The sequence below is a fragment of the Natrarchaeobaculum aegyptiacum genome (genome assembly GCF_002156705.1).
In the GTDB taxonomy this organism is placed as follows: Archaea; Halobacteriota; Halobacteria; order Halobacteriales; family Natrialbaceae; genus Natrarchaeobaculum; species Natrarchaeobaculum aegyptiacum.
The window spans coordinates 1,635,378-1,748,859 of the sequence record NZ_CP019893.1; the positions used below are offsets into that span (position 1 = coordinate 1,635,378).

Consider the following 113,482-nt stretch of genomic DNA (forward strand, 5'->3'; position numbering starts at 1 on the left):
CGACTGACTCGGAGAGAGCGAAGCGAACGAAGAGGAGGGAGGAGTGCTTTTGATCGACATTTTGCCGAGCGTCGTGACGACGGACGCCAGCGGTACTGGCGTCCTCGTCACAGAGCGTAGCGCAAAAGGTCGTTAACTGAACTTCTGGACCGTCACCTCGAGCGTGTCGAGGTCGACGATGGGGGCGTAGCCGGAGTCGGGGTCGATGTTGACGCTCTTCTGGAAGTCGGTCTGGGCCTGCCAGCACCCGGAGTTGATCGCGAGCACGTCGTGGTACTTTCCGAAGCCGAGTTTGTGGACGTGGCCGGTGTGGAAGATGTCCGGCACCTCGTCGATGACGAGGTAATCTTTCTCTTCGGGTGCGAGCCGGGTGTGGCCCCCGAACTGCGGGGCGACGTGGCGCTTTTTCAGGAGGTGGTACATCGCCTTGTGAGGCTCGTCGTAGCTGGCCTTTTCCTCCGGCAATTCGGCGATCACCTCGTCAAGCGAGACGCCGTGGTACATGAGGACGGAGACACCCTCGAGAGTAACCATCGACGGATTGGAGACGATGCGGGCGTCGTGGGCGGTCATGATCTCCCGGATGTCCTCGTCGAATCCCGGCTGGGGTTCTGCGAGCCGAACCGCGTCGTGGTTGCCGGGGATCATGACGATCTCGACGTCCCCCGGCACGAGTTTGAGGTACTCGCTGAACGCCTCGTACTGCTCGTAGATGTCGACGATGTCGAGTTCCTCGTCCTGGTTCGGGTAGACCCCGACGCCCTCGACCATGTCGCCGGCGATCAACAGGTACTCGACGTGCTGAGCTGCGGGGGTGTGCAGCCAGTCGGCGAAGGCCGTCCAGGCGTCGTGCATGAACTCCTGACTGCCGACGTGAACGTCACTGATCAGCGCCGCCTGGACGTGACGGTCGGCAGTCGACGGCTCGTGCGTCCGGGGTACGTCCGGGAAGAACATCGAATCGACGAAGGCGATTCCCGAATCCCCAGAGAGCGTCCCCTCCATCGCCAGCACCTCGTCACAGAGCAGTTCCTCGACGAGGTCGGCGTACTGGCGGTCTTTCATCACGAGCCACGGGAAGGTCCCGGTGGCGTCCTCGAGTTCGATCAGCCAGTGACCGCTCGCGGTCGAACGAACGTCGTTGACCAGCCCGACCATCGCGACCTCCTCACCGCCGGGCATGTCCTCGATCGTCGCCGCGGGACGGTGGTTGACCCGCCCACGGAGCTTCGAGCCGAGGCGCTCGAGGCGGTCCCGGAAGACCGACACGAAATCCTCGTACTCGCCGGTCCCGGTACTCTCGCCGGTCATGTCGTTTGCGATCTCGAGCGATCGCAGGGCCGGGTCGGCAGATCGACCCGCGTCAGTAGACCCCCCCGTTTCGACTGGAGACGGCGATGGAGATTCACCCGAATGGGTGGGGGTCGCTCCAGTTGAAACGGAGGGGTCGGCGTCCCCGGCGTCGGGAACTTGATCTCGGTCGTTGCTCCCTGCAGGAGCCGCCGCCGAGGAGCCATCGGAATCGCCAGCCGTGACGTCCTCGCGGTCGTTCGCGATCGCCGCCTCGACGTGGTCGGTCCGGATCACGAGTACGTCGTCGTCGACATTCTCGAGGACCGTCTCGAGTGCACGGGCCGGGTCGTCGGCTGCGGCGAGTTTCGTCACGGCCTCACGGTCGGCGTTGTAGCCGCAGCTTGCGAGTTCGCTGACGATACGGGCCGCTCGCTCGAGTGGCACACCACTCGTATTCGTGACCTGCGAAAAAAGGATAGCGAATCGCTCGTCGGACCGGGCGGTCGACGGCTACTCCGTGGCAGGTGCTGTCGGCGAGGGGAAAGTTGATGGCCGCCCCCGGCAAACTGCGGGAACGATGAGCGGTTCCGACGACGCCGACGCCGCCGAGGGCAACTCGAGCACCGACCCTGTGACGATCGAAGACGACGGCGTCGTCCGCTGGTTCTTCCGCAGCGAGGACGGAACGGTCGTCTTCGTGCGCGATATCCTCACGAGCGTCGCCATCGTCGCGGCGATCGGTCTGTTGCTGTTCGCGATCAGCGGGGTCTGGCCACCACTCGTCGCCGTCGAGAGCGGGAGCATGGAACCGAACATGCAACGTGGCGACCTCATCTTCGTCGTCGACGAGGATCGGTTCGTCGGTGACGACCCCGCGGCCGACACCGGGGTCGTGACACTCGAGGACGGCGAAGCGAACGGCTACGAGACGTTCGGCCAGCCCGGAGACGTGATTATCTTCGAGCCAAACGGCAATCCGGCAGCGACGCCGATCATCCACCGGGCACACTTCTGGGTCGAAGAGGACGAAAACTGGGTCGAAACCAGAGCCGACGAGGAAATCGTCGCCGGTGGAAGCTGTGACGACGTCCCGACGTGTCCGGCCCCTCACGACGGGTTCGTCACCAAAGGTGACAACAACGACGGCTACGACCAGTACGGCGGTGCCGGAAACGACGTCGTCAAACCCGAGTGGATCACCGGCAAGGCACAGCTCCGGATCCCGTGGCTCGGTCACGTCAGACTCTTCTTCGACGAACTGTTCGCCGGAATGTTGATTCCGTCCGCCGGCTCGGCTGCCGCTGGAACGGGCGGTACTGCCACTGGCATCGCTGCCGGCCACACGACGGCCGCCGGGACAGCCCTCGCGACTGCGGGAATCGGACTCGCCGCCGGTATCGACCGACGGCGTCGCTGATTGTCACAGAAATGCAAGGAGGAAGCCCACGACTTCAGTCGTGGGTGACCGACGAGCGGCAGGTGAATCAAAAATCGTACTCGAGAATCCAATACTGGACTCGAGACCGGCCGGTCGTTACTTCTGTTTCTCGAATCTCGCCTGGACGAACGGCTGGACGTCGTCGATGTCACCCAAACGCGAATCAGACGTCAGGACAGCCTCGGTCTCCTCGAGCGGGACCGAGAGGTTGATCTCCTTCGTCCGGCCGTAGCGTCCCTTCGAGACGACGACCGCGTTGACGATCCCGAGCATGTCGAGTTCGCTGATGAGGTCGGTGACGCGACGCTGGGTGAGCACGTCGGCGTCGATCTCCTCGCAGAATCGCTTGTAGATGTTGAACACCTCACCGGTGTTGATGCTGTGGACCCCGTTTTTCTCGAGGGAGATGATCGCGAAGAGGACGAGTTTGCTCTGCGTGGGGAGGGTGCGAACGACCTCGACGACGCGGTCGAGTTCGATCTTGTCCTGGGCTTCGCGCACGTGGCGTTCCTCGACGGTCTCGGCCTGCGACCGTTCGGCGAGTTCGCCCGCCGTCCGCAGGAGGTCGAGTGCTCGCCGGGCGTCCCCGTGTTCCTGTGCGGCGAACGCAGCACAGAGCGGGATCACGTCGTCCGAGAGCGCACCCGCCTTGAACGCCACGTCGGACCGGTGCTCGAGGATATCCCGGAGCTGATTCGCATCGTACGGTGGGAAGACGATCTCCTCTTCACCGAGTGAAGATTTCACCCGCGGGTCGAGGAAGTCAGTGAACTTGAGGTCGTTACTGATCCCGATGATCGATACCCGGGAGTTCTCGAGTTCGGAGTTCATCCGCGAGAGATTGTAGAGGGTGTCGTCGCCGCTTTTCTCGACGAGTTTGTCGATCTCGTCGAGCATGATCACGACCACGCGCTCGTCGTAGTCGACGGCGTCGAAGAAGACGCTGTAGACGCGGTCGGTCGGCCACCCGGTCATCGGCACCTCTTCGAACGACTCGGCGTCGTCTTCGAGTTCCTCGATTCGATCCTCGATGGCTTCGCGGGAATCGAACGGTGTCGACTCGAGTGGGTGGTCGTTTCCGCCCGGACCCCGGTTCCCTTCGACCACTTCGCGGTTGCCGTCGGCAGGACGCTCCGCGGCGTCGACGTGTTCCCGTCCGTCGGTGGCCGACTGCTGTCGAGTGGATCCCCCATCGGCCGACCCCTCTGTTTCTGGTGGAGATGGCGACTCAGTCGGTGATTCTTCCGCTGGAGTCGGTCCAGCCGAACCAGTCGAATCAACCGACCCAGCCGAACTAGCTGAATCACGGTTATCGGCAGGAGACTCTGCCTCCCGATTCTGCTGTGACGTCGGCGAGTCGGCGTGAGAACCGTGTGGGTCACGGGATGGGTTACTCGAGTGGTGATCGGGTTGGGTAGATCCGTCGACCGACGCTGGCTCCGGGCGATCCGGATCGGTCGTGGCGTCGGCTTCCGCCATGGAATCTCGTCGCTGCTCGTACTCGTCGACGGTCTCGAGCAACGACTCGAGTGAGTCGATCCGATCGTCGATCCGGGCTTCGTTCTTCTCGATGAACTTGTTCGCCAGTTGCGCGAGCACGCGATACTGGGTATCGGTCACTTCGCAGTTGATGTACTCGACGTCGCAAGGAACGCTGTACTTCTGGGAAGTGCTCTCGAGTTCCTTGCTGACGAATTTCGCGCTGGCGGTCTTCCCGGTTCCCGTCTTCCCGTAGATGAGGATGTTCGACGGGGTCTCCCCTCGGAGTGCAGCGACGAGAATCGTCGCCATCTTGTTGATCTGGTCGCTCCGGTGGGGGAGTTCGTGTGGCGTGTACGACGGGCGAAGGACTTCCTTGTTCTCGAAGATCGGTTCGCCGCTGAGCAAGTCGTCGAACAGTCCCTGGTTGGATTCGTCGTCGCCGAGATCGGAACTCTCGAACGGAGAAGAAAATCCTGCCGGTCCATCTGACTCGAGCGCGTCGTTACCCAGTGATCGTGAGTTCCTGTCGTCGTCTGACATTCGTCGGTCGTACACCCCCCTATTTCGAGTGGAGATCCAACGCCGCGACGGTGGTTTTACGGAGGTAAATGGGGTAATACGGTCCATCTACGCTCTCATCGCCCCAGCACGGATCCAGTTGATGCAAACGAACCAGAGGAACACATCGATAATAAATTTGTCCCTTCACTCCAGACGAGTTTCACGATTTCCAACGACGATGGACGGGTTGAATTCTGGTAGTTGTCAGCGGTTCAGGCCAGATTACTACCGAGAGATCCTTTACCAGTAGATTCCCACACCAACCAGCTACGACGAGCGCTCCGTCGAGGTAAACCCCTGGTTCGAACGGACGACGAGATCGGTCTCGAAAACGCGCTACAGCAACGCTTCGACTGGAGAAGTCGCTCAAAGGTTTCGTGTCGTTCGGTCGCTGTTGTCGCCCAGCCACGTTCGTGATGGTTGTTCACACTCATCGATCGGTAGCGTTCGAATCACTGACTCCGATGGGTACGCCATCGGAGAGTGGGATTGACCGAAACGACCACGACTGTGAACGCGAGTGGCCGAAACCGTCTGTGAACAGGCGTAATCGGGAACGTGACATCCAAACGCGGAGCGATACCGAGACCGAGTTTCCAGTAATAGATCGGTACACGTGAAGTGAACGACAGCGAGTGAGAGGTGTGGTGACACGCCTACTGGAGCCACTCTAGCCCCCCACCCCTTCGTTTCCACTGGAACCGTCCGAGAGAGGGTCCGGAACCGACGCTTCTAGTCTGAAAGGATTTATGTGGGTGGGTCAGAAACAATATCCGCAGTACTAGCAAATTAACGTTTGTACTAGATGAGGATGGATTTGTTACTAGGCTTAACTAGATTAGCTGCCCGATCTTCTAGAACAGGTTTCTTCTCCGAATATCCTCTCTCTACCCCTTCTACCTGCTGTTTCTGGTATCACCTTCGAGACGAACCGTTCCAGTTCCCGGATCGACTCATTCGATGGGTCCGACGATCGATCGTCTCCAGTTGAAACGAAGGGGTGGGGGTGTTCCGACCACCCCGATCGGATCCCTGATGACTTTCCACTCCTCAAACTCGACCGGACTTTCCTCTCTCCGCAACCGGATTTGCCACTCACTCTCACGCACGTCTGGTCTCACTGCTCATCCTCGCACTCATCTGGTCTCACCGCTCACCCTCACCTTCGATCGCCCGTGCCAATCAGGTATTACCTGGAGTCGTAACTCCACGATGGATACTAACTCTGAAACTCTCAGTTTCGCAGCCGGCCGACCGACTGTTCTTCGCGGTCAGCCCCGAGAAGTCAGTCGCCGACGAGGAATCAGCCCATCGATATATCCGGCCTTCTGACTATCTCTCCTTTACGGATTGACGAACGAGGTGTCTCAGTAACCTGGACTGAGTAGCCGGACCAGAGAGACCCCACAGGGAAACGTATTTCAAGAGAACGTGGCTACCATGGCAGACTCTCACTTTCTCGCTACACCTTACACCGATCCATCATTTATCACCCCAAGGACTTTAACGTAGGCTTAAGTGAATTCAGTGTAGTACTACTCGCAGACACACCCCGTGTACTGGAGGCCCGACAATGGGACTGTTCACAGAACTCAAAGATAGTATCTCCCGGGCGACGGACCGCCTGTTCTCCGAGCAGGAGCCGAAACGCATCGGGATCTACGGCCCGCCGAACGCTGGAAAGACGACCCTCGCGAACCGGATCGCTCGAGACTGGACTGGTGACGCCATCGGTACGGAGAGTCACATCCCGCACGAGACGCGACGCGCGCGCAGGAAAGAAAACGTAGAGATCGAACGCAACGGCAAGTCGGTGACGATCGACATCGTCGACACGCCCGGCGTGACGACGAAAGTCGATTACGAGGAGTTTACCGACGAGATGGAAGAAGACGACGCCATCCGCCGCTCTCGAGAGGCGACCGAAGGCGTCGCCGAAGCGATGCACTGGCTTCGCGAGGACGTCGACGGCGTTATCTACGTTCTCGACAGCGCAGAAGACCCGATCACGCAGGTGAACACGATGCTCATCGGGATCATCGAGTCTCGTGACCTTCCCGTGCTCATCTTCGCGAACAAGATCGATCTGGACGAATCGAGCGTCAAACGGATCGAAGACGCCTTCCCGCAGCACAAGACCGTTCCACTGTCGGCGAAAGAAGGCGACAACATGGACGAAGTGTACGACAACATCGCACAGTACTTCGGGTGATCAGGATGCCCAAAGCAACGAACACCGGCGGCGACGATCCGGACGATGGAATCCAGATCGACCTGATCAGCGGTGAACGAATGTCCGAGATGGCCACGATGGAGAAGATCCGGATGATCCTCGACGGTGTCCACGACGGCAACATCGTGATCCTCGAGGACGGATTGACTCCGGACGAGGAGAGTCGCCTCATCGAGACGACGATGGCCGAGATCAACCCGGACGGCTTCAACGGGATCGAGATCGAGACCTATCCGAAGTCGGACACCAAAGACTCGTCGCTCCTCGGACGGATCATGGGGAACGACGAATCCGAGGCGAAACTGACCGTGATCGGGCCGGCAAACCGTATCGAGACACTCCACAAGGACGAAACGCTCATCAGCGCCCTCGTGTCTCGAAGCTGACCAGAGGCTGACACTAATGCCACACGAATGTACGACCTGCGGCCGGACGTTCCCCGACGGATCGAAGGAGATGCTGTCGGGCTGTCCGGACTGTGGTGGGAACAAGTTCCAGTTTTCTCCCTCGAGAGACCTCTCGAGTGGATCCTCGGGGTCGACCGATAGCGCGGGGTCAGGAACAGCAACAGGATCGGGTTCGGCTTCAGGACCAGCATCAACAGCAGCGTCCGATTCAGGGACACAATCGCCAGCGTCCGGTTCGGGGTCACGGTCGCAACCGAACGCAGGGGTGGAGTCGGGATCACAGTCGGACGCCGATTCGGGCGGGGAGTCGACCCCTGCCGCGTCAGACCGATCGGCTCGAGCGGCGGCGAAACGAACGGGTGCTCGAGCGACCGAGACGGTCCGTGAGTGGGTCAGCAGAAAGGCCGACGAAAACACCGACGCTGCAGCGGAACCGACGGGGAGTTCGACCGACGACGGTGCCAACCAGTCGGGGGCCACCTCGGAGCGAACACTCGACACGAGTGACTTTCCGGAGTGGCCGGATTCGGCCCGCCGACCCGAAGATCGGACCACGGCACGATCCGAGACCGGGTCTGGCCGGGCCGGTGGGCGGGAGGTCGACGCATCTGACTCTGACCCTGGCCGTGCAAGTGGATCGTCACGAACGCCGGTCGCCGACAGTGAGAACACTGCCCAGGCCGATGCCCGGACAGGTGTCGTCTCCGAGAACGACATTCCCTCCGGGACTGTCGAGGGCGAGACGACTCGAGCCCGGCGCGAGGATCCTCACGGGGCAAGGCAGGAGCCGCCTCGAGAACGGGATGCCCGTGGCGACGCTGGATCGCCCACCGATTCCCCGGCTGGTTCCGAACGGGGCGCAGACGAGAACGTCGATCCGGCGGATGGTCGGGTCGTCAGCGAACCGTCCGGTGATCGTCCGTCGATCGAGCAACTGCGCGAGGAGCTCAACGAACAGTTCGAGAGCATCAAGATCGTCCGACCCGGCGAGTACGAACTCAACCTGATGGAGCTGTACAACCGCGAGGAGTACATCATCTCCCTGCAGGAAGACGGTCGGTACGTCATCGAGGTTCCGGACGCCTGGCGAGACGGCGACCAGTAGGTTGCCGTTCGAACGACTGGTGTTGAAAGTCTCTGTCCTGCTGTCTTTCGATTTCCAGTCGAAATAAGGGGGTTGAGATGGCGTGAGGCTGCCCGTCGGTTGCCGAGAAACGGGCCGATCGAACTCCGTCGTCTGTCCCTGATCCGAATCGGCGCAGACAGACGGAGACAGATGGATTTAAGCGACGCCGGGGCCAGCGTCCGAACATGAGCACTGCAACGAAGATCGTTCTCGCGACGGTCGGCGTCTCGGCACTGCTGTCGATTCTGCTGGTCGTCCAGGGCGTATTCGCCTGAACCGGGGTCATTCGTGTCCGCACCCTCGATGTTCGAGCCACGCGCGTGTCAGAGCGTAGTCGAACCGATCAAAGCCGATCACGCGCCAGCTGCGCTCGTCTTCGACACCGCTCGCGACTTCGAGACGGTACCACCGGCCACAGCCGAGGAACTGGGGTTCGCCGTCGACGCACTCGAGCCGGCGACCTATCCCGCTGACTGGCTTCCCGATGACTCGCCGGCGGTTCTCTCACAGTACGCGAGCTCGACGTTCACCATTGGGATGCCGGGCGACGGGAGCGTCGTCTGGACGCGCCAGACCGACCCGCCGGTCGTCCTGGTCAAGCCGCGACTCGAGGGCTCTCCCGAGTCGTTCGTGAACTTTCTCCTCGCCGAGGCGTTCGTCGAACTCGGACTCGAGGTTCCCGAACACTTCCTCGGGTTCTTCGAGGATTCGTACCGCGACCTCGACCGGGCGATCGACGCCGATCCGACGAGCACCTACCAGATCGCAGCGGCGCTGTACGACGGCTGGGTCGGCCTCCAGACGCAGGACGTCTTCGCCGAGTGGCACGAAACGCATCCCGAACTGGCGGACGCGTGGCAAGACGCCGGTGACAGACTCGAGGGTCGGGTCGCCGGGCTTCCGCGGGCGGTCGCTCGTGGCGAGACCGACGTCGCGGACGCGACGGAACTGGCGTGTGCGGCGATCAAGCACGCTATCGAGCTACCGGCACCCTTCGGCGCGCTCGACACGGCGGCCTACCGGGATCACGGCGCCGAGTACGCGGTTCGGTGGGCCGAGAAGACCTTCGACGCGATGGCCGACTGACGCGTTCGCGGGAGATCGAGGAGTGGATTTCGAGGCCGACCGTCGAGTTCTTCGGTCAGCCGACGCTCGACGTTCCGATCCGGTCTCGGCTATCCACCGCCCTCGAGGCTCGCGACTCGAATTTCGAACGTGTTCCCGGGCGTGATACGAATGCCAGTGGTTGGGGTGTTGAACTGCACCGAGGTTTCGATTGACGATTCGGTGAACAGGTCGTCGAGTGCCTCGGGGTCGACCGCGTCGAAGAGGTCGCAGTCGTCTTTCTCGAGGTCGGCGTCAGTTGCCGTTTCGATCGCGCTGAGTACGGCGTCGCTCAGTTCCCGGTCGCGTCGGGGATCGTACCAGATTCGGACCTCGCCTTCTCCGGTGGTGGGTTTCCCACTCGCTTCGGGTTCGACGTCGGTGTCGTCTGGCTGGTCGGTCATGGGGTGGTTCACACACCGTCAGGGTGGATAAAACTATCTCGAGTCGGCTCTGCCCCGAACGGGCCCCAGAGACTAGAACGACGCGTCGACGCTGCCGTCTTCGTCGAGGTCGATCACGCCGTCGAACAGCGATTCGAACGACTCGACGGTCGCCTCGTCGTGGGGGTCTTCCGAGAGGTGAAAGAGACCGATCGCGTCGTACTCCGTGAGTAGCTCGAGGATGCGTTCGACGGCCTCGAGTGCGTCGTCTTCGCCGGCGTAGTAGGCCAGTTCGGTCACGGAGTCGAAGCTCAGCCGGAGCTTGCCGTCGTGGGTCTGGAGAAACCCTTCGATGTGATTGACGATGCCATCCACGTCGTCGGGCGCAGCGACGTAGTGGACGGTATCGCCGGCGCGTCGAGAGTACCCGCGTTCGATGCTGAGGGTGTCGAGGATCTCGGCGCGGTTTTCGTCGACGTCGTAATACTCGAGTTTCTGTCGCACTTCGCGGGCGGTCGTTCGGGTGGAGACGACGAGAAAGTGGTCCGTATCGGTTTTGAGAAAGTCGGTGTCGAAGCGATCCGTTTCACCGGTGCTCGGATGGAGCAAGAGGACGCCGGTCCCACCCGGTACCGTCTCCGGCGCGTCGTCGATCTCGAGCCTGTAGGTCATTGTCTGCTGGACCCAACAACTTCCGGTATCACCTTAAGCGTGCGGATGTCGCTCATCGACGGCTCGTGACAGCCTCTGGGGGCGATTGGAACGTCACGATTCCCGACGGGACGCTCACAGCGAGTGGCACTCCTCGGATACTCGCGTCCGGTCTTGGGTTCGGAGTCGACACTCGAGACTGACCACCGATCCGGAGTCGAACCGATTTTCCCCACGCGGGTCCGTAAATAGGATATGAGCGTACGTGAGGAGTTCGACGAGTGGGCCGCGAGCGGTCGCGACCGCGGGATGGAACAGCGTCACTGGCACACGGCGAAACACGCACTGGCCCGGATGCCGGTCGAGCCGGGCGACGTCGTCCTCGACCTCGGTTGTGGGAGCGGCTACGCCGGTCGCGCCCTTCGGGACACGAAGGAGGCCGGTCGCGTCTACGGCCTCGACGGCGCCCCCGAGATGGCCCGCAACGCCGCTTCCTACACCGACGACCCGAAGGTCGCCTACGTCGTCGGCGACTTCGACGACCTGCCGTTTGCCGACGACTCGATCGATCACGTCTGGTCGATGGAGGCCTTCTACTACGCCGCCGATCCCCACCACACGCTCGAGGAGGTCGCCCGGATTCTCCGTCCCGGCGGCACGTTCTACTGTGCGGTCAACTACTACGAGGAGAACGTCCACTCCCACGAGTGGCAAGAACGGATCTCGATCGAGATGACTCGCTGGGATCGCGAGCAGTACCGGACGGCGTTTCGCGACGCGGGCATCCACGTCGCCGCTCAGGACAACGTGCCCGATCGGGAGACCGAGATTCCCGACGAAAGCGCGTTCCCCACCGAGGACTGGGAGACTCGCGAGGACATGGTCGAGCGGTATCGGGAGTACGGCACGTTGCTGACCGTCGGCGTCGCTCCCTGATCGCCGGTGACTGACCGCTACTTCCGTTAATTTCTCGACCGAACACTATCTGCTGTGCTCACCGATCAGTGCGCGCGTGCGGCCGACTCGAACCCCCCTGTTTCGCCTCGACCTCCCCACACCCGAACCCCCTCATTTCCACTCGAGTGTCACCCCCGTCTGGCGATTTCTCACGCGATTCTCGAGGTCGCCCCGTGAGAGCGGGGCCAGTCTCGTTCACTCGAAGCGCTCCCCGGCCGGGATCGCAACCTCGAGCCAGTTGTCTTCCGGTGGGAGTGGACAGTCGAACGTCTCGCTGTAGGCACAGAACGGCGTGTACGCGAGGTTGAAATCGAGGACGATCTCGTCTCCGGTCTCGAGGTCTCGCTCGGGAGCCAGTTCCATGTACCGACCGCCGCTGTAGCTCTGCTGGCCGGTCGTCTTGTCCCGGAACGGAACGAACAGCGGCTGGTCGGCCTGCGCCTCGAGTTCGAACGCCTGCAGTTCGTACTGCCCGTCTTCGAGGTCGGGGTCCTCCCGCTCGAGGTCGAACGCGAGGGTCAGGACGTTCAGGTAGCGCATCTCCCCGCCTGCGGTGGTGTCGAGCAAGACGACCTCCGGTTCGTCGTGGACCGTCACCGTCGCGCGAACCCGGTAAGCCGGGTCGGGGTCGAAGTAGTCTAGCCCGTCGAACTCGTCGCGGTCGTCCGGCGGGATCGGCGACTGCGGGTGCTCGGCGAAGAACTGGCCTTTCTCGTCGCGTTTGGCCTCGAGTTCCGCGCGCCACTGGTCGACGTCGACGTCGAGGCCTGGAACACTCGAGTCGCTCGAGTCGCTGGAATCGCTCATACCTTCCGTACCGGGTGGGGACGGGAGTGGGTTGTGGTTCGGTAGTCGGCTTTCCCGTGGACTCGAGTTCGTCTCGGTCTCCTCGCCCGCGAAGGTTTATCACCGAAGGGGCAGCAAGCCCAGTCCGTCAACGCTTTGGCCGACCCACGATGAGTACTGGAAGAATGACCGACTGGCGCTCGATCTTCGGCCACGCCGATCCCTACGACGAGCAGGTCGACGGTATCGAGACCGCCGCAGAGACCGCTCGAGACGGCGGCTTCACCGTCATCGAGGGTGCGTGTGGTACGGGGAAGACGATGATCGCGCTCACCGCGGGGATCGACCTCGTCCGGGACCCCGAGAGCGACTACGAGCGCGTCTTCGTCCTCACGAGCGTCAAACAGCAGCTACGTCAGTTCGAAGCCGACCTCGAGACGATCAACGAGAACCTTCATGACGACGCCCGCCCGGTCTCTGGGCTCACCCTCGTGGGCAAGGCAGACGTCTGCCCGTACAACCGCGAGGGATGCGCCGGTATCGACGACGGGAACGTCTACGACCGGTGTGAGACGCTGCGCGAGCGCACCCGCGACCTCACCGGCGAGGGCGGGGAGACGACCGCCGGCTCGCTCGCCGCCCAGGCGCGCAGCCAGCAGATCGGGCTCGCGGACAGCGGTCGACAGGACGGAGCGACCTACCTCGAGACGGCAGGCGAGCCGACGCCCTATCCGCGCGACCTCCCGACCTACAGTGACGGCGGACCCGTCGGTGGCGAAACCGAGTACTGCCCGTTTTACGCCCAGTACCTCGAGGACCTTCCAGAAGACGGGAGCGACAGCGATCCCTCGGAAGCGGTCCCCTACGACTTCACGCGCGAGGGGATGATCACGCCTGAGGACCTCGTCGCGCTCTCGGCCCGTCACGGCACCTGCCCGCACTCGGTGATGGGAGCCGCGCTGGGCCAGGTCGAGGTCGTCGTCGGGAACTACTACCACGCGTTCGATCCGCGGACGACCGGGACGTTCACCGGCGCGTTGCTCGACGACTCGACGTTCGTCGTCTGCGACGAAGCCCACATGCTGGAACCGCGGGTCCGATCGCTGGTTAGCGACGGCGTCGCCGACCGAACGCTCCGGGACGCCGAGACGGAACTCTCGCGAGTCATCCAGCCCGTGAAGTTCGAACGCGAGGGCCGGTCGGCGACGGGCGGGTCGAAGACTGCCGACGCGGACCTCGTCCGCGCGGAATTGAACGACAGTGACGTCTCCTACGACGAACTCGTCCGCAGCCTCGAGTTCCTCCAGGACCTCCGTGGGGAACTCGACCGGCGCGTGCGGGCACATCTCGACCGGAAACACAGGGGGTGGCAGTCGACCCCTCGCGATCTCGGAGACGACGAGATACCCCTCCGAGACCCCGCCGAACCGGCCGAAGACGCGATCTCCGAGTGGGCGCGGGAAGCGGGATACACCGACGTCGACTGGGTTCGAGTGGAAGCCGTGGGGGCCGTCGCCGCCCGCATCCTGAACGAAGCCGAAGACGAAGACCGGACCCGCGCCGCACCGGCGGTCGGCCGCGTCCTCGGGGAGTGGTACCGCCGCGATCACACGACCTACTTCCGTGAGATCGAACTCGAGCGCACGTGGGACGACGCCGAACCCGCAGACTCCTGGCGGCGGGTGTACAACGCCCGACTCGCCCTGCACAACTGCGTGCCGAGCGGGGCCATCGGCGAGCGCCTCGCGGCCTTCGGTGGCGGCATCCTCATGAGCGCGACGCTCGAACCGATCGACGCCTTCACCGAGGTGACGGGTCTCGACTACCTCGCGCGCGAGGAGGATCGGCCCGTCGTAGAACGCCGATACGGCCTCCACTTTCCCGACGAGAACCGCGAGAGCTTCGCCGTCGCCGCACCGAAGTTCACCTACGAGAACCGGGGGCGGCCCGGGCAGGGTACCGCGAGCGGTGACGTCTCGGGAGACGACCACGAGGAACAGAACCCGACGCGACGTCACTACGCCGACGCGATCACGAAAGTCGCCCGGCTCCCGGGGAACGTCCTCGTCGGAATGCCCAGTTACAGCGAGGCCGACTGGGCCGCGAGCGTCCTCTCCGACCGGGTCGAGAAACCCGTCTTGCTCGACGCCTCGAGCGACGACGAGACGACCGAGTCACTCAAGAGCGAGTTCTTCGCAGGCGAGGGGAAGGTGCTCGTGACGAGTCTCCGGGGGACGCTCACCGAGGGTGTCGACTACAGCGGGGACCGTCTGTCGGCGGCGGTGGTCTGTGGCGTCCCGATCGTCAACACAGCGAGCCCGCGGACGAAGGCCGTGCGACGAGCCTACGAGGAGGAGTTCGGCGACGGTTTCACGTACGCGTTGACGATTCCCGCGGTCCGGAAGGCCAGACAGGCCATCGGCCGGGTAATTCGCTCGCCCGAGGACGTCGGCGTCCGGGTGCTGCTCGACGAACGCTACGCCCGCGATAGCTGGGACTCCGTCCGGCCGTACCTGCCCGACGACGGCGAGTTTCAGCCCGTCAGCCCCGACATGCTCGAGATGGGGCTCGACCGGATTCGGCCGCGACTCGAGTCGTCGTAGGGCTCGACCCGACGCGTCACCGTCGGGTCTCGCCCCCTGTTTCGGGTCGAGACGCCACGCCCCGGTATCGCCCCTCACCGAGCGGCTCGATTTCGAACCCGAGTGCGTCGTAGAACGGCCGCACGTCGGCGTCGAAGTGCGCCGTGAGCCGGCCCTTTCGCTCGAGTGCGGCTTCGATCAGCGCGCTCCCGATCCCACGCCCCCGGTGGCGTCGCCGGACGGCGACGGCGTCGACGTGTGCACCGTGGTCGCGTGGCTCGAGGACTGCGGTTCCGAGGATTCGCTCCACAGGGGGAGTTTCGACACTCGATCCACGGCGGTCACCCGCGACGAGGACGTCGCCGTTGGCGATCCGATCCTCGACGGGTCCGGGCTCGAGCATCGCCCCGTCGACGATGCGTCGAACCTCGAGGGTATCGTCGGGCGTCGCGGTCCTGACGAACACGCGTTCACCCGCCTTTGATCAGCCGGAGGACGGTCACGTGGTCAGTCTCGACCGGCTGGTCCTCCGGGACGGGCCGGCCGTCGACGAGGACGCTCACCTCGTGGGGGCTCAGGTCGACCGCTCGGAGGAGGTCCGCGTACGTCGGCTGGGCCTCGACCCGCGAGCCTCTCGATGGATCGCTCCCGTCGAGGTCCGACAGCTCCTCGAAGTCGAGTTCGTGCGTCTCGTCGCCCTTGACGTCCACGGTGACGCGCATGGCCGCGATTGGGAGGCGACGGTCTTGAGCGCGTCGCTCTCTCGAACTCGTCCGCTGCCGAGAGTGAACGACCCGCCGATCCAGGACCAAACGAATTTGGTCTCACCGGGCGAACGTCACGGTATGTACACGGTCGTCGTCGCAGTCACTGCAGATCGAGGACTCGAGGTCGCACGATACGTCACCACGCTCGCCGAAGACGGTCGCGAGGTCGAAGCCATCGTCGTAAACGTCTTCGAGGAGTTCGAGGTCGCCGACGAGGCTGGCGTCGTAAACTCTGCGGACCTCTTCGAGGACGTCGAACCACCCGAAATCGTCGACGCCGTCACGTCGGACCTCGAGTCCGCCGGCGTCGACGTCACCGTTCGCCACGAACACGGGGACCCGGTCACCGAAATCATGCGGGTGGCCGAGGAAGTCGACGCCGATACCATCGCCGTCGAGAGCCGCAAGCGATCGCCAACCGGAAAGGCGATCTTCGGCAGTACGGCCCAGCGGCTCGTTCTCGAGGCAGATCGGCCGGTGACCGTGATGACCGAGCCGTCGGACTGACGGCTGGTCCCGACTGGTTCTGGCTCGAGTCACGACTTCCGGCTCCTGTCGGGACCGGCCGGGCCGGGCTTCGGTCGATTTATCTTTGGCGCGACCCACCTTCGCGTATGAGCGAGGCCGACGCCGAGCCGGCGGAGCCGACGGAGCCGACGCCCGGCCGGACCGAAGTCTGGATCGAGAAGTATCGGCCGCAGCGACTCGACGAGATCAAGGGCCACGAGGACATCGTCCCGCGACTACAGCGGTACGTCACGCAGGACGACCTCCCCCACCTCATGTTCGCGGGGCCAGCCGGAACCGGCAAGACGACCTCGGCGACGGCCATCGCCCGTGAGGTCTACGGCGACGACTGGCGCGAGAACTTCCTCGAGCTGAACGCCTCCGACCAGCGCGGAATCGACGTGGTTCGCGACCGCATCAAGGACTTCGCGCGCTCGTCGTTCGGCGGCTACGACCACCGTATCATCTTCCTGGACGAGGCCGACGCGCTCACCAGTGACGCCCAGTCGGCGCTACGCCGGACGATGGAGCAGTTCTCGAACAACACGCGCTTTATCCTCTCGTGTAACTACTCGAGCCAGATCATCGACCCCATCCAGTCGCGGTGTGCCGTCTTCCGCTTTACCGAACTCGGCGAGACGGCCATCGAAGCCCAGGTTCGCGACATCGCGGACAACGAAGGGATCGAGGTGACCGACGACGGCGTCGACGCGCTCGTCTACGCCGCCGACGGCGACATGCGAAAGGCGATCAACGGACTGCAGGCCGCCGCGGTGATGGGCGAGGTCGTCGACGAGGAGACGGTCTTCGCGATCACTTCGACCGCCCGCCCCGAAGAAGTCGAGGCGATGGTCGAACACGCTATCGACGGCGACTTCACCGCCGCGCGGGCTGCCCTGGAGGAACTGCTGACCGACCGTGGACTCGCCGGCGGCGACGTCATCGACCAGCTGCATCGCTCGGCCTGGACGTTCGACATCCCGGAGCAGGCGACCGTCCGCCTGCTCGAACGGCTGGGCGAGGCCGACTACCGGATCACCGAAGGGGCGAACGAACGCCTGCAACTCGAGGCCTTGCTGGCGTCGCTGGCGCTCGAGAACGAGTAGTCGACTCGTCGCTTCCTGTCTCTCCCCGGTATTCGACGTTATAGAATACTCGAACAGCGATCCGCTCGGCTCACTCGAGGTCCAGACTCTCGACGCCGCGGATAGCGATGGCGGTGCCGTCGTCGTCGGCGGCGACGCCGACGTCCCAGCCGTGGTCGTCGGCGATCCGCTCGACGAACTCGAGCCCGAACTCGGTTCCGTCGGCGTCTTCGGCCGCGTCGAGTCGGCCCGGATCGGGGTCCGGGTCGGGCTCGAGTTCGTCGTCGACGTCTTCACCATCCGCGTCGGCCGTCGCAGGCCGGCTGCCGGCGACGTAGAAGCCGTCGTCCGCCGCGCCGACGGTGACGGTGACCCGGGCGTCGCTCTCTTCGACGCCCTCGAGTGCGATTGTCGCCTGCAGGACGTACTCGAACAGGTCGGTGACGGCCTCGCGGTCGGCGGCGAAGACGAGGTCTCCTTCGGTCACCAGCCGGGCGTCGTCGGTGTTGCTGGTGAGCCAGGCCCGGGTCGCGACCTCGGTGAGGACGACCGGCTCGCGGTCGTCGTCATCGCCGACGGCCACGTCGATCAGCCCCTGCAAGCGCTCTGCGAGGCGTTCGTGGGCAGTCGCGACGACGTCGAAGTGTTCGGCGTCGCCGGTCTTTTCGGCCAGTTCGAGGTAGCCCCGCGCGGTGTTCAGCGACGTCTGGACGTCGTCGCTGATCCGGCTCGCGACCTCCTCGAGTCGGCGGCGAGCGGCCAGCAACTCGCGTTCTCGGCGGTGTTGCTGGGTGACGTCCTCGTAGACGAGGATGCCGCCGCCGCTGTCTGCAGGATCGGTCTCCGAGTCGTCGCCGCCCACCTCGAGCGGAACGACGGTGAGTTCGAACTCGCGGACGCCGTCGGGCGTCAGCCAGTGGGTTTCGAGGTGGCGGCGGTCGCCGGCCTCGAGTGCGGCCGAGAGCGTTCGCCGGTCGTCGGCGAGCCCCGACGGGAGCGCGACGTCGGTGACGGCGTCGCCGATCAGCGCGTCGCGGTCGACGCCGAAGACGGCCTCGAACGTCGCGTTGATCCCGGAGACGACCGCCTCGCCATCTTCGAGGTCGTACCGGAGTGTCGGCTCGGAGACGTTTCGGAAGAGCGTGAACAGGGCGTCGCGCTCGTCTTTGATCCGCTCGTAGCGCTCGAGGACGCGGCTGTGCTCCCGTCGCAACCGGTTACGTTCGTTCGTGACGCCGCGTTCGGTCCAGTTGCGCTCGAGGATCGCCGCGGCGAACTCACAGAGCCCCTCGAGGAGGGCGACGTCGGCGCCGTCGAACGCGTCGGCCTCGGTGGCGGCGACGTGGAGGACGCCCACCTCGCCAACGGGGACGCTACAGAGCGAACGTGCACCGTCGAACGGGGGCTCGATCCACTCGTAGGTCGCCAGGTCGGCGATCCGGATCGGTTCGCGCGCCCGGAACGCCACGCCGAGGGGCTCCTCGAGTGAGACGGGTGTAACCGCCTCGTCCGGCACGTCCGGGGCGACCGCCCTGGGGACGAGTTCGCCGAAGTTGATCGTCGCGAGCCAGCAGTGCTCGAAGCCGAGGACCTCGACGGCCCCCTCGACGAGGCGCTCGAAGAGGTCGTCTCGCTCCCGACAGCTGGCGATACGAGCGGTCGTGTCGAACACCGCGCCGGCCGTGCTGGTGTCGAGACGCTCGTCGCGACCAGCCCCGACGTCGTCACCAGGGTCGGCTGGAACGGCGGTCGTGACGCCCCCGGTGTCGCCGGACTGGGTCGCGTCGTTGGTGGCTGCTGGGCCGGATGTGGCGTCGTCGGTGATCGCTGACTCGGGTGCGTCGCCGTCGGTGACGCCTGGATTGGCCGCACCCTCGCCGTTCGAACCCTCGTCTGACTCGTCACCCGCTGTGGTGGCCTCGGCTTCGGCTTCCGTGCCAGCCGTCCCGTCCCGGTCGTCTCGAGTCTGGGCGCAGACTCGTTCGATCTCGTCGACGAGGTGGGCGTGGGCGTCGCCGGCGTCCCGCCTGACGTGGCCGTCGACGGCCGCGGGAATCGTCGCCTCGGCGTACGGCCCGTCGCCGAAGACGACCAGCGGCGTCGAGCCGCAGGCGTCGGCGATCGCTGCCAGCTCGTCGTCGCTGTCGCCGTCGACGACGACGCAGTCGACCTCGGACACCCAGTCGGGAATTTCGCCGACGGTGGCCGTCGCGTGGACGGTTCGCTCGGGTCCGACCCGAACGCCTTCCAGCGCCGTCGCTCGTTCGGCCGCCGCCACGTCAGTGGGGCCGACGTAGAGGATCGATCTGGGGGAGGTCTGCGTCGTCGAGTGAGCCTTCGATGTCATCGAATCCGAATCCGTCGTCTGTACGTACAGTCTCTGATTCCATACTAAAGATTCTGCCGGGCGATTCGGCGACTCGAGGCTGGCTCTCGAGCGCCCCAAATCCGACGATCTCGTTAAATTTAGTCTATTCTGTTTCGTTGATGTGATATTCGCTCGTACAATCTATCGATCGTCCGAAACCGCCGCTCGGTGGCGAGTCGGACCCGACGGTCGCTGGCGTGTGGCCCGCTTGAGGGGGTATTCGTCGCCGCCAAACCGACGGTCGGGCTATCCGCCCCCGTCGGACTGCCCGAATCAGCCCGTGTCGGGCACTCTCGCGGAATGAACGTTGCGGAACTGTTTTAGGCACTGGCTGGTCAAGGACGTACAATGAGCGAACTCGCGGACGAGTACCGCCTCGAGTACTTCGAGGAGGAAGGATTCGTGCGCAAGGAGTGTCCCGAGTGTGGGAACCACTTCTGGACGCGCGACGCAGACCGCGTGACCTGTGGCGAGCCGCCGTGTGCCGAGTACGACTTCATCGACGACCCTGGCTTCGCCGAGGAGTACAGCCTCGAAGAGATGCGCGAGGCGTTTCTCTCCTTTTTCGAAGAACACGGTCACGACCGAATCGAGCCCTACCCGGTCGCAGCAAACCGCTGGCGCGAGGACGTCCTCCTGACTCAGGCGTCGATCTACGACTTCCAGCCGCTGGTGACCTCCGGAGAGACCCCGCCGCCGGCCAATCCGCTGACGGTGAGCCAGCCCTGTATCCGGATGCAGGACATCGACAACGTCGGCAAGACGGGCCGCCACACGATGGCCTTCGAGATGATGGCCCACCACGCGTTCAACGCACGCGAGGACGCCGACGAGGAGTACGCCTACGAGGGCGAGGTCTACTGGAAGGACCGGACCGTCGAACTCTGTGACAATCTGCTCGACTCGCTCGGGGCGGACATCGAGGAGGTCACTTACATCGAAGACCCCTGGGTCGGCGGCGGCAACGCCGGCCCCGCCATCGAGGTCATCTACAAGGGCCTCGAGCTGGCGACGCTCGTCTTCATGTGCATGGAGGCCGACCCCGACGGCGAGTACGAACTCAAAGACGGGAACCGCTACTCCTACATGGACACCTACATCGTCGACACCGGCTACGGGCTCGAGCGCTGGACCTGGATGAGCCAGGGCACCCCGACGGTGTACGAGGCGATCTACCCCGAGATGATCGCCTTCCTCAGGGACAACGCGGGCATCGAACACACCGAGGACGAAACCGAACTCGTCGGTCGCGCAGCACGCCTCTCGGGTAACCTCGATATCGACGACGTCGACGACGTCGAGGCCGCCCGCGGCGACATCGCCGACCAGCTGGACGTCTCGGTCGAGGAACTCCGGGACCTCGTCGAACCGCTCGAGTCGATCTACGCCATCGCCGACCACTGCCGGACGCTCGCGTACATGTTCGGCGACGGTATCGTCCCCTCGAACGTCGGGACGGGCTACCTCGCCCGGATGGTCCTGCGGCGAACCAAGCGCCTGTGTGATACCGTCGGTGTCGACGCACCGCTGGACGAACTCGTCGACATGCAGGCCGAACGGCTGGGTTACGAGAACCGTGACACGATCCGCGACGTCGTCCGCACGGAAGTCGAGAAGTACCGCGAGACGCTCGAGCGCGGGGGTCGCCGGGTCGAACAGCTCGCTGCAGAGTACGCAGAACGCGGCGAGGCGATCCCCACCGGGGAACTGATCGAACTCTACGACTCCCACGGCATCCAGCCGGATATGGTCGCCGAGATCGCCGAGGAGGCCGGTGCGACCGTCGACGTCCCCGACGACTTCTACAGTCTGGTCGCCGAGCGTCACGAGACGCCCGACGACGCCGGCTCCGTCACCCAGGAGGGAGACGAGCGCTTTTCCGACCTTCCCGAGACGGAGAAACTCTACTACGACGACCAACAGCGCACCCAGTTCGAGGCAGTCGTCCTCGACGTCTTCGAACGCGAGGAGGGGTACGACGTCGTCCTGGACCAGACGATGTTCTACCCCGAAGGCGGGGGCCAGCCCGCCGACACCGGGACGATTTCGACCGACGACGCCACCCTCGAGGTCAGCGACGTCCAGATCGAAGACGGCGTCATCTGCCACCGGACCGACGAGAATCCCGGCAAAGGGGAGTTCGTCAACGGGCAGGTCGACGCCTCGCGTCGCCGGCAACTCATGCGCCATCACACTGCCACGCACATCGTCATCCACGCTGCACGGCAGGTGCTCGGCGAGCACGTCCGGCAGGCCGGTGCCCAGAAGGGCGTCGACTCCTCGCGGATCGACCTGCGTCACTACGACCGCATCTCCCGGGATGACGTCCGGGAGATCGAACGCCGTGCCAACGAGATCGTGATGGACAACACGGCGGTCACCCAGGAGTGGCCCGACCGCCACGAGGCAGAAGCCGAACACGGCTTCGACCTCTATCAGGGCGGCATCCCCCCGGGCGAGCAGATCCGCCTGATCCACGTCGACGAGGACGTACAGGCCTGCGGTGGCACCCACGTCGCTCGCACCGGCGACATCGGCGCGATCAAGGTACTCAACACCGAGCGCGTCCAGGACGGCGTCGAACGCATCACCTTCGCTGCTGGTGAGGCCGCAATCGAGGCCACTCAGGAGAAAGAAGACGCCCTCTACGAGGCCGCCGACGTGCTCGACGTCTCCCCGGAGGACGTCCCCGAGACCGCAGAACGGTTCTTCGAGGAGTGGAAGGATCGTGGCAAACAGATCGACGACCTGAAAGAACAGCTCGCAGAGGCCCGCGCCACCGGCGGCGGGAGCGAGGAAGTCGACGTCGGTGACGCGACGGCGGTCGTCGACCGCATCGACGGCGACGTGGACGAACTCCGGGCGACCGCGACCGCCATCGCCGACGACGGCACCATCGCCGTCCTCGGCAGCGGGCTCGAGAGCGCCCAGTTCGTCGTCGCCGTCCCCGACGATGTGGGCGTCAACGCCGGCGAGGTCGTCGGTGAACTCGCCGCGAAGGTGGGCGGCGGTGGCGGCGGCCCGCCGGACTTCGCCCAGGGTGGCGGTCCCGACGTCGACGCACTGGACGAGGCGCTCGAGGATGCGCCGGACGTACTCCGGCAGGTTCTGGACGCCTGACGGTCGGTTTTTCGACGGCGGCGAAACGTTCGTGTACCGCGCCCCCGAAGAGAACAGTATGAATTCGCGTCACGAACAGCCACTCGAGTGGCTAACCGACGGTACGGTCACGTTCTCGAGAGCCGCCGACCACGCTGGACTGTCCCACTGGGAGTTCGCGGCACTGGTCGACGATTACGGTCGCCCGTGGGTCTCGAGCACCCACCTCGAATCGGATCTCGAGGAATTGTAGTTTTGGGGGTACGGTAGCCACAGTAGTATCGGATAGAACCGAAACCGACCCTTCCGTCCGTGCACTTCCGTTCGATATGCCCACCGCAACGAACGACTCCGTCTCGCTGTTCTACGAGCGCGACGGCGACGGCGACCCCATCGTCTTCGTCTCCGAGGCCGGCCTTGGCGGCTGGTCCTGGGGGTGGCAACACGCCGCGCTCACCGGCCCCTACGAGACCGTCGTCTGGGATCTCCGGGGAACCGGCCGTTCGGACGCTCCGCCCGGTCCCTGCTCTCTCGAGGCCCACGTTTCCGACCTCGAGGCCGTTCTCGAGGCCTGTGACATCCGTCGCGCCCACCTCGTCGGCTGCGGGCTCGGCGCTGCAATCGCACTCGAGGCGGCCCGAACCACGTCTCGCGCGCGGAGTCTCGCGCTCTTCGGTGCGGCTGCCGATGGCGAGGCGATGGATCTCGAACCGCTGTTTGCCCCGCCGGACGACCGCGACGCGCTTGCCGACTCGCTCGAGGCGGGACTCTCGGACGACTTCCGGGAGTCCCACCCCGACGTCTGTGAGGGCATCGTCGACTGGCGCGCTGACGGCGACGCCGACCGCGCGGGCTGGGAGACACAGGTCGCCCCCCTCGAGGACTTCGACGCGACCGACTGGCTGGTCGAGATCACCCAGCCCGCGCTCGTCGTCCACGGGACGGCCGACGACCTCGTTCCCGTCGACGCGGGGCAATCACTCGCCCGCGATCTTCCCCGGGGGGAGTTCCACCCGCTCGAGGGAGCCGGTCACCTCGCGTTCGTCGAGCGGTCACGGCCGGTCAACGACCTGCTCGACGGCTTTCTCGAGGCCATCGAGTGACCACGTCGTGGCCCGTCCGGGATCGAAACCGTACACACCTTGCGAGTGACCGCCCGCCCGTTACCACCCCGAGCGGTGAAGCCGTCCCGTACCCGTGTCTCTCTCGCTGGCCCGTCGCGCCGACCTGTTTCCCGACCGGACCGCCGTCGTCGACGTCTCGGAGGACGACCTGTACGCTCCCGCGCGGACGATCGACGAAGACCGCGTCTCCTACGCGACCCTCTCGCGGCTGGCCGACGCACTGGCGACCAGGCTCGCCACGCTCGGCGTCGATCCCGGGGACACCGTCTGTCTCCTCTCGCGAAACCGCGTGACGTCGCTCGCGCTGCTGTTCGCCTGTCGCCGACTCGAGGCAACGCTCGCACCGATCTCGCACCTCCTGACGCCCGTGACGGTCGAGCGACCGTTCGACGCACTCGAGCCGACCCTCCTCGTCGCCGAGCCGGCCCAGCGCGACCTGCGTCGGTCGCTCCCGGTCGATTCGGTCGTGACGATCGACGAGCTGGCGACCGTCGAGTCCGAGTCCGATCCAGATCCGAACCCGAGCCCGAACCCCAACCGCCCGTTGCTGGCTCTTCACGGCGAGGACGGCCGGCCGGTCGTCGCCTACTCCGAACGGGCGCTCGAGCGCAACTGCCTGACGGCCGTCGTCGCCTGGGGATGCTCCGGATCGGATACGGTGTCGCTTCTCGCGCCGCTGTCGACCCCCGACTCGCTGGCCCGCGTCGCGCTCCCCACGCTATACGTCGGTGGCCGACTCTTGCTCGACCGGGCGTTCGACCCCGGCGATGCAGTGACAGCGATGGACTGCGAGCGAGCGACCCTCGCCGCCGGTCGACCCGGAGCCCTGCGGGATCTCGCGACCGACCCCGGATTCGACGAGGCGGTCGACGCGCTCGAGCGGGTCGTCGTCTCGGGGTCGCTGGCCGACGACGTTCGAACGGCATTTTCCAATCGCGGGATCTCGATCTATCGCGCGTGGGGCCGCCTCGAGTGCCCGACTGCGTTCACGCGACTGATCGGCGGCGAATCGGAGGTCCAGCAGAATCACGATCACGAAGACGCGATCGGTGTCCCGGTACCCGACTGCTACGTCCGATTGGTTGACGACGGCGACCTGATCGAGGGGGCAGGTGCGGGACGCCTCGAGTTATCGGGGCCGGTACTCGCGAGTGGTTACCTGACTGACGGGAGCAGGGGCAACCGTCCATCCGATCGCCTCGACAGGACTGCCGAGAGCGACGACGCTGGACGGTTCGGCGATGCCGACGACAGGGGGTGGTCCGACGATCTCGACGATGCTGGACAGTTCGACGACTGGTTCGACACCGGGATGCGGGCTCGACGGGACGAGTCTGGGCGATACTCGCTGGATCACTCCCGGTAACCGGTCGTTATCGGGTTCGGGCGACGGTCTCGATAGGTGGTGGCTACTCGCGTTTCACCGAGTTCGGGTACGTCCGCGGTCCCGGCAACGTCGGCGCGTGGCAGAAGGCCTATTCGTGCGGAGTCGCCTAGACCGGTCGATGAGCGACCTTCGGATCGCCGTGCTAAATGCATCCCACCGGGATATGAACACGACCCGGAACTTTCGCCGCGAACTCGACGGTTCGCTGGCGGAGTACTACGTCACCGACGGGGAGATCCCCGACGACTACGCGTTCGACGCCGTCGTCGTCAGTGGATCGCGCTCGTCGGTCTACTGGGACGAGGAGTGGATCGACGCGACCAGGGCGTGGGTCGGCGAGGCAGTCGACCGCGACATCCCACACCTCGGCATCTGTTGGGGTCACCAGTTGCTCGCGAGCGTCCTCGGCGGCACCGTCGAGGCCATGGGCGCCTACGAGGTCGGCTACAGCGAGATCACCCGGACGGCGGACACACGGCTATTCGAAGGAATCCCCGAGACGTTCACCTCCTTTACCAGCCACTCCGACGCCGTCACCGACCTTCCACCCGGTGCGACGGCGCTCGCGGAGAATCACTACTCCGTCCACGGCTTCCGCAAAGACCGCGTCTTCGGCGTCCAGTTCCACCCCGAGTTCGACCCGAAGACCGCCCGCGACCTCGTCCACCGAAAGGACCTCTCACAGGAGCGCCTCGAGTCGGTCCTCGCCGAGATAACCGCAGAGAACTATCGGAAGGCCTGTGAGTCCAAACTCGTCTTCGACAACTACCTGGCGTTCGTCCGGGAGGTGACCGCAGAGGCCGACCCCGCGTCCGTCCCTGCTGGCGACCCGACCACGGGCGACCAGCCGACGGACGTCGAACTCGAGACGTCCCCCGACGGTCCGACGGAACCGGCTGGCGACGCAGAGAGCGACGCCGCCGCCGGGTGCTCCGACTAGCCGGGACCCCGCCGACCGACGTTACTGACGGCCGAGCCCGAACAACCGGCGGAGGGCGGTTCGATCTCGCGTTCCGGTTTCTGACATCTCGTCGTCGCTGTTTTCGTTCGACGCCTCGCCTCCACCGCGTCCTCGACACTCGAGCAACCGCTCGTACTGATCGATGACGCCCTGCCGACGGCGTTCGCTGGCGACCAGTTCGCGCTCGAGGGCGGCAATCGTCGCCTCGAGCTGAGTTCGTTCGATCCGGTGAGCCAGTGGCTCCTGGGCGATCGCTGTTGAGTGGTGCCTCGCGGGCTCGGACTCGGTCGTCGCTCGGTTCGTGGCCTCGAGTGACACGTCTGGCACGTGTGGGGGGTGGGCTACGCTGACACCCGTCGGGCCGCCATCGAGCGGTCGACTCCGACTGGAGGATGAACGGTCTGATGATCGTTGCTCGGCGGACATGGACGAACCGATCCTACCAGACGGGACCTGAAAAAGCTCAGTCAGTCGGGCGTCAGACGATCTGACGCCGGCCGGACGGCCGCCGGCTTCGACTCTCTCGCTAGTTCTGGAGGTGCTCGAGCACGCCCTCCGTATCGGCGGGGACAGGCTCTGGCTCCGCCCCGGCGGCCGCGGCCGCGTCGGGGTCTTTGAGCAGGTGGCCGGTCGTGAGGCAGGCGACGCGCTCGTCGTCGTCGACGATGCCTTCGGCGCGGAGCTTCCGGAGGCCGGCGACGGAAGCGGCGGAGGCGGGTTCGACGCCGATCCCCTCTCTGGCGAGGTCGCGCTGGGCGTCGGTGATCTCCTCGTCTGACACGGCGATCGCCGTCCCACCGGTCTCGCGGATCCCCGGCAGCGCCTTCGGCGCGTTGACCGGGTTGCCGATCCGGATGGCCGTCGCGCGGGTCTCGACCTCGTCCCACCGGCGAACCTCGTCGGCACCGTTCTCGATTGCCTCGACCATCGGTGCCGCGCCTTCGGCCTGCACACCGGTCAGCTTCGGAACCTCCTCGGGCTCGAGCGACCCGGCCTGAACGAGTTCGCGGAACGCCTTGTACAGCGCCGAGGTGTTGCCCGCGTTGCCCACGGGGAGGACGATCCGATCGGGGAACGTCCCGTAGTCGGCCTGGAACGCCTCGAGGATCTCGAGACCGATCGTCTTCTGGCCCTCGAGTCGGAACGGGTTGAGCGAGTTCAGCAGGTAGGCCTCGCCTCTCGCGGCGAGATCCTGGACGATGTCGAGACAGGCGTCGAAGTTGCCGTCGACCTCGAGGATGCGAGCACCGTGGAGGCTGGCCTGGGCGACTTTCCCCGCTGCGACTTTGCCGGCGGGCAGCAAGACGAGCGTCTCCATGTCGCCGCGGGTGCCGTAGGCGGCCAGCGCGGCGCTCGTGTTCCCAGTCGACGCACAGGCCAGTCGACCGACGCCGAGTTCCCGCGCCACGGCGGTCCCGACGGTCATCCCCCTGTCCTTGAACGATCCCGTCGGGTTCATCCCCTCGTGTTTGATCCGCAGTGCCTCGACGCCAACGCTCTCCTCGAGACGTGGCACCTCGTACAGCGGCGTCGCTCCCTCCTGGATCGAGACGCCCGACTCGAGCGGCAGCGCGTCCGCATATCGCCAGACGCCCTGGCCCTGCCCGTCGAAGTCCTCGAGTGTCGGGAGGTCGGCGTACCGAACCTCGAGCAGGCCGTCACACTCGTCGCAGGTGTAGCGAACGTCGTCGAACGGGGCGAACGTCTCCCCGCACTCGATGCACTCGAGCCAGACGCCGTCGTCGGCGTCGTCGGGTACCGCCGGGGAATCGGCCGATAGACTGAGACTCATTGTCGTCCGTGAGGGGTGGCAGGGAGAAAAAGGACGTGATTGTCCGGAGGGCAGTCTCCTGAGTGCTCACGGTTCGTCCGCGTGGCCCGCGGTCGATTCCGTCCTCGAAAACGCATCGACTGGTCGACTGTCGATACCCCCAGTTGGTCCCCACGTTCTGCGTTCGCTACGTCAGGTAGACGGCCATCAGGGCTGCTGGGCCGAGAACCATGAGTAGCGTTGCAAGCAGTACTCTGACTGACATCGATTCAGATCTGGACAGCCTTGAATATAATATTTCGGTTTCGTTCACACTCAAAATTACGTTTCGTCTCGAGTAACGATTGGTTTCGTTGCGGAAATCGTGACTTTCCTGCTCGGCTCGGTCAGGACGGATGCTCTCATCAGGAGAGAACCCAGTATCCGTCACGACTCAATCGACGCTATTCCAGCAACCAGCTCAGCAGCGCCTTCTGTGCGTGCAGCCGGTTTTCGGCCTGCTCGAAGACGACCGACTGGTCGCTCTCGACGACGGCGTCGGTGATCTCCTCGCCGCGGTGGGCGGGCAGACAGTGCATCACCGAGGCGTCGGGGGCGCACTCGAGCAGCTCCTCGTTGACCTGAAACCCGTCGAACGCCTGCATGCGGACGTCGCGTTCGTCTTCCTGACCCATGCTGATCCAGACGTCGGTGTAGATGACGTCGGCGTCGGCAGCCGCCTCGAGCGGATCGGTCGTGGTCGTCGGGTCGCCGCCGAGGTCGCGGGCGCGCTCTATGACGTCGTCGTCGACCTCGTAGCCCTCGGGGGTGGCGATGGTGAGGTCGACGTCGGTACGTGCACAGCCGATGGCGAACGACTGGGCAACGTTGTTTCCGTCGCCGATCCAGGCCGCCTGCACGTCTTCGAACCCACCCTCGAGTTCGCGGATCGTCTGGAGGTCCGCGAGCGTCTGGCAGGGGTGGGCGTCGTCGGTGAGGCCGTTGACGACGGGAACCGACGAATAGTCGGCCAGCACCTCGATGTTCTCGTGTTTGAATACGCGAGCCATCACGGCGTCGACGTATCGCGAGAGCGTTCGCGCGGTGTCTTTCAGGGGTTCGCCGCGGCCGAGCTGGATGTCGTCTTCGCCGAGGAAGACGGCGTGGCCGCCGAGCTGGGTCATCCCGGTCTCGAAGGAGACCCGGGTTCGGGTGCTCGGCTTCTGGAAGATCATCCCCAGCGTCTGCCCCTCGAGGTCTTCGTGGGGCTCGCCGGCGTGCTGGGCGCGCTTGTACTCGTCGGCGCGGTCTAAGATCTCGTGCAGTTCGTCGGTAGAAACGTCGTCGATCTCGAGGAAGTGGCGTGTCTCTGTCATGCGTCGTCACCCTGTAGCGTGCGTGCCACGCGCTCTAGGACCTCGACCGACTGGTCGAACTCCGCGAGCGAGAGGCGTTCGTCGGGGGCGTGGTCGAGGTCGGAGTTGCCCGGCCCGTAGGTCACCATCGGGCAGTCCCACGCCCCGGCGTAGATGTTCATGTCGCTGGTTCCGGTCTTCCGGACCAGCCGCGGTTCCTCGCCCACCTCCCGGATGGCGACGCGGAACGCCCGTGCGACCTCCGTTCGCGGGCTCATCATCACCGGCGGGACCTTGTCCTTCCAGGTGACGGTGCCGACCTCGAGTTCGGCCTCTGCGGCCTCGCGGACGGTCTCGACGTCGAGTGCCGGCGGAACCCGAAGCTGGACGTCCATCGTCGTTTCGACGGAGAGGCCGTCCTCGCTGACGCCGCCTTCGATGCCGACCGGCTTGGTCGTCACCTGCTCGAAGACGGGTTCGTACTCGCCACCCTCGAAGTGTTCTTCGACGCCCGACCACCAGCGGACGGCGTGCTGGATCGCGTTCGGGTCCGGCCGGGAGGTGTGACCGGATTCGCTCGTCGCGACGTAGGTGCCGGCGATCAATCCACGATATCCCAGTGTGATCCCGTCGGCCCCGGAGGGTTCGCCGTTGACGACGGCCTCCGGGGCTGTGTCTCGGTCGTCGACCAGGTAGCGAGAGCCACGCGAGTCGACTTCCTCGCCGACGACGCCGACGAAGGAGACGCCAGTGCGAACGGCCGCGGCTGCCATCGCAGCGAGCGGTCCCGTTGCGTCGACGCTGCCGCGGCCCCAGAGAATCTCGTCGTCGCCCGTCTCTTCGACCTCGACGGGAATCTCGCCGGGGACGGTGTCGATGTGTGAGGTCAGCAGGACCGAGTCGTCGGCCGGTGCACGAACGTTGCCGACGGCGTCGATCCAGACCTCACGGTCGTGGGCCTCGAAGAAGTCGACGAGCCGTTTTGCCGCTTTCCGCTCTTCGCGTGTGGGCGAGGGAATCGACACGAGGTCGACGAGTAACTCGCGAGCGTCCTCGAGTGAGACCTCGCTGCCAGTCGTCGCGCTACTCATGAGTTGGCTTCTGTGTCGGGTGCGATGACCGTACGCATCGCCTCGACGAGCTGGTCGGCCTCGGATTCGTCGATCACGAGCGGCGGGAGCAATCGGAGGACAGTCCGACCGGCGGGAAGCGCCAGCACTTGCTGCTCGAGCGCGAGGTCGCGGGCGACGCGGTTGGCTCCTCGTTTCAACTCGACGCCGACGAGGACCCCGTCGCCGCGAACCTCGCGGACCGAGTCACCGAGGGCGTCCTCGAGTTCGCCCGTCAGGTACTCGCCAATCTCGGCGGCGTGGGCCGGCCACTCCTCCTCGATCAGCGTCGTGATGGTCGCGTCGACGGCCGCCGTGACAACGGGGCCGCCGCTGAAGGTCGCGTTGTGGGAGGCTGCGCCGTCGGCGATCCAGTCGCGGACGACGATTCCGCCCACGGGCAGGCCGTTGCCCAGTCCCTTCGCGGTAGTGATAATGTCGGGCGTGATGCCTGCGTTCTGGCAGGCCCACATCGAACCCGTCCGGCCCATGCCGGTCTGGACCTCGTCGAAGACGAGCGCCGCGCCGGCGTCGTCGGTGAGTTCGCGGGCCGTCTCGAGGTAGCCCGCCGGCGGGACGTTGATTCCGCCTTCGCCCTGGATCGGTTCCAAAATGACGGCGGCGGTCTCGTCGTCGACCGCGTCCGTAAGTTCCTCGCTGTCGCCGTAGGGGACGAACTCGACGTCTCCCGCGAGTGGCTCGAACGGTTTCTTGTATTTGTCTTTCCAGGTGGCCGCCAGCGATCCCATCGTCCGCCCGTGGAACGAGCGGGTCGCGGCGACGATCGTCGACTCGCCGGTCGCTGAGCGAGCGAACTTCAGTGCGGCTTCGTTGGCCTCGGTACCGGAGTTGCAGAACCAGGCCTGATCCAGCCCATCGGGCGCCGACGCGACGAGCGCCGCGTAGGCGTCTTCTCGGGACTGGACGGGATACGAGGAGTCGACGAACGTCAACTCGGCGACTTGCTCCTGAACGGCCTCGACGACCGCCGGGTGGCTGTGACCCAGCGGCGTACAGGCGTAGCTCGCGCCCGCGTCGAGGTACTCCGTGCCGTCGTCGGTGTAGAGGTACGGCCCCTCGCCACGCGCTATCGGGATGGGCTTGCTGCCGGAGACGAAGTCGTGATCGCTCATTCTGCAGCCTCCGTTTCCGCGTCGTCCGCGTCGGATTCGTCTTCGAGCGCACCCTGCTCGAGGGTCGTCCCCTCGCCGTCGAGCGCACTCGAGATCGGTTCGTCGGCGTTCGCGCTGGCGACGACGACCGACGCCGCGCCCCCCTCGAGGGCTTCCTCGGCGGCCATGACTTTCTTCGTCATGAATCCCTCGGCAGCGTCTTTGACGGCGGCGAATTCCTCGGGCGTCGACGCCGAATCGATCTTCGTCGACTCGTCGTCGGGGTCCTCGTAGATACCCGAGACGTCCGTGAGGACGACGAGGTCGGCCTCGAGTGCGCCCGCGATCGCAGCCGCGGCGCGGTCGGCGTCGGCGTTGACGGCCGTATAGCCACCGTCTTTCTCCGCGCCCAGCACTGGAACGGAGACGACGGGCATGTAGCCGCCCGTGAGGACGGTCTCGAGCAGATCCGCGTTGACGGACTCGATCTTGCCGGAGTGGTCGCCGCGCTTGATCTTCTTCTTGCCGTCTTCCTCGACGCGAACGGCTGATTTGCGCTTGCCACAGAGCAGTTTGCCGTCGGTGCCCGAGAGGCCGACCGCGTTCACGCCCTCGTTCTGTAAGCTTTCGACCAGGTCGGTGTTGAGTTTGCCGGGCATGACCATCTTGAAGACGTCCATCGTCTCCTCGTCGGTGAAGCGGCCGACGACGCCGCCGGGCGTCTCGACGTAGGTTGGTTCCTTGCCCAGCGCCTCGAGGGTCTCGTCGACGGCGGTCGAACCGCCGTGGGTGAGGACGACGTCCTCGCCCCCTTCGACGAGGCTCGCGACGTCCGCGAGCGCGCCCTCCGGTTCGACGGCGCGAGCGCCGCCGATCTTGACGACCACCGTCATCCTAGGGTGCCCCCACGGGGTGCAGTCCCGCGAACTCGAGGCCGGCGGTCTCTTCGAGGCCGAGCGCGACGTTGGCCGCGTGGACGGCCTGACCGGCCGAGCCTTTCATCATGTTGTCGATGGCCGAGAAGACGACGACGCGCTTGTTCGACGGGTCGAGTTCGAAGCCGACCTCGGCGACGTTCGTCCCGGCGACGGCCTTCGGTTCGGGGTAGCGGTAGACGCCGGAGCCGCCGGCGGCCATGCGGACGAACGGCTCGTCTTCGTAGCTTCCCCGGTAGGCTTTCCAGAGGTCGCCCTTCGAGACGGGGCCGTTCGGGAAGACGTGACTCGTCGCGCTCGCGCCACGAATCATATCCACGGCGTGGCAGGTAAACGAGACCGAGGTGCCGAGGAACTGTTCGATCTCGGCTTCGTGACGGTGACCTGTCGGCGCGTACGGGCGGACGACGCCCGACCGCTCGGGGTGAGAAGAGGCCTCGCCACCGCCAGCGCCGCCCTCGCTCGAGCCGACCTTGACGTCGACGACGATCTGTTCGTCACCCTCGAGGACGTCGTGTTCGAAAAGCGGGTACAGCCCGAGAATGGTGGCGGTGGCGTTACAGCCGCCGCCGGCGATCAGGTCCGCGCCCGCGAGGTTCTCACGGTTGATCTCGGGCAGGGCGTACTCCGAGCGCTCGAGATACTCGGGCGCGTCGTGGCCGTCGTACCACTGCTCGTACTGTTCTTCGGTGTTCAGCCGGAAGTCAGCCGAGAGGTCGACGACCGTGTCCGCAACGTCGAAGAACTCGTCGATCTGTCCCATCGAAACGCCGTGTGGCGTCGCGGCAAAGAGGACGTCGACTGACGCCAAGTCCTCGGGTTCGGTAAAGCGAAGGTCGGCCCCGCGTAGCGGCGGGTGGACCGAGCCGACGCTCTTGCCGGCTTTCGATCGGCTCGTCACCTCGGCGAGTTCGAAATTCGGGTGGCCGGCGAGCAGGCGAAGGAGTTCGCCGCCCGTAAAGCCCGAACCACCGATAACCGTCGCGGTAACGGCTTCTGTACTTCCGTCTGTCTGGGTCTCTGAATCGACTGCCATCAGGCTGTCACCTCGGGTTCGTCGGCCGCGGCTTTCGTCTCGAGCCAGTCGACGACGGCGCCCGCGACGTCGGTGTCGACGGCTCCGTCGAGGGCCTTGAACTCGACGGTGTGGTTGACCTCGTGGACGGTGTATCCATCTTCGGTCTCCATCAGGTCCACACCCAGCAGCCCGCCGCCGACGGCGTCGCTGGCCTTCTGGACGAGTTCGCGAGCCTCGTCGTCGAGTTCGAAGACGTCCGTCTCCGCCCCCTTCGCGGCGTTGGTGATCCAGTGGTCGGAGGATCGAACCATCGCAGCGACGGGTTCGCCGTCGGTCGCGACGACGCGGATGTCACGCCCCGGCTTCTCGACGAACTCCTGGACGTAGAAGATCTTGTGCTCGTAGTGGCCGAGCGTCGACTTGTGCTCTAAGATCGCCTCCGCGGCGTCCGGGGAGTCGATCTTGGCCATCAGGCGACCCCACGAGCCCACGACGGGTTTGAGGACGCAGGGGTAGCCGAAGTCCTCGATGGCCTCGAGTGCGCTCTCTTTCGTGAACGCGACTTTCGTCGCGGGCGTCGGGACGCCAGCGTGCTCGAGTGCGAGGCTGTTCTTGACCTTGTCGGCGCAGATGTCCGCAGTCTCGTGGCTGTTGACCACGGGGATGCCGTAGGCCTCGAAGAACTGCGTGGCGTAGAGGCTTCGGCTCGTGGCGAGACAGCGGTCGACGACGACGTCGAGGTCCGCGTATGCCGCGGGTGCCTCGCTGATGTCGAAGGTCTGCTTGCGAACGTCGATCTTTTCGACCTCGTGATCGCGTTCGCGCAGCTCGTTCAACAGGAGCTTCTCGTCCTTTCGAATCCGGGAGTAGAGTATTCCTACCTTCACTCGAACCACCCCTGAGGCCTACTCGTCGGTGTCGGCCGACGGCAGCCCGTCTCTGCAGGGTAAACTGGTGTCGCGCCCGTCTGCAAGATCACTCACCCCAGTCCTCTTCGAGCTCGGGGGCTCGCTCGAGGACTGGTGGCTCCGTGTCGACGACTTCCAGTTCGGCTCCGCAGGTCGTACAGTCAACGATCTCTCCGACTTCCAGATCGTCGTGCAGGGACACCTCGGCCCCACACTCGACGCATTCGGTCATTGTATCTCCACCTCTGGGCCGATTGCCCTTAAAGGCTTCGAACTTAACAGCAAAATTATACGATGTACACTGGCCGCTAACGGAGGGAAACGAACGATCCGCGCCAAATCACGTTTGACATATCATAAATTAGGTAGCTTGTCCCCTGGCGGGGACCGTCGTCGCCGGACCGCCGTCGCTCCGCCCAGCGGACGCGAGCGTCGGTGCTCAGACATACGCGTCCACCTCCTCATCGAGGGTCTCCCGAGCGGCCTCGAGTGCCGCCGCCGTCGCCTCGAGTTCGTCGCGGTCGGCTGCGAGCGCTTCGCGGGCCGACTCGAGTTGTTCCTCGACGGCGTCGGGTGCCGGCCCACCGAGCGAATCGCGACTCGCGACGCTCGTAGCGGGCTCGAGGATATCCTCGACCGCACCGGGGTCGACGTACGCTTCGAGTGGCTCCCCCAGCACGTTCTCGACGGCCGCGTCGATGGCCTCGAGATCCGGCGCGTCCTCGCCGGCCTCGAGTTCCTCGGCTGCCGTCGCGACGATCTCGTGAGCCGTGCGAAACGGCAGGCCGTTCGTCGCCAGCAGGTCGGCGACGCCGGTCGCCGTCGAGAAGCCCTCGCCGGCCGCCTCCGCCAGGATCGCCTCGTTCCAGTCGGCGGTGGCGACCGCGCCGGCGGCGACCTCGCTGGCCTCGGTGACGTCGTCGACGCAGTCCCAGGCGTGGGTGGTCGCCCGTTGCAGGTCGCGATTGTACGCCCGGGGAAGGCCCTTGAGCGTCGTCGTCAGCCCCTGTACCGCACCTGCGGCGTCCCCGGAGACCGCCCGAACGAGCTCGAGCGTATCCGGATTCTTCTTCTGAGGCATGATCGACGACGTCGAGGAGTAGTCGTCCGAGAGGTCCACGAACCCGCGGTTCGCGAAGACGATTACGTCCTCTGCCAGTCCGGAGAGCGTCGTCGCGTGCGTCGACAGCGTCTGGACCGTCTCGAGCAGGAAGTCCCGGCTCGAGGAGGCGTCCATCGAGTTCTCGACGACGCTGTCGAACCCCAGCAACTCGGCCGTGCGCTCGCGGTCGATGTCGAACGGCGTGCCCGCGAACGCGGCTCCACCGAGGGGCGACTCGTTGATTCGGCCGTAGGCCTCGAGCAGGCGTGCGGTGTCCCGTGCGATCGCGCCCTCGTAGGCCAGCGCCCAGTGGGAAACGGTCGTCGGCTGGGCGGGCTGGAGGTGGGTGTAGCCGGGCATCACCGTCTGGACGTTCTCGGCGGCGACTGCGAGCAGCGATTCACGCAGGGTGAGGGTGGTCTCGACGGTCTCGAGGACGTCCTCGCGCAGACGGTAGCGGATACAGGCCGCGACCTCGTCGTTACGCGAGCGAGCCGTGTGCATCTTGCCGCCGTCGGGACCGACGCGCTCGATGACGGCCGTCTCGATTGCCTCGTGGACGTCCTCGCCGTCTGGCAGGGCCTCGTGGCCCTCCGTTTCGACGGCCTCGAGGCCCGCCAGGATCTCGCCGGTGACGTCGTCCTCGATAATGCCCTGTTCGGCCAGCATGACGACGTGTGCGCGATCGACCGCGAGGTCGGCCTCGAAGATCCGAACGTCGGCCGCGAGCGAGGAGAGGAAGCTCCGGGCGGGGCCGCCGCTGAAGCGGTCCCGGCGGACGACGCCCTCGTCGTCCTCGTTCCCGGCATCGGTGCGTGCCTCGTGGGTACTGGTACTCTCCTCGGTCACGGTCAGATCACTCCTCGTCGTCGGTGGCCGCGTTCGCTTCGATCGCCTCGTTCGCGAGACGACGCTGGAAGCCGTGGTACTTCGCGACGCCGGTGGCGTCCTCCTGAGTGATCTTGCCGACCGTCTCGGTGTCGAAGGAGGCGTGCTCGGCCGAGTAGGCCGCGAAGTCGCTCTCGCGTGCGACCGCACGGGCCTGCCCGCCTTCGAAGCGGATCGTCACGGTCCCGGTCACGCGCTGCTGGGTCTCGGCGATGAAGCCCTCGAGCGCGCCGACCAGCGGCGCGTCGACGAGGCCCTCGTAGCCTTTCTTCGACCACTTCTGGTCGATCAGCTGCTTGAATTCACGCTCTTCCTGGGTGAGGACGAGCCCCTCGAGGGCCTCGTGGGCGTTCAGCAGCGTCGTCGCGGCGGGGTGTTCGTAGTTCTCGCGAACTTTCAGGCCGAGCATGCGGTCTTCCATCGAGTCCGTGCGGCCGACGCCGTACGGCCCGGCGACCTCGTTCAGGTGCTGGATCAACTCGACGGGCTCGTACGCGACCCCGTCGACGGCGACGGGGTAGCCCTCCTCGAAGGTAATCTCGATCTCCTGGCTCTCGCCGGTCGGGGCCTGGGTCCACTCGTAGATCTCCTCGGGCGGAATGTACCCCGGGTCTTCGAGGTCGTCGCCCTCGACCGAGCGGCTCCAGAGGTTGGTGTCGATCGACCAGTCGCCGCCGCTGCCACCCTCGACGGGTAGATCCTTCTCGGCGGCGTACTCCTGCTCCCACTCGCGGGTCAGGCCCAGTTCGCGCACGGGGGCGATGACTTCGAGATCGGAGTCGCGCCAGACGGCCTCGAACCGGAGCTGGTCGTTACCCTTCCCGGTGCAGCCGTGGGCGATGCCGGTACAGCCCTGCTGCTCGGCGACCTCGAGGATCGCTTCGGCGATCACGGGTCGCGCGAGTGCGGTTCCCAGTGGGTAGCCCTGGTAGGTCGCGTTCGCACGAACGCTCTCGAGACACAGCTGTGCGAACTCGTCTTTTGCGTCGACGACGTAGTGCTCTAAATCGAGCGCTTCGGCGGTCTCTTCAGCCTCGTCGAACTCCGAGGCCGGCTGGCCGACGTCGACCGTGACGCCGATGACCTCGTCGTATCCGTACTCTTCTTCGAGCAGCGGGACACAGACAGTCGTGTCCAGGCCGCCCGAGAACGCAAGTGCCACGCGTGTCATGTCGTACTCGAGGGAAACGGGAGGACCAACTTAAGCCCGTTGATTTAAAATCCGAAATTTACGGAGAGAGCGTCTGCTACGCAGAAATTTGGCGTTTCTGGAACGTTGGAACGAACGGGGTCGATGGGTGTGGTATGTGGCGGGCTCAACGGCCCCGCCGCCGTCGCCGCCGTCGCCGCCGTCGCCGCAGAGAACGAGACCCGTCGGTACCGGGAGCCGCGAACACGGCACCGACGGAGTGGCTCATTGCGGGAGAAATACTGGCCCACGGTATTAAACCTGCTGAATCGCCCGGACAGGGGCCACCAGTCGCCTCGAGGTGTTCGAGTCGGCTGCGGGTTCGAGCCGAGACAGCGACTGACGTCAGGTGTCGTCGTCTTCCGGCAACGACAGCACGTTCTCCCGGCCGACCCGGAAGACCTCGATCTCGTCGTCCTCGCGCAGGCTCGTGACGACCTGACTCGTCTTGGCCTCGGTCCAGTCGAGTTGCGTGACCACTTCCTGCTGTTTGATCCGGCCGCCGCGTTGCTCGAGCAGCCGCATCACCCGTTCCTCGTTGCTGAGCAGTTCGGGCGGCGGACTCGAGGGCTGGGTCCTGGTCGCCATCGTCCCGGCTGTCGACTGTTCGTCGTTAGATCCGGGACGACGTCTGTCTCTGTCCTCTTCGGCGACGCCGGTCGCACCGGGTGCCGTCGCGTCGTGCGGTGACGGGCCCGCGGCGTCGGTTTTGGCCGCAGGTCCGGACCGCTGGCCGTGACGTCGACTGACCCACCACCCGGTCGCCGCGGCCAGCAGGAGGACGGCGACTGCCGCGATCGCGATGGTCCACGTCGGCGGCTGGTCGTCGCCGCTCTCGGCCGGCCCGATGGCCGTCCCGCCGTTTTCGATCAGGACGACCGACGGCTGGTCGTCAGTGAACTCCGTTTCGTCGCCGTTCCAGAGGACGGAGCCATCCGGTGGGCTGTCCGGCGAGGGTGAGACGTCGCGGGCCGTGTACTCCTCGGGCCAGGAGAACTGTAACGTCGTGTCGTCGACGAGCGTGAACCCGGCGAGAGCGTCACCAGCCTCGATCAGTGCCGGTTCGACGTGTGAGAATCCAGTCCACTGGAATGTATAGGTCACGTGACCCATGTCGCGCGGCGCGGGACTCTCCCGGGTGGCAACCGAGACGTTCGAGAGGCTCATCTCCCGGTTGGTCTCGTTTTGGCCGCCCTCGAGCACCTGATTCCAGTCGGCAGCTTCGGCCTCGGCGTAGGAGCTAGCGTTCTCCTCGACGTCGGTCCGGAGTGACTCCCAGTCGTCGGAACTCGCGTTCCCGAAGCGGTAGTCGACGGTGAACGTCGCTGTTCCGTTCTCGTGGAGGAAGACGTCGACGTGGACCTCGTCGGCAGCGGCGAGGTCTGACTCGTGGTCGAGTTGCGGGGCTGGCTCTGGTTCGAGCTCGGACTCCGATTGTGGCTGTTCGCCAGTCTGGAAGGCCACGTCGTCGATCGCTTCTGCCGAAACTGCAGCGACCGGGCTGGCCGCGACGAGATTGCACGCAACGACGACCACGAGCGCCCACCACAGCACCCGTCGCCCCTTCGAATCCATTACCTGCAGTTGTCGGAGCCGACTAAATAGGTTTTTCCGACGACGACGCCACGTTTTTGCTCCCACCGTTCGTACCCCACGTCATGATCGATCCTCGCGCCGCGCTTTCGGTCGAAACCCTCCTCAAGATCGTCCTCGGGCTGATCGCCGTCTTGCTCGCTCTCCGGATCGTCGAGACGATCTTCGGCTGGGTCTTCAGCCTGCTGGTGCCCGGCCTGTTGCTCGTCGTCGCGTTGCTCATCGTCCTCTGGTTTCTCGATCGGCTCTAATGCGCGGCACACGTCGACGTCGGCGAACGCCAGACTCATACGACACACCGGTCTAGATCGAGTACGCGAAGTGACCCGCAGTGTATAGCGTCAACGTTCCGGTCCCCGGTCGCGTCCGCACCCTCGCGAACGACCTCTACCCCGAGCTCGTCGGGTTCGACGCCGTCCGCGAGGACCACTCCTGTCTGCTCAAACGCCTCGGCGACGCAGACCACGTCCACCAGCTCCAGCACCGCGCCCACCGGGCGCTCGAGGGGGCCCCCGCCGTCGAAGCCCGGATTACTGGTATCGACTACTTCGAGGACCCGCCGCTGGGTTCTGCCCCCGTCGTCTACCTCGTCGTCGAGAGCCCCGGTCTCGAGACGATCCACCGGAACCTCACCGACCACTTCGACGCTGTCTCCGGTCTCGAGGGCGGTGACTACGTCCCACACGTCACCCTCGCCCGCGGCGGTGACCTCGAGGCAGCTCGTCGCCTCGCCGACCGCGACGTCGACCCGATCACCTGGACGGTCTCCGAACTCGAGTTCTGGGACGGCACCTACCGGTTACCGGTGAGCCGGGTGTCGTTGCCGGCCTGAGTGCTGGTGAGCCCGGTGTCGTTGCCGGCCTGAGTGCTGGTGAGCCCGGTGTCGTTTCCAACCCGACTACGGACGAGTCGAACCCGTCAACCATAAATAGGTGCCCGCCGCTACAATGACTTGCAGCAGTCCCATGGGGTAGCGGCCAATCCTGAAGCCTTCTGGGGGCTTCGACCCAGGTTCGAATCCTGGTGGGACTACTTCTTCACTTCATTTCGAGCCTAACCAGCCCACCGTCTCCGGGTTTCCACTCGAAACGAAGGGGTCTACCGTTCCGTTCTCGAGCGCTCGATACCACGGCTCAGCCGTCCCGTTCGTACGCACCCGCCCGCTCGAGGTCGCCGCGTTTCGACAGGACGCTCGGCGTTCGACAGATCCCCGGCGCGCCGGTTACCTGTGGCACGGTGCAATTGTTGCAGTTCTCACAGAGGACTCGTGCGTCCGGGGGTGACTCGAGCAGGCGCGCGGCGAGTCGCGGTTCGGCGTAGAACGGTCGGGCCATTCCGATGGCGTCGGCCGCCGGTTTCGGCGTCTGGTCGTCGCGCTCTCCGGCCTCGAGACCACTGTTCCTCCCCCCGTCCGAACCCCCTCCGTTTCCACTGGAACCGAGCAGTCGATCGATGGTCTCGCGGTCGCGAACGCCGCCTTCGGCGAGCACGGGAATCGACACCTGCTCGCGGACGCGCCGGCAGAATCCCTCGTTCCACGCGGGCGCGAAGTCGTAGGGAATCGACTCGAGTCGGTTCCCCAGTGCGACGAGCCGCGCTCGCACGGCCCCCCCGAAGGCCGTCTCGTATCCCTTCTGCAGGCGCTCGTTTTCCCACGCGCGGGCGGGATACTCTCCCCGGACGATGCTCATGTCCCAGACGACCGACGTCTGGACGGGGACGACCGCGTCGTAGCCGATCCGCTCGAGTCGGCGGGCGATTTCGACTCCGTCCTGCAACGAGAGTTTGCGGCCCACGAGCGGTGCGGGCGGTGCGGGCGTCTCCGCGGGTACCTTGGTCACGAGCGGGACGTCTCCCGCCCGGCCGCGGATCTCGTCGTGGACGCACGCGAGGAACGAGAGGCGGGCCTCGGGCGAGCCACCGAACTCGTCGTCACGGCGGTTGTAGAACGGTGAGAGGAACTGCTGGACGATGCCCATGTTCGCCCCAGAGAGGTGGATGCCGTCGTAACCCGCGTCGACGGCATGCGCGGCGGCGCGGCCGAAGTCTGCCGCCAGGTCGTAGACCTCGTCGGTCGAGAGAACCCGCGGGGAGAACGAAAGCGCACCCAGCCGGTCGAACAGCCGCAACTGCCACGGCGGCTCCGAGACCGCGAGCTGCTCGTGGTCTGGATGCTGTCGGCGGTACTCGGCGTGCCAGGTCTCCATACTCCGAAGACCGCCGTGTTCCAGTTGCAGGAAGATTCGCCCGCCGTGGTCGTGGATCCGGTCGGTCAGCCGCGAGAGCCGCGAGACGAACGCCGGGTCGTGAACCCGCGTCATCCCCGGCGCTGCACAGCCGCCCTCGGCGCGGACGATCGTCGCCCCCTGGAAGATCAGCCCCACGCCCGAGGCTGCCGCAGGCTCGAGATCGTCGATCAGGGTGGCGACAGCGTCCGGGCCGTTCCCGGCGCACTCGAGCAACGGTGCCCGATAGAGCCGGTTGGGGATCGTCACGCCACCGATCTCGAGGGGGTCCTCGAGGCTGGCCATAGCCGGGCTACCACGGACCGCCACAAGAGCGTGGTGGCGCTCGTGGAGACGAACCACGAGCCGTAGACCTTTCACACCCGCTGTCTTCTACCGGAACATGGCTCCGATCACGCGACTCGTTCTCGACGTCCTGAAACCACACGACCCGAGCGTCGTCGCGTTTACGACCGCGATCGGCGACCTCGAGGGCGTCGAGGCGGCGACCGCGACCGTCGTCGAGGTCGACGAGAACGTGAAGACCCTCCGGCTGACGATCGAAGGCAACGACCTCGACCTCGAGGCGATCCGCGAGGAAGTGACGGACCTGAGCGCGTCGATCCACTCGGTCGACCAGGTCGCCTGCGGCGAACGACCCGTCGACGACCCGTGGCTCGGGAACTGACGAGGTCGACGAATGGGTGCTCGACTCGACCGACTGCGGCGCGTCCTCGAAAAAGAGGACGTTCGCTCGATCTCACGCCGGTACTTCATCGCCAACGGGTTCGACGGCACACTCACCAGCATCGGCGTCGTCGTCGGTGCGTACCTTTCGGGCATCGACAACGGTCTCACCGCGATCACGATCGGCCTCGGCGCGGCCATCGGGCTCGGAACCTCGGGCGTCTGGAGCGTCTGGGAGATCGAACGCGCCCAGGCGCTGGCCGAACGCGAGCGGATCGAACGGGCGATGCTGACCGAACTCGAGGACACTCGCGTCGAGCGCGAACACCGCGCCGCCCAGATCGTCCACGCCGTCGCGAGCGCCACCGGTCCTATTCTCGCGATCCTGGTGACGCTCGCTCCGCTGGCGCTCGAGGGAGTCGTCCTCACGATGGGGCAGGCCGTCGTCGGGTCGATCCTCGTCGGTATCGCGATCCTGGCGACCTTCGGGATCTACCTCGCGTCGATCTCCCGCCAGCGGTGGTACGTGGCGGCCGCTCGCATGGGCCTCGCTGGCGTCGTCGTCGCGGTACTCAACCTCTTCCTGCCGGGCTAACCCCGCCTGCTCTGGCTGGCCGGAAACCTATTCGGTGATGGCCGTCGACAGGTGAGCCATGCGTCGTGAGAACCAATCTCGCTCGATCGTCGAGTCGGCCTCGAGGCTCCTCCCCTGGTTTCGCGTGGTGTTCGGAACGATCGGTCTCCTCGCGCCGCGCGTCCTCGGACGCTGGTACGGGCTGTCCACGACGGACGGCCCACCGGCGGTTGCCCTGCGCTACGCGTGCATCCGAGCGCTGGGGCTTGGCATCGGTCAGGTGACGACGGCAGGGGACCGCCGACGCGACTGGGACCGCGTCGCCCTGCTGGTCGACGTCCTCGATACGCTCATGCTCACCCACGCGGCCGCCACGGGGCGAATTCGAACGCGCAGCGCGCTCGTGATGCTAAGCGGGACGGTCTCGGGTGCCGTCGTCGGCCTCCTCGCCTGGCGAGGTGACTCGAGCGCTCGCGACGGCGTCTGAGACCGACGTCAGGACCGGCCGTCACACGCCTTCAGCCGTGTCGAGGAGGTCACGGCGGGACGATCACTGCTCGACCCTCGATGTCGTTGTGCTCGAGTTTTTCGGCGACCGTGTTGACGTCAGCGAGGTCGTACCGGTCTGCGTGCAGGTCGACGTCGCCGCGCTCGACGAGTGCGACCAGTTCCTGCAGTTCCGCGTACTTGCCGACGAGGGTCCCCTCGAAGGAGAACTCGCCGTCGACCAGCGCCTGGCAGGGGGCGTGAACGTGCCCGCCGTAGCCGACGACGTGGTGATCGCCGCCCGGGGCTGCGATTTCGGGCCCCAGCGCGGTCGTCCCGTCCGCGCCCACGAAGTCGAGGACTTGCCGGGCACCGACGCCGTCGGTCAGATCGTCGACGACCGAGGCCACGTCCGCCTCGCTCGAGTCGACGGTGTGGTGCGCTCCGAGGTCCGCGGCCAGCTCGAGGGCCTCGTCTTTGATGTCGACGGCGACGATGTCGGCTGCGCTCATCGCCTCGAGACACTGAAGGCCGATGTGCCCCAGTCCGCCGATGCCGATCACGACGCATGTGTCGCCGGGGTTCAGTTCGCGGACGGCCTTCTTGGCTGCGTGGTAGGCCGTAATTCCCGCGTCTGCGTGCGGGGCGATATCGACGGGGTCGACGCCCTCGGGGAGTGGAATCACCGCCCGCTCGTTGGTCTGGAGGTACTCGGCGAAGCCGCCGTCGGTCGTCAGCCCGTTGAACGCGCTGTTCTCACAGTACATGTCCTCGCCGAGTCGACAGGGCCGACAGATGCCACAGGTCTGGACCGGGTGACAGATCACCGGATCTCCCTCCTCGACCAGCGTCACTTCGTCGCCCGCCTCGGCGACGACGCCGGCGTTCTCGTGGCCGAGCGTCATTGGCAACTCCTGTGGAACGTAGTCGGTCCACATTCCCTCGACGACGTGGTTGTCCGTCTGACACCAGCCCGCCCCCTCGATCTCGACCAGGACGCCGTCCGACCGCTCGAGTTCCGGCCGCTCGATCTCGTCGATCGAGAGCGCCTCGCTCATCTCGTCCGTGTACTCGTGCAACCGGGCTGCTTTCATGGTACCAACTCACACTACGGCCAGTCCGAAAACGTTCGGCCCACCGATCACGCCGCGAGACAGTCCGGGGTTCGAGGACGTCTCGGCGTCGTGGGGTGCACTCGAATCGTCGTCCTCGGACGCATCGAGCGTCCGGGCGAGTTCAGTCGACAGTGCCCAGGAGGCTGTCCGTGCCGCCGATTTCGCCGCCGCCTGCGTCATCGCCGGTAGTATCGTCGTCAGCCTCGTCGCTGTCGTCCGCGTCATCGCCTTCGTCGCGCTCGCCGTCGTCCCCGTCACCAGCGAGCAAGGCGTCGTCTAGCTCGAGCGTCGCTTCCAGTTCGTCGAACTCCTCCTGGTCGGGCGTCGCCCACGGCAGCAGTTCGCAGCCGGTCTGTTCGATGCCCGATTCCTGGTCGACGAAGATGTCGGTCCGAAGATCGTACTCGCAGTGGATCGCCTCCTCGTCGCCGGGGATCGTCATCGTCTGGCCGTCGACGTTCATCGCGAGCTGAGCCCGCAACTCGGCATCGGTGACCTCCTCGCCGTCGACGTGGGTCGCGAACCACTGCACCACGTCGTCGTTGTCCAGATCGACCACGAACGTGATCTCGCGGCTCTCCCCCGGGGGAATCGTCGCGTCGTAGCCGCCGTGGAGCACCTCGACCTCGTGGGCGTCCCACTCGCCGACGAGGTGGTCGTTGAACTCCATCTCACCCGTCAGCGCGGGCGTCGGCAGCGGATAGGCGTTCGGGTTGTGCACCTCGTAGGTCAGGTGCAACTCGGTCCGATTCTCGTCGACCTCGCCCCACTCGGCGTCGGTGTCACGGATCTCGACCGTCGGCTCGAGCGCCCCGCCACCCTCGACCGGCGACAGGGAGTGTTCGCCTTCGAGCTGGGCCATCGAGTCGGCGATCATCGGCTCGAGGTCCGTCTCCACCTCGTCTTCGTGGGTGTACGACGGTGCGCCCGAGAGCGGTCCCCACTCGACGTGGGCGGTCACGTCCGCCCGCAGGTCACTCACCTCATCGCTCTCGACGTGGGCGACCCACCAGTCCGAGAGGTGCTGGTAGCGCAGGTCGGAGCGAATCTCGGTCGTCGTGTTCCCCGCGGGCATGCCGACGTCTGCGGCCGTTCCGTCCGCCAGGTCGACGTCGTTCATCCAAAGCGCGTACTCGAGGGTCAGGTCGTCGACCTCGAGGCCGGGATTGGGGTTGTCGACCCAGACCGTCGTTACCACTTCGATCCGGTCGTCGTCGACCTCGCCCCAGGCGTTGTCCTCGATGCCGGCGTCCGGAACGCCGAGTGCGCCCGTCGCGAACAGCCCGCCGAGACCCACTGCGGTACAGACGCCGAGCACGAGGATCACTTTCAGGACTTTCCCGAACATGTACCGGTTTCCTGAAAGCGAGCGGACTTATAGATGCGGTATCCGGACCGAACCGAATGCTCTGAATTGTCTATCGAGAGCGCTAGTGAAGCCGGAAACGTGTTGTAGATTTCACAGAGTTTTGCTCACGGTTGCGCGAGCTACGACGCCCGCTCACTTCTCGACCTCGAGCAGGGCGACCCGTTCGCGAACTAAGGCGGCGAGTGTGGCGTCGGTGGCCTCGCGTTCGGCCGCGGTGATCTCGAAAAACGCACAGAGCACGGCCTCGTCGCCGGACTCGAGCGGCTGGTCGTCTTCGAGAGACGACGCGTCGCTGACGGCCTCGAGGGCCGCGATGGCGTCGAGTGCAGCGGTCTCGCGCTGGTCGTCGGTGAGATCTGTGGTGTCGTCGTTCTCACTCGCGGCTGGGTCGGCGTCGACCACGACGACGGCATCGGTCTCGCCCTCGCTGACGCCCATCTCGAGTGCCCGGTCGATCTGCCGTCGTCCGGCGGCGTACAGCAGGATTTCGACAGCTCGATCGCGGGCGACGTTCTCGCCACGGTCGATCGCCCGGTCGGCCAGTTCGACCGCGCGCTCGAGGTGGTCCCGATCGGCGACGTAGCGGGCGTCGAACGCCTGGATCGTCACGCCGTGGTCGTCGCCGATCTCGCCCAGTCGGGCGACGAACGCGTCGAGGTCGTCGACCTCGAGGGTGCACGCGAGTACCTCCATCAGAAATCACCAAGGCTGGACTGGTTGTCGTCTGCGTCGTCGGTGGTCGTCGTGGACGACCCGCCATCACCATCGCCGCCGCTCGAGCCTCCCGTCGCTACCGTTCCGTCGGGCTCGATCGGCTCGACGCCGTCCATCGAGGGATCTTCGCGACCGGCGTTCTCGAGGATCGTCTCGGCGGTCTTCTCTCCCTTCAGAACGCCGAGAACGACGCCCTTGTCCACCGTGCGGAGGTCGGCTGGCTCCTCGATGCCTGCGGCGTACAGCTGTCGAGCGCGCTTTCGGCCGACGCCGCGGACCGAGACCAGCTCGAGCAGTTCCTCGCTCACGCCGTGTTCGACGCGGGCGCGGGCTTCCCGGACGGCGACGGTCCACTCGCTGTCGATTTCGCGGGCGAGCGATTCGGCGGCCCCGAGCAGCCACTCGGCGGTGTCGACCTTCCCGCGGAGGTCGCCGGGACCGATCTTGTACCGCTCGGTGAGTGCCTCCTCGTCGTCCTCGGCGGCCCAGTCTGCGAGCAGTTTCCCGGTCTTCAACGCGGCGAGCCAGTCCTCGAAGCGGTGGTCCTCGTACTCGCTCGGCGGGTCGCCGAGCAACTCGGCTTCGCGCTCGTAGAACAGTTCGCCGAATTTCTCGTCTTCGCCCGAGCGGAGGTAGAGTTCGTACATGTCGGGGGTCCGGGAGACTAGCTGGTAGAGTCCCAGCGCGGTGGGGCGTTCGTCGGCTCCCTCGAGCCCGTGGACGATCTCGGCGGCACTCATCGGGTCGAGGTAGAGCCGCGAGACGGTGTGACCGAGGCTGGTCGCCTCGAGGTCCTCGTCGGTGCTCTCGGCAAGGTCGGCTGCGGCGGTGAACGCGCCAGTATCTTGATCAGATTCACTGCCACCACCCGAGCGCGCTACGAAGTCGTTCCGTTCCAGATACGCCAGTACCTCGTCGGTCACCCGCTCGAGCCGACCCGCCTCGCTCGACTGGCTGGCGTAGAGGGTCGCCTCGAGGAACTCGAGTAGCCCCTCGCGGGTGCGCGCGAACCCGGAGGCGATGGTCGCGAGTACGTGGGTTCGCAGGGCGGGTTCGGCCGCGAGCTTCGACCGGACGGCCTCGGGATCGGCCCAGACGTACCGGTCGAACAGCTCCTCGCGGTCGTCGTGACTGTTCGCGAGCAGGACGGCCTCGCCGTAGGGATCCAGTCCCGGCCGGCCGGCCCGTCCCATCATCTGGTGGACCTCGAGGACGTCCAGCGGAGCCATCCCGCCGGCGCTCGGATCGAACCGCCGCCAGTCGCGGACGATCACGCGCCGGGCGGGGGTGTTGACCCCGGCTGCCAGCGTCGGGGTGGCCGAGATGACTTTCAACAGGCGGTCGCGGAAGGCGTCCTCGACCAGACTCCGTTGTGTGCTCGAGAGACCCGCATGATGGAACGCCGAGCCGCGCTCGACGCAGTCGGCCAGGTCGCGGCTCGTCTCCGTGTCGCTGTCCTCGCGGATCTCGTCGGCGAGGTCGGCCAGTTCGGTGCGTTCCTCGTCGGTGAGTTCCCGTCTCGAGACCCCGCCAAGTCGACGAGCGGCGGCCTCGGCGTTACGCCGGGAGTTGACGAAGACGAGCGAGGACCCACCCTCCTGCAGGATGTCCCGGACGAGTGCGGCTTCCTGCTTCTCGCTCCCTTCGACCGGCACCTCGCGGGTCGAGCCGTCGTCGAACTCGAGGGCGTTGCCGTAGTGGACGCCCATCCGGAGGTCGATCGGCCGCCAGTCGGAGTGGACGAGTTCGGCGTCGAGCCAGTCGGCGATTTCGTCGGCGTTTCCGACGGTCGCTGAAAGGGCCACGACCTGCAGCGCCGGATTGAGTCGGCGGAGTTTCGCGAGAGTCACCTCGAGCGTCGGGCCCCGGTTGCGGTCGTCGATCAGGTGGACCTCGTCAGAGACGACGCAGGTGAGGTCGGTGAGCCAGTCGGCACCGTTGCGCACGAGCGAGTCGACCTTCTCGCTGGTCGCGACGATCACGTCCTTCGTCGCGAGCCAGTCGTCCGTGCTCTCGTAGTTGCCCGTCGTCACGCCCGTCGTGACGCCGAAGGATTCGAACGCGTCGAACTCGGCCTTCTTCTCGCTGGCCAGTGCCCGCAGCGGGACGATATAGAGCGCCTTCCCGCCGCGTTCGACCGCCGAGAGCATCGCGAGTGTGGCGATCATGGTCTTCCCGCTTGCGGTCGGGACGGCCGCGACGAGGTTCTCGCCCTCGGTCGCGCCGGCTTCGACCGCCTCGGCCTGTGGCGGGTAGAGCGATTCGATACCCTCCTGCTGAAAGTGCGAGACGGCCCCGGGCGGGAGCCCCGACAGCTCCTCGAGATTCATTGGCCGTCCTTGGTGCGTGCCGGGGTTTAAAGTGTCGTCTCCCGGGCCGGCGAGTGCGCCGTCAGACCGAACAGGGTGGCGATCGAACGCGGTCGTATGGCCGACCCGACTCCCGAGCACGTCCTCGTCCCCTCGCTGGGTCGCCCCGGGGCCCAGGCGGCACTCACCTACGCCCTCGAGTCGTTTCCAGACGCCGACGTGACGCTGCTGTCGGTGGTAACTCCGATCGACGACCCGCTCAGCGAAGGTGGCGTCCTCGAGCACGACGAGGACCAACTCGCAACCGTGCGCGAAACCGCACGGGAACTCCTCGAGCGCGCTGCGACGGACGTTCCCTCCGCGACCGACCGGGTCCGGATTCAGGTGCTCGAGGGGAAACCGGGAGTTGTCGTCCCCAGATACGCGAGGGAGGAACCCGTCGATCACGTCGTCATGTACGGCCACCAGCCCGAGGTGTCCGGGTACGTTCGACGACTCCTCGGGCGCGACGTGACGACGACCGTCGTCGAACGCACTGACGAGCCGGTGACGGTACTCAGCTCCCGGGCGATTAGCTCCCGATGACCGCTGCGAGCAGCTGGTAGAGGCCGTAACCGACGCCGATCGAACTGCCGAGAGTAAGCAGCCAGAACGTGATGGTAAAGCCGATCTTTCGTTTCGAGACGCCCGCAGAGCCCGCCGCCAGCCCGCCGCCGATCACCCCCGAGAGGATGATGTTGTTGACCGAGATCGGAATCCCCAGCGCGATCGCCAGCTGGGCGATGACGAAGCCCGGCACGAGCGCCGCGATCGATCGGCGCACGCCGAGCTGGGCGTACTCCCTCGAGGTCGCCTGCAGGAGCCGCGGTGCTGCCATCCAGGCGCCGGCGAGGAGTCCGGCGGCCCCGAGCGCGAGCAAGGTGATCCCCGGTAGCCCGAGTTCGACGCGGAAGAGGTGCTCGAGCGGCCCGGTCGCGAGCCCGACCTGGGAGCCCCCAGAGGAGAAGGCGACGACCCCGCCGAGGACGAGCAGGAACGAGCGGATGCCGTCCTCGACGGACTCGAGCACGAGCGTCCGGATCCAGTAGAACGAGAGGGCTCCGGCGGCGATCGTCACGACGACGATGCCGAGTTCGATTTCGGCGACGAGCGTCGGTCCACCGCCGACCAGTCCGGTGAGAAACCGGGCGACAGTTCCCTGTTCGGCGACGGGATCGGGGATGACGCCGAGGCGAACGTTCGCCAGGATCGCGCCGACGATGCCAGCGAGCAGCGGGACGCCGACCGATTCGGGGACGTCGTCGCGCCGGAGGATCGTCGCCGTCACGTAGGCCAGTCCGCCGGACATGATCGGGACCATCGCCCAGAAGGTGCCGAGTCGTTGGTAGGTCCCGTAGGCCGGGTCGCCACCGAGCGAGAGTCCGACGCCGACCATCGCGCCCGTCGTCGCGAACGCTGCGGGGATCGGGTATCGCGTGTAGATGCCGACGGCCATGTACCCCGCTGCGGTGAGCAGTCCGGCCGTCGCAGCAAGCGGCGTGATCGACACCCCGTCGATCAGGTCCGCACCGATGGTCTCGGAGATGCTGCCGCCCTGCAAGAGCGCGCCCGCGGCCGCGAGGATCCCGATGACGAACGCCGCTTGCATGGTCGAGATGGCGTTCGCGCCGATCGCGGGGGCAAACGGCGGTGAGTTGCTGTTCGCCCCGAGTACCCACGCCATGAACAGGCAGGTGAGGATTGCCGTCCCGACCAGTATCACGAACGACAGTGCGACCATTCCCTCCCGGAGATTTGTCGACGTGAGTGATAAGGATACGCCCGATCTGTTGCAGACCTCCGATTAGAGCAGTGCATCCGAGCGACCGATCGACCGTCGAGGCTCCGGACCACTAACGATTTAGGCCGATCACCCGAACCCTCGAGTATGAAAGTCGAATACGACGAGGACACCTGTATCGGAATGTTCCAGTGTGTCGCCGAGTGGGACGCCTTCACGGAGGACAAGAATCGAGGGAAAGCCGTCCTCGAGGACGCAGAAGAGGTCGAAGACGGCGTCTTCGTCCGCGAGGTGCCAGAAGACGCGGAACTCGACGCGAAGTTCGCCGCCCGGACCTGTCCGGTCGATGCGATCACAGTCTACGACGACGACGGCGAACAGTTGATTCCCTGAGACGGTCCGTTCTCCTCGAGTCACCGAGCGACGGCCGCCTCCACGAGCGCCGCCTGTGCCGACCGCAGCAGCGTCGACGCCGCGCTCTCTGAACACCCAAGCTCGTCGGCGACCGCCGCCAGCGATCCCGTCCTCGGCACGTCGAAGTACCCCAGTTCGTGGCCGACCTCGAGCGCCTCGAACTGTCTGGCGGTGAGTCGGCCCGCAAGCGACTCCGACCGGCGCTGGTGTTCGCTGACGCGTTTCACCTCGACGTCGACGCCCTCGGGGAAGCGCTCGAGGACTGCTGCCATCGCGTCGGATTCGCCGAGCACGGTGGCGTGGACGTTCTCCCGGCCCGTGTAGACGATCGGCGGGACGATCACGAGTCCGGGAACGTCGAAGGCGTCGAACAGGGCGACGTCGGTCTCCCGGAGGTCCATCTCGGCGTAGCCGTAGCAGGTGTCCTCGTCGACGGGCATCAGGTCGTACCGGTGGACGTACTCGAGGTCCGTGGCCAGTTCGCCGAGGGCCTCGCGATCGCCGACGAACAGCGAGAGGAAACGGACGACGCGTTTCTCGTGATCGACTTCCCAGGAGAGCAGTTCCTCGCGCCGGAACGACTCGAGGACCGCATCGGAGGCTGGCGACTGCATCGACGGCGGCAGCCGAAGGGTGAGGTCGGCGGATTGCACGAGGTGCTGTTCGACCGATCTACATAAAGAAGTTCACTGCTTCGGGAAACCAGCGACAATTGTAGGGGTCGAAGCGAGACGTATGAGTCAACTACGACCGAGCGCGAGCGAATCATCGTCGGCGACCGAGGCCGTATCCGGGGAGACGACCGACGCGAGGGTGGTGCCGACGACCGCGCTGCCCGGTCCGCGCGGGTTCCCCATCCTCGAGAGTACGGTCTCGTTCGCCCGCGACCCGCTCGCGTTCCTCGAGTCCGCTCGCGAGTACGGCGACCTGGCGCGGTACGAGGCCTTCGGCCGCGAGTTCGTCGTCGTCTCCGACCCGGGTCTCGTCGAGCAGGTGCTGGTCTCCCGGAGCGACGAGTTCTGGCGCGGGACGTTCGAGGACGAGTTCGGCGATCAGGTCGGCCTCGAGGGGGTGTTCTTCGCGACGGGCGACCAGTGGCGTCGCCAGCGGCTACTCTTGCAACAGGCGTTTACACCGGCCCGGATCGACTCCTACGCCGACGACATGGTCTCAGAGACAGTGCGGACCATCGAGCACTGGGACGACGGTGCCGTCGTCGACGTGAACGCCGCGTTCTCGGCGCTGACGCTCCGGGCGCTCTCGCGGTCGCTGTTCGACCTGTCACTCGACGACGCCCGCGCGGAACACGTCAGGCGCTGGGTCGAGGCCATGGCTTCCGTCATCGAGACCGACATGTTCGGCGTCCGGGCCGTACTCCCGTCGTGGGTTCCGAGCCGGTCCGAGCGGGAGTACCAGCGGGCGAAAACTGCGGTCGATTCACTGGTTCGTGACCTGCTCGAGGACCGCCGCGATGGCGACGGTGACGACCTGTTCTCGCTGCTCGCCACTGCCGAGTACCCCGACGGCTCGCGGCCGTCGGCCGGGGAGATCACCGACCAGCTACTGACGTTCCTGCTCGCTGGTCACGAGACGACCGCGACCGCGCTCACGTACGCCTGCTGGTTCCTCGCGGGTGACGACGCCGCACGCGACAGCCTCGCGGCGGAGGTCGAGGCCGTCTGTGGCGACCGGGACCCGCGACTCGAGGACCTGCCCGAACTGGCGGTCACCGAGGCAATCGGTCGCGAGGCGCTGCGGCTCTACCCGCCGTTGCCGTTTCTCCACCGAGAACCGCACGAGCCGACGGCCCTCGGTGGGGTCTGGCTCACACCGGAGACGACCGTCCAGCTGAACATGTACGGCATCCACCGCGACGACCGGTGGTGGGCCGACCCCGAAGCCTTTCGCCCGGGACGCTGGCTCGAGGACGGCGATGACCGTCCCACGCTCGAGGACGACACAGATCGCCCCGAGTACGCCTACTTCCCGTTCGGTGGCGGTCCCCGCCACTGCATCGGGATGCGCTTTGCGATGACCGAACTGCAACTGACGCTGGCGACGCTCGCCCGGCGGGTCGACGTAGAGCGGGTGACGACGTCGCTCGAGCCGTCGCTCGCGGTGTCACTGGATCCGGGGCCAGTCGAGATGCGGGTGCAGCGCTGACGCGGCCGCTGGTCGCGCGGATCGCTCCCGGTGTCGCGTCGGTGTCGGTGACGTGGCCCCACCCCCGTGGTCGGCGACGAAAACGTGAAGTCGGAATCGCGTCGAACCGCGTGGCGAGTTTACGAGATCTTCTCGTACTGGTCTGCGAGCTTCTCTGCAGCCTCGCCGAGCTGGTCGCGCTCGAACTCGGTGAGGTCCCAGTCGACGATCTCTTCGATGCCGTTCGAACCGAGCTTGCACGGGACGCCGAAGGCGGTGTCCTCGTGGCCGTACTCGCCCTCGAGTTTGACGCTGCAGGGGAGCACTTCGCCGGTGTCCCGGAGGATGGCCTCGACGGTGTGGGCGACGCCCGTCGCGGGGCCCCACTGGGTCGCGCCTTTCTTCTCGATGACGTTCATCGCGGAGGTCTGGAGCTCTTCGAGGAGTTCCTCTTTCTCCTCGTCGGAAAAGTCGAGGTCCTGACCGTCGACGCGGACTTTCGAGAAGACGGGGACCTGTGCGTCGCCGTGTTCGCCGAGGATGGTCGCCTCGACGTTCTGGACGGGTGCGTCGTAGCGCTGGGCGATGACGTAGCGGAAGCGCGCGGAGTCGAGGCGGCCGCCGAAGCCGACCACTTTCTCGCGGGCGCGGTCGCCGGTCTCGTAGAGGTGGCGGTTCAACAGGTCGACCGGGTTCGAGGTGGTGACGGTGACGAAGTCGTCGTTGTACTCGGCGATCGACGAGCCGATGTCCTCCATGATCGGCGCGTTGTCGCCGGCGAGGTCGATGCGGGTCTGACCCGGCTGGCGCGGGATACCCGCGGTGATGACGACGACGTCCGATCCTTCGGTGTCCTCGTAGCCGCCCTGACGGACCGTCGTGTTCGAGTCGTAGGCCGCACCGTGGTTGGTATCGGCGGCCTGCCCGATCGTGGTGTCTTCCTGGTCTGGAATGTCCACGAAGACGAGCTCGTCTGCGATGTCCCGAAGCGCGATGTTGTAGCCTGCGGCGGCCCCGACCGTTCCGGCCGCGCCGACCACGCTAACTTTCGTCATACCACGTAATCCTCGGCCTGCCCCCGCGTTAAATCCGTCGGATTGCCTACGCAGGCCTGAATATGACGATATCCGGTACGTCGATCGTCGACACTTCCCGCCGCACAGCTGCCACACCGTTGCCGGCTACCGAACGAACGATGTGACCGGGCCGCACGCTCTCGCGTATGGGACACCGCGTCAGCGTCATCGGCGGCGGGACGATCACCGACGAGCAAACCGACCTCGCGACCGCACTCGGGCGAGAACTCGGCGCTCGAGGCCACACCGTCGTCTGCGGCGGCCGCGGCGGCGCGATGGAAGCCGTCTGTCGTGGCGCGACCGACGCCGGCGGCGCGACGATCGGCATCCTCCCGGGCGAGCGCCGCGACGCCGCGAACCCGTTCGTCGACACCGTGATCGTCACCGGCCTCGGCCACGCCCGGAACGCCCTCGTGCCGATGAACGGCGACGCCGTCATCGCCCTTCCGGGTGCCCACGGTACGCGCACCGAACTCGGCTTCGCCGGCATCTACGACCGTCCGGTCGTCGGCCTCGAGACTGCCGACGTCCCGGGCTTCGACCTCGAGTACGTCCAGTCGGTCGAGACGCCCAGAGCCGCCGTCGACGCCGTCGAGGCCGCCCTCGAGTGAGAGACGGGACCTCGCCGGACTTTATCACGACACGTCTGGAAAATATCGCGTCAGAACTATTTTGTACTACTGCAGATAGAACACGATATGAATAGACGGGAGTTCGTTCGCGTGGGGCTCGGTACCGGTTTCTGTGCCGGGCTCAGCACTCCTGCAGGGTGTCTGGACGCTGCCCGCGGACTCTCGTGGGGGACTGGCGTCGGCTCGTTACACGCTCCCGGCGCGATCCGGATCGGCGACCGTGACCCGACCGACGGCCACGGCGTCGCCGCCCTGTTGCTCGAGGACCCCGGCTCCGAAATCTCCGCTGACGCCGATCTGGCGGTTCTCGGGGCAATCGCCGGGACCAACTGGGACGAGCACGCGCTGGTGGTCGCCCAGATCAGTCGCCCGCTCGAGGCGGCCTCCAGGGTGGACTTCGGACCTGCTGAACCCGAGCGGTCCGGTCTCCGTGGGCTGGCCGTCGACGCGGACGTGCGCCCCTGGCACGAGACTCCGGCCGACCTCACAGACGCCGACCGACTCGAGTACACGGCCGTCAGGCGCGTCGACCGCCCCCGCGGGCTCGTCCCGCAGACGGCGACGATCACCCTCCACGATCTCGACGGCGACCCGACCGGGCGGCTCGAGGCGAGCGCTGACGACCTGTCGTAGCTTTTTCGACGACGGAGTACGTCCAGATGGGTATGAGCGAGCGCGACGGGTCCGACGACGCCGGTGACGGCGACAGCGGGATCGACAAGGAGGCCCTGCGGGAGGAACTGCGCGAGAAGTACGAACGCGACGAGCGCGAGCGCGAGTCGACCAGACGGATGAGCGACCTCCTGCTCAAGGGTGCGACGATGACGAACGCCCACTGCGGAACCTGTGGCGATCCGCTGTTCACGCAGAACGGTACGACGTTCTGTCCGAGTTGCCACGGTGGCCCGGAGGGCGTCGATGGGCCGGACCTCGAGGGTGAGTCAGACGCGACGACGGCCGGAACGGACGAGCCGGCTGCAGGTACCGACCGTTCCGAGACGGGGGCCTCTCACGACCGGCCAGCCGAGACGGAGCGGATGGCGTCCGGAGACGAGGGGGTCGACACGTCCTCCACGCCGGCGTCGCCGAGTGAAACTGCCGATTCCGGCTCTGTAGCGACTGGAAGCACGGACGACGACGCGGAACTGACCCTCGGCACTGACCGCATCGCTTCCGGCACCCATCGATCAGCCGACTCGTCGACACCTGACCGGGATCCGACGGGACGAACGCCCGACCGACGGGTGGACGACCGCCCACCGGCACGCCCAGACGACACTCTCGCGAGCGCTCGCGCCAACCTCGAGCGCGCCCTCGAGAAGTTCGCCGCGGAAGCTGCGGCCGCGGACGATCCCCGCTACGCCCGCGACTGTCTCGCGGCCGCTCGCGAGGCAGGCGAGGCGCTCGAGACGGTGCGCTGAAGCGAATCTGAGTACCGGTCCCCGTCAGTCCAGAAACCGCGACTGAACGTCCTCGGTCGGCATCATACACTGGTCTTTCTGGCCGAAGATGCGATAGCGGTTGGCCGCGACGACGTCGTAGCCCCAGTCTCTGAGCCGTCGCGGGAGGAAGCGAAGCGGACGGGCCAGCGCGTAGACGCCGCCGAGGATGGCCGCGATCCGGATCACCGCCCCGGACTTGACGTAGACCTTCTTGCCTTCGATCAGGACGATCGAATCCAGGTCGTGGTCATCGAGGCCGTGTTCGGCGAGCAGGTGCTCGCCTACCTCGGACTGTAACGACGCGAAGTGAAACCGTCCTGCCGGATCTCGAGGGATCAAAAACTGCACGAACCCGGTGCAGAGGTTACAGACGCCGTCGAAGAGGACGATCGGGTCGTCGGCCGGGATCTCGAGTTCCTCGCCCATCTGATACCTGTGATATGGGTCGGGCGTAATTCAGCGTTCCGGTCACTCGCCACCGTCACTCGGGGTCCATCGACGCGTTCCGGTCACGTCTCCGCTCGAGCGTCACTCGTCGTCCGGTGGCGGCTGGATCTCTCCCGGCTCGGTATCGCCGCAGCCGTGCCGGTAGAGGAGCCTCGTACTGGTATCCCGATCTTCGGGCGTCGTAATGCTGTCCATGGTGATGTCTTCCATGACGTCGTACATGTTGACCCGCTCGAGTTCGACGTCGTGTTCCTCCGCCCAGGTGGTGCAGTAGTATTCGGCGAGTTCGATGTGCGCGCCGTTCTGGCGGTCGTCGGAGGCGTGCCGGCGGACGCTGTTCATGTAGAACCGTTCGCGATAGGTGTCGTACTGGAGCTGTAGCTCCTCGTCGGGACGGTCGTAGGTCAACGGTCGTTCGTTGTAGACGTCGATCCGATCGCCGTCGGCCGTCTCGGCCGGGAAGACGTAGTACCGGTCCGTCGTCCGCGGCGTCGGCGCGAAGACGGTCCACGGTGGCTGATCGACGTTCAGCTTCCCCATCGTCTCGTCGGCGTGGTCCGCGGTCGTCTCCGCCGGTCCAAAATTACCGACCGGCGTGTGCGTCACGAGCGCCACGAGGATCGTCGCGATGACGACCAGCGCCAGCCCGACGGTGTAGACGCTCGACTTCACTGTACGGTAGCGCTCGTCGTCGACCTCGAGTCGCGGGACGACCGCTGCAACGCTTTCGAGCCGCGAGAGCCGATCCAGGAGTCGAACGCGGAGGTGGTCGATCCCGAGGCGCTCGAGGACGCGTTTCCCGTCGTCCCAGAACTGTGCCTGCAGGAAGAGGATCAGCGCTGCCATCGCGACGAACGCGAACGCGCCGATCCGGACGGTGATGGCGAACGAGAAGTGCCCGATCAGGAACATCCCGACCAGCGCCATCCGCGGGCGGCCGACCAGCAGGATGAGCAGTGGCGAGAGCAAGAGCATGTAGAACCAGGCCAGCCCGCCGAGCTGGAGCAACGTGGGGAACTCCCGGATGTACTCCGCGAGCAGGAACGTCATGTCGTCCAGCCCGAGCACTTTCGGGGCGGCCTCGCCGGTGAGCCAGAGCTCGTCCTGGGTCTTGTGATAGCCGTTGAGGAAGTACATGTAGACCATCTGACCAAGGATGAGCGCCGAGGCGACGCCCGAAACCGACGCCCGGGAGGCGCGATCACGGTGGACGGCGTCGATCGACCACCGTTCGCCGAGCGGGAGGAAGATCGCCCAGAACAGCATCAGCCGGTAGAGGACGTCCGCGTAGCTCGTCACCGCCGGGTTGTGAAAGTCAGTCGAGATGACGAACAGGAACGCGGCGATCGTCGCGAATCGAGTCTTGTACCCGAGTATCAACGGGATCGCCACCAGCGCCTGCAGGACGAACAGCCCGGCGATCAGCGTCGGATCGGAGGTCAAAAAGAAGACCGAGAACGCGTTGTCGGGCGTCATCTCCATCGCCAGCGACTGGGGCATCACGCCGTCGTCGGTGTAGTAGAACGAGAAGTTTCGACTTCGAAGGAACACGTCGGCGAGCAACAGCAAGCCGAAGAACACGCGAAAGACCGCGAGCGACCGGGTATCGATACGGACGCAGTCGCGAGCGTTCCGGCCGATCCGCTCGAGCGTGGGCGAGCTGGCGGCCGCGGGGAGGGACACGTCAGGTTTCATTGTACGACCTGCTGGCACCGAGTCGGCCGTCCGTCAGTGCGACGACGGCCCGAGAGCTCGCCACACGTGCCCGCTCGTGGGTCACCGTCATGTTTCGACCCACGCTTGAACCCGTCAAATGACGGGTTCGGGGGGCTGGGGCCTCGAGCGTGGCGGTTACCGTACTGTCTCTCGAGTAGTCCCGAGCGACGTTACAAGTATTTTCTGTTCACGTCGCCGACAGTCGATCCGGACGACGACGCCGTCTCGACCCGCCAGTCGGTCACGCCGACCTGATCATCCGGGCCCGGTGTACTCGCTCGCGGTCACTTCGCGGATCCGCTCTGCGGTCACCTGGCCGACGCCCTCGGCGTCCTGTAACTCGTCTTCGCTCGCCGTCATCACCGCTTCGACGGTGCCGAACTCCTCGAGCAGCGCCCGCGCGGTAACGGGCCCGATCTCGGCGATGGATGAGACGACGTACTCCTGTTGTTCGCCGAGGGTCTTGGCCTGCTTCTCGCCGTGGACGGACACTTCACGACTCGAGAGCGTCTGTTCGCGGTCGGCGACGACGGCGAGTAGCTCCCTCGTATCGTCTTCGCCCTCGGTTCGCAGCACGCTCGCCCCGAAGTCGACGGCCAGACTCGAGAGTGCGCCGCGGATAGCGTTCGGGTGGATGTCCCGCTGTTCGTAGAGCCCCTCACCCTCGACGATCACGACGGGACGGGAGTAGTGGCGAGCCATCGCGCCCACCTGCTCGAAGACCGAGCGGTCGCCGCCGACGAGCGAGTCGACGAAGTCCGCGACTGACTTGCGCTCGACGACGACGCGATCTGACAGGACGTAGTCGCCGACCGAGAGCGTCTCGAGCCGGATCTCGACCTCGTCGCGTCTCGAGAGGTCGCGGGCGATGTTGGCGTCCATCTCGCGCTGGTCGGCGACGATCTGGACCGTCTCGCCGTCGGCGTGCGGGACCGGTGGTTCTGTCGCCGGTTCGGTTTCGGACCCCTCGTGGTGGTCGCCCTCGTCACCCGCTGGACCGTCGCCACCGCCACTGTCGGCTCCTCCTGAGTCGTCGGCACTCGAGGCCGCCTCGGCGGCGAAGTCTGCGAGGCCGGGCTGGCGCGCACCCCCTTCGTTTCGACTGGAGATCTCGCCGACTGCGTCGGGGTCGGTGCGGCTCTCGCTCGTGGCGGCTCCATCGTCGTGCCCGTAGTCGCGGTCACCGTCGCCGTCGAAATCCGACAGCGCCTGCTGGGAGTCGTCGAGTTCGTCCTCGAGCGTCTCGGCCATCCCTTTCAACTCCCTGAGTTCCGACTCCATCTCCTTCTCGCGCCGGCGTGAGATCCAGAAGTAGGCCTCGTCACGGGTGTCTTCGGCCATCAGGACGACGACGCGCCCCTCGGACTGGCGGCCGGTTCGGCCCTTGCGCTGGATCGAGCGAATCGCCGTCGGGACGGGTTCGTAGAACAGCACGAGGTCGACCTCGGGGACGTCAAGCCCCTCCTCGGCGACCGACGTCGAGACGAGAACCTCGAACTCGCCGGCCCGGAAGTCGTTCAGGACTTCCTGCTGTTGCGTCTGGGTCATCCCGTCGGAGCCCTCACGGTCGCCCTGCCCGACGAATCGCTTGGCCTCGAAACTCTCCGAGAGGAAGTCCGTCAGCGCCTCCGCGGTGTCCCGGGACTCGGTGAAGACGATCACTCGCTCGCCCCCCTCGAGTCCCAGCGTCTCGGCGAGCAGCATTCGCGTCTTGCGGTACTTGGGGTGTAACTTGTCGAAGTCCTCGGCGCGACGCATCGCCTCGCGCACTCGTGGATCACTCACGAGTCGCTGGCTGGCCTTCGAGGCACCCGAGGAGCGCGCCTGGTTGCGCTGGCGCTCGAAGTACCGCCGAAGGGCCTCGACGCTCTGGGTCTCGACCAGCGTGACCGCCTGCCGGAGCTTCATCACCTCGGCGTGGATCGACATCCCCTCGTACCCCTCCGACTGGTCGTTGTTCATCAGTTTCTGCAACTCCGCGCGCATTCGATTGAGGTCCTTCTGGGACTGGTCGGGCTGGGTCGAGGACGCCACGCCCAGTTCTTTTAGCTTCTCGAGACGCTCGCGGATTACCTCGTTCAGCGCGTCCCGGATCTCCATGACCTCGTCGGGGAGGTCGATGCGCTCCCACTCGACGTCGGTGTCGTGGGTGAACTCGGCGACGTCGGCGTCTTCCTCGGTCATCACCTCGACGTCGCGGATACCGAGGTTGTCACAGACCTCGAGGATGGCCTCCTCGTCACCACCCGGCGAGGCGCTCATCCCGGTCACGAGCGGGTCGCGGGCGTCGGCGTGGTAGCGTTCGGCGATGTAGTTGTAGGCGTAGTCGCCGGTCGCCCGATGACACTCGTCGAAGGTGCAGTGGGTGACGTCTGCGAGGGAAATCCGGCTCCCGACGAGGTCGTTCTCGATCACCTGTGGGGTGGCCATCACGACCGTGGCCTGTTCCCACGTCGCGGCGCGATCGTCGGGACTGACGTCGCCGGTAAACACGACGATCTCCTCGTCGGGTATCTGGAGGGCCTCGCGGTAGAAGTCGGCGTGTTGCTGGACGAGCGGTTTGGTGGGTGCGAGCATCAGTGCTTTGCCGCCGACCTCGTCGAGCCGGCGGGCGGTCACGAGCAGACTGACAGTCGTCTTGCCCAGCCCCGTCGGGAGACAGACGAGCGTGTGATCGTTTGCAGCCGTCCCCGCCAGCTGAAGCTGGTAGAGTCGCCGCTCGAGGAAGTTCGGCTCGAGCAGCGGGTGCTCGACAGAGGGGGGTCCCTCGTCCGTCGTAGCCATTGGCGGCGATTCGCCACCGCGCCGAATAAGGGTTCTTGTACCGCGGTGAAAGTGATAGCCGGGCCGCGGTCTGGTCGCGACCGCGGCCGGAAACCCGGCCGGATCGCCCGCCTCGCCAACCACTATCTCGCTCGAGCAGCAACCCCCGTTCGATGCCGACCTACGACGTCGACTCGCTCACGCCTCGCGACCTCGCCCGGATCGTCAAGTCCGCAGTCTCACCGCGGCCGATCGCCTGGGTCTCGACCACGAGTCCCGACGGCGTCGACAACCTCGCTCCCTTCAGTACCTACAACTACGTCTCCTCGACCGAGCCCGTGGTTCACTTCTCGACGCCCGCAGTCGAGGACGGCGAGCGCAAGGACACCCCACGGAACGCCCTCGAGACCGGAGAGTTCGCGGTCAACGTCGTCACCGCCGACCTGCTCGAGTCGATGGACCAGACGGCGGCCCCTCTCCCGCCCGACGAGAGCGAGTTCGACGCCGCCGGCCTCGAGCGTGCCCCCTGCGAGACGATCGACCCGCCGCGAGTCGCCGACGCCGTCGTCACCTTCGAGTGTACGCTCTACGACTCGATGGAAATCCGGAGCGGCTTCACGATCTTCGGCGACGTCGAGTACGTCCACGCCGACGAGTCGGTCCTCACCGACGGGAAGGTCGACGCGACGAAGATCGACACCGTCGGTCGCCTCGGCGGCCCCTTCTACTCGGTTTCGGACCCACTCGAGTTCGAGCGCCAGTTCTGAGGGCGTCGTGGTTTCTGGGATAGACCGATACAGCCGACCACGCATGGGCGGCTCGCACGGGCCCGTCGCCCGGTCGGGTTCGGCCACCTGCCGTGACGATGCTGGTCCAGCCCCGGACTCAAGCCCCTCGAGTCCCTACACGCACCATGAGCACGCCGACCAGCACCAGTCGACTTCCCGACCGCGACGCGCTGCCGTGGGCGGTCGCGTTCGTGATCCTCGTCAATCTCGTCGGCAGCGTTCCGGGCGTCCTCTCGAGTCCCGACAGCGCCTGGTTTCGCACGCTCGAGCAGCCGTGGTTCTACCCGCCGTCCATCGCGTTCCCGATCGCCTGGACGGCGCTGTTCACCCTGATGGGGGTCGCCCTCTGGCTCGTCTGGCGTCGCGATGCGTCCGGCCGCCGACTCGCGCTGGGCCTGTTCGTCGTCCAGATGGTGTTCAACGTCGCGTGGACGCCCGCGTTCTTCGCACTCGAGAACTTACTCGCCGGGCTGGTAGTCATCGTTCCCCTCTGGGTACTGATCGTCGCGACGATCCTCGCCTTCCGCCGGGTCGACTGGCGCGCGGCGGCGTTACTCGTTCCCTACCTCCTCTGGGTGACGTTCGCGACCGTGCTCAATTTCGAGCTGTGGCGGCTGAACGCTTGAGGTTCGGGGTCGAGATTAAAACTCCTCGAGACGCCGCGGTCGATCTGACGCGACTGCGTGTGCCAGACACTCGGCGTCCGTCTGGATCGGGTACTGCAGCACTCGCTCGGGCTGCTCGACCACCCGGCCAACCAGGAGTTCGGCACCGCGGGCGACGGGGTTCCAGGTGTCGTAGTACGCCTCGTAGACGTCCGCCATCTCCGCACACTCCATGTACTGCAGGAGATAGGTGCCGTCCGATCGGCGTTCGACGAAGATCGTCTCGGTGAACATCGCCTCACGCTCGAGCATCTCGGCGCTCCAGTCCTCGATCGGCCCGAGGTGCCAGTCGTCGACCACGACGCGCCGGGAGAGCCACTCGAGCCAGTCGGCGAGGCGTTCTCCCATCCCCGGTCGCAGCTTCATGCTCACGAGTGCGACGTCGACCGATTCGGCCTTCTGCGTCGACCCCGCTGACTCGACCGCCCCTGTCGATTCCGACCCGGTGACGATCAGTCGTCCCGCGTCGCCGTCTGTGCCCGGGACTGGCGCCGTCGACCGCGGCCGATCCGGATGAGCGGCGTGGATCGGCGGCTCTCGCGTCACGATTAGTTCGTCGCCCAGCGCCTCGTGTTCCAGCGGAAACGCCCGCTCGAGCCTCCCCACGGGGTCGTCGACGGCCGCGAGAACGGATCGCGGCACCTCGACGTACCACGCGAGCGACGACTCCTCACCCCCTCGATCGAGAAACAGCGACGCAGTCGCCGCTCTCTCGAGTCCGAGGAGTCGGTTTGCGTTCCGGTCGTCCTCGTCGTTGCGCCTCTCGAGGCTGGTACGAGCGGCCTTGCGAACGGCTTCGATCTGGCCTGGATCGATCCGACGGCGGAGGAGAAACGCCGTCGCGTGGCGTTCGGTCGCCGCCGGTTCCGTTCGGGCTCGCGACCTGCCCCGCGTCTTCGTCCAGCCGTACGCCGCCGCGCCGACGATCGCGCCGCAGAGCAGTCCGTACCCGAGCCATCGCCGCCGGGAGTGGGTCTTCATATCTGTCAGTTCGGCGCGTCGTTCGATCGACCTGATCCCGAATACTATCGCGAGCTTAAGAGGATAGTCGAGTACCGGAGATCAGACCGGCCCGAACTCGAGCGCCAGGAATGCCAGCGTCGCGGCGAAGATCGGGATCGTCAGGTTGTCGTCGACGATGAACTCGCGGTAGCGGAGAGTGACGCCGTCGGCGACCGTCGCGCCGACGGCTGCGGCCACGACCGCGAGCGGCGACGCCCAGAGGAACGGGGCGGCGAGGAGGGCGCTGACGACGAACATCGTCACGAGCACTGTCGGCCCCTTCACGGTCCGGAGCGAATCGTCCGAGACCGCGCCGCTAATCGGGTCGCCGATCGCGAGCATCAACATCGCTGGCAGGGCGATCTGGGGGTCGAACAGCACGACGACGACCGTCATGCTCACCATGTAGTAGCCGTAGCCGGCGAACTGGTCAGCCTCGTACTCGCGGGTAAGTTTCTCGTAGATCCACCACTCGAGGCCGACCCGGAGCCGGAGGAACTCGAGGCCGATCGCCCCCAGCGCGAGGGCAACCATCAGGAGTCGGAACAGGTCCCACGTGAGGCCGAGTTCGAGCCAGTCGGCGAGCAACCAGAGGGCGACCAGCCCGGAGCCGCTGGCGTGGACGAGCCGCCGTTTGAGTTCGTCGGCCATCAGATCACCCCTCGAAGGTCGTGACCTTCAGTCCGTCGGTAGTGCTCTCGATTCAGACTCGCCCACTTGCCCGCTCGCCGGTCGTCGGTTGTCGACCCTGCCCGCCTCAGTCGCCGGGCTGGCTCGCTGCCGGAGCATCCGTCGCTCGATCCGGAACCGCCGTGTTCGCGGCCGCGTTCGGCTCACTCGATGTGAGGGACTCGAGTCGGCCGACGAGCGTGCTGCTGACGATCTGCTGGGCGACGTGGAACGCCGTAATCGCGGCGACGATTGCGCCGCCGCCGAACACTGCGCCGACCATCACGGCGACGCTCATGTTCTTCATCGAACTCGCGAAGAGGACGGTGACACACTCCTCGCGTTCCATCCCGCGGGTGTACAGCGCGTAGGCGACCAGCCCGCTGAGACAGAGCGCGGCGACGGCGATGGTGGCGACGAACGCGAGCTGGATGGCCGAGACCGAGAGCGTCGAGCCGCCGACGGCGACGTAGATCAGCGCACCGAGCGTCGCGAGCGAAAACCCGTCGAGGTGCCGGTCGGAGACGGTTCCGTCGGGAACCAGATACGCGAGCGCGCCCGCCACGAGGACGATCACGCCGAGTTCGACGACGAGGTCGGTCGTGGAGAGGCCGATCGCCGAGTCACCGAAGGTGGCGATGAGCGTCGGCATCACGACCGGTGCGAGGATCATCGAGACGAGGACAGTGACGGTCGCGAGCAGCGTGTTACCGCCACCGAGGCGCGTCCAGATGATCGAACTCCCGGCGGCGAGCGGTGCCGAGAGGACGACGAGGACGCCGAGCAGCAGTTCGCCGGAGAGGACGACCGACGCGACCGGGTAGAGCACGACCGGGACGAGCAGGTAGAGACAGCCGAGCGAGACGAGCACGGGCGTCGAGAGGTCTCGTGCCGTCACTTCCTCGAGGCTGAGGCCGTAGAAGGCCGTAAAGACGAGGCCGGCGACGAGCGCCGGAATGAGTGGCTGCAAGGGTGCGGCGAGGTCCGGGGCCGAGACCCCGGCGAGCGTCGCCGCGATCACGACGAGTAGCGAGTGATGCGTCTTGAGGGCGGTCCGGAGTGTGGGAGGGACGTTCCATCTGGGGGCCATTCGTTGGACGATGTCGGCGAAAATTCGAGGTCTCACTCATAGGCCTTTCCACTCGCGTCGGGGCGGTCCGGAACCTGCCACCGTGCCGCCCGGAAACCGGTCACCGCGACGGGATCCCGTGATTATTTATCCGTCCACGCCGTTGGTGTGTCTGGACGATGGTGGAAACCCTGCTCGCGATTGGGATCGTCGCCTCGATATTCGTCGGATTCAACATCGGCGGGTCGTCTACCGGGATCACGTGGGGCCCGTCGGTCGGCGCAGGGATCGTCAAGAAGACGACAGCAGCGGCAGTGATGACCGTCTTCGTCTTTCTGGGCGGGATGACGGTCGGCCAGAACGTGATGCAGACGCTCAGTGCCGACATCATCACGATCGATCTCACGCTCTCGGCTGGCGTCGCCGTCCTCTTCTTCATCGGGCTCGGGATCCTCGTCGCCAACATCTTCGGCGTCCCGGTCCCGACGTCGATGACGACCGTCGGGGCGATCGCCGGGCTGGGACTGGCGTCGGGGACGCTCAACTACGCCACGATCGCCGGGATCATCTCGTGGTGGATCGTCACGCCGATCATCGGCTTCTGGATCGGCGGGATCATCGGCCGGTACATCTACCCGGCGGTTAACCGTCGCGTCACGATCGAGAAATCAGACGGGCCGTTGCTCGTCCTCGACCGGAGCGATTCGCTCCCGAAACCGGCACTCGGTCCGAACACGACCCTGACGGAACTCGGGACGACGGCCGTCGTCATCGTGATCGGCTGTTACATGGCCTTCAGCGCCGGCGCGAGTAACGTCCCGAACGCCGCTGCCCCACTGGTCGGCGGCGTTGACGGCCTCGAGGTGACCACCGCGGTCATCATTGCCACTGTTGCGATCGGCCTCGGCGGGTTCACCATCGCCCGTCGGACGATGGATTCGGTGGGCGGTGAGTTGAGCGACATTCCGCTGCTCGCCGCACTGTTCGTGATGGTGACTGCCTCGACGATCACGACCGCCCTCTCGTACATCGGTATCCCGATCAGCCTCGTGATGGCGACGGTGATGACGATCGTCGGCATCGGCTGGGGGCGGGCCACCCGCCCGATCACGGTCCGCGAGGCGGTCACCCGAGACAGCGACGTGGAAGACCGCGACATTCAACTGGGTGCGATCGTCGCCGAGGAGGAGGAAGGCGAGGACGCCCGCCCGATCGGCGAACCCGAACCCGAGGAGGTCCTTCAGGGAGCCGACCTGTTCAATCCCCGAGCGGTGATCAAGTACGTCTCGATGTGGGTCATCGGTCCGTCGATGTCGACGATCCTCGCCTACGGCTTCTTCATCGCTCTCCCGGGCGTCGTCTGATCGTCGTGACCTGATCGGTCGAGAGGACCGAGACTTAGGTGACTGGCTCCCGTCGGTCGAGACATGCTGTCTCGAATCCTCGTCCCGATGGACGACTCGGAGTACGCCGCCCGCGCCCTCGAGTACGCACTCGAGAATTTTCCAGAGGCCGAGATCACCGTCCTGCACGTCGTTGGCGTCCCCTCGATGATGATGGGCGAGGCGGTCGGTCTCGCACTCGAGGACGACCTCGACGAGGCCGCCGCCATTCTCGCTGAACCCGTCTTCGAACGGGCGCGTGAGACTGCCGCCGACTACGACCGGGGAATCGACACGGAGGTGGGTATCGGCCATCCCGCCCGGAACGTAATCGATCGAGCCGACGACTACGAGACGGTCGTGGTCGGTGCACACGGCGCAGACTGGGATCGGGCTACCCGGCGGTTCCTCGTCGGAAACGTCGCAGAAACGGTCTCGAAACGAGCGCCGATCCCCGTCGTGATCGTCCGGTAGGTCGGCTGGAGGCCTCGAGGGGCCGACCGCCGATCAGGCGTCCTCGTCTGTCTCCGCCGTCTCGTCGGCATCCGCTTGCTCTGCGGTCTGCTCGATCAGCTCCTCGACCTGATCCTCCCGCGGCCGGCGATCGATCCGCTCGTCGACGGCCTCGACCTGTTCCTGGACCGTCTCGAGTTGCTCGCCGACCGTTTCTTCGACGGACTGTTCGACGGTCTCGCCGACGGATTGCTCGACCGTCTCCTGGACGGTTTCTTCGACGGACTGTTCGACGGTCTCGCCGACGGATTGCTCGACCGTCTCCTGGACGGTTTCTTCGACGGACTGTTCGACGGTTTTCTCCACCGACTCTTCGACGGTCTCCTGGACCGTCTCTTCGACCGACTTCTCGACGGTTTCCTGAACAGATTGCTCGACCGTTTCCCCGACCGTCGCTTCGACGGATTGTTCGACCGTTTCGCCGACGGATTGCTCGACAGTCTCCTGTACGGACTGTTCGACGGTCTCGCCGACCGTCGCTTCGACTTGCTCGCCGACGGTTTCCTGAACGGTCGTTTCGACGGTCTCGCCGACCGTCGCTTCGACGGTCTCGCCAACCTGCGCCTGCACCGTCTTCTCCATCTCCTGTTCGACGGTCTCACCGACGGTTTCTTCGACAGACTGCTCGACCGTCTGGAGTTGCTCGCCGACGGACTCCTCGACCGCCTGTGTCATCCAGTCGGGATCGAACCGCGCCATCTTCCAGACGACGTGGAGCACGTACGCCGAAAAGACCCCCAGCGCGAACGCGATCCCGATCCCGAACTCGAGAGTCGCGATCAACACGATCGCGATGACGATCAGCGCGCCGTAGGCGAGGTCGACCGCCGCGTCGACGCGCGCGGGGTTCAGCATCGATCGCCTCCGGCCCGCTCGAGGCGTTCGGTCGACGGATACGGTTCGGTTGCATCACTGACCTCGCCACCGTCACGAACGCCGACGGCTACACCTCGCGATTCCCAGTCAGACGAGGAAGTCAACTCGAGTGGCATCTTTCGTCTCCGTGTTCACCACGCCCGCGGTTGAATCTGTTGCACCCGTCCCGTTCGAAGGGCTGCGTGATATCGACGTCGAGGGTCGAATCAGCGGCCGAGGAATCTGTTTAGCTTCTCAAATTCCGCTGACGAGAGGATGACCTCGGTAGCGAACGCGTCGAACCGCTCGAAGTCGTCGTCGATCGTCAACACCGTGTTCACTCCCTCCTCTATCGCAACCTGCGCATAATACCCATCCCACCCGTCGATATTCTCCGTGCGTGCGTTCTGGAGTCCACCGCTGACGACCGATTCTGGCATTCGGTCGTACCAGTGAATCCGTTTCGCGTCCATGAAATTCCGGAGGAGACGGGACGCCTCTTCGTTCGATTGCCCGTAGTACGTGGTGAGTACGGTATGCGCACCGAACAATGCAGGATACGGAACGACGGCGTCTATCTCACCGGCGACGCCGTCGCGGACGTACGAGAGTGCTGCATCACGAACCGGGGTCTCGGTATGTGCGAGAGCGATCACTCCGACGTCGAATAGATATGGACCGCCCGCATCACTCATCGCTTTGCTCTGCACCGCGTCGAACGGCTTCCCTGTGTTTCCGTGCGATCGGGTCGACGTCGTTCTCGAGCGTCGTCGTCTCCCCACGCCCGGGCGCCGTTTCTTCGACGAGGCGCTCCATGCGCTCGAGTATCCGTTCTGGGTCGTCTTCGGGCTCGACGACCGCTTTTCCATCTTCCTCGTGGACCTCGACTTCGGTTCCGGGCTCGATACCGAGCCGTTTTCGCACCTCCTGAGGGAGGACGATACGCCCCTTCGAATCGACGGTGACCATGTTCCCACTATGAGTGGGAACTCATTTGGCCGTTTCGGTCAGGAAATCGACGGCTGTTAGATATTCTCGAACGCCAGTTCGCCCGCGCGCACCGCCGACAGCGTTTCCGGTAGCTCCTCGATCGAGACCCGTTTCTGCTCGGTCGAATCGCGTTCGCGGACCGTCACCGCGCCGTCCTCGAGACTCTCGAAGTCGGCGGTGACACAGAAGGGGGTGCCGACCTCGTCCTGACGACGGTAGCGCCGGCCGATGTTCCCCGAGTCGTCGTAGGTCACCGAGAGGCCCGCCGCGCGGAGGTCGTCGACGATCGACTCGGCCTCGTCGACCAGTTCGTCGTCGCCCTGCAGGGGGAAGACGCCGACGAACGTGGGTGCAACCTCGGGCTCGAGCTCGAGGTAGGTCCGTTCCTCACCGCCGACTTCGTCCTCGCGGTAGGCGTGGTGGAGCACGGTGTAGACCGTCCGGTCGACGCCGAAGGACGGTTCGACGACGTGGGGGGTGACGTGCTCGCCGGCTTCCGTCTGTTCTTCGACCGCGAAACCGCACTTTTCGACGGGGATCTCGTGGGTTTCGTCCTCGAGGTCGATCTCGACCGTCTCACCCTCGAATGCGCTACGGTCGCGAGCAGCGAGCTCCTCGAGTTTCTGGACGACGGCCTGTGCGTCGCCGCCGAACTCCGGCCCCAGATAGCTCATGTCGGGGTCGACGACCGCTCGCTCGACGGTCTGTGGCTCGTCGTACTGTTTGAACACGGTGAAGCGGTCGCCGGAGTGCTCGCCGTGTTTCGAGAGGTCGTAGTCGCCGCGGTAGGCGAAGCCGGCGATCTCGATCCAGTTGCCGTCGATCTCGCTCTCTGCGTCCCAGCAGTCGGCAGCGTAGTGGGCGCGTTCGCCCGAGAGGTGCTGGCGGAACCGGAACCGGTCCATGTCGACGCCGATCGACGCGTACCACGGCTTGGCGACCCCGAGGAAGTACGCGACCCACGGATCGCCGATGATCCCCTCTTCGAGGGCCTCGCCGATCGTCGTCTCGATCGCTGCGCCGTCGTCGGCCTCCTGCTCGCTGGCCGGGTAGAGCGTCACGTCGACGTCGTCGACGCGCTCGAGCGGTGGTTCGTCGTCCTCCGGGTCGACGAAGTACTCGAGTTCGGCCTGCGTGAACTCGCGGGTTCGGATGATCGAGCGCCGGGGGCTGATCTCGTTTCTGTAGGCCCGCCCGATCTGGGTGACGCCGAAAGGAAGCTGGTTGCGCGCGTACTCCTTGAGACGAGGGAACTCGACGAAGATGCCCTGTGCGGTCTCCGGGCGCATGTAGCCGGGCTGGGCGTCGCCGGGGCCGATGTTCGTCGCGAACATGAGGTTGAAGTCCTCGACGGCGACGCCCGCGAGACCCGCGCCACACTCGGGACAGACGAGTTCGTGTTCGGCGATGACCGCCTCGACCTCCGGAATGGGGAGGCTCTCTGCGTCCTCGTACTCGGTGTTGTCCTCGACGAGGTGGTCAGCGCGGCTGCTGGCCTCACAGTCGGGACACTCGATCAGCATGTCGTCGAAGCCATCGAGGTGGCCCGAGGCCTCGAAGACCGGCTCGTGCATGATCGTCGGCGCGTCGATCTCCATGTTGCCCTCGGCGACGGCGAAGCGGTCCCGCCAGGCGTCCTCGAGGTTGCCCTTCAGTGACGCACCCTGCGGACCGAAGGTGTAGAAGCCGCCGACGCCGCCGTAGGCCCCCGACGTGCGAAAGAAGTAGCCCCGGCGTTTGGCGAGTTCGACGAGCTTCTCGCTCGTGGCCGCCGATGCTTCCGAGTCGGCTGCAGCGTCGTCCTCACTCATAGAGTGCCTCGAGTACGTCGACGTCCCGGACGATGCCCGTGAGGCGTTCGCCCGTGACCATCGGGATCTGTTCGACGTCGTTGCTGATCTGGCGCTGGGCGGCCTCCTGCAGGGACGTCCGTGAGGTGACCGTCACCACGTCCTCGGTCATGAACTCGCTGACCGGCCCGGTCGGGAGCTCGATGTCGCGGGTGGGCAGGTAGCGGCTCCCGACGGCCTTGATCCCCTCCCAGGACCACTCGGAGTCCTGGTCGGGGAAGTTGTCCCCGGTGGACTCCTCGCCCTCGACGATCCGGGCGACCTCGATGATGTCGACCTCGGTGAGAACGCCGCTCATCTCGCCCTCGTCGTCGAGTGCGATCGTGTAGGGCACGTTCGCGTAGGAGAGACTTCGCTCGGCGACGGGCAGCGGTGCGCCCTCGTAGGTGGTGTTTACGTCCTCGCTGGCGTAGGGCTCGACGGTATCGTCGGTCTCCTGATCGCCCGTCGCGATGGCGTGGACGACGTCCGTCACGGTGATGATTCCCTCGAATTCGCCGTCGACGACCGGCACGCGTCGAGCCCCTTCCTCGACCATCGTCCGTGCAACCTCCGGGAGCGGCGTCTCCCGGGTCGTCGTCGGAACGTCCTCCATCAACATCACGAGCTGGTCCTCGTCGGGCTGTTCGATCAGCGCCTCTCGAGAGATCAGGCCCCGGTACTCCGGCCCGTCGTCGGTCGGTTTGACGACCGGGACCGACGAAAAGGACTGCTCTTGCAGGTACTCGAGGACGTCCGAGCGCGTCCCCGGCAGGTCGGCGGTCACCACGTCCTCCCGTGGCGTCATCGCGTCGGCTACGTTCATGTCCCCACGGTAGGGCGAAAATGCGTATAAACCCAGTGCTTCTTCCGCAGCCACCGGATGCTGGCCTGCCTACGCGGTGGTCCGTCCCTCGAAAAGCCGATGGATATTGGGACAGTCAATCCGACGAGTTTATATGTGGGTGAGTGTCAGTGTCATACATGGCGACGAACCCCCACGCCATGACAGACGCCGACACCATCGTCGGCTCGATCGACTCGAGCAACCGCGGCCACGGCGAGGAGTACGTAATTGCGGACATCTCCGCTGACGGCGCGTGGCTCTCGATGGAAGCGGAAGCTGCACCGCAGCTTCCAGCGTGGCGGTAGGGGATCGGGGACCGGGTGGCCGTTTTCGCGAATCGATTCTGGATTCACACTCGAGAGATGCCACTCGCTCGGTACCAGAGAATAATGGAAGCGGGCTCGCTATCGAGTGGCAAAAACCCTCACTCGACGCTGGATCTGTCGGCCGAGGAATCGCTTTCTGGCTCGCTCGAGTCCCCCACGTCGTTCACGAGACGAAAGTCCGAGGACCCACACTGGCAACTGGTGCTCCCGATCGGCACGATCTTTCCCGATGGCCATCGTCGGGCGGCGTATACTGACCCGCAATTGATACATTTGGCCAGCTCTCTCTGCACGTCGTCCCTGTTGGCCATGTCCGGTATGTATAGACGATTTATTGGCCAGATGGGTATTTCTATCCACTCCTCGAGTTTGTCCTTACTACTCAACGAGTGGCTATTTTCGGTCGACACCGCACGGAACATCCTCGAGGACTCACGCTCTCGAGGCGCACCGATCGGGGACACAGGACCGACCAGCACTTGCTCGTGCCGCTGGCTCTCTCAGGCACGTTTGCCCCCCGACAACCCCTTTGTACTCGGTGTGGTGGATCGGTCCATGTCCATCGAGCGCGTGTTCTCCCAGCTTCCCGATCCCACGACCCACACGCTGCCGGATTACTCGCTCCCGAAGGGCGATCCCGTCTTCCCGATCGCCGTCACCCGCGAGGAACTCTCGACGGTCCTCGAGCTGTACGAGACGTTCGCGGCGGTCGACCCGCTCGGCCTCGAGTCCAACCCGTTTTACGTGGCGACGCGGTCGTTCGTCGAACGGACCTTCGGCGTCCCCCGGTATCGGCCGGACGAGGAGCTACAGGAAGACGTCGAACGCATGCTCACCGAGTTTTCCGACGACCTCGGCAGTGAGCCGCTGGGAGTCGTCGACGCGACGCCAGCCCACCTCCGGACGCTGTACCTCTTTCTCACGACGTGCCGGAGCTACCACGCCGCACCGTTGATCCGGTTCGACCCGGAACTCGAGGCCGTCGAGACGGTGTACGAACTCTATCGACGCATCACCGAGCAGGACGTCTACCTCAAACGGCCCCAGACGGTCCTCGAGTGACCTGCGGCTGAGTCGCTGTCCGGCAGCCAGCACCCTCACTCTCGATTCAGGTGACAGGCCGCGTACCGATCGTCGTCGGCCGTCTCAGACTCGAGCCAGTACGCTGGCTCTTCCAGTGCACAGATACTCTGCTCGGCGAACGCCCCCTCGAGCAGGTCGCTCGCCCGTTCCCACCGGGCTTCGCGGTCGTCGTCGTCGCCACGGTCGCGGTCGGTCGCGAGCAGGTCGATGGCCTCCGCGAGCACGTCCCCGGCCTCCCCTCGCGGCAGGTCCCCACCGAAGAACTCCCGGCGAATGTCGTCGCCGGACGTCGGCTCGAGCGTCCGGCGGGTCACGGCCCGGAGGAACGTTCGCGTCTGTGTCCACTCCTCGTCGGTGAGGTCGTAGCCATCGGGGGCGATGAGTCTGGGGCAGCGCGTCCGGAACCGACAGCCCGAGGGTGGATCGACCGGGCTCGGGACCTCTCCCTCGAGCACGCCGCGAGCGCCCTCGTCCCGCGGATCCGGAACGGGGATGGACTCGAGCAGCGCCTCGGTGTAGGGGTGTTTCGGGTTCTCGAACAGGACATCGGTTTCTGCCAGTTCGACCAGCTTGCCGAGGTACATGACGGCGACCCGGTCGGCGACGTACCGGATGACCGAGAGGTCGTGGGCGATGAAGAGGTAGGTGAGGCCGAACTCCTCCTGGAGGTCCGCCATCAGGTTCAGCACCTGCGCCTGCACCGAGACGTCGAGCGCCGAGACGGCCTCGTCGCAGACGACGAAGTCCGGTTCGACCGAGAGCGCCCGCGCGAGGTTCACCCGCTGTCGCTGCCCGCCGGAGAACTCGTGGGGATACCGATCGTAGTGGCTGGCCTCGAGGCCGACCCGCTCTAGGAGCCACCGTGCCCGGTCGGCCCGGCCCGCGTCGTCGAGCATGTCGTGGGCCCACATCGGTTCTTCGACGATCTGGCCGACGGTCATCCGCGGGTCGAGCGACGACTGGGGGTCCTGAAAGACCATCTGGATGTCAGACCGGGTCTGCCGAAGCGCCTCACCGCCGAGATCGGCCAGATCCTCCCCCTGAAAGACGATCCGGCCGTCGGTCGGCTCGAGCAGCCGCAGGATCGTTCGACCGAGGGTGCTCTTGCCACAGCCGCTCTCGCCGACCAGCCCGAGGGTCTCTCCGCGACGAACCGCGAAGCTCACGTCGTCGACGGCCCGGACGCGCTCGCGCTCGATCGACACCGGCGGAAACGACCCCGGATCGAACTCGAGGCCGCCGAGAAAGCCCGACTCCTGCGTGAAGTGTTTCGTCAGCCCGTCGACCTCGAGGAGGACGTCGTCGTAGCTGCCGTCGGCTGGTTCTGGCCCGGACCGTGCGTCCATAGCCGGGGACTGTGTCCGCTCAGCCATCGTCGTCACCTCCGTCTTCGAGGCTCCACTGGCGTTCGTCGTCTCCTGGCCGCGACTCGTCAGCAGCTTCTTCTGCCCACGAATCGTCGCCGTCTCGCTCTCGCTCGAGGTCGACGCCCGTTTCTTCGCCGCCGTCTTCCCGAACGGTCGGAGATTCCTCGTCACCTGTGCTGTCGCCGGCCACTTCGGAACCACCGGTCCCGCTTCCGTCCGGCGTCCCCGCGGTCACCTGTGGTTCGACCTCGAGAGGCCGGCTCCCCCCGTAGTCGGCCGCGAAGACGTCGTGTTTGACGCAGGCCGCCCGGTGTGGATGGCCGTCGACCCGGTCGATCTCCCGCGCTTCCGGGTTGTCCTCCCTGCAGACTGCCCGTGCGTCGGGACAGCGCGGGTGGAACCGACAACCTCGCGGCGGATCGATCGCGTTGGGCATCGTCCCCTCGATCGGCTCGAGGCGTTCGACGGTCCGGTCCGGCCGGGGCATCGAGTTCAGCAACGCCTCGGTGTAGGGATGGCTCGTTTCGTAGAACAGTTCGTCGACCGGAGCCTGTTCGACGATCTCGCCCAGGTACATCACGTTCACCCGGTCTGCGACCTCGGCGACGACGCCCATGTCGTGGGTCACCCAGAGGAAACTCGTCCCGTACTTCGCCTGGAGGTCGTCGACGAGGTCGAGGATCTGGCCCTCGACGGTGACGTCCAGCGCCGTCGTCGGTTCGTCGGCGATGATCAGGCTGGGCTCGCAGGCCAGCGCCATCGCGATCAACACCCGCTGGCGCATCCCGCCGGAGAACTGGTGGGGATATTCGCCGTAGCGCTGTTCGGGATCCGGGATCCCGACCTCGCGGAGCATGTCGATCGCTTCCCGTCTGGCGGCCTCACCCTCGAGGTCGCGATTGAGTTCGATAAACTCCCGGAGCTGGCCGCCGACGGTGTAGACGGGATTGAGCGACTCCATCGGGTCCTGAAAGATGACGGCGATCTCGTTGCCCCGGATCTCCCGGCGCATCTCGGCGTCGGAGAGCACGTCCTCGCGTCGGCGGCGCTCGCCGTCTGGACCCTCCTCGAACCCGACGATCGTCCGACCCCTGTACCGGATCTCACCGCCGACGATCTCGCCGGGGTCGTCGACCAGCCGAAGGAGACTCATCGAGGCGACGCTCTTGCCGGCCCCGCTCTCGCCGACGAGACAGACGATCTCGCCCTCGTAGACGTCGAAGGAGATGCCATCGACCGCGCGGACGGTGCCGCTCTCGGTGGGGAACTGCGTCTGCAGGTTCTCGACGCGCAACAGCGGCTCCTGGTCGCCGTCCGGGCCCGGACCCGAGTCCGGGGATGGGTTCGCCTCTGGACCTCGAGTGCGGTCGGAATCGGTGTGGCTGTCTCGTACCATGGTGATAGCGGTGATCAGTCGTCGAGCCGCGGATCGAGGGCGTCCTGGAGGCCGTCGCCGAACAGGTTGAAGCCCATGATGGTGATCATGATCGCGAGGCCGGGCCAGATCGAGAGCCAGACGTTTCCGTGCATCTCGTCGTGGGAGTCAGAGAGCATCTGGCCCCAGTCGGGCGTCGGGGGCTGGGCGCCGTAGCCGAGGAAGGAGAGCCCGGCGACCAGCAGGATCATCACGCCGATCTGGAGCGTCGCGTACACCAGCACCGGTGCGAAGCTGTTCGGGACGACGTGTCGGCGGATCACGGTCCGATCTTTGACTCCCGCCGCACGCGCGGCCTCGATGTAGTCCATCTCCCGGACGCTCAGCACCTCGCTGCGGATGATCCGGGCGAACACGGGGATAAACGCCAGCCCGATCCCGGCGATCGCGTACTGGATGTCCGCCTGCCCCGCGCTCGCGAACTCCGTGAAGACGATGATCAGGATCAACGGCGGGATCGCGTACAGCGTCTCGACGGCTCGCATCAGCGCGTCGTCGATCCGGCCGCCGTAGAACCCGGCGACGGACCCGACGATCGTCCCGCCGATCAGCGCGAGCCCCGTCGAAACGATCCCGACGGTGACCGACACCTGCGCGCCGTAGACGACCCGCGTGAAGTAATCTCGGCCCGCGCCGTCGGTCCCCAGCGGGTACTCGAGCGAGCCCGAGGCGTGGAACGCGGGGGGTTCGTGTGGGCTTCCCTCGCCGGGCGGCGGAATCTGCGTCGGGTGGTCGAAGATCGGCAGCGCCTCCGCGAACGCGTAATCGGAGACCATCCCGAGGGTCAGCCGCGAGAGGTTACTGTCGACCGCCGTGTAGAGGGTGATCAGCAGGACGAACGCGACGACGTACATCCCCCACCGGGCGGTCGCGTCCCGCCTGACTCGCCTGAGAGTGTGTCGCCACCCTCTCGAGGGCCCAACCTCGGGCTCGTCGCCGGGGTCCCGGTCGCCCTCGAGTTGTGATTCGCCGATCGACATGGTCACTCACGCTCCCCGTAGGTCACTCGCGGGTCGATGTACGCGTAGGAGATGTCCGTAATGACGACGCCGATCACGAACACCGTCGCGATGATCATGGTCACGCCGACGATGAGCTGGTAGTCGAGTCCCTGTATCGCCTCGAAGAACAGCCGGCCGAGTCCGGGAATGTCGAAGACGTACTCGATGAGCACCGCGCCCCCGAGCGCCGTCGAGAGGTTGAGGCCGACTATCGTGACGATCGGCAGCTGAGCCGGTCGAAACGCGTGCTTTCGGAGGATCGTCCGCTCGGGGACGCCGTAGGCACGGGCGAGTTTGACGTGCTCTGCGTGCAGCGAGTCGACCATCTGGGTGCGTTCGACGCGCATCAGCGTCGCCATCTGGAGCGTTCCCAGCGCGATCGTGGGCAACAGGAGGTGTCTGACCGTCTGGTAGAGCAGTTCGGGCCAGGTGTCGATCCAGTCGTAGCCTTCCGGGCCGAGCCAGGGATAGACGAGCCCGGCAGCTGGCAACCACCCGAGCTGGATCGCGAAGACGATGATGAGCATGATGCCGATCCAGAACGAGGGGGTGCTGACGCCGAACAGTGCGACGATCCGGGAGACGTGGTCGGCTGCCTCGTTCCGTCGTTTCGCCGCGAGGATCCCCAGCGGAATCGCGGTCACGACGGCGAAGGCGTACGCCGAGAGCACGAGCAACAGCGTCGGCCCGAGTCGCTGGGCCACGAGGTCGGCGACCGGCCGATCCCGGTGGATGCTGTACCCGAGGTCACCCTGGACGAGTCCCTCCATGTACGTGAGGTACCGTTCGTGAAGCGGCCTGTCGAGGCCGTACTGGGCCTCGATCTGCCGGACGAGTTCCTCGTCGACCTCGGCGCCGGCCAGCATCAGCCGGACCGGGTCCCCCGGTGCCAGGTTCGCGAGCGCGAACGTGATGATCGAGACGCCGATCAACACGGGGATCGCTTGCAGCAGGCGAACGATCGTGTATCGGAGCAGGCCCATCGTCTCAGCCTCCGTGGGACGGTCGCGACCGCGGACGTCTCGGTTCGGTTCCGAATCCCAGACCGAACCGATCGATCACGTCGACGATCACTCGTCGAGCCAGACGTTTCCGTAGTCGGAGACGAACCGGGGGTTCGTGCTCACCTCCGGGTGGACGTGCAGGTCCCTGACGTGCTCGCCCGCAGCCAGTGTGTTGTGCTCGGTGTGGGTCGGCAACATCGGCAGATACTCGATGATTTCCTCGGTGATGTCCACGTACATCTCCCGACGTTCGTCCTGATCTGTGCTCGTCCGCGCGTCCTCGATCAGGTCGTGGAACTCGCCTTGCCCCTCGTAGAAGTGTCCCTGGGTCAGTTCCTCGCCGCTCTCGTGAAGCAGGTTGTAGTAGTAGGCGTCGGGGTCGGGGCCGCCGGTCCAGCCGAGCAGGTACATCTCGTAATCGTCGGCGTTACCCGTCCGACTCTGCTCGGCGAGCGTCCCGAATCCGACCGCGTTGACGTGGGCGCCGTAGCCGACCTCCTCGAGGCGAACCGCGATCCGTTCGGCCAGCGCCTCGCGGGAGCCACCTTCTGGCGCGAGAATGATCGGCTGCCAGTCGTCGGGAACGCCAGCCTCGTCGAGCAAGGCCTCGGCCTCGTCGGGGTCGTAGTCCGGCATCGATTCCTCCCATTCGTCCATCGGAAACTCCCACCCGCCGCCCTCGTCGGTGATCTCCGGGATGGGGCTGACCAGCGGATCGGCCGTCACGCCCATCTCGTCTTCGACGAAATCCCGGAGCGAGAACGAGTGAGCGACCGCGCGTCGTACGTCCGGATCGGTCGTCTCCCCTTCGTTGCAGTTGAACGCGAGGTACATGTACGACGGACTTTCGCCGATGTGCAGTCGCACGTCGTCTGCCTCGTCGACTTCGTCCCACGCGCCAGAGGGAATCTCCTCGATCACGTCGACGTCGCCCGCGAGAATCTGGGAGATCCGACTCGAGTCGTCCGGCGTGTGACGGAACTCGATCTCCTCGAGATACGGCATCGGCTCGCCCCAGTAGTCGTCCCAGCGCTCGACGACGACGTACTCGCCGGGCTGGTAGTCCGCCCACTGGAAGGGACCACAGCCGACTGGATCCTCGTTGAACTCGTCGGGACCGACGTCCTCGCGGTGTTCTCGCGGAATCGCGGGGACGCCCATCGTCATCATCTCCCACGGCCCGAAGGGATGCTCGAGGTCGACCTGGAAGGAGTGGTCGTCGATGTGCTCGACGTCCTCGACCATGTCGTACTGGGTGATCAGCTGTGACTCCTCTTCGATCGTCTGGGTGAACATCACCGTACAGTCCTCGGCAGTCACCGGGTCGCCGTTGTGGAACTCGGCGTCGTCTCTGATCTCGAAGAGCCACCGTTCGCCGTCGCGTTCTTCCTCCGGGAAGTCCGTCGCGATGTGGGGCTCGAGCTCGAGTTCGTCGGTCCACTCGTAGAGGCTGTCGAACAGCAGGTTGACGACCTGCTGGCTGTAGGAGTCGAAGGTGTGGACCGGGTCGTAGTCGTCGTCTCGCTCCTCTGACTGGAGGAACGTGAGTGACCCACCCGTCGCTGCGTCCTCGTCGTCGGGCTCTTCCCGGTCGTACTGGTAGTCTTCGACTTCGGGGTCGTCTTCTTCGTCTGTCCCACCGATACACCCTGCGAGGGCGGCGATCGAAAGCCCGGCACTGGCGGCGAGCACCCGTCGCCGCCCGGGCTGGAAACGCGTCCCGTGCATCTCCTCGAAGAGTGGCGGTCGAACGATCTTTGTTAACCATTCCCAACTATCGTGGAAGTCTCTCGGTACGTCTGGATCGCCGGCTGTAAACGACTGTTACGACAGACGGCCCGTGGACGGTTACGCCGGTCGGTGTTCGATCGTGGTCTGCGGTGTACACTCCTGGATCGGCACACCCCATCGGGCGGTTCCAGCCCGGATCGAAACCCGACGAGCGAACGCACCCGGCCCCGAGAACAGTGAGATTTTTCCATCACCGAGTGTTGGTACTCCGTATGAATTACCGAGCCGTCGAAACGACGGACGAGTACGTCGCCCGCCTCGAGACGGGGGCCGACTGGCGGGCAGAGATCGAGGCACTCGCTGCCGAGGTCGAGGCGGAGGCGGCCTGGTTCACCGCGCTTGGGGCGGTCCAGGACGCCGAACTGTGGTTCTACGATCAGGACGCCTGTGAGTACTACCCGATCGACCTCGCGGAACCGCTCGAGGTCGCGAGTTGCGTCGGCAACGTTTCGCTGCTGGACGACGACCGTTTCGCACACACCCACGCCGTCCTCTCCGATCCGGACGGCATCGCCTACGCCGGCCACCTGAACGAGGCCACCGTCTGGGCCGGCGAGGTCTACATGCGCGTCTTCGAGGAACCACTCGAGCGCGCCTACGACGAGACGACCGAACTCGACCTCTGGCTCTAGTATGCGAGAGGAAGACGTCCGATACTTCGAGGGGCTCGAATCACAGCTCGACGAGGCGTTCGAGGTCGCCCAGACGGCCAAAAAACGCGGCGGGGACCCCGAACCCGAAGTCGAGATTCCGGTCGCCAAGGACATGGCCGACCGCGTCGAGAACATCCTCGGGATCGAGGGCGTCGCCGAGCGCGTGCGCGAACTCGAGGGGCAGATGTCCCGGGAGGAGGCAGCCCTCGAACTCGCCGAGGACTTCGCGGAGGGGCGGGTCGGCGACTACGAGACGAAAGCCGGCAAGGTCGAGGGTGCCGTCCGCACCGCAGTCGCCCTGCTGACCGAGGGTGTCGTCGCCGCGCCGATCGAGGGAATCGACAAGGTCGAAATCTTACAGAACGACGACGGCACGGAGTTTGTCAACGTCTACTACGCTGGCCCGATCCGCTCTGCGGGCGGGACCGCACAGGCGCTGTCCGTTTTGGTCGCCGACTACACCCGCGCACTGGTCGGCCTCGAGCAGTACGTGGCTCGTTCGGAGGAAGTCGAACGCTACGCCGAGGAGGTCGCTCTCTACGACAAGGAGACCGGCCTCCAGTACACGCCGAAGGACAAGGAGACCAAATTCATCGCCAAACACCTCCCGATCATGCTCGACGGGGAGGCGACCGGCGACGAGGAAGTCTCGGGCTACCGCGACCTCGAGCGTGTCGACACCAACAGCGCCCGCGGTGGGATGTGTCTGGTCATGGCAGAAGGGATCGCCCTCAAAGCGCCGAAGATCCAGCGCTACACGTCTCAGCTCGACGAGATCGACTGGCCGTGGCTCCAGGACCTGATCGACGGGACCTACTACGACGACGCCGACGATTCGGGGGAGACTGACGACGGAGCAGACGGCGAAGATGCCGACGGCGACGCCGAAGCCGAGGCCAACTCGAGTGACAGCGATGCAGACGCCCCCGCTGCCGACGAACCCGGGGGCCCGCCGCGCGTCGAGGCCGCCACGAAGTACCTCCGTGACCTGATCGCTGGCCGCCCGGTCTTCTCACACCCCTGCGCGAAGGGTGGATTCCGGCTGCGCTACGGCCGCTCGCGCAACCACGGCTTCGCGACCGCGGGCGTCCACCCGGCTGCGATGCACCTCGTCGACGACTTCCTCGCGACCGGGACCCAGATCAAGACCGAACGCCCCGGCAAGGCGGCCGGGGTCGTCCCCGTCGACTCCATCGAGGGACCGACCGTCAAACTCGCCAACGGCGACGTCCGCCAGGTCGACGATCCCGAGGAGGCCAAAGAGATCAGAAACGGCGTCGAGAAGATCCTCGACCTCGGCGAGTACCTCGTCAACTACGGCGAGTTCGTCGAGAACAACCACTCACTCGCACCCGCCTCCTACACACCCGAGTGGTGGATCCAGGACCTCGAGGTCGCCGGCGCGGATATCCAGGCCCTGCAGGACGATCCACGACTCGACCTCGAGCACCCGACCGCCGAGCAGGCCATAGCGTGGGCCACCGAGTACGACGCCCCGTTACACCCCGAGTACACCTACCTCTGGCACGACCTCCCGGTCGAGGACTTCTGTGCTCTCGCCGGAGTCGTCGAGGACGGCCGGATCGAGGGCGGTGACGGGACCGAACGCGGCAAGGACGGCACCCTCGTTCTCCCCTACGACGACGCGACCGCAGACGCACTCGAGACGATCGTGATCGAACACCGCCAGCGCGCGAGTCGGGGCGAGGACGGCCGCATCGAGATCGACGACTGGCGACCGTTCGTCCGCTCGCTGGGCTGTGAGATCCGCCAGACGGCGACCGACGGCGCGGCTCTCGAGAGCGAGGAATCACCCAGCGCTGCGGACTCGAGCGAACCACCACGAGAGCCCGACGGGACCAAGGGCGAGCCGTCGATCCACCTCGAGCGCACCTGGACCGACGACGACCTCACCGAGCACGCCCGCACCTGGGGAACCGACGAAGCGGGCGAGAACGCCGTCGAGGCGGTCAACGAGGTCGCGCCGTTCCGTATCCGCGAGCGGGCACCCACCAGAATCGGTAACCGGATGGGTCGGCCGGAGAAGTCAGAACGCCGTGACCTGAGCCCGCCGGTTCACACCCTCTTTCCGATCGGCGAGGCGGGCGGGGCTCAGCGCAACGTCGCGGACGCGGCCGCCCACGCCGAGACGATGAGCGACACGCCCGGCGTCGTCGAGATTCAGATCGGTCGACAGCGCTGTGAGAACTGCGGGACGGAGACGTTCAAAAACCGCTGTCCCGACTGCGATGAGCGGACCACGCCCGACTACCGCTGTCCCGACTGTGACCAGCAGGTCGAACCCGACGAGGCCGGTCGCGTCGAGTGCGGCCGCTGTGAGATCGAAGCCACCTGTGTCGAGGTCCGCGAGGTAGACATCCACGAGGAGTATCGCGACGCCCTCGAGTCGGTCGGCGAGCGCGAGAACGCCTTCGAGATCCTCAAGGGCGTCAAGGGGCTGACCTCGACGACGAAGATCCCCGAACCCATCGAGAAAGGAGTCCTGCGGGCGAAACACGACGTCTCGGCGTTCAAAGACGGCACCGTCCGCTACGACATGACCGACCTCCCCGTGACGTCGGTCCGGGCGAGCGAACTCGACGTCGACGTCGGCCAGCTGCGAGCGCTCGGCTACGAGGAGGACATCCACGGCGACCCCCTCGAGCACGACGACCAGCTGGTCGAACTCAAGGTTCAGGACATCGTCCTTTCCGACGGCGCGGCCGAGCACATGATGCAGACGGCCGACTTCATCGACGACCTCCTCGAGCAGTACTACGGCCTCGAGCCGTTCTACGAACTCGAGGACAGGCAGGAACTGGTCGGCGAGCTGGTCTTCGGGATGGCACCGCACACGAGCGCCGCAACTGTCGGGAGAGTGATTGGCTTTACGAGCGCGGCAGTCGGATATGCTCATCCGTACTTTCACGCCGCGAAACGGAGGAATTGCTTCCATCCCGAAACGAGGCTGTGGGTAAGAGACGAGGACGGCGCGTGGCGTCACGAATCGATCAAGGCAATTGTCGAACAACGGTTAACGAACCCGGAAGAGGACGACGTGGGCACGCTTGTTCAGGACGTTGAGGGGTTGACCGTTCCGTCGGTAACTCCTGACGGGACGCCGGTCGAACGTTCGATCGAATCGATTTCGAAGCACCCGTCGCCCGAACATCTGGTCCGCGTCGAAACGCGAAGCGGTCGGACGCTAACGGTAACGTCCGACCACACGTTCCGACGGTGGACGCCGTCAGGGCTGGAGTCCATCGAAGCACAGTCCCTCTCGGTCGGTGACGAACTTCCCGCTCCGAAATCCATCGACATCGAAGGGACGGCGAAATCGATCGACCTGCTGGAAGCGTTTATGGAGGCCGACGGAGTACCGAATAACTCGCTCGTCGTTCGCGGACTCGGGTCGGATCAAATCAAGGCGCTGCTCGACGAGGCAACCTCGGCTGATGCGTATCTCAAACCGGTCGCGAAACGGCTCGGTCTGTCTCAGTCGACGGTGTATAATTGGATCAATCGAGACAGCGTTCCAGTCGGTCCGCTTCTTTCGCTGTTCGATGTTGAGACACTTCTCGAACACATTCCGGACGATGTAACGCTTGGTGTAAAGCGCGATACAGCGAGCGTGAATCGCCACTTCGAAATCGACGAATCCGTCGCGGCGTTACTCGGCTACTACGCGGCCGAGGGGTTCACCCGTCGAGAGGACGGCTCGTTCTACCAGACGACGATCTGCATCCCCGATCGAGTTGCTCGAGACGAGATCATCGGCACATTCGAAACTGCGCTATCGATCGATGCGTTCGAGGAAAACGAGTGGAAAGTGACCGTTTCGAGTAGACTTGTCTCAACGCTGTTTGCAGAAGTACTCGACGTTGGAGCGAACGCAGAGTCGAAACAGATTCCCGATTGCATCTTCGATAGCCCGCGTCCACACCTGCGCGCGTTTCTGGCTGCGTACTTCAGCGGCGATGGGAGCGCGTCGACGGATCGAATCGAGATTCGAGCGCACACGGTCAGCGATGATCTCGCGGCCGACCTCGTCGCTGTACTCAAGCGGTTTGGAATCGCCGCGAAAACGTACCGGGAAACTCGACGACCCATTACCGGGGCTGTAGCGGAGTTCTATAGTGACGATGAGCCGGTTCCCGAATTCGAGTCCTGGGTATTGAAGATCACATCCGAGAACGCAGCTCGGTTTGCCGACCGAATCGGATTCCACCTCGACCGAAAGCAGGAGACCCTCGAGAACGTACTCGAGACGACGGAACTCCGGTCTCAACGAATTTTTGCCGACGGCGGCGAAACCTGGCTTGATGAGGTCGTTTCTGTCGAGATCGTCGAGAGCGACGTCGAATACACGTACTGTCTGACCGTCGAGGAGACGAATACGCTCGTTGCTAACGACCTCTACGTCGGGCAGTGTGACGGCGACGAAGACTGCGTGATGCTCCTCATGGACGGACTCCTCAACTTCAGTAGGAATTTCCTCCCCGACAAGCGGGGCGGGCGCATGGACGCACCTCTCGTCATGTCCTCCCGTATCGACCCCTCCGAGATCGACGACGAGGCCCACAACATGGACGTCGTCTCCCAGTACCCTCGCGAGTTCTACCTCGCGACCTTAGAGCAGGCCGATCCCGGCGAGGTGGACGTCGAAATCGCCGAGGAGAACCTCGGCACGGACCTCGAGTACACCGGCTTTTCCCACACCCACGACACGACCGACATCGCGATGGGGCCAGACCTCTCTGCGTACAAGACGCTGGGCTCGATGATGGACAAGATGGACGCCCAGCTCGAGCTCTCGCGGAAACTCGAGTCCGTCGACGAGACCGACGTCGCAGAGCGAGTCATCGAGTACCACTTCCTGCCGGACCTGATCGGGAACCTGCGGGCCTTCTCGCGACAGGAGACCCGCTGTCTCGACTGTGGCGAGAAGTTCCGCCGGATGCCCCTGACCGGCGACTGCCGGGAGTGTGGCGGCCGGGTCAACCTCACCGTCCACAAGGGCTCGGTGAACAAGTACATGCAGACGGCGATCAACGTCGCCGAGGAGTACGACTGCCGCGATTACACGAAACAGCGTCTCGAGGTCCTCGAGCGGGCACTCGAGAGCATCTTCGAGAACGACAAGAACAAGCAGTCAGGTATCGAGGACTTCATGTAAGTTCTGCTGTCGGCTGCCCTGTGTTTCCCCGCCACGTCAGTCGCTCGCCCGCTCGAGGCCCGGAATCTCGCCGCGTCCATAGCGTCGGGTCGGGTCGACCTGTCGCTCCGGGAGCCACTCGCGCAATCGCGCGTTGAACTCGGCTGGCCGCTCGCGAGGAGTCCAGTGGCCACAGTCGTCGACCAACTCGAGGTCGGCCTCTGGAATCACATCGGCCGCTCGAACCGACCACTCTGGCGGCACCAGCGGGTCCTGTCGGCCGTGGACGAGCAGCGTCGGCACGGACAGTGCCTCGAGGTCGTCTACGAAGTTCGTCTCGACGCGCCCGCCCCAGGTGAGTTCGTTGTTCTGGAACGCCTCGAACGCCCGTAACGACTGCGGTGCCGTGAGTTTCGTCCGGACGTCGTCGACGAACGCCGGGGGCAGGCTCGAGGCGTCTGCGACCAGCCGGTCCAGCACGAGTCGGGCCGTCTGGTCCGATGCACCCGCGGCGAACTTTCCGAACGCCGTCGCGCCCGGGATCTGGGAGAGGTGTTTCCAGGCGAGCGCCTCGGGAAGCCGGTCGCCGAGGCCGTAGCTATTGACGAGCGCGAGCCGCTCGACGCGGTCTGGTGCAGCGAGTGCGTACCCGAGGGCTGCGCCGCCGCCCATCGAAATGCCGACGAGCGAGACCCGGGCGTACGGGAGTGCAGCGATGAAGCCGTCGAGGACGTCGACGTAGCTCTCGATGGTGTGGTCGACGTCGCCGGTGCTCTCGCCGTAGCCGGGCCAGTCCGGGGCGTAGACCCGGTACTCTTCGGCGAGCGCCTCGATCGTGTGACGCCACGACACCGTCGCGTCGTCGATGCCCGCGCCGTGGAGCAAAACGACCGGCGGTCCGGTCGTTCCGGCTCGCCGGTAGGCGATTCGACAGTCACCGACGGTGGCAATGCCGGTTCCTGTCATGATCGTTCGTGTCCACGATCTCGAACGAGCCCGTGGTGGCGCGCGTCATCGTGGGGTCTGCAAGCGTGTTCGCTCACCACTGCTGTGCTGCTGTCGACGGGTGTCCCGTCGGCCCTGGGCGCTGCCTGGTCGACCGACGACCTCGTTTCCGTTCGTCCAGTTCCCGTGCCAGCCATCTCCCCACCACTCAGCACGGTTCCGAGATATGGTTTGTGGCTCCTGTCATCGCAGTGTCGATCTCCTCCTTCACATGTTCATCCACTACGTGGGGGCATCGTTCGTACAGTCACTGGATGACGGGTTCCGAAGATGAATTATAATGCATAGGTTGAACGGTGACTACTCGCCAGTTTGATGACTATTTCGCAGCTCGACGAGTCAGTGAATTACGCTATTCTATCAGACACTTGGGAAATTTTGAGGACATCGATGGCCTCGTCGAGAACGACCCAGTTGAAGATGTGCTGAGGAGAGTGTCGTGCGTCTCGACTCGCGTTAGTACTCGTCACGATCGAAGTTCCCTTTTGGTTTGCCGTATCCCTCGATGTCGTACTGTTTGGGCGGTATTTCACCCATGTTCCGGTACACGTCCCTGATCTGACAGATGAGGTTGTTGATCAGGAACCCCCGGAAGTCCTCGGGGTAGACGAAGTCCTCGGGCACTTCTACGAACGGCGGCACCATCGGGGTGATCTGTGTGGTTCCCTCCGAACAGCTCGCTGGCGTCCCAGTCGTGTAAGTCTCCTCGATGTCCTCCTTCGAATAGTAGATGTACATGTCCGGGAGGACTTCGACAACTTCGTTCTCGTCGTTGATACAGAACCCCTTCATGATCAGGGCGATCCGAGGTTCTCCCTCGAATTCGACTCTGCCTTCGGTTATCCCGTACTCCTGTTTAGTTCGTTCTGGATTAATCAGCGCGTGGTAGTACTCTCGGAAGGCCTCGTCGAACTGGTCGAGCGGCATCTTCTCGAGGGCGTCGACCCCACGTCGCAACTGTCGTGGGTCCCACCCATCACGGACGATGTTGAAATCTGTTTGTAAATGGGCTTCATATCTGGCACGTGCAAGTACTTGATCCATAAGACGTTCTTCTTTTTTATTCAGACTCGAAGAGTCGATAGGATAGGAATCTTGGGCATGAAGGTCGTTTGATTCTTCGTCTTCGGTATCTATTTCAACCAAATGAATATTTCCGCGCGGATCAATAATTTTGACACCAATGACACCTTCTTCGATTCCGACAATTTTTGTTTGCATAGTTCTATTGTGCTTGACTTCCGAATGGGACGAGTTCGGTATCGTGAATACCGACCCCGTCGACCCTGTATTGTTCAGGAGGCTGGCCACCTTGCATATAGTAGAGATCTCGAATCTGGCATTTGAGTTGGTGAACGATAAGATCTCGAAAGGTATGATCGCAGGCGAATGGTCGTGTGAATGGTGAAATCGTCACGTACACGTCGGGCTCACGCTCGAGGCTAACCGGTGTATGAACGAGGTCCTGATCGTCGAAATAAAACGTCACGGGATCGGACTGACCGATTAGTTCTTCATTCGAGTCATCCAGGTGGAGGTATAAGGCGGTGAACTCCACGTCATCAACGGGTGGATCTCGAATTGCTTCCAAAAAGTCCATGAAGTGCTCCATAATGGCTGATTGGTCCAGGCTCTCGAGGACATCGATAGCGTCGTCAAGAACCACCCAGTCGAAGATGGGGCTGAGGAGTTCTGCATCAGTTTCGTGATGCCCGACGTTGCGTGCACGAAACCGAACGCGCTCGAGTATGTTCGCAGGTTGGGGATCGGTCTGATCCTCCGCTGCAAATCGGTCTTGAACGTGACCAATGAGTTCACCGTCCCAGTCGAACAGCAAGTGATGGGTATAATCCCGATGGTCGATTACTTGGATAGCTATCCCTGGGCTATCCAGTCCGATAACATCTGCTTCCATTCTGGACGGTGGTTCATTAGTCATAATAATGTTCCTCCAATAGGCCTTCCTCATCTAATACGTGTAAGAGTGCATGGACCAGTTCGTCGTACCCTTGCGAAGAGTCAAGATCGGTCGCTCGTTCTCTGCGAATCCCTTTGACGCGTTTGGCGAGGCGGTCTTCGAGGGCGTCACCAACTCCTGTGATTTTATTTCTCGTCCCCGATACTTCTAAACCGAGTTTCGTTAAAACAGTAGCAACTCCTTTCAGGCCTCCTTTAGTCAGGCCAGAGGTCACACTTGCGGACAGATCGATGGAATTCGATTCAATCGCGTCTTTACCGGCTTTGCTTCCAGTTGATGCCGTCCCCGTCACGCCGGCACTGGACGCACCCGTTTTGGCGTAGTCTGTCACACAGATTTCATCAATTGTGTCTGGATCGACTGACGCCATCGTGCCGACTAATACACGTGACATGAGGCCCGTCTGTTGTAACGTCTTGAGGTATTCTTCTCGTTGATCTTGACTTAGCCTTAGCCACTCATTGCTGGTCATTCGACTAAGATTTTCTAAATTTTCTTCAACTCGGTCTGAACCAGGAGAATGTTCTTCGGGATTTTGGTCTATTCCTTCTTTCTTATTTATATTGTCACTGAATTGTGATTGATCTAGACGAGTTCTGTCTGAACCATTTTTTGTCTCCGATTCACCTTCCAGAGTATATTCACTATCTTTTTCGGCTGCATACCCATACAGGTCTCTGGCAAGCTCCAGCTTCCCATATTCATTGTAGTCCTTCGGCAGACGCTTGTCCACCTGGTACTCCAGCTGCGCCCGGATCGGTCCAGAAAACACACCGGCTGCCGTCGAGAACAACGGCTGGCCCGTCGAAAGGTCAACCATCGCCCCGGCAGTCGCGTTCTCCATCGAGGCAACGAGATATTCACCACCAGAGAGTCCCTGCCAGTGGCGCTCGATCGCTTCGCCGAACTGGGCCGCGATCTCGTCGGACTCGTTCATGAACAGCGCCAGTGTTCGCTGCTCGCACTCGCTGAGGTTCTCGATTCCCTCGCGGCCATTGAATAGGAGTGAGTTCTGGATCTCTTCCCAGGTCCAGTGGACCGATCCTTCACCACCCCAGCGGTCGCTCTTTCGGAACGACGATTTGGTGAGATCCTGAAACGTCGCGTTGTCGAACTCCCGCTCGTAGGCCCGCGTAAACGCTGGATGGCCGTTCTCGTAGCCCTCACGCAACGCCTCCGGTAGCTTTTCGAGGACCTCCTCCGGCAGGCCGTCCTCGAACTCCTCGGGGAGGTCCTCCTCGAGTTCGTCGTCGAGGACCTCGAGGAGTTCGTGTTTGTGCATCCGCTGGACGGACAGCGCTGCTTGGCTCGGCGTGAGCGACCCCACGCCAGCATCCGATCGGAGCGCCTCACTGGCAAACTCGTCCGCCTCACGCTCGTACGCACTCGAGGAATCTCGCACCTCGAGTTCTGTTGCAGCTGGCAATCGAGTGACCTGTCCGTCCGTCTGCTGGCGAGTATGCACCAGTTCGTGGGCAAGCAGGTACTTGCCTGTGGCGCTGTCCGGATCGAACTCGCCGTGATTGAACACGACGTGCGAGCCCACGGTGAACGCGCGGGCGTCGATCGACTCGCAGGCGTTCGCTGCTTCCGGGCCGGTATGAATCGTGACGTCGTCGAAACGATCACCCAGACGCTCGGCCAAGTCCGACTGGACCGCCGCATCCAGCGACTGGCCAGGTGTGGAGAGAACTCGGCGAACAGGGTCGGGAACGACTGTTTCTCCAGGCCGGTCATCATCCAGGTGAGTGTATCTGTTTCGGTGTTTCGACAGCTCGTTCTGCCGTTCGATATCAGTTGGGACTGCCTCAGGAGACTGCGCTTGCCGCGTTCGGAACGCAGCCATCTTCTCGGAATCACCCATTACTCCGACTGGCATCCCTTCGTCGGCCCACTGTTCGACTGTTTCTCGGCCCTCGGCGTTTACTACCTGCTCGAGCGTTCGCCTGAGAGACACTGTGGGTACCGAGTGGCCAAGTAACGCTTCGCAGTCGTCGGCTGGGAGCCAGATTCCATCGGCGTACTCGCTATCGGTCTCAGCAGCAGACCGGCTACGCCGAGCAGCAGATGACTGTGAGTCGGTTGTAGTGCGGGTGGCGTTGCGGTTGGATCGACGAGCCGTTTTCGACGGCTTCGATGTTGGAGGCACTGATGAGCGAGATGATGAAGTACCTGAGTCGGATTTGGATTTCCGAGGACGGCGAAATCCCATCTATTACAGACATATACAGAAAGGAATTATATAACTTACCATTGGAAAGCAGAAGGGATTTAGCGGTTCCCGAACCCCCTCATCAATATTTTCAGCCCGGTACAAGAAAAGGGAGCTGGGTTGCTGGTATATTCTGGAGGTTTATATACGAAGCCGCGTAATTCCTGAGTAGTGACAGCACGCGCGGGACAGGCCCCAACGGGGTCACGGTGGAAGCGGATCGGTCCACCGATGCGTCTCGACGGCGCTGGATACGAGTCCACGCCGAAAGACTACGAGATAGAAGGGCTCTACGGCGCGGATACTGGCGAAATTGTCGAAGCGCGGTCCTTCGACATGACGTTCCGGGAGATGGTCGATGGCGCTCTCAAAAGCTATCCGTACGAGCAACAGCACCGGTACGACCGCTCCGTCTCCCTGGAGGACCTCGTTTCGGAAATCCCAGCCTGCTACCTGCGCTTCTACGATACCTACGACCACGAACAGGGCAGTCCGAAGCCCTGGAACGCCGTTTTCCGTGCCCACGTCCTCCGCTGTGTCAAGGGCTGGAAGAACGCCACGGCCCTCTACAAGTACCTGAAGCAGAAGCCGTTCCTCTGCACGCAGCTGGGCTTCGAGGACATCCCCGACCAATCTACTCTCTGGCGGGCGTGGGAAGATCGCCTCGCCGACGTACAAGAGGCCGTCCATACAGCTGCCGAGGTAGTCGTGGACATCGCCCGCTACCACGACATCCCTGCCCCCGAACCCGAGTTCTTACCGAATCAGCCGACTGGGACGGTGACGCGGTCGAAGAGCAAAGACACGCTCGCACGCGAAAAGGCGCGTGAGGTCTGGAAGGGCGCGAAACCGATCGTCGAGGACTGCTTCTCCCTCGATCGCGGCGACAACGCTTCGATCCCCGAGGGCGCGTTCTGGGAACAGCAGTCCTACCTCGGAATGCGGACCGACATGCATCCGAACGACGGTGCGCAGTCGTTCGCGGAAGACTCCACGCGGGATCGAACACCGTCAGGCGACTCCCACCGACTCCAGACGAAAGAACTCGGCGTCGAGCGCATTCGGACGATGCTCCGCGAGAGTGCTCGGACGCTGGTTGCACGGGCGAAATCGACGGACACGATGGGGCGCACGCAGATGGCGGCTCTGGACCTCACGAAGGGTAACCCGTGGGGCGGCAAAGTCATGCGCGACAGCAACGGGAAAAACAAGGAGCCGTGGATTCTGGGGTACAAGGGCGAGAACGGACCGTTCTTCCAGTGGGCCGTCATCAAACTCGTCGGCCACGATGTGCCGCTAATCCTTGATGCGATCCCGGTCGAACGTGGTCGAAAGCGGGCCGACATCGTGGACGATCTCCTCGACGGTGCGACCGACATCGTCCCCGGCTTAGACCTCGTGATGATGGACCGCGAGTTCGCCAATGACGGCGTCAAAGACGCCTGCGAGGACCACGGTGTCCACTACCTGAATCCGGGTGTGGTGCGGTCCAGCAGCGACCACGAACACCAGATTGCCAAGCTCGCCAGCGAGGACAAAGACTTCGACGTCGTCGAGCAGGAACGACTCGACGATGGACCGACGCGGAAGGCGGTCTACCTCCCGAAGCGCGAGTGGGAACGAGAAGACGAGGCCGATGACGGCACGGACGTGACGATTCGCCAGGAACTCATCGAAGACTTCGAGGAGATCGGCGATACAACACCGCTCTCGGCGGATCGGGACGGCGACTCGCCGTTGAGCAATCTTCTCGATGAAGTAGCGGACGAGGAGGAGATCGACGAGCCGGCACGAGTCGAAGCGCCGACGGTACCCTTCGAGACGAACCTGCCGTGGGTAGACACCGATCCTGCTGACGAACGGGAGATGAAGCACCAGATCGGGCGGGTAATGGTCCGGTATAAGCGGCGCTGGGGTATCGAAAACGGGTTCAAGAAGCTGAAGACGTTCCTCGCAGAGACACAGTCGCCCGACCACCGGTTCCGGTACTTCAATTTCGCGTTCGCCTGTGTCCTATACAACTGCTGGCGGCTGGTGGATATCCTCGTCCAACTCGAACTGGATGGCGAAGTGGGGGACGGGCCGGCGCTCACGGCGAACTCGTTCCTGACGTTCGCCAAGAAGAATTACGGCCTCGACCCACCCGACTAACCCACTCGTTTCCGCTGGACTCTCCTCACTGGGAAGCGCCAGCGCTGTCCTGAGCGCGGTTTCTCCAGTGATTTCCTGAGATCTATCCGATAGGTTTCTCAGAAGTGCGTTCTCAATGGCTCTCGGAGAGTTCTTTCAGCCTGTTTAGTCGTGAAACCTGTGCATCATAGAGGCATCTTCGCAACATCAGACTGGATGATTTGGTATCGCGTTATAGTGTTTACCGAACTGCTGGCCCGGGAATCGGTAATTCAACCGAACACGACGGTCAGGCGTGCTAACGGCCGTGTTTCCTTTATCCCTCCTCGAGTCGTCGGGAGAACCATGGCAACTGAGCGCACAGAGTCACGGCTCGGGTTCGGGACGGCGGTCTACACCGAAGACGGCACGAAGGTCGGCCAGATTCGTGGATTCGATGAGGAAGGGTTCTACGTCACGATTCGCGACGGACTCGAGGGGATGAGCGTCGAACACGTCCGATCGGGTAAGAACTTCGGGGAGGCCCACCTGATGTGGCGCTGTCTCGAGTGCGGCCAGATGGACGACCTCAACGACGCCCTTCCGAACGAGTGCCCGTCCTGTGGTGCCGAACGGGAGAGTCTCTATTACTGGACCGAAGACTAATACGGGCTGGCATATCCAGTATTGTCACCTCCAGGAACGGACCGAATACGTCGGCACCGACGTACAGCACCCGTCTGCTCGATAGCGGGATTTATCGCCGCGGCGGCACTGGCTCCCACTACGATGGAAATCGTCGTCTTCGGAGCCGGCAGCCTCGGCAGTCTGGTCGGCGGCGTCCTCGCGCGCGCACACGAGGTGACGCTCGTGGGCCGACCCGATCACGTGGACGCGCTCCGGTCGGACGGCCTCCGGGTGACCGGCCAACTCGAGGCTCACGTTACCCCGTCGGCGACGACCGACGGCCGAGACCTCGCCGCCGAACTGGCCGTCGTGACGGTCAAGGCCGCCGACACGCCGACTGCGGCGGACGCGCTCGCGACGGGTACGTTCGACGCCGCGCTCTCGTTGCAAAACGGGATGGGAAACGAGGCGATCCTCGCGGACGCACTCGAGTCGCCGGTACTCGCCGGGACGGCGACCTACGGCGCGCTCCGCCGGGAACCGGGCGTCGTCGACTGCACGGGACTTGGCGAGGTCGTCGTCGGACCCCGTGACGACAGTCACTCCCCACTCGCGACGCGCGTCGGGAACGCGTTCCAGGAAGCAGGGCTCGAGACGACCGTCGCCGACGATATACCCCGCCGTCTGTGGGAGAAACTGGCTGTCAACGCGGCGATCAACCCGGTCACGGCGCTCGCGGACGCCGACAACGGTGCCATTCTGGACCCGCCAGCGGCGGACGTCGCACACGCGGCTGCCCGCGAGACCGCACGCGTCGCTCGAGGGGCTGGGATTTCCCTCACGGACGAGGCTGCGGTCGGCGCCGTTTCGCAGGTCGCCCGCGATACCGCGGCGAACACATCCTCGATGCGTCAGGACGTCCGCGCCGGTCGACGCACCGAGATCGACGCTATCAACGGCTACGTCGTCGACCGCGCCGAGGAGCTGGGACTCGCGGTCCCGACGAATCGGGTGCTCGCGTCGTTGATTCGGACGTGGGAGCGCTCCAACGAACTGCGATAGGCGGCACGTCCTCGTACGGCCTCGTACTGCTACTTTTCACGGGCCTCGGACGGCTCTCCCTCCTGGCGCTTCGTCTCGTCCTCTCTTGTATATCCTATCTCGCTATACGAAATTCCTCTATCGTGGGGATTACCAGTTGCTCACTGTCTGCTCGAGCGGCCGGTCGCGTAGCGACGCAGTTCCACCCGACAGTCACGAGACGCTCGCGTGATCGATCCCGGCGATTCCTCGACGCCACTGGCGCGATCGTCGGGCCCTTCCGTCGGTGCAAACTGCAACCGGGCCGGAGCGGCCGGTCGCCACGTTACTCTCTCGAGCCCGGTAGATCGGCGGCGACACCGCTCGAGACACGGTCCTCACTCGAAACTCGAACGACGAACTGCGCGCTCGCGTGCTAAATCGGCCGAGAACGAAACGGCTCGTCGGGGGACGACTCGAGGGCGTTAGAACGGTGCTTCGGGACCTTCGTCGTCTTCGCCGTCGTCATCGACGGTTTCACCGGGGAACGACGGGCTCATGCCGCCACCCATGTCACCGCCACCGCCGTCCATGCCGGTGTGGGCGTTGACCGTCTCGATTTCGGGGATCTCCTTGACCATCCGGCTCTTGATCGCCTGGATCGTCATCGGGGAGATGCCACAGCCACTGCAGGCACCGCCGAGAGCGATCGTGACCTCGCCGCTCTCGCGGTCGATGTCCTGGATTGCCGCACTGCCGCCGTGCATCTGGATCTGGGGGAAGTTCCGCCGAAGGAAGTTCGTCACTCGCTCCTCCAAGTCGTCTCCCTGTTGTGCATCGGTGCTCATGGGAACGGGTTGGGCTCGCGTCACCCTAAACCTTCCGTCCTTTCCACTTGCTCTCTCGCTCTCACTCGTGCCCACGAGTGGTGCGATTCGATCACTCGAACCCGAAGATCCGCCGGAGTTCGTGTTCGATCTCCTCGACGTGGATCTCGAGGACCGTTTCGAACTCCTCGCGGTCGACGGCGACGCCCGTCAGACGATCGTACGGGTCGTCGGGCAGGTCGATCCGGAACTCGCCGTCGGGCTCTCGTGGCTCGTCGCCGCTCGAGTCGTCCACGGAGCGTTGCTCCGGGCTTTCCTCGTAGAACGGTTCGCTCTCGTTCAACACCTGCTGGTCGATCGCGTGGACGAGCGTCGAGTCGTACTCGTCGTTCATCCGGTTGAACGCGTTCTTGTACGCTTGCTGGAGTTCCGGAAAGTAGTGGACGTACTTGTCCTCGAACTTCTCGGGGTCGAAATCGGCCATATCGATTCGAACGGACGGCGAGGACAAAAGTCGGACGATCGGGTGGGGGCTCTCTGACTCGCTTCGGTGCAGCGTCCCCTCGAGTGCGCTGGTGCAGTTCGAATCGCCAGCCAGCAGCGTGGCCGTGGTGATGGGCGTGCGTATGCAAGCGGAACGTCCACTCGGGGGTGTGGCGTTGGAGGTGGTACATGCCGACCGATCAGCACCCCCTGCCACGTGAGGCGTTACCACCGGGCTGGGGCCCTGCGGAGTGTGGTGACTGCCGGTTCGTCTACCACTACCGGCAGCCGCCGATCGAGCTCGTCGCCGACCGGACTGGGGCACGGTGTCATCCCTCTCTCGGGCTGGACTGCTGCTGGGAGTTGCGGTGTCGCTGTGCCGTCGACGATCGGTCACTTTCGCACGTCATCGGCCACGTCTCCAACCGATTCGCCGCTGCAGACGGCCTGCTCGAGTGTATGCGCCGGATCCACGAGACCGTCGACGAGGCGTCAGATCCGCTCTATGTGCTCTCGGTGGTGAACGACGTCTCGCTGTCCGATGCCGTTCCGAACGGTCCTGTCCCGTGACGTCGCCCCAATTTTGTATTGCAGTATGGGATTTATTGCCGGCTGGTGGTGGCACTCGTCGCCGGTAACTGAAACGGAGTGGTTCCGGTGGTGGGACGTTCTCCGCGTGCGGTACGCGCTGCCGAGTGTGCGCGTTCTGTCCGGAAACGATGTGTGCCTGTCGAGGTCGCAGATCGGTGTCGATGTGTTTCGGGGGATGAATTCGGGGATCTTTCCACGTATCGGCGCGGATGGAACCGTTCTGTGACGATCGATGGCCCGTCGATACTGGTTGCCGTCGGTATAGCACGTTCGTGGCCCACCGGCGATCCACCGGTGATCGTCCCGTGCCTGGTGGTGGACTGGTCTACGCAGTCCTCCGCCCGTCGTCTGGTGATCGTCGCTTCGTCGTCGCTATCCGGGCCGTCCACACGTTCTCGTAGCCAGCTGGGGAGCTCCGACTCGCTGTCGATTCACCGCGCGTGCGCGAAAGTGGGCCACCGGTGTGTCAGGGAGCTGGTCCCGTGGAGAACTCGAGTCCAGCTATCCCGGTCGGTCTCGGAGGCGGCTCGTCTGAACCGGTCGAGTTGCGAAATCGGGTCGTTCGGCCGCTCCGTCGTCGCTACCGGCTGCGACGCGTGTTGGGTCAGTGACTGGCAATTCTCGACGGCGACCTGGGATAAACCGATTACTGCGATACGAAATCCTCTCTTGCTCGATTGCCGAAGGCTCGTTGGGATGTGGTCCGGCTCCAGGTTCGGTCTGGATACTGAGGCGTTGTCACTCGGTCCGAAACGCAGTCTCGAGCCACCGCCGCCGATCGTGGGACTCAGGAGAGTTGTTCGCCGACGATCTCGTCGGCCCGTTCGATGAACGTCGATTCCTCGCCTGCCGGGACGGTCGCCCCGGCAGCGACGTCGTGGCCACCGCCGTCGCCGCCGACGACGCGGGAGGCCTCGCTCATCACGACCGAGAGATCCAGTCCCTGTCGGACGAGGCTGTGGGTGCCGCGGGCCGAGACCTTGACTTCCGCTGGATCTTCGTCTCCACTTTCGGCTCCGTCATCCGTCTTGGTCGCGAACGCGAAGATTGGCTTCGAGCGGTTGATGCCGTCGTTGCCGAGGGCCATCCCGGCGACGATGCCGACGATGGTCTCACGGATACGATCTTCGGCGTGGAACCACTGGAGGTGTTCCTCGTTCGTGACGCCCTCGCTGGTGACGAGATCGATCCCCGCAGAGAGGTTTCGCCGGTGGTTCCGCAGGAGACTCCGGGCGCGCTCGAGCGCGCCGTCCCGATTGCCCAGACAGACCGCGAGGCCGACGTCGGCGCGTTCGTACCGGGCGGTCGCGTTGAGTAGCGTCGAGAACTCGCTTGCGTCCCGGAGTTCGGTTCCGACGGGCTCTCGAGCGAGGGTGTAACTCGTCCCGACGAGGCCGTCGATCTTGTGGGCGGGGACGCCACGGGAGACGGCGCGTTTGACGAGCGCGCTGGCGACGACCTGTTTTTCCTCGCCCGTCAGCCCCGACCACCGTCGCCACTCGCCGTCGCGTTTCAACTCGAGGTCGAGGTCCTCCAGAAATCGGAGCGCGCCGGCCTGGTCGTTCGAAATTCCGGGGATGTGGACGTCGGTGGCGTACTCGAGCAGTTTCGGGAGCGGGCGGGTCTGTTTGCCGTAGATCGCGAGGTCGGTGCCAGTCTCGAGGACACCGGCGTCGACGCCTTCCTCGACGATGTTCGCGTTCGCGCCGTGGAGTTCGCCGCCGGAGGCCTGCATGTCGCCGACGGCACCGACGACGGCCAGTGCGGCGAGGTCGCGGTTGTCGGCTCGCGGGTGGCTCTCGGTGGATTCGACCGCGGTTCCGCCGTCGGCGGCGACGCCCGTGGTCGTTCCATCTGATGCCTCGGCGAGCGCCCGCGCGAGGACGTAACTCGCGCCGGCACCGGAGAGTTCGGAGGCACCGTCGATGCCGAACAGGAGGGGATTGAGGTGGTACTCGGTCTCCCGGTCGGCCGGCTGGTGGTGGTCCGCGATTACCGGCGTGAACGCGTCCGCGTCCTCGTAGTCGCCGATGACGTCGAGCTGGCCGCTCCCGAAGTCGGTGAAGAGGACGGTCTCGTAGTCTGTCTCGGCGATGGCTGCGATCGCCGTCTCGTCGAGTTGTTTCTCGAAGACCGTCTCGAAGGGCAGGTCCGCCCGCTCGAGCGCCTGTGCGGCGATGGCGGCGCTCGTGAGGCCGTCGGCGTCGATGTGAGAGGCCAGCAGGACGCGGTCGGCCTCGCACAGCCGGTCGGCACAGGCGGCGGCGCGGTCTTCGAGTTCGGGTACCGGCCCGGTCATAGTCGCTGGTGGGTCGGCTTCTCGGATAAAGGTGCGCCATCTGCCTGGCTGGTCGATTCGGAAGGCCTCGCACGGACAGACACCACCTCGAAAGCCCCTGGCGACCTCGACTCGCGCGGAACGCCCTGCGCTCCTCGCTCGCTTCGCTCGCTGCGGTGCTTGGGGTTCCGAGCGTCGTCGACGCCGCCAGCCCCTTTCAGTCCCACCCGTGGCGGCTGATCAGCCTGCTGGAGAACGGTGGAGAAGACGATTTGTTACGAGCGGACGGCCTCGAGCGTTTCTTCGGCCAGCGCGTCGAAGGTCGCTTCGCCCGGGATGACGTCGACGTCGACGCCGAGATCGGCGGCGCGCTCGCGGGTCGGGCCGCCGATGACGCCGACGACGACGTCTTCGAGTGCCGCGCTGATATCGTCGATTCCGCGAGCGTCGGCGGCCTCGAGGAAATGCTCGACGGTCAGCGGCGAGGTGAAGCAGGCGGCTGCGAGGTCGCCGTCGGCAGCGCGGTCGGCCGAGTGGCCGCTGCCGTCTGGCCTGACGAGTCGGTAGAGGGCGGTCTCGTGGACGTACGCGCCCGCGTCAGCGAGACCGTCGGGGAGGACCGAACTGCCGTGATCGCTGCGGGCGATCTCGACGCGTGCGCCGTCGACCTCCTCGCGGAGCGCGGTGACCATGCCGCTCGAGGTGTACTCCTCGGGGACGACGTCGACCGTGTGGCCGGCCGCCTCGAGTGCGTCGGCGGTCCGGGGGCCGATCGCACAGACGGTCGCCGTGTCGGAGTCCCAGTCGGCCTCGCGGGCGAGGTCGACGCCAGTTGTACTCGTGAGGATCGCGTAGTCGGCGTCCTCGCGGGGCGAGTAGCCGGTCGGTTCGATCGCGAGCATCGGGTCGGCGACCGGCGCTGCGCCCAGGTCTTCGAGCGTCGAGACGGCGGACGCGAGGCGCTCGTCGGCGGGGCGGAAGACGGCGACGGCCGGTCGGTCAGTCATTGGCTGGCCCTTCGAGCGCGGGGCCGTAGTCGTTGCGGAGGAACGCGACGACGTCCGCGCGGGTGCCGGCGACGTCGCCGATCACCGTGACTGCGGGCGGTTCGATGCCGACCCGGTCGCGTTCGTCGACGATGGTCTCGAGGGTGCCGGTGGCGACCTGCTGGCCGGGCCACGTGGCGCGTTCGACGAGGGCGACGGGGGTGTCGGCGGCCATACCGCCGTCGATCAGTGCCTCGGCGTACTGTGGGAGGCGGGTGACGCCCATCAGGACGACGATGGTGCCGCCGGTCTCGGCGAGGGCCTCCCAGTTGACGGTCGACTCCTCCTTGGTGGGATCCTCGTGGCCGGTGACGAACGAGACGGAGGAGGCGTGATCGCGGTGGGTGACCGGGATGCCAGCGACGGCGGGGGCGGAGATCGCGGAGGTGACCGCGGGGACGACCTCGAACGGCACGTCGTGATCGGCGAGGTAGGCGGCCTCTTCGCCGCCGCGGCCGAAGACGAACGAGTCGCCGCCCTTGAGTCGGACGACGCTTTTCTCCTCGCGGGCGAGTTCGACCAGCCGTTCGTTGATCTCCCACTGCGGGGTCCGGTCGCCGTGGGCGCGCTTGCCGACGTCCTGACGGCGATCGTCCGGCAGGAGGTCGATGATCTTCGGGCCCGGCAGTTTGTCGTGCAGGACGAAGTCGGCCTGCTCGATCAGCCGTCTGGCCTTGCAGGTCAGCAGTTCGGGGTCGCCGGGGCCGCTGCCGACGAGGTAGACGGTCCCGGGTTCGGGCTCGGATTCGAACTCGAGTTCGACCTCGAGGTCGGATTCGGACTCCGGCACTGGCTCGCGATCGGTTCCTGGCATCTCCGTATCCTCCACCTACTTCCCCGTTGGTTTATCTTCCCCGGAGACGGCAGAATCCGCGTCGCGTTCTGCGCGTTCGATCAGTTCTGCAGCACCACGGTCGGCGAGGTCGCTGGCGAACTCGCGGGCGGCCGCGGCGTGAGTTTCGACGGGGAGGTCGCGGCTCGCGATCACCGACTCCTCGCCGTCACGGTCGAAGACGGTCACGCTGGCGTGGACGTACTCTCCCTGGAGCACGGCGAAGATGCCGATCGGAGCGATACAGCCGCCGCCGAGTTCGGCGAGAAGCGTCCGTTCGACGGTCGTCTCGACCCGGGTTCGTGGGAAATCGATCGCCGACTGGAGCTCCTGGGCGGACTCTCCGTCCACGGCGGTCACTGCCAGCGCTCCTTGCCCGGGCGCGGGAACGAACGTGTCGGTCGGGAGCCGCTGGTAGTCGACGTACTGGCCCAGCCCGCTGCGCTCGAGGCCCGCCTCGGCGAGAACGATCGCGTCGTATTCGGTCTCCACCTCGCGACCGAGGGCCTGCTTCTCGAGTTCCGAGCGGTCGTCGAACCACTCCTCGACGGTCTGGTCGTACTCGGGTTCAAAGTCCTCGTTTCCAGTGTTCCCCTTCCGTTCTTTATCTGCCTCGCTGCGTTCCTGATGTTCTGCCTGCAGGCTGGGCGCGAGCAGTTTCTCGAGTCGCGTGTCGACGTTCCCGCGCAGGGGTTCGACCTCGAGGTCGGGGCGCTCGGCGAGCAACTGTGCGCGTCGTCGCAGGCTCGAGGTGCCGACGGTCGCTCCCTCGGGGAGGTCCTCGAGGTTCGAGCCGTCGGGCGTCACGAGGGCGTCCCCCGGCGCGCCGCGTTCGGGGACGGCGGCGGTCACGAGGTCGTCGGGCTGTTCGGTCGGCATGTCCTTCATCGAGTGGATCGCGCCGTCGAGGTCGCCCGACAGGACGCGCTCGTCGAGTTCGCGGACGAACGCCCCCGTCTTCCCGAGGCGGTGGATGAGTTCGTCCTGAATCTGGTCCCCAGTCGTCTCGACCGTGACGAGTTCGACCTCGTAATGGCGGTCCTCGAGGGCCTCTTTGACTGTCGTCGCCTGCCGCCGGGCGAGCGTCGACCCCCGCGTCGCCAGCCGAAACGTCCCACGCGTTCTCATGGGCGGTACTCGACGCCTCGAGTATGAAAAGCGCACGCTTGTGGGTCGGCCAGACCCAGCGGCTACGTGAGAGACTCTCAGAATGCTACTCGAGGTCGTGGGTGGTACTCCCAACTAGATTTGTTTCGAACATCTTCGGCGGGAGAGCTACGGGGCACGACGCCGGTGGGTAATACAGAATGAGCGAAACACTCTACGAGCGACTCGGCGAACGGGATGCGATCGCGAGGTACGAGGACGCGATCGTTACGGCGGTGGACTGATCGGAATCGGCCGGTTGACCGCACGAACAGTGCGCTGGGACCTCAGGTCACCGATCGCCATCGACGGGTGAGGTAGTAGCCTGCGAGCAGCGGCTGTACCGGCGGAACGAATACACTCACGAACGCGAGTCCGAGGTACGTCCCGGGGTTCGGCCGCCACGACTCGTTCGTGGTGGCGACGTAGGCGGCGTCCTGATGGATCGCGACCGGGAACGCGCCGAAGGCGATCGCCCCTGCGAGGCCGATGGCCGCCGTGAACAGGCCGGGGATCGCGAGGACGACGGCGACCAGCCCAACGGCGACACCGACGACGGTCGTCGCAAGCGAGAGGGCGACGACGAGCCACCAGCCGGACCAGCCCGCCTGCGTTCCCCGGTAACGGTGACGTCGCGCGAGGTAGACGACGCCCACGGCCGGCGCCCAGACGAGTGCGGTCAGCGCGTTGAGCCACGGATTCGGCTCCCACTCGTCGGCGGTCGCCACTTCGCTCCCGTCGTCGGTTTCTTCCTCGGCCCCAGAGCGTGCTCTCACCTGCTGGGCGTCGAACCCGATCACGACTGCGACGCCGAGGGTGACCGCCGCGTAGCCGAACGTCCCGATCAGGACGAACGCGAGGCCGAGTCCGGGAACGCCGGGATCGGCCTCCTGCAGGACGCCGACGAGGCCGACGCCGACGACCGGTGGGAAGAGGTACAGCAGCCGCTCGAGTACTCGCGCCCAGTCGAACTGGTCGACGCTTGCGGCGACGCGTTCGCGTACCATTATCCGCGATCGTCCGAGGGCCAGAATCGGTCGCTGCTTCTCGTCGCAGGTGTGGGGACGACGGGGCGGGTCACCTCGAGTGTGGTCACGGCGATTCGGTCAGAGTGCTTCTTTGTACGCCTCGAGCGTTCGCTCGACGTCTTCGTCGGTGTGGCCGTAGCTGACGAACTGGCACTCGAACTGGTTCTGAGAGAGGAGGATGCCCTCGTCTTTCATCTGTCCCCAGAAGACCCGTCGCCAGCGGTCGGTCTCGGCGTTTTTCACGTCGGCGCCGTTCGTGGGTGCCTCGCCGTCGCGGGTGAAGATGACCTTGAACATGCTGTCGGTGCCGGCGACGGTGTACTCCGGGGCCTGATCGGCGACGATGTCCGCGAGGCCGTCCCGGAGGCGGTCGCCGAGGTCGCCGACGTGGCCGTAGACGTCGTTTTCGGCGGCGAACTGCAGGGTCTCGAGGCCGGCGGCCATCGTGACGGGGTGGCCGGAGAAGGTGCCGGCCTGGAAGACGGGGCCGGAGGGGGCGAACTGTTCGACGAGTTCGGCGCGGCCGCCGATGGCGCCGACGGGGAAGCCGCCGCCGACGATCTTGCCGAAGGTGGTGAGGTCGGGCGTAACGCCGACCTCGCTCTGGGCGCAGCCGAGGCCGCCGACGCGGAAGCCCGTGATGACCTCGTCGAAGATCAGCAGCGAGCCGTGTTCCTCGGTGATTTCCCGCAAAAAGTCGTGGTAGCCGTCTTCGGGGTGGACGATGCCGTAGTTGCCGAGGATGGGTTCGGTGAGGACGGCAGCGATGTCGTCACCGTGTTCCTCGAACACCTCTGTCACCGCCTCCTGGTCGTTGAACGGGACCGGGAGGGTGTGCTCGGCGAAAGCCTGCGGGACGCCCGCGGAGGACGGTGCCGGATTGTCGGCGTCGCCCTCGACGAGTGTCGACTCCTGGGCACCGTGGTAGCCGCCCTGGTTGATGACGATCTTGTTCCTGCCGGTGTAGCCCCGGGCGAGTCGGACCGCCGAGGTGGTCGCCTCGGTGCCGGAGTTGACGAACCGGATCTTCTCGACGCTCGGGACGTGCCGGACGACGAACTCCGCGAGGTCGACCTCGACCTCCGTCGGCATGCCGTACATCGGCCCCTCACTGGCTTTCTGCTGGATGCTCGACTGGACGGGCTGTGGCAGGTCGTGCCCGAGCAACAGGGGACCGAGCCCCATCACCCAGTCGACGTAGCGGTTCCCGTCGGCGTCGACGACGTGGCCGCCGTCTCCTTTCTGGACGAAGAACGGGTATGGCTCGATCGCCGCGCGAACGGCCGAGTTGACGCCACCGGGGAGCACCGACAGCGCCCTGTCGTACAGCTCGCGTGAGTTCTCGTGGTTCATGCCCGGCGGTTCGGGTGCGGGTGGCAAAGTTGTGTCGCCACGTGGTGATCTCCACACGAGGCTGCTGGAGCGATCGCTCGAGGACGGTTCCGGTCGACACGCTCTGAACGAACGCAGGTCCGACGCAGTATCGACATCGACGACGGGCTGGCACCTGCGATCACGAGACCGCACTCGAGTCGCCACCCCCAGTTCGAAGCTCCGGTAGCTGCCCCAGCGAGGGTGAGTCGATCAGTCGGCCGCAGGTGGGCCCGCGTCGTCGGCAGTGGGCCGTGGTGCCGTGTGATGGCTCGCCGACTCGAGGAGGCGACGGCCAAGCGCGAGCAGTGCGACGTAGGTGGAGCCGGCGACGAGTCCGCCGACGAGCGCTCCGACGAGTCCTTGCAGGTGGATCGGGCCATCGATCGTGAGGCCGGTAGTAGCGCCGAGTAAACAGCCGATGATCGCCGCCTTGAGGGCGAATTGTCGGCTGTGAACGACGATCACTCCCGGACTGGTCGTCGGTGGCACGGTGGACACGGCAATAGCAACTATGCGGTAGTAATTAATAAAAACTGCTAATCCGTCGCGCCGGTACGCTAGACTCCGGGAAGGGGTGGCAGTTCAGACGGCGTCCTGCCCGGTCTTTCCGGTGCGGACCTGGTAGGCGCCCTCGACGGGGACCACGAAGATCTTGCCGTCGCCGGGTTCGCCGGTGTTGGCGGCCTCGCCGATGGCGTCGACGACCTCCTCGGCTGGAATGTCGGCGACGACGCACTCGATCTTGACCTTCTGGTGGAGGTCGACCGTGTACTCCTCGCCGCGCCACTGGCCTTTCTTCGCGGGCTGAGAGCCGCGACCGGAGACGTTGGTGACCGTCAGCGAGGGCGCGCCGGTCTCTGCGAGGGCCTTCTTCACCGCACCGAGGCGATCTGGACGGATGATCGCGGTAACCATCTTGAGCTCGCCGTCGTTCGGCGGGGTCCCGCCGTCAGTGCGGATGACGGGCTCGCTGCCGCCGTCGGTCGCGACGTCCGGCCCACCGAACTCGGGGTAGGTGTCGACGCCGTGTTCGGCGATGTCGAGGCCGTCACGCTCGTGATCTTCCGTGACTCGAGCCTGGCCGGCCAGTTTGAGCGCGCCCCAGACGGCGGCGGTCGCGAGTACGGTCCAGACCGTGATGACGGCGACGCCGACGATCTGTGGGCCGAAGGCGGCGGCTTCGATCGAGAGGATGCCGCCGGCGATCAGGCCGTCACCGATCGGGGCGCCGTTGATCGACCAGAGCGGGTAGAGGATCAGGCCGAGCATCCCGGCGGAGCCGTGGACCGGGAAGACGGCACAGACGTCGTCGATCTTGAGCGTCTGTTCGACGAACCGGAACACGAGCGGGAGCTGTGCGCCGGCGATGAACCCGATGGCGATCGCACCCATCGGCGTGATGAGGTCAGTCGGACCGGTGACGCCGACGAGGCCGGCGAGCATGCCGTTTGCGACGTAGAGGGTGTCGACCTTGCCGTTGACGAGGATGGAGACAACCGAGGCACCGAGTGCGCCAAGGCCCATCCCGAGGGCGGTGACCATCGCGACGCTGCCGACGTAGTCGAAGTCGGCGAGTTCGAACGTTCCGGGATCGATCACCGTGGCGGCCGTGCCGACGTTGAAGCCGAACCAGCCGAAACAGAGGATCAGCGTCCCGAGCACGGCGAACGTCAGCGAGTGACCGGGGATGATGTTCGTACTGCCGTCGTCGTTGTACTTGTCCATGCGGGCACCGAGGATCCAGGCCGCGGTGAGACCGGCGACGCCGCCGACGCCGTGGACGACCATCCCGCCCGCGAAGTCGGCGAAGCCGAGACTGGCGAGGATCGGTTCGCCGCCTGGAGCGTACCAGACCATCGCCGCGACGACCGGGTAGATGACCGCTGCGAGCAGGAACGTGTAGGTCACGTACGCGCGCAGTCTCGCACGGCCGGCGACGGCACCGGAGACGATCGTGGCGGCGGTCATCGCGAACACCGCGCTAAAGAGCCACATCGCCCAGTCGAACGAGCCCTCGCCGAACATCGTCAGCGGACTCGACTCGCCCCCACCGAGCGCCGCGCCGACGTTGTTCGAAATTCCCATCCCGATGACGAAGAAGACGAAGATGCCGACCGCCCAGGTCAGCATGTTCTTCGTCAGCTGGTTCGCGACGTTCTTCGAGCGGACCTGCCCGGCCTCGAGCATCGCGAAGCCCGCGTGCATGAAGAAGATGAGGAACGTCACCGTGAGCGCCCACATCAGGTTCATGCCGGTGGCGAGTGACTCGAGGTCCGACGCGGTGGCCTCGAGTACGATCGGATCGATCATCTCGATCCCTCCAGTTCCGCGTCACGTTGGCGACTACTCCGGACTTCCGAACGAACGTCCACACTTTCCCCGAAATGGGGTGGGTTTGTGTTCTGAATCACGTTTGTCTGGGAGGGTACTGTCCAATATAAGGATTAGTGTTGATGAACGTCTAAAAACAGCCTGTAATAGGTCGGATCGTCAGATATGCAATCTGGTATAATGTGTATTATTATCTCGAGTTCGAGGATCGTTCCTCACCGTGGTAATATTGTGGCCGTTCGTCCACCGGGGGTCGACCGCCGAGCGGCGAGTGTTGCCCGAAGTTCCAGCGAGAACCCTCCACGAGGATGGCGCGCGCTCGAGTGAACCGGTGGTCGCGATCGCTCGGGGCGGAAACTCGACGGTCGATCGATTTTCGATGGATTCGGTGCTACCCGAGGGTCGGTCCGCCGTTCGAACCGCTGTCGTCGTAGCCGGCGACGACTGTCGACCCCGGGGGTCGGTCGCTCAGCACCGCCTCGACGGTCGTCTTTTCGAGGTCGACGGTCGACTCGAGGGGGACCCAGCCGGTCTCCTCGTCTGCACCATCCGGGTCGGAATCGTCGTCGACCCTGACGGCGACCGCCACGTCGGTCGGACTCGCACCCGGTGGCAGTTTCGACGGGTCGTACGCCAGCGAGAGCCGGACCGCCTCGACCGCTTTCAGGTCCTCGACGCCGTGGAGGTCGACCGTCCGCGAGAGGGCGTCGATCGGCGGGTCGCGATCGCTGCGCTCGAGGCCGAACGAGTCGGGGACGACCGCGGCGACGACGCTCACCGCCGCGCCCACGGACTCGAGGGAGGCCGTCGCGACGTTGCTCGAATCGTAACCGGGGATTGCCATACTCGTCGGTTGGAGTGAGCGAGTATGGTGGTAGGGCACGCGTACGCCGGGTGGGGTGTCGAGCCTCTCCGTCGTCGGTCCGCCATCGGGTGTCCGTCGACAGGTCGCACGCGGTCCTCGAACCGGCCGCGCGTCGACGGGCGTGTCGTCGGAAAGCAATGGTCTTGTGTTTCGAGCCCAATATTCGGCTATGGAACGGCGACGAGCGCACCTCGAGATCACGGGGATGTCGTGTGCGACGTGTTCGGGGACCGTCGAGGACGCCGTAGCGGACCTCGAGGGCGTCGAGGAGGCGAGTGCCAACTTCGCGACGGACGAGGGGACCGTCGCCTACGACCCGGAGCGGGTCTCGCTTTCTGAGATATACGCGGCCATCGACGACGCGGGCTTCGAGGCGGCCGCGGAGACGCGCACGATCACCGTGATGGGCATGTCGTGTGCGACGTGTTCGGGGGCCGTCGCCGACGCCGTCGAGGAACTTCCGGGCGTGCTCCGGGCGGACGTCAACTTCGCGTCGGACGAGGCACGGATCGCGTACAACCCGGTCGACGCCAGCCTCGGTGACGTGTACGCGGCGATCGAGGGCGCCGGCTACGAACCGGTTCGCGAGGACGGCGACGACGGGGCCGACGACCAGCGCGAGCGCGCCGTCCAACGGGAACTGCGCCGGCAGCGCCGCCTCGTGGTCGGCGGCGGGCTGCTCACGCTCCCGTTCGTCCCGATGATGATCGAGATGCTGTACGCGCTCGCCGGGGCCTCCTCGCCGATCCCGATGGCGATCGCCCACCCGCCGGGCTGGCTCGAGTTCGTCCTCGCAACGCTGCTCATGGCCACCCTCGGCAAGGAGTTCGTCGTCGGGGCCTACCGGGCGTTCGCCCACGACCGCCGGGCGAACATGGACACGCTCGTCGCGATGGGGACCAGCGCCGGTTACGTCTACAGCACGGCCGTCCTCGCCGGCCTCGTCGCGAGCGAGGGGCTGTACTTCGAGGCCGTCGCCTTCATCCTCTGGTTTATCACGCTCGGCAACTGGCTCGAGGTTCGCTCGAAGGCCCGTGCGGGCAACGCCCTCCGGGAGTTGCTCGAGATGGAAGCCGACGAGGCAACCGTCGTACGGGACGGTGAGGAACGGCAGGTCCCACTCGAGGAGGTCCGGCCCGGTGACGTGCTGAAGGTCCGGCCGGGCGAGAAGATTCCCACGGATGGCGTCGTCGTCGACGGCCAGAGCGCGGTCGACGAGTCGATGTTGACCGGCGAGTCCGTCCCCGTCGAGAAGGGTGCGGACGACGAGGTCGTCGGCGCGACGATCAACGAGAACGGCGTCTTGCTGGTCGAGGCGACCAACGTCGGGTCGGAGACGGCGATCCAGCAGATCGTCGACCGGGTCAAGGAGGCCCAGTCGCGCCAGCCCGAGATCCAGCGGCTGGTCGACCGCGTCAGCGCCTACTTCGTCCCCGCGGTGATCGTCAACGCGGTCGTCTGGGCGCTGCTCTGGCTGGCCGCACCCGAGACGCTGTTTGCGGTCTCCTCGTGGCTCGGCTCGTGGATTCCGATCCTCGAGCCCGTCGGCGGCGGACCCGCAGTCGCCGTCCCCGGCACCGACGTCGGCGTCCCACTCGTCGAGTTCAGCGTCGTCGTGCTCGCCTCGGCGCTGCTGATCGCCTGTCCCTGCGCGCTCGGGCTGGCGACTCCCGCAGCGACGATGGTCGGCTCGACGCTCGCGGCGACCAACGGCGTCCTGTTCAAGGGCGGCGACGTTTTAGAGCAGGTCCGGGGGATCGACACCGTCGTCTTCGACAAGACGGGGACGCTCACCCACGGCGAGATGGTCCTCACGGACGTCGAACCGGTCGGTGAGCCGATCGCAGACGGGGGTGCGGTCGCTGGCGACGGCGACGCGGCGACTGGCCCGGAACCTGACCGACAGGAACCGCTCGAGTCGTTCGTCCTCGGGGCGGCCGCAACCGCGGAATCCGGCTCCGAGCACCCGATCGCTCGCGCCATCGTCGAGGCGGCTGACGAGCGCGACGTCGCCGTCGACACGCCCACCGATTTCGAGAACGTCCCCGGCAAAGGCGTTCGCGCCGAGACCGACCGCGGGACGGTCCTGATCGGCCGACGGACGCTCCTCGAGGACAACGGCGTCGACACGGCTCCCGCCGAGGAGACCCTGAGCCAGCTCGAGAGCGAGGGGAAGACGGCGATGCCGGTTGCCGTGGACGGGCAGTTACGCGGCGTCCTCGCGGTCGCCGACGAGGTTCGCGAGAGCGCCCGCGAGACGGTCGCCGAACTCCGGGATCGCGGTATCGACGTCGTGATGCTCACCGGTGACAACGAGCGGACGGCTCGTGCGGTCGCCGAAGACGTCGGGATCGACCCAGAGAACGTGCGCGCGGAGGTGCTTCCGGAGGACAAGGCCGACCACGTCGATGTCCTGCAGGCTGGGGACGGTCCCACGGCAGGTGGCGAGCGCGAGACAGGGGGCCGCCGAGTGATGATGGTCGGCGACGGCGTCAACGACGCGCCGGCGCTCACCACCGCACAGGTCGGGGTCGCCATCGGCTCCGGGACCGACGTCGCCATCGAGAGCGCCGACGTCACCCTGATGCGAGACGACCCCGCAGACGTCCTCAAGGCCGTCAACATCTCGGAGGCCACCATCTCGAAGGTTCGCCAGAACCTCTTCTGGGCGTTCGTCTACAACACGACGCTGCTCCCCATCGCCTCGCTCGGCCTGCTGAATCCCGCACTGGCTGCACTCGCGATGGCCACCTCGAGCGTGAGCGTGATGACCAACAGCCTCGCGTTCGCGGCCTACGACCCACACGAGGAGTACCGGCCGGCCATCACCCGGCCGCTCGCGTGGCTCCGTCGCTGAGGTGTCTCGAAAATCGTCACGTCGGGCGTCACCGATCAAGTCGGCTTCGACGTTTCATACGGTTTACTGTAAGTCATTTCCGGCGCACCCACGACCCGGTCGGCGGGTGCGCCGGTAAATCGTTACAGTAATCCGTCTCAGGCCCTGACTCGCGCGACCCGTGCCGGCGTCGCGTGGCGCACGATGAGGACGTCGTAGCGGTCGTCGGCCGCGACGTTCGTCCCGACGGTCGACATCGCGGTAACGATCCGGCCGGCGTTCTCGCTGCCGAGAACGACCATCGAGGCGTTTTCTTCGATTGCGACCCGGCGGATCGTCCGTGCGATCGAGCCGGTCGGTGCGTACCGACCGACGGCCTCGTGTCTGAAGTTCGCACTGGGTGCGAGACTGGTGACCTGCCGGTGGAGCGAGCCGACGATGGCATCCCCGTCGAACGCTTCACCCGGCTCGAGCCAGCCTCGCTCTCTCGCGTACTTGGCGTTACCCCGCGGAATCACGCTCACCGCCAGTACCGGCTGCTCGAGGGCGTCACACAGGTCGGTCGCACGGACCAGCGCCGCTTCGGCGAGCGGCGAGCCGTCGAAGGGGACGACGATCGTCACGTCTCTTGATCGGTCACTCGGGGATAAATACGATCCTGTTCTTCCTGTCAGCTGGCACTACTGGTCGGTCAGGGCAGTCCCGGTTCCTCGCTTTCACCCTCGAGTTGCTCGGCGAAGAAGAACTCGAGCAGTTCGGGGGTGACGTAGGCTTCGACGAACGCGGCCAGTACGAGCAAGAGCCACGCGAAGACGACGAGCGCGGCGGTCTGGGAGAGGTATGCGCGCGTGAAGAACGCGTCACGACGGCCGGCGATCCGCTCGGCGAACCGGGAGACGATCCGAAAGCCCACCGCGGCACCGAGGAAGATGGCTGCCAGCTCGAAGATTCCGTGGGGGGCGAGTCCGAGGACGACGTAGTCGATCCCGATGAGGCCGGCCATCGCCGCGCCGAGGTTGCCGACGATCACGCCGTTGAACACCAGAATGGCGAGCGTTAGCATACCGACCGAGAGCGCGCCGACGATCGTCATCAGGAACGGAATCGAGTTATTCGCGATGAAGAACGTCGCGGTGAACTCGATCTGGGCCGCCTCGTCGGCCTCCGGATCCTCGGGTACCAGCTCCTCGAATTCCTCCTCGAGCATCTCGAAGACGAACTCGAAGAGGTCGACACCGAGGGCCAGCAAGAGCCCGCCGATGACGATTCCGAACGCGAACAGCCCGATCGAAAACCAGGTCGTGCGACGGTGTTCGATCCAGCCCGCAGAGAGGACGTCGGCGACTGCGGGGAACCGACGGGCGGCGAGTGCGGCGACGAGAAAGACCACGCCGAGCAGCGAGGCCCCGGTTGCGGCAATCGAGGCGTCCCTGGCCTCGAGGGCGACGATGGCCGTCACGAACGACGTCAACCCGAGGAGCGCGAGCAGGACCGTCCAGTTACGCAGCGCGTTCGGGCCGGCACCGGCACCCGGGGCAGGGCCGCGGCCGGGACCGCGTCCGCCTCGTCCGACGGCGTCCGTCGCGTCCGGTGACCGCTCTCGCTGCGTCGATCCGTCCCGCAGGTCGACTTTGATGCGTCGCTCGCTGTTTTCGGTACGTCGTCTGTCCGGCGATTCTTCGACGGTCGACTCCTCCGAAACGGGTCGCGGCTCGGAACCGAACTCGAATCCGCCGTCGTCGTCCCCGCTCGAGCGGTCGTCGCGCTCGGTGCCGTCCATGCACCGCATATCTTCCCGCCGGCGAATAAATCCGCCGACTGGGTCTAGCCGAAGACCTCCCCTCGGCGCTCGTGAGCCATCTCGTCGGCGACCGACTCGGCGATCGCCTCGCCGAACTCCCGCTCGACCAGCCACAGCGCGAGGTCGATCCCGGAGGTGACGCCGCCAGCCGTCAGCACGTCCCCGTCGTCGACGATGCGCTCCTCGACCACGTTCGCGGCGTGGGCCTCGAGGTCGTCGACGGCGACGGGGTGGGTCGCGGCCGGCCGCCCCTCGAGCAGGCCGGCTGCCGCCAGCGCCATCGCGCCGGTACAGACCGAGCCGACCGTCGACCCGGCGGTGTAGCAGGCGTCGACGGCGTCGGGGAGCCCGTCGTCTTCGACCGCTGCTCGCACCCCTTCGTTCGCGGTCGTCCAGCCGCCACCGGGGACGATCAACAGGTCTGGTTCGCCGAGGGTTCCCTGTGGTTCGAACCGGAGGTCGTGACTTGCGGTTACGTAGTCCGTCTCCTCGAGGGTCACGAGACTCGTCTCTACGCTGGCACCGGCCTGGGCGGCGTTCTCGAGGACCTCGTAGGGCCCGATCGCGTCGAGTTCGTCGACGCCGTCGAAGACGACGATTTCGGCAGTCGTGTCGACCATACCGTTTCCTCGCCAGTCGAAGGGAAACGTGTTTCCCCGGCCCGTTCAGCCCGTCCGGGCACCCGCGGGTTTAAGTACGAACCCGGGCCCAACCGGGGCATGATCGACGAGTCGATTCGCGTCCTCGCGGGTGACTGCACCGTCATCGCCGAAGGGGCCGACCGCGAGGAGTATCGCGGTCGGGTGACCACGATCGTCAAACCCGACAATACCGTCCTCGTCCACGACGTCGACGGCTACCAGCCGGTCGCCTGGCTCACCAGAGCCGACACCGTCTCGAGCGACCGCGCCAACGACTTCGCGCTGGTCGCGAAGAAAGCCGACCAGACCCTCCGGATCGCCGCCCACGAACAGGACGGCTTCGCCCACTATCCGGGCTCGGTTGCGGGAACGCCGGTCGGCACCTGCCCGGACTGCGACGGCGCGCTCGTGCGCTCGAAGGGCGTCCACTGCGTCGGCTGTGGCACCCGCTACGGCGTCCCAACGGACGCGACGATCCACGCCGACGGCAACCGCTGTGACTGTGGCCTCCCACGGATGCGTGTCGAACGCGGCCTCGCGTTCAACGTCTGTCTCGACCGCGACTGTGAGTCACTCGACGAGGCGGTTCAGACGGCCTTCGATCGCGCGTGGGACTGTCCAGCGTCCGACTGCGACGGCGACCTCCGGATTCTCCGACGCGGCGGCCTCATCGCCGGCTGTGAGCACTACCCCGACTGCGATTCAGGGTTCGTGGTCCCCACTGGCGTCGTCGACGGCGAGTGCGCCTGTGGGCTTCCGACGTTCGACACCACCACCGGCCGGCGCTGTCTGGACGCCACCTGCGAGGAATACGCTGGTGCCAAACCGGTGAGCGACGCCGACACCACGCTCGAGGACGGCGAGCCGTCACCCGAAC

103 protein-coding genes and 1 tRNA gene (1 of these 104 running past the window's edge) are annotated in these 113,482 nt (G+C 65.4%); 42 read left to right on the plus strand and 62 right to left on the minus strand.

Going from position 1 to position 113,482, the window contains the following annotated elements; all coding sequences use genetic code 11:
* Positions 1-132 precede the first annotated feature (132 nt).
* Complete coding sequence (locus B1756_RS08100) at positions 133-1,737, minus strand: DNA-directed DNA polymerase II small subunit (RefSeq protein WP_086888082.1); 1,605 nt, start codon at positions 1,735-1,737, stop codon at positions 133-135.
* Positions 1,738-1,810: 73 nt separating this feature from the next.
* Between B1756_RS08100 and B1756_RS08105 the strand changes: the two genes are divergently transcribed.
* Entirely contained in the window at positions 1,811-2,710 is a 900-nt protein-coding gene (locus B1756_RS08105; RefSeq protein ID WP_394340696.1) for a S24/S26 family peptidase, read from the plus strand.
* Between the two features lie 117 nt (positions 2,711-2,827).
* Here B1756_RS08105 and B1756_RS08110 read toward each other — a convergent pair whose 3' ends face one another.
* The gene (locus B1756_RS08110) at positions 2,828-4,753 is read right to left on the minus strand and encodes a Cdc6/Cdc18 family protein (RefSeq protein ID WP_086890100.1); all 1,926 of its coding nucleotides are present in this window, start codon (positions 4,751-4,753) and stop codon (positions 2,828-2,830) included.
* A 1,594-nt stretch (positions 4,754-6,347) separates the two neighbouring features.
* Here B1756_RS08110 and B1756_RS08115 point away from each other — a divergent pair.
* The 5 genes from B1756_RS08115 (at position 6,348) to B1756_RS08130 (ending at position 9,626) form a co-directional block, all read left to right on the plus strand.
* On the plus strand, positions 6,348-6,986 hold the full coding sequence (locus B1756_RS08115; RefSeq protein WP_086888084.1) for an Era-like GTP-binding protein: 639 nt from the start codon (positions 6,348-6,350) through the stop codon (positions 6,984-6,986).
* 5 nt (positions 6,987-6,991) lie between these two features.
* Complete coding sequence (locus B1756_RS08120) at positions 6,992-7,393, plus strand: DUF2073 domain-containing protein (RefSeq protein WP_086888085.1); 402 nt, start codon at positions 6,992-6,994, stop codon at positions 7,391-7,393.
* A gap of 16 nt (positions 7,394-7,409) precedes the next feature.
* The gene (locus B1756_RS08125; protein WP_086888086.1) at positions 7,410-8,519 is read left to right on the plus strand and encodes an OapC/ArvC family zinc-ribbon domain-containing protein; all 1,110 of its coding nucleotides are present in this window, start codon (positions 7,410-7,412) and stop codon (positions 8,517-8,519) included.
* 206 nt (positions 8,520-8,725) lie between these two features.
* Positions 8,726-8,815, plus strand: coding sequence for a hypothetical protein (locus B1756_RS20310; RefSeq protein WP_422656510.1), 90 nt, complete (start codon positions 8,726-8,728; stop codon positions 8,813-8,815).
* Between the two features lie 28 nt (positions 8,816-8,843).
* Positions 8,844-9,626 (plus strand): DUF7089 family protein, encoded by a 783-nt coding sequence (locus B1756_RS08130; protein WP_086888087.1) that lies wholly within the window; start codon positions 8,844-8,846, stop codon positions 9,624-9,626.
* A gap of 89 nt (positions 9,627-9,715) precedes the next feature.
* Here B1756_RS08130 and B1756_RS08135 read toward each other — a convergent pair whose 3' ends face one another.
* Together B1756_RS08135 and B1756_RS08140 are read right to left on the minus strand one after the other, a co-directional pair.
* Positions 9,716-10,048, minus strand: a complete 333-nt coding sequence (locus B1756_RS08135) for a HalOD1 output domain-containing protein (protein ID WP_086888088.1) — start codon at positions 10,046-10,048, stop codon at positions 9,716-9,718.
* 72 nt (positions 10,049-10,120) lie between these two features.
* Positions 10,121-10,699: a DUF7090 family protein gene (locus B1756_RS08140; RefSeq protein WP_086888089.1), complete on the minus strand. Its 579-nt coding sequence runs from the start codon at positions 10,697-10,699 to the stop codon at positions 10,121-10,123.
* Positions 10,700-10,933: 234 nt separating this feature from the next.
* Here B1756_RS08140 and B1756_RS08145 point away from each other — a divergent pair, with 234 nt between their 5' ends.
* On the plus strand, positions 10,934-11,614 hold the full coding sequence (locus tag B1756_RS08145) for a class I SAM-dependent methyltransferase (RefSeq protein ID WP_086888090.1): 681 nt from the start codon (positions 10,934-10,936) through the stop codon (positions 11,612-11,614).
* Between the two features lie 216 nt (positions 11,615-11,830).
* Here B1756_RS08145 and B1756_RS08150 read toward each other — a convergent pair whose 3' ends face one another.
* Positions 11,831-12,442: a DUF1684 domain-containing protein gene (locus tag B1756_RS08150; RefSeq protein WP_086888091.1), complete on the minus strand. Its 612-nt coding sequence runs from the start codon at positions 12,440-12,442 to the stop codon at positions 11,831-11,833.
* A gap of 164 nt (positions 12,443-12,606) precedes the next feature.
* Here B1756_RS08150 and B1756_RS08155 point away from each other — a divergent pair, with 164 nt between their 5' ends.
* Positions 12,607-15,024 (plus strand): ATP-dependent DNA helicase, encoded by a 2,418-nt coding sequence (locus tag B1756_RS08155; protein ID WP_086888092.1) that lies wholly within the window; start codon positions 12,607-12,609, stop codon positions 15,022-15,024.
* Between the two features lie 16 nt (positions 15,025-15,040).
* Here B1756_RS08155 and B1756_RS08160 read toward each other — a convergent pair whose 3' ends face one another.
* Both B1756_RS08160 and samp2 read right to left on the minus strand, forming a co-directional pair.
* On the minus strand, positions 15,041-15,469 hold the full coding sequence (locus B1756_RS08160) for a GNAT family N-acetyltransferase (protein ID WP_086888093.1): 429 nt from the start codon (positions 15,467-15,469) through the stop codon (positions 15,041-15,043).
* 4 nt (positions 15,470-15,473) lie between these two features.
* A complete protein-coding gene (samp2, locus tag B1756_RS08165; RefSeq protein WP_086888094.1) occupies positions 15,474-15,725 on the minus strand; it encodes a ubiquitin-like small modifier protein SAMP2 in 252 nt (83 codons plus the stop codon).
* 123 nt (positions 15,726-15,848) lie between these two features.
* On the opposite strand from samp2, the gene B1756_RS08170 reads away from it, so the two are divergent.
* Positions 15,849-16,277, plus strand: a complete 429-nt coding sequence (locus B1756_RS08170; RefSeq protein ID WP_086888095.1) for a universal stress protein — start codon at positions 15,849-15,851, stop codon at positions 16,275-16,277.
* A 107-nt stretch (positions 16,278-16,384) separates the two neighbouring features.
* Positions 16,385-17,383: a replication factor C small subunit gene (locus tag B1756_RS08175; RefSeq protein ID WP_086888096.1), complete on the plus strand. Its 999-nt coding sequence runs from the start codon at positions 16,385-16,387 to the stop codon at positions 17,381-17,383.
* A 70-nt stretch (positions 17,384-17,453) separates the two neighbouring features.
* Here the strand turns inward: B1756_RS08175 and B1756_RS08180 are convergent, their stop codons facing one another.
* The gene (locus B1756_RS08180; protein ID WP_086888097.1) at positions 17,454-19,709 is read right to left on the minus strand and encodes a GAF domain-containing protein; all 2,256 of its coding nucleotides are present in this window, start codon (positions 19,707-19,709) and stop codon (positions 17,454-17,456) included.
* A gap of 369 nt (positions 19,710-20,078) precedes the next feature.
* On the opposite strand from B1756_RS08180, the gene alaS reads away from it, so the two are divergent.
* The 5 genes from alaS to B1756_RS08205 all read left to right on the plus strand — a co-directional run bounded on the left by alaS (position 20,079) and on the right by B1756_RS08205 (position 26,280).
* Entirely contained in the window at positions 20,079-22,850 is a 2,772-nt protein-coding gene (alaS, locus tag B1756_RS08185) for an alanine--tRNA ligase (RefSeq protein WP_086888098.1), read from the plus strand.
* Positions 22,851-22,908: 58 nt separating this feature from the next.
* Entirely contained in the window at positions 22,909-23,082 is a 174-nt protein-coding gene (locus B1756_RS19380; protein WP_161493161.1) for a hypothetical protein, read from the plus strand.
* 76 nt (positions 23,083-23,158) lie between these two features.
* Complete coding sequence (locus B1756_RS08195) at positions 23,159-23,932, plus strand: alpha/beta fold hydrolase (protein WP_086888100.1); 774 nt, start codon at positions 23,159-23,161, stop codon at positions 23,930-23,932.
* Between the two features lie 94 nt (positions 23,933-24,026).
* Positions 24,027-25,319, plus strand: a complete 1,293-nt coding sequence (locus B1756_RS08200) for an AMP-binding protein (RefSeq protein WP_086888101.1) — start codon at positions 24,027-24,029, stop codon at positions 25,317-25,319.
* Positions 25,320-25,458: 139 nt separating this feature from the next.
* Entirely contained in the window at positions 25,459-26,280 is an 822-nt protein-coding gene (locus tag B1756_RS08205; protein WP_086888102.1) for a type 1 glutamine amidotransferase, read from the plus strand.
* A gap of 21 nt (positions 26,281-26,301) precedes the next feature.
* Here B1756_RS08205 and B1756_RS08210 read toward each other — a convergent pair whose 3' ends face one another.
* From B1756_RS08210 to B1756_RS08265, 12 genes are all read right to left on the minus strand, one after another.
* Positions 26,302-26,619, minus strand: a complete 318-nt coding sequence (locus B1756_RS08210; RefSeq protein WP_152031278.1) for a hypothetical protein — start codon at positions 26,617-26,619, stop codon at positions 26,302-26,304.
* Positions 26,620-26,827: 208 nt separating this feature from the next.
* Positions 26,828-28,093: a threonine synthase gene (gene thrC / locus B1756_RS08215; RefSeq protein WP_086888104.1), complete on the minus strand. Its 1,266-nt coding sequence runs from the start codon at positions 28,091-28,093 to the stop codon at positions 26,828-26,830.
* Between the two features lie 422 nt (positions 28,094-28,515).
* Complete coding sequence (gene argF / locus B1756_RS08220) at positions 28,516-29,427, minus strand: ornithine carbamoyltransferase (protein ID WP_086888105.1); 912 nt, start codon at positions 29,425-29,427, stop codon at positions 28,516-28,518.
* A complete protein-coding gene (locus B1756_RS08225) occupies positions 29,424-30,497 on the minus strand; it encodes a [LysW]-lysine hydrolase (protein ID WP_086888106.1) in 1,074 nt (357 codons plus the stop codon). The genes argF and B1756_RS08225 overlap by 4 nt, the downstream gene beginning before the upstream one ends.
* Positions 30,494-31,648: an aspartate aminotransferase family protein gene (locus B1756_RS08230; protein ID WP_086888107.1), complete on the minus strand. Its 1,155-nt coding sequence runs from the start codon at positions 31,646-31,648 to the stop codon at positions 30,494-30,496. The genes B1756_RS08225 and B1756_RS08230 overlap by 4 nt, the downstream gene beginning before the upstream one ends.
* Positions 31,645-32,520 (minus strand): acetylglutamate/acetylaminoadipate kinase, encoded by an 876-nt coding sequence (locus B1756_RS08235; protein ID WP_086888108.1) that lies wholly within the window; start codon positions 32,518-32,520, stop codon positions 31,645-31,647. Before B1756_RS08235 ends, B1756_RS08230 begins: the two co-directional genes overlap by 4 nt.
* 1 nt (position 32,521) lies before the next feature.
* Positions 32,522-33,598: an N-acetyl-gamma-glutamyl-phosphate reductase gene (gene argC / locus B1756_RS08240; protein ID WP_086888109.1), complete on the minus strand. Its 1,077-nt coding sequence runs from the start codon at positions 33,596-33,598 to the stop codon at positions 32,522-32,524.
* A complete protein-coding gene (gene lysX / locus B1756_RS08245; RefSeq protein WP_086890101.1) occupies positions 33,598-34,467 on the minus strand; it encodes a lysine biosynthesis protein LysX in 870 nt (289 codons plus the stop codon). Before lysX ends, argC begins: the two co-directional genes overlap by 1 nt.
* Before the next feature lie 88 nt (positions 34,468-34,555).
* Positions 34,556-34,720: a lysine biosynthesis protein LysW gene (gene lysW, locus B1756_RS08250; RefSeq protein ID WP_005554620.1), complete on the minus strand. Its 165-nt coding sequence runs from the start codon at positions 34,718-34,720 to the stop codon at positions 34,556-34,558.
* 207 nt (positions 34,721-34,927) lie between these two features.
* Positions 34,928-36,439 (minus strand): argininosuccinate lyase, encoded by a 1,512-nt coding sequence (argH, locus tag B1756_RS08255; protein WP_086888110.1) that lies wholly within the window; start codon positions 36,437-36,439, stop codon positions 34,928-34,930.
* A gap of 7 nt (positions 36,440-36,446) precedes the next feature.
* The gene (locus B1756_RS08260; protein ID WP_086888111.1) at positions 36,447-37,649 is read right to left on the minus strand and encodes an argininosuccinate synthase; all 1,203 of its coding nucleotides are present in this window, start codon (positions 37,647-37,649) and stop codon (positions 36,447-36,449) included.
* Positions 37,650-38,012: 363 nt separating this feature from the next.
* Positions 38,013-39,242, minus strand: coding sequence for a helix-turn-helix transcriptional regulator (locus B1756_RS08265; protein WP_086888112.1), 1,230 nt, complete (start codon positions 39,240-39,242; stop codon positions 38,013-38,015).
* An 83-nt stretch (positions 39,243-39,325) separates the two neighbouring features.
* Between B1756_RS08265 and B1756_RS08270 the strand changes: the two genes are divergently transcribed.
* The 3 genes from B1756_RS08270 (at position 39,326) to B1756_RS08280 (ending at position 40,292) form a co-directional block, all read left to right on the plus strand.
* A complete protein-coding gene (locus B1756_RS08270) occupies positions 39,326-39,511 on the plus strand; it encodes a DUF7554 family protein (RefSeq protein ID WP_086888113.1) in 186 nt (61 codons plus the stop codon).
* Positions 39,512-39,591: 80 nt separating this feature from the next.
* The gene (locus B1756_RS08275; protein ID WP_086888114.1) at positions 39,592-40,092 is read left to right on the plus strand and encodes a 2'-5' RNA ligase family protein; all 501 of its coding nucleotides are present in this window, start codon (positions 39,592-39,594) and stop codon (positions 40,090-40,092) included.
* A gap of 127 nt (positions 40,093-40,219) precedes the next feature.
* Positions 40,220-40,292, plus strand: a tRNA-Gln gene (locus B1756_RS08280).
* 101 nt (positions 40,293-40,393) lie between these two features.
* Here the strand turns inward: B1756_RS08280 and B1756_RS08285 are convergent.
* Positions 40,394-41,791, minus strand: coding sequence for an oxidoreductase (locus B1756_RS08285; protein ID WP_086888115.1), 1,398 nt, complete (start codon positions 41,789-41,791; stop codon positions 40,394-40,396).
* 97 nt (positions 41,792-41,888) lie between these two features.
* On the opposite strand from B1756_RS08285, the gene B1756_RS08290 reads away from it, so the two are divergent.
* From B1756_RS08290 to B1756_RS08300, 3 genes are read left to right on the plus strand one after another with little or no spacing between them, the layout of a single operon-like run.
* Positions 41,889-42,173, plus strand: a complete 285-nt coding sequence (locus B1756_RS08290; RefSeq protein WP_086888116.1) for a DUF211 domain-containing protein — start codon at positions 41,889-41,891, stop codon at positions 42,171-42,173.
* Positions 42,174-42,185: 12 nt separating this feature from the next.
* Positions 42,186-42,767 carry a VIT1/CCC1 transporter family protein gene (locus B1756_RS08295; RefSeq protein ID WP_086888117.1) on the plus strand — a complete coding sequence of 194 codons (582 nt, stop codon included), beginning with the start codon at positions 42,186-42,188 and terminating at the stop codon, positions 42,765-42,767.
* Between the two features lie 58 nt (positions 42,768-42,825).
* Complete coding sequence (locus B1756_RS08300) at positions 42,826-43,233, plus strand: hypothetical protein (protein WP_086888118.1); 408 nt, start codon at positions 42,826-42,828, stop codon at positions 43,231-43,233.
* A gap of 49 nt (positions 43,234-43,282) precedes the next feature.
* Here the strand turns inward: B1756_RS08300 and B1756_RS08305 are convergent, their stop codons facing one another.
* The 4 genes from B1756_RS08305 to B1756_RS08325 form a co-directional block, all read right to left on the minus strand.
* Positions 43,283-44,326 (minus strand): NAD(P)-dependent alcohol dehydrogenase, encoded by a 1,044-nt coding sequence (locus B1756_RS08305; RefSeq protein WP_086888119.1) that lies wholly within the window; start codon positions 44,324-44,326, stop codon positions 43,283-43,285.
* A gap of 142 nt (positions 44,327-44,468) precedes the next feature.
* Positions 44,469-45,695 (minus strand): LEA/WHy family protein, encoded by a 1,227-nt coding sequence (locus tag B1756_RS08315; RefSeq protein WP_228434543.1) that lies wholly within the window; start codon positions 45,693-45,695, stop codon positions 44,469-44,471.
* Between the two features lie 153 nt (positions 45,696-45,848).
* Entirely contained in the window at positions 45,849-46,409 is a 561-nt protein-coding gene (gene cgi121 / locus B1756_RS08320) for a KEOPS complex subunit Cgi121 (protein WP_086888121.1), read from the minus strand.
* Complete coding sequence (locus tag B1756_RS08325) at positions 46,409-48,760, minus strand: ATP-dependent DNA helicase (RefSeq protein WP_086888122.1); 2,352 nt, start codon at positions 48,758-48,760, stop codon at positions 46,409-46,411. Before B1756_RS08325 ends, cgi121 begins: the two co-directional genes overlap by 1 nt.
* A gap of 96 nt (positions 48,761-48,856) precedes the next feature.
* On the opposite strand from B1756_RS08325, the gene B1756_RS08330 reads away from it, so the two are divergent.
* Positions 48,857-49,324 (plus strand): universal stress protein, encoded by a 468-nt coding sequence (locus B1756_RS08330; protein WP_086888123.1) that lies wholly within the window; start codon positions 48,857-48,859, stop codon positions 49,322-49,324.
* On the opposite strand, the gene B1756_RS08335 is transcribed toward B1756_RS08330, so the two are convergent.
* Positions 49,311-50,519, minus strand: coding sequence for an inorganic phosphate transporter (locus tag B1756_RS08335; RefSeq protein WP_086888124.1), 1,209 nt, complete (start codon positions 50,517-50,519; stop codon positions 49,311-49,313). The genes B1756_RS08330 and B1756_RS08335 overlap by 14 nt on opposite strands.
* 147 nt (positions 50,520-50,666) lie before the next feature.
* On the opposite strand from B1756_RS08335, the gene B1756_RS08340 reads away from it, so the two are divergent.
* Positions 50,667-50,912, plus strand: a complete 246-nt coding sequence (locus tag B1756_RS08340; RefSeq protein ID WP_086888125.1) for a ferredoxin — start codon at positions 50,667-50,669, stop codon at positions 50,910-50,912.
* Between the two features lie 20 nt (positions 50,913-50,932).
* Here B1756_RS08340 and B1756_RS08345 read toward each other — a convergent pair whose 3' ends face one another.
* Entirely contained in the window at positions 50,933-51,586 is a 654-nt protein-coding gene (locus B1756_RS08345; RefSeq protein ID WP_086888126.1) for a helix-turn-helix domain-containing protein, read from the minus strand.
* Positions 51,587-51,668: 82 nt separating this feature from the next.
* Here B1756_RS08345 and B1756_RS08350 point away from each other — a divergent pair, with 82 nt between their 5' ends.
* Positions 51,669-53,096 (plus strand): cytochrome P450, encoded by a 1,428-nt coding sequence (locus B1756_RS08350; RefSeq protein ID WP_086888127.1) that lies wholly within the window; start codon positions 51,669-51,671, stop codon positions 53,094-53,096.
* A 119-nt stretch (positions 53,097-53,215) separates the two neighbouring features.
* Here the strand turns inward: B1756_RS08350 and mdh are convergent, their stop codons facing one another.
* Positions 53,216-54,130 (minus strand): malate dehydrogenase, encoded by a 915-nt coding sequence (mdh, locus tag B1756_RS08355; protein ID WP_086888128.1) that lies wholly within the window; start codon positions 54,128-54,130, stop codon positions 53,216-53,218.
* Positions 54,131-54,297: 167 nt separating this feature from the next.
* Between mdh and B1756_RS08360 the strand changes: the two genes are divergently transcribed.
* The 3 genes from B1756_RS08360 to B1756_RS08370 all read left to right on the plus strand — a co-directional run bounded on the left by B1756_RS08360 (position 54,298) and on the right by B1756_RS08370 (position 56,204).
* The gene (locus tag B1756_RS08360) at positions 54,298-54,762 is read left to right on the plus strand and encodes a TIGR00725 family protein (protein ID WP_086888129.1); all 465 of its coding nucleotides are present in this window, start codon (positions 54,298-54,300) and stop codon (positions 54,760-54,762) included.
* An 87-nt stretch (positions 54,763-54,849) separates the two neighbouring features.
* Positions 54,850-55,416: a hypothetical protein gene (locus B1756_RS08365; protein ID WP_086888130.1), complete on the plus strand. Its 567-nt coding sequence runs from the start codon at positions 54,850-54,852 to the stop codon at positions 55,414-55,416.
* Between the two features lie 32 nt (positions 55,417-55,448).
* Positions 55,449-56,204, plus strand: coding sequence for an Sjogren's syndrome/scleroderma autoantigen 1 family protein (locus B1756_RS08370; RefSeq protein WP_086890102.1), 756 nt, complete (start codon positions 55,449-55,451; stop codon positions 56,202-56,204).
* Between the two features lie 24 nt (positions 56,205-56,228).
* On the opposite strand, the gene B1756_RS08375 is transcribed toward B1756_RS08370, so the two are convergent.
* The 3 genes from B1756_RS08375 to B1756_RS08385 all read right to left on the minus strand — a co-directional run bounded on the left by B1756_RS08375 (position 56,229) and on the right by B1756_RS08385 (position 61,172).
* Entirely contained in the window at positions 56,229-56,651 is a 423-nt protein-coding gene (locus B1756_RS08375) for a thiol-disulfide oxidoreductase DCC family protein (RefSeq protein ID WP_086888131.1), read from the minus strand.
* Between the two features lie 102 nt (positions 56,652-56,753).
* Positions 56,754-58,367, minus strand: a complete 1,614-nt coding sequence (locus B1756_RS08380) for an HTTM domain-containing protein (RefSeq protein WP_086888132.1) — start codon at positions 58,365-58,367, stop codon at positions 56,754-56,756.
* Between the two features lie 276 nt (positions 58,368-58,643).
* Positions 58,644-61,172 carry a DEAD/DEAH box helicase gene (locus B1756_RS08385; RefSeq protein ID WP_086888133.1) on the minus strand — a complete coding sequence of 843 codons (2,529 nt, stop codon included), beginning with the start codon at positions 61,170-61,172 and terminating at the stop codon, positions 58,644-58,646.
* Between the two features lie 152 nt (positions 61,173-61,324).
* Here B1756_RS08385 and B1756_RS08390 point away from each other — a divergent pair, with 152 nt between their 5' ends.
* Together B1756_RS08390 and B1756_RS08395 are read left to right on the plus strand one after the other, a co-directional pair.
* Positions 61,325-61,918, plus strand: coding sequence for a flavin reductase family protein (locus tag B1756_RS08390; RefSeq protein WP_086888134.1), 594 nt, complete (start codon positions 61,325-61,327; stop codon positions 61,916-61,918).
* A 146-nt stretch (positions 61,919-62,064) separates the two neighbouring features.
* On the plus strand, positions 62,065-62,565 hold the full coding sequence (locus B1756_RS08395) for a TspO/MBR family protein (RefSeq protein WP_086888135.1): 501 nt from the start codon (positions 62,065-62,067) through the stop codon (positions 62,563-62,565).
* A gap of 15 nt (positions 62,566-62,580) precedes the next feature.
* On the opposite strand, the gene B1756_RS08400 is transcribed toward B1756_RS08395, so the two are convergent.
* The 3 genes from B1756_RS08400 to B1756_RS08410 all read right to left on the minus strand — a co-directional run bounded on the left by B1756_RS08400 (position 62,581) and on the right by B1756_RS08410 (position 65,365).
* Positions 62,581-63,585, minus strand: a complete 1,005-nt coding sequence (locus tag B1756_RS08400; protein WP_086888136.1) for a DUF6176 family protein — start codon at positions 63,583-63,585, stop codon at positions 62,581-62,583.
* An 81-nt stretch (positions 63,586-63,666) separates the two neighbouring features.
* A complete protein-coding gene (locus tag B1756_RS08405; protein ID WP_086888137.1) occupies positions 63,667-64,257 on the minus strand; it encodes a dolichol kinase in 591 nt (196 codons plus the stop codon).
* A gap of 106 nt (positions 64,258-64,363) precedes the next feature.
* Entirely contained in the window at positions 64,364-65,365 is a 1,002-nt protein-coding gene (locus tag B1756_RS08410; protein WP_086888138.1) for a bile acid:sodium symporter family protein, read from the minus strand.
* A 158-nt stretch (positions 65,366-65,523) separates the two neighbouring features.
* On the opposite strand from B1756_RS08410, the gene B1756_RS08415 reads away from it, so the two are divergent.
* Together B1756_RS08415 and B1756_RS08420 are read left to right on the plus strand one after the other, a co-directional pair.
* Positions 65,524-66,708, plus strand: a complete 1,185-nt coding sequence (locus tag B1756_RS08415) for an inorganic phosphate transporter (RefSeq protein ID WP_086888139.1) — start codon at positions 65,524-65,526, stop codon at positions 66,706-66,708.
* Positions 66,709-66,771: 63 nt separating this feature from the next.
* Positions 66,772-67,200, plus strand: a complete 429-nt coding sequence (locus B1756_RS08420) for a universal stress protein (protein WP_086888140.1) — start codon at positions 66,772-66,774, stop codon at positions 67,198-67,200.
* 33 nt (positions 67,201-67,233) lie between these two features.
* Here B1756_RS08420 and B1756_RS08425 read toward each other — a convergent pair whose 3' ends face one another.
* From B1756_RS08425 to B1756_RS08445, 5 genes are all read right to left on the minus strand, one after another.
* Positions 67,234-68,094, minus strand: a complete 861-nt coding sequence (locus tag B1756_RS08425; protein ID WP_186336520.1) for a hypothetical protein — start codon at positions 68,092-68,094, stop codon at positions 67,234-67,236.
* A 227-nt stretch (positions 68,095-68,321) separates the two neighbouring features.
* Positions 68,322-68,789 carry a type II toxin-antitoxin system VapC family toxin gene (locus B1756_RS08430; protein WP_086888141.1) on the minus strand — a complete coding sequence of 156 codons (468 nt, stop codon included), beginning with the start codon at positions 68,787-68,789 and terminating at the stop codon, positions 68,322-68,324.
* Positions 68,782-69,063 (minus strand): AbrB/MazE/SpoVT family DNA-binding domain-containing protein, encoded by a 282-nt coding sequence (locus tag B1756_RS08435; RefSeq protein ID WP_086888142.1) that lies wholly within the window; start codon positions 69,061-69,063, stop codon positions 68,782-68,784. The genes B1756_RS08430 and B1756_RS08435 overlap by 8 nt, the downstream gene beginning before the upstream one ends.
* Positions 69,064-69,119: 56 nt before the next feature.
* Complete coding sequence (glyS, locus tag B1756_RS08440) at positions 69,120-70,895, minus strand: glycine--tRNA ligase (RefSeq protein WP_086888143.1); 1,776 nt, start codon at positions 70,893-70,895, stop codon at positions 69,120-69,122.
* Entirely contained in the window at positions 70,888-71,739 is an 852-nt protein-coding gene (locus B1756_RS08445) for a CBS domain-containing protein (RefSeq protein ID WP_086888144.1), read from the minus strand. Before B1756_RS08445 ends, glyS begins: the two co-directional genes overlap by 8 nt.
* A gap of 158 nt (positions 71,740-71,897) precedes the next feature.
* Here B1756_RS08445 and B1756_RS19615 point away from each other — a divergent pair, with 158 nt between their 5' ends.
* Both B1756_RS19615 and B1756_RS08455 read left to right on the plus strand, forming a co-directional pair.
* Positions 71,898-72,065 carry a DUF7556 family protein gene (locus tag B1756_RS19615; protein WP_186336521.1) on the plus strand — a complete coding sequence of 56 codons (168 nt, stop codon included), beginning with the start codon at positions 71,898-71,900 and terminating at the stop codon, positions 72,063-72,065.
* 576 nt (positions 72,066-72,641) lie between these two features.
* Positions 72,642-73,148 carry a hypothetical protein gene (locus tag B1756_RS08455; RefSeq protein WP_086888145.1) on the plus strand — a complete coding sequence of 169 codons (507 nt, stop codon included), beginning with the start codon at positions 72,642-72,644 and terminating at the stop codon, positions 73,146-73,148.
* A 35-nt stretch (positions 73,149-73,183) separates the two neighbouring features.
* On the opposite strand, the gene B1756_RS08460 is transcribed toward B1756_RS08455, so the two are convergent.
* From B1756_RS08460 to B1756_RS08480, 5 genes are all read right to left on the minus strand, one after another.
* Positions 73,184-74,515, minus strand: a complete 1,332-nt coding sequence (locus tag B1756_RS08460; RefSeq protein ID WP_086888146.1) for an ABC transporter ATP-binding protein — start codon at positions 74,513-74,515, stop codon at positions 73,184-73,186.
* A 19-nt stretch (positions 74,516-74,534) separates the two neighbouring features.
* Positions 74,535-75,833 (minus strand): ABC transporter ATP-binding protein, encoded by a 1,299-nt coding sequence (locus tag B1756_RS08465; RefSeq protein WP_228434604.1) that lies wholly within the window; start codon positions 75,831-75,833, stop codon positions 74,535-74,537.
* Positions 75,834-75,946: 113 nt separating this feature from the next.
* Positions 75,947-76,951: an ABC transporter permease gene (locus tag B1756_RS08470; protein ID WP_086888148.1), complete on the minus strand. Its 1,005-nt coding sequence runs from the start codon at positions 76,949-76,951 to the stop codon at positions 75,947-75,949.
* A 2-nt stretch (positions 76,952-76,953) separates the two neighbouring features.
* A complete protein-coding gene (locus tag B1756_RS08475) occupies positions 76,954-77,955 on the minus strand; it encodes an ABC transporter permease (protein ID WP_086888149.1) in 1,002 nt (333 codons plus the stop codon).
* A gap of 87 nt (positions 77,956-78,042) precedes the next feature.
* Positions 78,043-79,704, minus strand: a complete 1,662-nt coding sequence (locus tag B1756_RS08480) for an ABC transporter substrate-binding protein (protein WP_086888150.1) — start codon at positions 79,702-79,704, stop codon at positions 78,043-78,045.
* Positions 79,705-79,979: 275 nt separating this feature from the next.
* Between B1756_RS08480 and B1756_RS08485 the strand changes: the two genes are divergently transcribed.
* On the plus strand, positions 79,980-80,399 hold the full coding sequence (locus tag B1756_RS08485; RefSeq protein ID WP_086888151.1) for a PPC domain-containing DNA-binding protein: 420 nt from the start codon (positions 79,980-79,982) through the stop codon (positions 80,397-80,399).
* Position 80,400: 1 nt separating this feature from the next.
* Positions 80,401-85,596 (plus strand): DNA polymerase II large subunit, encoded by a 5,196-nt coding sequence (locus tag B1756_RS08490; RefSeq protein ID WP_086888152.1) that lies wholly within the window; start codon positions 80,401-80,403, stop codon positions 85,594-85,596.
* Positions 85,597-85,632: 36 nt separating this feature from the next.
* Here the strand turns inward: B1756_RS08490 and B1756_RS08495 are convergent, their stop codons facing one another.
* The 4 genes from B1756_RS08495 to B1756_RS08510 form a co-directional block, all read right to left on the minus strand.
* Positions 85,633-86,541, minus strand: a complete 909-nt coding sequence (locus tag B1756_RS08495) for an alpha/beta fold hydrolase (RefSeq protein WP_086888153.1) — start codon at positions 86,539-86,541, stop codon at positions 85,633-85,635.
* 495 nt (positions 86,542-87,036) lie between these two features.
* Positions 87,037-87,801, minus strand: coding sequence for a DUF7958 family protein (locus B1756_RS08500; RefSeq protein WP_086888154.1), 765 nt, complete (start codon positions 87,799-87,801; stop codon positions 87,037-87,039).
* A 4-nt stretch (positions 87,802-87,805) separates the two neighbouring features.
* A complete protein-coding gene (locus tag B1756_RS08505) occupies positions 87,806-88,495 on the minus strand; it encodes a DUF7958 family protein (RefSeq protein ID WP_086888155.1) in 690 nt (229 codons plus the stop codon).
* Between the two features lie 16 nt (positions 88,496-88,511).
* Positions 88,512-90,422: an eCIS core domain-containing protein gene (locus B1756_RS08510; RefSeq protein ID WP_228434545.1), complete on the minus strand. Its 1,911-nt coding sequence runs from the start codon at positions 90,420-90,422 to the stop codon at positions 88,512-88,514.
* A 287-nt stretch (positions 90,423-90,709) separates the two neighbouring features.
* On the opposite strand from B1756_RS08510, the gene B1756_RS08515 reads away from it, so the two are divergent.
* The 4 genes from B1756_RS08515 (at position 90,710) to B1756_RS08530 (ending at position 94,568) form a co-directional block, all read left to right on the plus strand.
* Positions 90,710-90,931 carry a hypothetical protein gene (locus tag B1756_RS08515; protein ID WP_152031279.1) on the plus strand — a complete coding sequence of 74 codons (222 nt, stop codon included), beginning with the start codon at positions 90,710-90,712 and terminating at the stop codon, positions 90,929-90,931.
* A 175-nt stretch (positions 90,932-91,106) separates the two neighbouring features.
* On the plus strand, positions 91,107-92,921 hold the full coding sequence (locus B1756_RS08520; protein WP_086890106.1) for a transposase: 1,815 nt from the start codon (positions 91,107-91,109) through the stop codon (positions 92,919-92,921).
* A 324-nt stretch (positions 92,922-93,245) separates the two neighbouring features.
* Positions 93,246-93,545, plus strand: a complete 300-nt coding sequence (locus B1756_RS08525) for a DUF7130 family rubredoxin-like protein (RefSeq protein ID WP_086888157.1) — start codon at positions 93,246-93,248, stop codon at positions 93,543-93,545.
* 123 nt (positions 93,546-93,668) lie between these two features.
* A complete protein-coding gene (locus tag B1756_RS08530; RefSeq protein WP_086888158.1) occupies positions 93,669-94,568 on the plus strand; it encodes a ketopantoate reductase family protein in 900 nt (299 codons plus the stop codon).
* A gap of 443 nt (positions 94,569-95,011) precedes the next feature.
* Here the strand turns inward: B1756_RS08530 and B1756_RS08535 are convergent, their stop codons facing one another.
* A complete protein-coding gene (locus tag B1756_RS08535; protein ID WP_086888159.1) occupies positions 95,012-95,374 on the minus strand; it encodes a NifU family protein in 363 nt (120 codons plus the stop codon).
* Positions 95,375-95,465: 91 nt separating this feature from the next.
* Complete coding sequence (locus B1756_RS08540; protein ID WP_086888160.1) at positions 95,466-95,837, minus strand: DUF5783 family protein; 372 nt, start codon at positions 95,835-95,837, stop codon at positions 95,466-95,468.
* A 188-nt stretch (positions 95,838-96,025) separates the two neighbouring features.
* Here B1756_RS08540 and B1756_RS08545 point away from each other — a divergent pair, with 188 nt between their 5' ends.
* Complete coding sequence (locus B1756_RS08545) at positions 96,026-96,406, plus strand: hypothetical protein (RefSeq protein WP_086888161.1); 381 nt, start codon at positions 96,026-96,028, stop codon at positions 96,404-96,406.
* Between the two features lie 808 nt (positions 96,407-97,214).
* Here the strand turns inward: B1756_RS08545 and recJ are convergent.
* From recJ to B1756_RS08595, 9 genes are all read right to left on the minus strand, one after another.
* Positions 97,215-98,726 carry a RecJ family nuclease gene (gene recJ / locus B1756_RS08555; protein ID WP_086888163.1) on the minus strand — a complete coding sequence of 504 codons (1,512 nt, stop codon included), beginning with the start codon at positions 98,724-98,726 and terminating at the stop codon, positions 97,215-97,217.
* 254 nt (positions 98,727-98,980) lie between these two features.
* Complete coding sequence (locus B1756_RS08560) at positions 98,981-99,712, minus strand: uroporphyrinogen-III synthase (protein ID WP_086888164.1); 732 nt, start codon at positions 99,710-99,712, stop codon at positions 98,981-98,983.
* Positions 99,705-100,565 carry a uroporphyrinogen-III C-methyltransferase gene (gene cobA / locus B1756_RS08565; RefSeq protein WP_086890107.1) on the minus strand — a complete coding sequence of 287 codons (861 nt, stop codon included), beginning with the start codon at positions 100,563-100,565 and terminating at the stop codon, positions 99,705-99,707. Before cobA ends, B1756_RS08560 begins: the two co-directional genes overlap by 8 nt.
* 15 nt (positions 100,566-100,580) lie before the next feature.
* Positions 100,581-101,711 carry a hydroxymethylbilane synthase gene (gene hemC / locus B1756_RS08570; protein WP_086888165.1) on the minus strand — a complete coding sequence of 377 codons (1,131 nt, stop codon included), beginning with the start codon at positions 101,709-101,711 and terminating at the stop codon, positions 100,581-100,583.
* 305 nt (positions 101,712-102,016) lie between these two features.
* On the minus strand, positions 102,017-102,736 hold the full coding sequence (locus tag B1756_RS08575) for a hypothetical protein (RefSeq protein ID WP_086888166.1): 720 nt from the start codon (positions 102,734-102,736) through the stop codon (positions 102,017-102,019).
* 99 nt (positions 102,737-102,835) lie between these two features.
* Complete coding sequence (hemL, locus tag B1756_RS08580) at positions 102,836-104,110, minus strand: glutamate-1-semialdehyde 2,1-aminomutase (RefSeq protein WP_086888167.1); 1,275 nt, start codon at positions 104,108-104,110, stop codon at positions 102,836-102,838.
* Between the two features lie 231 nt (positions 104,111-104,341).
* On the minus strand, positions 104,342-104,620 hold the full coding sequence (locus B1756_RS08585) for a hypothetical protein (RefSeq protein WP_161493162.1): 279 nt from the start codon (positions 104,618-104,620) through the stop codon (positions 104,342-104,344).
* 93 nt (positions 104,621-104,713) lie between these two features.
* Positions 104,714-106,441: an ammonium transporter gene (locus B1756_RS08590; RefSeq protein ID WP_086888169.1), complete on the minus strand. Its 1,728-nt coding sequence runs from the start codon at positions 106,439-106,441 to the stop codon at positions 104,714-104,716.
* A gap of 412 nt (positions 106,442-106,853) precedes the next feature.
* Positions 106,854-107,306 carry a hypothetical protein gene (locus B1756_RS08595; protein ID WP_086888170.1) on the minus strand — a complete coding sequence of 151 codons (453 nt, stop codon included), beginning with the start codon at positions 107,304-107,306 and terminating at the stop codon, positions 106,854-106,856.
* A gap of 190 nt (positions 107,307-107,496) precedes the next feature.
* Between B1756_RS08595 and B1756_RS08600 the strand changes: the two genes are divergently transcribed.
* The gene (locus B1756_RS08600; protein ID WP_086888171.1) at positions 107,497-110,184 is read left to right on the plus strand and encodes a heavy metal translocating P-type ATPase; all 2,688 of its coding nucleotides are present in this window, start codon (positions 107,497-107,499) and stop codon (positions 110,182-110,184) included.
* A 137-nt stretch (positions 110,185-110,321) separates the two neighbouring features.
* Here the strand turns inward: B1756_RS08600 and B1756_RS08605 are convergent, their stop codons facing one another.
* The 3 genes from B1756_RS08605 to B1756_RS08615 form a co-directional block, all read right to left on the minus strand.
* Complete coding sequence (locus B1756_RS08605) at positions 110,322-110,786, minus strand: universal stress protein (protein WP_086888172.1); 465 nt, start codon at positions 110,784-110,786, stop codon at positions 110,322-110,324.
* Between the two features lie 68 nt (positions 110,787-110,854).
* Positions 110,855-111,943: a stage II sporulation protein M gene (locus tag B1756_RS08610; protein WP_086888173.1), complete on the minus strand. Its 1,089-nt coding sequence runs from the start codon at positions 111,941-111,943 to the stop codon at positions 110,855-110,857.
* A 44-nt stretch (positions 111,944-111,987) separates the two neighbouring features.
* Positions 111,988-112,584, minus strand: coding sequence for a DJ-1/PfpI family protein (locus B1756_RS08615; protein ID WP_086888174.1), 597 nt, complete (start codon positions 112,582-112,584; stop codon positions 111,988-111,990).
* 99 nt (positions 112,585-112,683) lie between these two features.
* On the opposite strand from B1756_RS08615, the gene B1756_RS08620 reads away from it, so the two are divergent.
* Positions 112,684-113,482: the 5' portion of an endonuclease NucS domain-containing protein gene (locus B1756_RS08620; RefSeq protein ID WP_086888175.1), read on the plus strand. The gene runs 20 nt beyond the window's last position; the window shows 799 of its 819 coding nt (coding positions 1-799); the start codon lies at positions 112,684-112,686; its stop codon lies off the right edge, out of view.

Bases quoted from the DNA above. Each gene is read 5' to 3' on its own strand.
- B1756_RS08110 (WP_086890100.1), bottom strand. From the start codon at position 4,753: ATGTCAGACGACGACAGGAACTCACGATCACTGGGTAACGACGCGCTC.
- B1756_RS08115 (WP_086888084.1), top strand. From the start codon at position 6,348: ATGGGACTGTTCACAGAACTCAAAGATAGTATCTCCCGGGCGACGGAC.
- B1756_RS08120 (WP_086888085.1), top strand. From the start codon at position 6,992: ATGCCCAAAGCAACGAACACCGGCGGCGACGATCCGGACGATGGAATC.
- B1756_RS08125 (WP_086888086.1), top strand. From the start codon at position 7,410: ATGCCACACGAATGTACGACCTGCGGCCGGACGTTCCCCGACGGATCG.
- B1756_RS20310 (WP_422656510.1), top strand. From the start codon at position 8,726: ATGAGCACTGCAACGAAGATCGTTCTCGCGACGGTCGGCGTCTCGGCA.
- B1756_RS08130 (WP_086888087.1), top strand. From the start codon at position 8,844: ATGTTCGAGCCACGCGCGTGTCAGAGCGTAGTCGAACCGATCAAAGCC.
- B1756_RS08135 (WP_086888088.1), bottom strand. From the start codon at position 10,048: ATGACCGACCAGCCAGACGACACCGACGTCGAACCCGAAGCGAGTGGG.
- B1756_RS08140 (WP_086888089.1), bottom strand. From the start codon at position 10,699: ATGACCTACAGGCTCGAGATCGACGACGCGCCGGAGACGGTACCGGGT.
- B1756_RS08145 (WP_086888090.1), top strand. From the start codon at position 10,934: ATGAGCGTACGTGAGGAGTTCGACGAGTGGGCCGCGAGCGGTCGCGAC.
- B1756_RS08150 (WP_086888091.1), bottom strand. From the start codon at position 12,442: ATGAGCGATTCCAGCGACTCGAGCGACTCGAGTGTTCCAGGCCTCGAC.
- B1756_RS08155 (WP_086888092.1), top strand. From the start codon at position 12,607: ATGACCGACTGGCGCTCGATCTTCGGCCACGCCGATCCCTACGACGAG.
- samp2 (WP_086888094.1), bottom strand. From the start codon at position 15,725: ATGCGCGTCACCGTGGACGTCAAGGGCGACGAGACGCACGAACTCGAC.
- B1756_RS08170 (WP_086888095.1), top strand. From the start codon at position 15,849: ATGTACACGGTCGTCGTCGCAGTCACTGCAGATCGAGGACTCGAGGTC.
- B1756_RS08175 (WP_086888096.1), top strand. From the start codon at position 16,385: ATGAGCGAGGCCGACGCCGAGCCGGCGGAGCCGACGGAGCCGACGCCC.
- B1756_RS08180 (WP_086888097.1), bottom strand. From the start codon at position 19,709: ATGACATCGAAGGCTCACTCGACGACGCAGACCTCCCCCAGATCGATC.
- alaS (WP_086888098.1), top strand. From the start codon at position 20,079: ATGAGCGAACTCGCGGACGAGTACCGCCTCGAGTACTTCGAGGAGGAA.
- B1756_RS19380 (WP_161493161.1), top strand. From the start codon at position 22,909: ATGAATTCGCGTCACGAACAGCCACTCGAGTGGCTAACCGACGGTACG.
- B1756_RS08195 (WP_086888100.1), top strand. From the start codon at position 23,159: ATGCCCACCGCAACGAACGACTCCGTCTCGCTGTTCTACGAGCGCGAC.
- B1756_RS08205 (WP_086888102.1), top strand. From the start codon at position 25,459: ATGAGCGACCTTCGGATCGCCGTGCTAAATGCATCCCACCGGGATATG.
- thrC (WP_086888104.1), bottom strand. From the start codon at position 28,093: ATGAGTCTCAGTCTATCGGCCGATTCCCCGGCGGTACCCGACGACGCC.
- argF (WP_086888105.1), bottom strand. From the start codon at position 29,427: ATGACAGAGACACGCCACTTCCTCGAGATCGACGACGTTTCTACCGAC.
- B1756_RS08225 (WP_086888106.1), bottom strand. From the start codon at position 30,497: ATGAGTAGCGCGACGACTGGCAGCGAGGTCTCACTCGAGGACGCTCGC.
- B1756_RS08230 (WP_086888107.1), bottom strand. From the start codon at position 31,648: ATGAGCGATCACGACTTCGTCTCCGGCAGCAAGCCCATCCCGATAGCG.
- B1756_RS08235 (WP_086888108.1), bottom strand. From the start codon at position 32,520: ATGACGGTGGTCGTCAAGATCGGCGGCGCTCGCGCCGTCGAACCGGAG.
- argC (WP_086888109.1), bottom strand. From the start codon at position 33,598: ATGGCAGTCGATTCAGAGACCCAGACAGACGGAAGTACAGAAGCCGTT.
- lysW (WP_005554620.1), bottom strand. From the start codon at position 34,720: ATGACCGAATGCGTCGAGTGTGGGGCCGAGGTGTCCCTGCACGACGAT.
- B1756_RS08260 (WP_086888111.1), bottom strand. From the start codon at position 37,649: ATGACACGCGTGGCACTTGCGTTCTCGGGCGGCCTGGACACGACTGTC.
- B1756_RS08265 (WP_086888112.1), bottom strand. From the start codon at position 39,242: ATGGATTCGAAGGGGCGACGGGTGCTGTGGTGGGCGCTCGTGGTCGTC.
- B1756_RS08270 (WP_086888113.1), top strand. From the start codon at position 39,326: ATGATCGATCCTCGCGCCGCGCTTTCGGTCGAAACCCTCCTCAAGATC.
- B1756_RS08285 (WP_086888115.1), bottom strand. From the start codon at position 41,791: ATGGCCAGCCTCGAGGACCCCCTCGAGATCGGTGGCGTGACGATCCCC.
- B1756_RS08290 (WP_086888116.1), top strand. From the start codon at position 41,889: ATGGCTCCGATCACGCGACTCGTTCTCGACGTCCTGAAACCACACGAC.
- B1756_RS08295 (WP_086888117.1), top strand. From the start codon at position 42,186: ATGGGTGCTCGACTCGACCGACTGCGGCGCGTCCTCGAAAAAGAGGAC.
- B1756_RS08300 (WP_086888118.1), top strand. From the start codon at position 42,826: ATGCGTCGTGAGAACCAATCTCGCTCGATCGTCGAGTCGGCCTCGAGG.
- B1756_RS08305 (WP_086888119.1), bottom strand. From the start codon at position 44,326: ATGAAAGCAGCCCGGTTGCACGAGTACACGGACGAGATGAGCGAGGCG.
- B1756_RS08315 (WP_228434543.1), bottom strand. From the start codon at position 45,695: ATGTTCGGGAAAGTCCTGAAAGTGATCCTCGTGCTCGGCGTCTGTACC.
- cgi121 (WP_086888121.1), bottom strand. From the start codon at position 46,409: ATGGAGGTACTCGCGTGCACCCTCGAGGTCGACGACCTCGACGCGTTC.
- B1756_RS08325 (WP_086888122.1), bottom strand. From the start codon at position 48,760: ATGAATCTCGAGGAGCTGTCGGGGCTCCCGCCCGGGGCCGTCTCGCAC.
- B1756_RS08330 (WP_086888123.1), top strand. From the start codon at position 48,857: ATGGCCGACCCGACTCCCGAGCACGTCCTCGTCCCCTCGCTGGGTCGC.
- B1756_RS08335 (WP_086888124.1), bottom strand. From the start codon at position 50,519: ATGGTCGCACTGTCGTTCGTGATACTGGTCGGGACGGCAATCCTCACC.
- B1756_RS08340 (WP_086888125.1), top strand. From the start codon at position 50,667: ATGAAAGTCGAATACGACGAGGACACCTGTATCGGAATGTTCCAGTGT.
- B1756_RS08350 (WP_086888127.1), top strand. From the start codon at position 51,669: ATGAGTCAACTACGACCGAGCGCGAGCGAATCATCGTCGGCGACCGAG.
- mdh (WP_086888128.1), bottom strand. From the start codon at position 54,130: ATGACGAAAGTTAGCGTGGTCGGCGCGGCCGGAACGGTCGGGGCCGCC.
- B1756_RS08360 (WP_086888129.1), top strand. From the start codon at position 54,298: ATGGGACACCGCGTCAGCGTCATCGGCGGCGGGACGATCACCGACGAG.
- B1756_RS08365 (WP_086888130.1), top strand. From the start codon at position 54,850: ATGAATAGACGGGAGTTCGTTCGCGTGGGGCTCGGTACCGGTTTCTGT.
- B1756_RS08370 (WP_086890102.1), top strand. From the start codon at position 55,449: ATGAGCGAGCGCGACGGGTCCGACGACGCCGGTGACGGCGACAGCGGG.
- B1756_RS08375 (WP_086888131.1), bottom strand. From the start codon at position 56,651: ATGGGCGAGGAACTCGAGATCCCGGCCGACGACCCGATCGTCCTCTTC.
- B1756_RS08380 (WP_086888132.1), bottom strand. From the start codon at position 58,367: ATGAAACCTGACGTGTCCCTCCCCGCGGCCGCCAGCTCGCCCACGCTC.
- B1756_RS08385 (WP_086888133.1), bottom strand. From the start codon at position 61,172: ATGGCTACGACGGACGAGGGACCCCCCTCTGTCGAGCACCCGCTGCTC.
- B1756_RS08390 (WP_086888134.1), top strand. From the start codon at position 61,325: ATGCCGACCTACGACGTCGACTCGCTCACGCCTCGCGACCTCGCCCGG.
- B1756_RS08395 (WP_086888135.1), top strand. From the start codon at position 62,065: ATGAGCACGCCGACCAGCACCAGTCGACTTCCCGACCGCGACGCGCTG.
- B1756_RS08400 (WP_086888136.1), bottom strand. From the start codon at position 63,585: ATGAAGACCCACTCCCGGCGGCGATGGCTCGGGTACGGACTGCTCTGC.
- B1756_RS08405 (WP_086888137.1), bottom strand. From the start codon at position 64,257: ATGGCCGACGAACTCAAACGGCGGCTCGTCCACGCCAGCGGCTCCGGG.
- B1756_RS08410 (WP_086888138.1), bottom strand. From the start codon at position 65,365: ATGGCCCCCAGATGGAACGTCCCTCCCACACTCCGGACCGCCCTCAAG.
- B1756_RS08415 (WP_086888139.1), top strand. From the start codon at position 65,524: ATGGTGGAAACCCTGCTCGCGATTGGGATCGTCGCCTCGATATTCGTC.
- B1756_RS08420 (WP_086888140.1), top strand. From the start codon at position 66,772: ATGCTGTCTCGAATCCTCGTCCCGATGGACGACTCGGAGTACGCCGCC.
- B1756_RS08425 (WP_186336520.1), bottom strand. From the start codon at position 68,094: ATGCTGAACCCCGCGCGCGTCGACGCGGCGGTCGACCTCGCCTACGGC.
- B1756_RS08430 (WP_086888141.1), bottom strand. From the start codon at position 68,789: ATGAGTGATGCGGGCGGTCCATATCTATTCGACGTCGGAGTGATCGCT.
- B1756_RS08435 (WP_086888142.1), bottom strand. From the start codon at position 69,063: ATGGTCACCGTCGATTCGAAGGGGCGTATCGTCCTCCCTCAGGAGGTG.
- glyS (WP_086888143.1), bottom strand. From the start codon at position 70,895: ATGAGTGAGGACGACGCTGCAGCCGACTCGGAAGCATCGGCGGCCACG.
- B1756_RS08445 (WP_086888144.1), bottom strand. From the start codon at position 71,739: ATGAACGTAGCCGACGCGATGACGCCACGGGAGGACGTGGTGACCGCC.
- B1756_RS19615 (WP_186336521.1), top strand. From the start codon at position 71,898: ATGGCGACGAACCCCCACGCCATGACAGACGCCGACACCATCGTCGGC.
- B1756_RS08455 (WP_086888145.1), top strand. From the start codon at position 72,642: ATGTCCATCGAGCGCGTGTTCTCCCAGCTTCCCGATCCCACGACCCAC.
- B1756_RS08460 (WP_086888146.1), bottom strand. From the start codon at position 74,515: ATGGACGCACGGTCCGGGCCAGAACCAGCCGACGGCAGCTACGACGAC.
- B1756_RS08470 (WP_086888148.1), bottom strand. From the start codon at position 76,951: ATGTCGATCGGCGAATCACAACTCGAGGGCGACCGGGACCCCGGCGAC.
- B1756_RS08475 (WP_086888149.1), bottom strand. From the start codon at position 77,955: ATGGGCCTGCTCCGATACACGATCGTTCGCCTGCTGCAAGCGATCCCC.
- B1756_RS08480 (WP_086888150.1), bottom strand. From the start codon at position 79,704: ATGCACGGGACGCGTTTCCAGCCCGGGCGGCGACGGGTGCTCGCCGCC.
- B1756_RS08485 (WP_086888151.1), top strand. From the start codon at position 79,980: ATGAATTACCGAGCCGTCGAAACGACGGACGAGTACGTCGCCCGCCTC.
- B1756_RS08490 (WP_086888152.1), top strand. From the start codon at position 80,401: ATGCGAGAGGAAGACGTCCGATACTTCGAGGGGCTCGAATCACAGCTC.
- B1756_RS08495 (WP_086888153.1), bottom strand. From the start codon at position 86,541: ATGACAGGAACCGGCATTGCCACCGTCGGTGACTGTCGAATCGCCTAC.
- B1756_RS08500 (WP_086888154.1), bottom strand. From the start codon at position 87,801: ATGCAAACAAAAATTGTCGGAATCGAAGAAGGTGTCATTGGTGTCAAA.
- B1756_RS08505 (WP_086888155.1), bottom strand. From the start codon at position 88,495: ATGGAAGCAGATGTTATCGGACTGGATAGCCCAGGGATAGCTATCCAA.
- B1756_RS08510 (WP_228434545.1), bottom strand. From the start codon at position 90,422: ATGGGTGATTCCGAGAAGATGGCTGCGTTCCGAACGCGGCAAGCGCAG.
- B1756_RS08515 (WP_152031279.1), top strand. From the start codon at position 90,710: ATGAGCGAGATGATGAAGTACCTGAGTCGGATTTGGATTTCCGAGGAC.
- B1756_RS08520 (WP_086890106.1), top strand. From the start codon at position 91,107: ATGACGTTCCGGGAGATGGTCGATGGCGCTCTCAAAAGCTATCCGTAC.
- B1756_RS08525 (WP_086888157.1), top strand. From the start codon at position 93,246: ATGGCAACTGAGCGCACAGAGTCACGGCTCGGGTTCGGGACGGCGGTC.
- B1756_RS08530 (WP_086888158.1), top strand. From the start codon at position 93,669: ATGGAAATCGTCGTCTTCGGAGCCGGCAGCCTCGGCAGTCTGGTCGGC.
- B1756_RS08535 (WP_086888159.1), bottom strand. From the start codon at position 95,374: ATGAGCACCGATGCACAACAGGGAGACGACTTGGAGGAGCGAGTGACG.
- B1756_RS08540 (WP_086888160.1), bottom strand. From the start codon at position 95,837: ATGGCCGATTTCGACCCCGAGAAGTTCGAGGACAAGTACGTCCACTAC.
- B1756_RS08545 (WP_086888161.1), top strand. From the start codon at position 96,026: ATGCCGACCGATCAGCACCCCCTGCCACGTGAGGCGTTACCACCGGGC.
- recJ (WP_086888163.1), bottom strand. From the start codon at position 98,726: ATGACCGGGCCGGTACCCGAACTCGAAGACCGCGCCGCCGCCTGTGCC.
- B1756_RS08560 (WP_086888164.1), bottom strand. From the start codon at position 99,712: ATGACTGACCGACCGGCCGTCGCCGTCTTCCGCCCCGCCGACGAGCGC.
- cobA (WP_086890107.1), bottom strand. From the start codon at position 100,565: ATGCCAGGAACCGATCGCGAGCCAGTGCCGGAGTCCGAATCCGACCTC.
- hemC (WP_086888165.1), bottom strand. From the start codon at position 101,711: ATGAGAACGCGTGGGACGTTTCGGCTGGCGACGCGGGGGTCGACGCTC.
- B1756_RS08575 (WP_086888166.1), bottom strand. From the start codon at position 102,736: ATGGTACGCGAACGCGTCGCCGCAAGCGTCGACCAGTTCGACTGGGCG.
- hemL (WP_086888167.1), bottom strand. From the start codon at position 104,110: ATGAACCACGAGAACTCACGCGAGCTGTACGACAGGGCGCTGTCGGTG.
- B1756_RS08590 (WP_086888169.1), bottom strand. From the start codon at position 106,441: ATGATCGATCCGATCGTACTCGAGGCCACCGCGTCGGACCTCGAGTCA.
- B1756_RS08595 (WP_086888170.1), bottom strand. From the start codon at position 107,306: ATGGCAATCCCCGGTTACGATTCGAGCAACGTCGCGACGGCCTCCCTC.
- B1756_RS08600 (WP_086888171.1), top strand. From the start codon at position 107,497: ATGGAACGGCGACGAGCGCACCTCGAGATCACGGGGATGTCGTGTGCG.
- B1756_RS08610 (WP_086888173.1), bottom strand. From the start codon at position 111,943: ATGGACGGCACCGAGCGCGACGACCGCTCGAGCGGGGACGACGACGGC.
- B1756_RS08615 (WP_086888174.1), bottom strand. From the start codon at position 112,584: ATGGTCGACACGACTGCCGAAATCGTCGTCTTCGACGGCGTCGACGAA.